This is a genomic window from Paenibacillus sp. LT-B23 (assembly GCF_059417685.1).
This window is the reverse complement of record NZ_JBSQBM010000016.1, coordinates 1-92,419: the sequence shown is the minus strand read 5'-3', so window position 1 is coordinate 92,419 and position 92,419 is coordinate 1. Positions and strand designations below refer to the sequence as shown.

Below are 92,419 nucleotides of genomic sequence, written 5' to 3'. Positions count from 1 at the left end.
TGGATTCATGATCAACGAATACTAACACAGCAGCGTAGCTGCCCTGAAGAACAATTATTTGCCGTTGGATTCATGATCAACGAATACTAACACAGCAGCGTAGCTGCCCTGAAGAACAATTATTTGCCGTTGGATAACAATTATTTTCAGGAGAGGTGAACAAAGTGAACATTGGAATTCCGAAAGAGATTAAAAACAATGAAAATCGCGTCTCCTTGACCCCTGCCGGTACAGCTCAGATGATCCAGCACGGACATCACGTATTTGTGGAAAGTCATGCAGGGGTTGAAAGTGGCTTCACGGATGGAGATTATGCCACGGCGGGTGCAACGATTGTGCAACATGCAGCGGATGTGTGGTCTCAGGCGGATCTGATTATCAAGGTGAAGGAGCCGTTATCCGCAGAATACGGATATTTTCGGCAAGGATTGATTTTGTTCACCTATCTCCATCTGGCTGCCGAGCCGGCACTGGCACGGGCTCTGACGGAAAACGGCGTAACTGCCATCTCCTATGAAACCATAGAGGTCGGGGGAAGCCTTCCGTTGCTTACCCCGATGAGCGAGGTCGCAGGTCGAATGGCTGTGCAAATTGGTGCACAACTGCTAGAAAAGCCGAAGGGCGGCAAAGGCATCCTACTGGCAGGCGTGCCGGGAGTCAAGCGCGGCAAAGTGACCATTATTGGCGGCGGGGTCGTTGGCACGAATGCTGCCAAGGTCGCCATCGGCCTAGGCGCGAATGTGACGCTGATCGATCTGAGCCTGCATCGGCTGCGCCAGCTGGACGATATTTTCGGCAACCAGCTTCATACGCTGGTGTCCACACCATCCAGCATTGCCGAAGCCGTAGCGCAGAGCGATTTGCTGATCGGTGCTGTCCTGATCACTGGAGCCAAAGCCCCTCGTCTCGTAACGGAGGCTATGGTGCAGACGATGCAGCCCGGTTCTGTGATTGTGGATGTCGCTATCGACCAGGGAGGTATTGTCGAGACGATTGACCACATCACGACACATGATCAGCCAACCTATGTGAAACATGGCGTCATTCACTATGCCGTGGCGAACATGCCGGGCGCAGTCCCGCAAACCTCGACGCTTGCTCTGACAAATGCGACGCTTCCCTTTGCCCTCCAGCTTGCGGATCAGGGCGTGCAGGAAGCCCTTCGTAAAAGCAAGCCGCTAAGTAGCGGCACAAATGTCCTGAACGGTCATATCACCTACGAGGCGGTAGCCCGTGATCTGGGATATCCTTACGTTCCGGTAGATCAGGCGTGGCAGGCAAAAACCCTAAAATAGAGTCTGCGGTAGTTCAAAGAACCACACGTTCTTCCCCTCAGGGCATGAACTGTGTGGTTCTTTTTCTTCTAGCTGAATCCATTGTTCTCGCTGCATATCAGACGATTTCTGCCGTCAGAAACGTCTGGAGACGGCGGTAAATATCTGTGATCTCTTCCAGCGACATGCGAACCAGTCCGCTGGACGAAGGGGCTACAAATTCATGCATCTCGGGGATCAGCGGTTCGGGCTGGAATCCCCAATCTGCTTTGGATTTTTTACTGTATTCGGTATATACACCTTTGCCGACAAAGCAGGCTACCTTGGGTCGGTATTCCTTTAGCTTGGCATATAGCTTCAGACGTCCTTCGGCGTATTCCTCGCGGGCAATGTCCTCCACTCCCCTCGTGGGCCGGGAAACAATGTTCGTAAAACCATAGCCAAGCTTGAGCAGTTCCCCATCCTCCGATGGATCGTACAAGCGAGGGGTCAAACCCGCTCCCTCCAGTATGCGCCAAAAGCGGTTGCGCGGGTTCGCATAATGATGCCCCACTTCGCCTGATTTCAAGCTAGGATTGAAGCCAATAAATACAACAGATAATCCGTAATCCAGATGATCATCTACCTCATGCAATTCTGCCCTGGTTCCTGTTCCTCTCTCTGCCATGGCACGCCCCTCCCTCAAACGATATCCAGCGGCTGCTTCCGCGTAGGCGGCGGAAAAGCTTCATCTATTTGTTGCCGTTGTTCAGGAGTGAGCCGGATATTCGCTGCCGCTGCATTTTCCCGTACATGCGATTCCTGCACCGCCTTCGGGATTGCCCAGACATCACCGTCCCGTATGACCCATGCGAGCGCAATCTGGGATGGCGTTACCCCGTGGCTGGCAGCGATGTCCACCATCACGGGATGTTCTAGCAGTCCCCGTCGCAGACGTCCGCCTTGGGCAATCGGGCAATACGCCATCACGGGCACGCCATGTGCACGGCTCCAGGGAAGCAAGTCATATTCAATCCCCCGCGAAGCCGCATGATACAGCACTTGGTTGACCGCACAGGCATCGCCTCCGGTCAGGCTCCAAAGCTCCTCCATGTCGGATGTGTCCAGATTGGACACGCCCCATTTGCGGATTTTGCCCTGCTCCCGCAGTTTTTCCATGCCTTGTATCGTCTCTTCCAGCGGGATACTTACCCGCCAATGCAAGAGATACATGTCCATGTACTCTGTTCCCATGCGGGTCAGGCTCGCCTCGCACGCTTGAGCCAGTCCTTGGCGGTCTGCATGATGAGGATAAGCCTTACTGACGAGATACACCTCGTCCCGACGGCCCCGAATGGCCTCCCCGACGATCTCTTCTGCACCGCCCTCAGCATACATTTCAGCCGTATCGACCAACGTCATGCCCAGATCCAAGCCAAGTTGAAGCGCGCGCACTTCCTCTTGCCGAAGCGAAGCTTTTTCACCCATATGCCATGTGCCCTGTCCGATCAGAGGCACTTCACGGCCGTCAGCCCATGTGATTTCACTTTTCTTCTGTTGGCTCATGCGTTCTCCCTCCTTACTATATCTGCTCAGGACTCATCTGCTCAGGAACCTGATGCCGCAGGCTTGTCAAAGACATGGCTCTGCGTCCAATGCTGTCCACCATCCGAGGTGGTATACATTACCGGAGCCTTCTCTGAATCGGAGAAAATAGCCCAGCCTTCCTTGGCGTTGGCCATCCCGATTTGCTGGCTGCCATAGCCGTCAAAGCTTTGCTTGCCGTTGTTCCACGTCTTGCCTCCATCATTCGTCCAGCCAATGGTATTAGGCTTGTCGCACGGTGCGCAATAGCCACCCATCAACGCGGTACTGCTGTTTACTGCATAGAGCATACCCGGTGCCGCCCCTTCATTCTTGGGAACCTGATTGTCTTGCTGGCTAATGCCGGGAGCCGGACCTGCGCCAGCGGTGCCATTGGCCAACACAGCACGCCAGCTTTGGCCGCTATCGGCGGTATGCCAGAGCGAATATGAGGTCTGATTCATGCCCGTATCCCCGACCAGCTCAATCCATGCGTTTCCGCGTTCTACCGAACGAATGATTACACCGTTCAGAGGGGCTTCGGTTTTCCGGGACAAAACGGTGGTCCACTTCTGGCCGCCATTCGTTGTGTGTAAGATACCGAACGATCCCTCTTTGCTTTGCGTTACCGCCCAACCGTTGTGCTGATCATGATAGTATGGTTGTCCAACGGTGTGATCAGGTACGGGAAGCGCGGACCAGGTTTGGCCGCCGTCCTTCGTATATTGGTTTCCGCTGAATCCTTCCTTGGACGATACAAAGTGTAGAAAGCCCGCTTGTCCTTGCTTCGGCACTGTCCCGATATTTTCCCAGCGCTTGCCTCCATCCTGAGTCGCCAGCAGCGAGCCGCTGTCTGCCATGACGGCCCATGCCTGCTGCCCATTCAAGGCAAAAATTTGCTGCACTGTTCCTTGACCCTGATATTGCACATCCCATGCCGCTCCGGCTGAACCGGATGTGCCTGCGTCTGTCCGGGCAATCCATCCCTTCCCGCCGATCCATCCGGATTTGCCGTCGATCAGGCGCAGCGCGGTAACATCATCCATGCGAACCTTCGCCGCATTCGCATCTGTGGATGCTTGTCCACCAGCCCCCGATACCGTGTCTGTACCGCCAGTTGTGGCATTTTTTCCGTCAGAAGCGGTCTGCTGTCCAGGTGTATTTACAGCGGCTCCCGAAGCACCCGGTTGCGTGGAAGCAGAATCCTTTTGTCCATCCTGAACGGTTTGTCCGTTCTGCTCTTTCTGTCCGGTCTGTCCTGCTTGTGTTGTATCTGCTCCACAACCTGCTGTCATGATGGATACGGCGAGCAAAAGCGCCCATGCCGGTAACTTTTTCTTCATTTTCGTTCATCCCCTTACTGTGTTGTACAATGCTGCGCGGGTATGTAACCGCAGCAAGGTATATCCTATGTATTACCCTGCTGTCTTCGTTTCACTCTTGACGGATGGAAACCCAAAATCGACTGTATGGAAAACCTCGTCTACGGATTTACAGGAACAAAGCCGCCTTTTTCAATGATCCGTTTGCCTTCTTCGCTTTGCAGCCACTGTAGCAATCGCTGAACCGAAGGGCTGGACTTCTCTCCTTCCCGTGTGACCACGAACAATTGAGCGGTGAACGGATACTGTTGCGAACGGATATGCTCCTTGTTCGGCACCACTCCGTCAATGGACAAAAATTTAACTTCTTGCCGCTTATGCATCACATTGGCAAAATAATAAAACGAATACCCGAGCGCATTGTGATCTTCGTTAAAATCAGCGACTGCATTAATCATACCACCCATGATGCCAATTGTGCGCTCCCGGGGCGGCTCGGCCATCTCATGGTTTGCCATCACTTTCTTTTGCATATACGTCTGACTTCCCGAATTTTCTTCCCGCTGATAGGCTACAATCGGCTGATCCTTGCCTCCCACTTCACTCCAATTATGAATCGAGCCTTCATAAATACGACGAATCTGCTGTGAAGACAGATTATGAACCGGATTATCACTATGAACAAGGAAAATAAATGCATCCCGCCCAATTGGAGTCAGCTTCAATTTCACTCCCCGATCTTTCGCAAGTTGCAGTTCCCCGTCGGATGGTCCGGCCACCAGAATGAGATCCGCCTTCTTGTCGATCAGATTTACATACGCCAGATGCGTTGTGTTGAATTTCAATTCGTGAGCCGCACGTGCTTTGCTCATTCCGGTCAGCTCATGCAGCATATCCTGTGCGAACGGAATCGCCGCTGTAGCCCCATCGACCACTGGAAAATCCCTTTCTGCAATCAACGGGCGATGAGGCAGCATCAGCGTAATGGTCAGCACAATGACGAGTGCGGCAGACATAGCGGCCACGATCCATTGCCATCTACGATCCACCTTTCCGTTCTTTCCTATCACCGCCGGATAACGGTCCACCCCAACTCCTATTACCATTCCGGTGATCGGCAGCAGTGCAGTCAGCAGAAACCAGATTTCACCATGCTGTGTGTACGGCTCCAATACCTCCAGCACAGGCTCCGCCCACGCGTGATAGATTGAAAACAATTGCCACGAACTCCCGCCCACCTCGGACGGTTGGCCGCCAGAGCCTTGTAACCCCACAATCCATAAACCCAGGCCGCTTAATAATGATAGCAGCCCGGTCAGCATGAGTGGAAGCTTGCGCAGACTGGAAATACGCGCACTCCAGGCACCGTAAGCTGCAAAAATCAGGCCGACGATCCAGGCGTACAAAATCATCATCACAATGACCGCAGGATCCGTCACAGCCTCACGCCTCAACAGAAGCTGTACATTAGATGCCACAGCCATACTCCAAAATACATTAAACATGACTGAAAACAATCCAAACATAAATGTACCGCCCAGCCACGACCAAAACCATGCTGACCGCATGGAAGGGCCTTTTTCCGGCTCGGTTATAACTCCCTTTGGATCTGACATGTACATCCCCCTATATCATTTAAATGAAATGAGTCTTTAAGCCACTGCTTTTTCATTGTACAATTATGGTAAAGATTAGTATACGAGGGGATGGTAAAAATGTCCTTATCCGATCACCGGGATAACACATCCGATATGGCCTTGCTCCGAAAAAGGCATGATGACCTCTGGAAATCCTTGCAACATATTCCGGCCGAGGACGCTCTCAAGCTGCTTCACAGTTTTTCAACACAAATCGAGATTTATCATGAAAAAAAGCATAAGGCCGCGGATTGGAAAAGCAACTTGAAAAACTACCTGAAAACTCCCTTGCCCTATATTGCCATCGCCGTCGGTATTTCACTGCCAACCGCCGCATGGCTTTTGATTTTGTTTTTACCATAAATAAGTATGCTAAAAAAGGCCTTCCCTTAGAGGAAGACCTTCTTGGTATTGAATTCAACAATTCTATATCGCTCTTGCTTGGATCAAAAAACGGTGCTGCTTCACGTCCCAATACCCATCACATTGAATGTCCAGATGGAGACCATACAACTGTTCTATATATCTCTCTGGTAGAAAATCAGCAATCTGCCATTCAATCGCCTTTAAGTAGTAGACAAGCGCTCCAATATCGTAAAACCGCTGTATCGGAAACTGTTCCCGCTGCTCCACGATTTCGAAGCCGTTGCTTTTCAGACCGGTAATCGCTTGAGAAAGGGACCAGTCCGCATACTCGCTATAAGGCGCTCCCAAACGGTCGTTAATGCCCACACAATCCAGGCCCCCCACCTGTTGGGTCAAAAACATCCCGCCCGTATGCAAAATACGCCTCACTTCCGCTGATGAAAATGCCTCATGCTTGTTCAGCACGAGATCGAACCCGTTATCATCCAATGGAAGTGAGTCGTCGTCATCTATAGCCATCACGCGTACGCCCAGCGGCTCCAATCGTTCCTTGGCAACAGGAATATTCGGTGCATATGCTTCTGTCGCGCATACGATCTCTGGAAAAGGACGCAGCCGTGACAAAAGTTCGCCTCCGCCTGTTCCCATATCCAGCATCGCCGTGGAAGAATGGATGAGCGTCATAGCCTTGCTGGCATAAGACCAGTCCAAGGGCTCGCTCGCTACGCGTCCTGTATCCGAGATGAATGAAAAATCCCATCCGGCAAAGGATTGCTTATAGTGATCCAACAACTGTATAAACTCACGATCTTCTGTATATCTCATATTTGTACTGCTCCTTCCTGAATTGGGCTGACATCATTTACCGAACGTTATACTCTTTACGTTCTGCGTTCTATCTCTATATACCTCTACATCTGCCCAAATCAGGAGGAATTTCTTATCTGCCGTTCGGTGCCGTTTTAAGGAGTGGCGGGTAGAGCCTTTGCAAGCTCAGGTGTCATGTCTTTTGGAGTTAATAAATAATAGCCTGTGTGAGCATTTAAACCATATAAAGGTTTGATTTTGATCTGTATCAGGTAAGTGCCCTTCTCCATATCCGAAGTATAGTTATAGGATCTGCGGTTTTCCAAAATAGCTTTCCAGAGCTTCATATCTTCAATGACGATTGCTTTATGCTTCTGCTGTATATCTCTGAATAAATTGACGTCTTCGATATACTGACCAGATTGATAAGGTTTCATCTCCTGAGAAACAATTGGAACAGCACGCACAGAAAGTATATCCTTCGACGTGACAATTACCCTGTCGGCATATCCCTTCTGTTTCAGCCAACCCTCCAGTTTGTGAAAGGATAAACGCCAGTTATATGCAATATTACGAGCCCATTCCGGCTCATATTTGGAAATAAAGGAGGCTTTATGCAGAATCTCGATATTCCCCAGCGGATAACTTCCAGACTGCATTTCGCTATAGCTCATATCCAAAATTTCTTCTTTCAGCACAGCTTCAAATTCGCGAATTTCTTTCGGATCGGTCAGTATCACCCTCCGTTCCTCATCATCCCCTGATTTAATGCTGATCGTTTCGGCTGCACCATATAGCTTATCCAACGAGTATGCTACTGTTTTGTACGGCTCAGACATCATGACCTTTGCCAGTTCTGCCCGGAAAGGCTGCTCGGGAAATGTATAGCTTCGGGTCATAATTGAACCATCGTCAAGATGATAGGCAATGGCTATCATTTGAAGAGGTTCATCTTTGGTCATGGGCGTCTGTCCTGATGAATGTGCCCGCACGAGTTCACGCTGTAAATTCAGCACAGAAGCGATATAAGCTTTATCCTGCGAAAAATAAAGATCTTTTCGTGTAATGCCCCCATCCAAATACAAACTTGGTCCGGCATAAACTTGCTCCACGGAATGCGCAGTCGGAATTCGATCTTCGTAACCTACCCAACTTGAAGTCGGAATGTACATTGCCAGACCTAACACTGCGGTGTAAGCGACCAATTCCAGCAAAGCACGTACACGTACAATTTGCCACGTCTTGCGAATCACCATCTCCACAGCGATATAGCCCAAAATAGCTCCAAGTATATAGCCGAAGATAGACCAGTCTTTACCTTGTCCGCCTACGCCATTAAAATAGTCCCCTACTAGCAGCATAGCGCACAGCATCACACCTGCTTTAAATAAGGGCTGGAAGAAGGTAAATGCCATTGCTTGCGTTGCCTTCTCTACCAGCCGTTTGCGATACAACACATAGCTCAAGATCACAAACAGCAGAGAAACACCAATATAAACAAGCAGTTCAATATATGAAAATGGCGTTCTCAGCAATTCCGTAAAGCGAACAAACGGCGATAAAGAATGCCAAATATTATTGTTACTACGTAACTCCATGCCATCACTATAACGAACTATTGTTCCACTGGCCTGATAGTAACCGTACAAATGATGCCCCAGAAAGCGACTTATCATGGATGACAGAAAGAAGGGGAGCATCATCAAAACGTACACTACAGCAATTTGCAGCAGCGATTGCCCTACGCAAATACCTACAAACACAGTAAAGGCGAAAAGAAAAATGCTAATGACCGAGACGACCAATGCCCATGATCCAACATCATTCATGTGAAAAATATAAGGCAGATCATTCGTGGCGTTAACCCAAGCCGTCACTCCCGCCGTGAGCCACACGGGTACGAGCAAGAGGATAAGACCACTGATCAAATGTGCCGTTAGCAGATGTTCCCTGCGTAATGGCAGACTGTGATATAAATCAGATGGCCCCTGCCGCTGAATAAAACGAGTCAACATCACACCTGCCAGCACTGGTACGGTCAATAAAATCATATTTTGCAAATCATTACCTGAGTTTGCACTATCGAACAGGCTTCTCAAAACCGTAGGCACCCGTTCGCGTCCGATACTCATAAATAACGGCAGCGGCACTGTAAACAATAATCCCGCCAAGTACAACAGACCGATCCAGCCATGCTGTCTCAGGCTTTGGCGAATCACGCCGCCGCTACAGAAGAATCGGTTGGATGTCATAACCTGCGTCCTCCATTTCATAAATGAAAATTTCCTCCAGCGTCAACGGCAGCAAATCGAACACATGCGGCTCATACGCCTGAATCGTCTCTGTAATCTGCTCTCGTTCACCCCGGATAATAAGCAACAGAACACTTCCTCTGCGCTCCTTATGTACAACCGGAAGTTGTCCACAGACGGCTTCCTCATGCGTGCTGTCACGAAAGGCAACCTGCACCTTATGCGTATCGGACTTGAGGTCGTCAACCTCTTTTTCCAACAACATACGTCCCTGATGCATAATGCCGACATGATCACACATGTCTTCAATTTCACGCAAATTATGGGATGAAATCACGACAGTCATCTCGCGCGCGGCGGTTTCCTGGAACAGCAGATTTTTAATCATTCGTCGCATTACCGGGTCCAGTCCATCAATCGGCTCATCCAGAATCAGCAGCTCAGGCATGCAGCTCAAGGCAAGCAAAAAAGCGGCCTGACGCTTCATCCCCTTGGAAAAACGGTGAAGCTTACGCTTCGGGTCAAGCTTGAAAATGTCGGTAAGCTGTATGTAGCGTTCCTCACTCCAGCTCGGATAAATGGAACGGTAAAACCGGGCCATCTGGCGAATCGTCGCTTGCGGGAAAAAATAAGGGGTATCCGGCATAAATAGAATGCGCTGCTTGACTTCTGGCTGCTCATACACCGGCTGTCCACCGATTAGCGCCTTGCCAGTATCCGGTCTGTAAATCCCGGCGATGATTTTGAGCAGCGTCGTTTTACCTGCTCCGTTGGAGCCCAAAAGTCCAAAAATAGAGCCTTTCTTCACCGTAAGGGCGAGCTGATCGACAGCCTTTTCTTCTGTAAATGTCTTTGTGACTTCCCTTAACTCAATCAAGGGACATCCCCCTTTCCTTCAATTGCGTAGCTTCCACGTATAAGGCGTCCACTTCCTGCTGCGTAAAACCGAAATAGACAGCTTCGATCATCTGCTTCAACAGAGCCGCCCGAATCTCATCCCGCTTCATTTGCTGCGGCTGATGCTCGGCAGGGGTGACAAAGCTGCCCTTGCCTTGGATGGAATAAATGTATCCTTCGCGTTCCAGCTCTCGATACGCCTTCTGAATCGTATTGGGATTCACCGTAAGCTGAGCGGATAAAACCCGTACCGAAGGCAATTGCTCATCCGGCTGAAGCGATCTGTATACGATCATTTCCTTTACCTTGTCTATTAACTGTTCGTAGATCGGCTTACGACTGCGGATATCCAGCTCGAACATGGACTTCCTCCTTTCAAGACTTGATCAGGTTCATCTGCATCCTCTTTACTGTTCTAACTGTACTATTATTAATAATACAGCTAGAACAGTTTGTCAATCATTTCTTTGGTTATTTATTACAGAGCAAAGACCAACTCAGAAAGCTGGTCTTGAAATCATCGTTAACATTCCACTTGAACATAAAAATAGCCGTGATGCGTTAAGCACCACGACTGGCATTTCTTTTTAGCATTCCGTCGATTCGTAAGGCTCGTCACAACTTATATTCGCAGGTGCTTCCCCTTCTGGCAGCATAAGATCTAGCTGAAACCGGAACGTGGCTCCTCTGGCCTCGTTACTATCCACATCAATGGAGCCGCCCATCAGACTGACCAGGTTTTTGCAGATGGACAGCCCCAAGCCTGTTCCTCCATATTTCCGGTTCAGTGCCGGATGAAGCTGGGAAAAGGGCTGAAACAATAAATGCTGGCGATCTGCGGGAATACCGATGCCGGTATCGGTTACACTGAACTCAATCAAGCATTTCTTTTTACGGCTGCTGTAAGCCTTGCTCTCGGCAAAGATGTTTACACGCCCTCGCTCCGTAAATTTGATTGCATTGCTCACCAAATTCACCAGCACCTGCCGGATACGCACATGGTCACCGACAAGGACCCCCGGCAATTCCTGATCCACGTGCCACTCCAGCTCAATGTCTTTTTCCATAGCCTGCTTGAGAAATAGGTCGGCCACATTGCCCATCATATCCTCAAGTTCAAAAGGCTCGTGCAGCAACGCCATTTTTCCAGCCTCAATTTTGCTCAAATCCAGTATTTCATTCAATATCTGCATTAAAGCACTGCTGCTATTGGTAATAATATCGATATAACTCCGCTGTTCCTCATCCAATTCAGTGTCTGCGAGCAACCCGGCCATCCCGATAATTCCGTTCATCGGTGTACGAAGCTCATGACTCATCACAGAAAGAAATTCTGACTTGGCCCGGTCGGCCCGCTCGGCGGATTCCTTGGCGCGGATGATTTCCTTCTCATTCGTCATATCCACAAAAACCATTACGGCCCCTTTACGCTCTCCATTATCCATCAGGGGACTGATCCGGTAAGAGACAAGGAAGCTGGACCCGTCTTTTTTCCAAAATACGGCTTCCTCAGCCTGATAAGAAGCACCACTGCGGATCGCTTGAAGAATGGATGGCTGCTCATCTGGATAATGTCTGCTAAACTCATCGACATGGCGGATCATGTCCGTACATGTCCCGCTCAGCGGATTTTCCGATCCTACTCCAAACATTTCGACCGCCGCCGGATTCATAAAACGGACATGCCCCTCGGTGCTCAAGCCCACAATGCCTTCAGATACCGCGTTCAGAATGAGTGAATGCTCGTTGCTGAGCTTTTCGATTTGGGCGATGTAGCTTTTGAGTGGGGTGACATTTTCAATGATGCCATAGCAGCCGACAATTTGCTCATGCACAAAAATCGGGATATTGGTTACCTTGATAAACAGGCGCTCCCCATCCTTATGTATGAACTCTGATTCATAGGTTTGCGTTTCTCCCTGTTTGGCCAGCTCCATATGATGCCTAATCTTGTCCTGTTCCTCGGAAGAAGCCATCGCAATAACTCCAGCCTCGAGCAGTTCCTCCCTCGTATAACCGGTAAGCTCCTCCAGACTGGGATTTACACTCAGGATTTGACCTTCCATATTCATGGCGCATATGCCGAGCGGGTTATGCTGGAACAGGGATTTATAACGGTTCTCGCTTTCACGAAGACGCTGCTCCATCTTTTGGTGTTCCGTGACATCCTGTATCATACCGACAATTTGAATCGGCTGTCCTCGCTCGTCCATTTCTGCTTCCCAGGTCGAACGCAGCACTTTTTGTTCACCATTAGGCAGTACTATCCGGTAAAAGGTTTCTTGATGAATCCCTTTTAAAATGACGTTCGTAATAATCTCGATCATTCGCTCTTTATCCTCTGGATGGATAACATCCAGAAAAGAATCAATACTTGTCTCGACCGGCTTTACGCTAAAGCCGAAAATGCTGCGGAATTCCTTGGAAAAATGCAAAACGTCGTTAACCAAATCCCAGTCCCATGAGCCAAACATCGCCAGTCGCTGGGCTTTTGCAAGATTATCCTCACTCTTCTGGCGCTCCGTGATGTTGCGACCAATAGACAGAACCCGCTTGATCTGACCTTCCTCATCCCGAATAATGCGGTATGACACTTCCAGCCACAAATAATGTCCGTCCTTGTGACGCACACGCCGCTTCATAATACCTGTTTCCTGGAAGATTCCATGTACGCGCATATAATCGGCATCTTCTGCATGATAAAATTCGAGCCGTTTTTTGCCGAGCATTTCCTGCCTGGTGTAACCAAGAAGCTTCTCTACCGAAGGAGAAACATATTGAAGGTTGCCATCCGGCGTGCTGAACGAGATCACATCCGGCGTATTTTCTGTAATCAGCATGTACAAGTCCTCATTGTCCGAGAGTACCTGCTGCATGTCTTTTTTCTCCGTGACGTCTATCGCGTAGGCAATCAGATACGTTTGACCGGTAGCCGGGTCATCAAATATCGTTAATTCCAGCGATAACCAGGCGGATGTCCCCCGCTGATGTCTTAAACGAAGCTCTGCCTTGTACACTTGATCCGTAGCTTTCAGCCATCCCGCATAGGCGTCCCGCAACGCTTGTCGATCTTTGTCTCCTTTATACAACAAATGATAATATCGGGTTTTCAGCAATTCCTCCTGCTTGTATCCGACCATGTGGCAAAGGGCGGGATTGACGTACAGACATTTTCCGTCCCTCGAAAAAATGGCTATCCCTGTCGGGGCATGATTGTACATGTGTTCCAGCAAAGGCAGTCGTTGAGCAGCAGAAAACACAATAAATCTCCTCCTTTGTGGTTTATGAGGGCGCAGTCTAACATGCATGCACAAAAGATTGCCGATGCAGATCCATCGGCAATCCTTTGATTATTTTTTATACCACCCGGCTCAGAAAATGACGCAAAAACCGCTCCGCATCCACCTCAAGTGCCACGTCAATACTTGTCTGCGAATGAGCTTGATCCTTGTCCGTTACTTCACGGGTACGACCAACCTCGGCGGAATTCCCCACCTCGACGGCAATGTGCATCGGGCGCGTCTCCACAAAGCTGGAATCAATCGCTAGACCTACGGCCAACGGATCATGCAAAGCACAGCCCGCGATACCGGGTCTGAAATTACGATAGGCTTCCATATAGAAGTCCGTCATATCTGCCATAAACCTCCCCAGCTCGGTCCCTTGCTCACGCCATTTGTCCACCTCATGCTGAGGAAGCAGCGTCTGCATAGTCACGTCCAGCCCAACCAGCGTAAGCGGGAAACCCGCTCCCAGCACATAAGCTGCGGCTTCAGGATCGGCATATATATTCGCTTCAGCGGTCGAGGTTACGTTGCCTTTTACCGTGACTGCGCCGCCCATAATGATCAGACGATCAAGCAATTGCGGCAGTTCGGGACAGCGATCCAGTGCAATCGCAAGGTTCGTCAGTGGTCCCACCGCAACAAGGGTAAGCTTGCCTTCATAATGACGAGCCTGTCCGATGATAAAATCAGCAGCATCACCAGATGCAGCCTGTCGGGAAGGCGAGCCCTGCAACTGGTTGCCAATCCCGTCCTCGCCGTGGATATGCCGGGAATACGGCTTGAACAGTTCTCGGGCATACGGCTTTTGTGCGCCGGATACGACCGGAGCGTCTGCACCGAGCTTTTCCAACAAGATCAGCGAGTTGCGTGTCGCTTCTTCAACCGAGATGTTGCCAAAGGTAGTTGTAATGCCAAGTAGCTCCAATTCCGGCGAATGGACCGCGTACGCAATGGCAAGCGCATCGTCAATGCCAGTATCTACATCTAAAATGAACCTTTTGCTCATGATGATCCTCCACAGTAGAACAGCATTCTTTTTTCCATTATACTCAATTTAAATGAATATTCCCTCCCTTTTCTCAGTAGAGGGAAACATGGAGCTTCTGTAATCTTCCATAAAATGAAGAAAGCTACGGCAGATTTTGCCGTAGCTTATCATTCAACGTTTCCAAATTATTCAAGCACATTCTATCCTGTTTAAGGCTCGATTCCCCACACCAGCTTATCATTATGGAATAACGTTACTTTATTCCATTCTGTATAAGAGGTTTTGGTTGGATCGAAGGAGTAATCATTGGATTCGTCCAGGTTAGACCAGTCGCTTTTGTTGATGCGGATCTGAATATCACCTGTTTGCGCTCCAGCAGCAAGCGTGCCGGCAGCAGCACTGAAACCAATTTCAATATACTTGTCTGTAATGGTACGCAGCACATTATCATTGCCTACTTGCGCATAGTCTACTGCGGATTGCAGCTCCTGGCTGCCATCTTTCGTGAAATAGTAACGGACTTTCAGCTCACTCAGCTTCACTGGTGTTGTACCTTTATTTTTCAGATTTAAGAAAGGCTTGACTGCGTTATTAGCTGGATCGGTGTCACCGGCCCGATACATTACAACCAGATCACCCGCTGGTTCTGTAGGGTCCGTTGGATCTGTCGGTGTACCTTTTGGCTCAGCGCTTACCGCAGTGGAATCCTCGCTTGTTCCTTTCGTATTCGTAGCACTTACAACATAGAAATAAGTTGTTCCGTTGGTCAGCCCCTTATCTGTGTACTCTTTCTCAGTAACAAGAGGTGCAACGGCTGTAAAAGGACCTGCTTCGCTGGTTGCACGTTTTACCGTGTAGCTGTCGGCCCCAGTGGACGCATTCCAGGTCAGCTTCACTTCCGCATTACCCGCTGTCGCCTTTAAGCCCGCTGGTACTGCCGGAGCGGCTGGTGTAGGAGTTGTTCCGCCACCAGATGAAGGGACAATGGCTGGATATGCATTTTGTACCAGCATCACAAACTGATCATGGAACCAAGCTCCTGAAATAGGTGCGTTCGGTAAAGCATCTGTTAATGTGCCATCCTTGGTGGTATAGGTAGGATCACACATACGATCAAAGCCTTTACCTTCATCGTTCGGAATGAGCGAGCTGGAACCATCGGAATCACCCGGAGGTTTCGCCCATACATAAGCATCGACATGGGAAGCTGGAGCTGTTTGCGGCGGCGTACCCATACCTGCTCCGCTGTTATTACACCAGTTACCACGATGCGAGCGCTTGTCTACACGGCCTGAGTTCACATAGGAGTTAATATCACTGCCGACAGCGGCAGTCGGACGATTAGGTCCTCCCCATCCGTTACGGCCTGTATCAATGAGCATACCGAGTGAGCTCGGCCAGCCTGCATTCACAAAGTCTCTATGCAAGGACTCTGTGAAATCCAATTCATCGAAATTAGGATTCCATTCGTAGTATTTGGACGATTTGATCGGCTGTCCGCCGATATTCAGGTTTGGATCGGGTAGATTAGGTTCTGTCAGCGGTGTAGAGTTGGCTGTATTCGTGATAAAGCCGTCCACGCTGGACAGTCCTTTGCTCGTATCTCTGAAAACATTCGTGAACAGTGTGACAGTTGCTGAGCGGTTGTTATCCCAACCCAACCAACCGGAGTGACCGATATCTACATATTTGTACACGTTCGGAATCTCGTTCAGCTTATTCATTGTATACTTGATCCCGGCTTCATAAATACCTGTAGATTTGGCTTGCGCACATTTGGGATCATCCAGATTGGTTACCAAGTTTGGTAAACTGTCTGGTTCAATGATCGCTACGATGCGAATATCCTTATATTTGGGATTGGCAAAAATAGCAGCAATTTTATCGACATAATCCTTTTTGTACGTTTCCAGACCCGCTTGGGTCAGCGGCAGCTCACCATTGGAGGCCAAGGCATGGCAATCCCGTCCGGGCAGATCATAAACAATGAACTCAGCCGTAATCGGTGTGCTGCCTTTCTTTTGCGCCAATACTTGATCTAAATGCGCCTCCAGGCCAAGCTTGCCTCCACCGCCGTTAATGGCAGCGATGCGATCAAGCCATACGGCTGTCGGGAATGTTTTGACAGTTTGCATTTTAGCTTTCAGATTGGCATCAGTAATCTTGGCAATCGATGTGTCGACACTAGCCGCATAATCAGGACTAACGTATTTTGTCGCCCCTTGGTAAGGATTGTCCACATGGGATTCTGCATGTATTTTATCCGTAAATCCTGCACCTGGTAGAAAGCTGCTTGCGACGAGTGATAGCGCAAAAGCATACTTCATGCCTTTACGAAGCACTTGTTTGGTTTTCAATTGCTTCACCTATCTTTCCGTAAATTTTGTTGAATCTTCCTATGTCGGCACCTGATCGTTACATCATTAAATGTGTGATACGCTCTCTTTTTCCAAAAATCGGCGTTCATAGATGCAAAAAGGTAAGCGCTTTCTATTTTATCCTGCGCTTCTATCTTGCTCTTTTCTTCACCTCCTATGTTAGATTATAGAGAGCTGGAAATCCGCTGTAAATTGAATAAATCAAGAATTAAATTATTAGTTAGGCTATAAATTGCCACTCTGTCGGTCTTTTTTACTGCTATATTTTCCAGGAACCGGTTCCTTTATTTTAAGGAGTATCCGCCCTGTGGCAAGCCCTTTGGGCGAATTGGGGCATCGACATGGGGAGAAGAGATTTGTAATAACAAGGCTGTATTCTTTAATTTCCTTCGACCCGAATCGACAACCATAAACCTGAAGATATGAAATCTGAGGGGCGGCTATGCCTAGCGCTCATATCAGAAAAGGGCATTTCCAGGCCATCACGGCACTGAAAATACCCTTTCTACCACTACGACTATTGAAAAATGCTCTGGACGTTTAGGCTTCGCTAGTTTGCACCTTTTCACGGTCCTTGCCTTTGTCCGACTCACCAGCATTTTTGTTCGCGGCATCCCGGTCCAACTGCATTTCCTCGACCGTCTTGACCTTGATCCGCGCCGCTCCCTCGTAATCGCGAGTCGGGATCAGGTTGCCAGCAGACAGACGTTCGCGCGCCTCAACAATCGCTGCTCCATATTGCGGCAACCATGCCTCCTGCGCTACCAGCATTTCATCGACCATTTGCCAGATTTCCTTCGGATTACATACTGCACCCACCAGCGGATCCATCATGAACGCCTGCCGCAACAGCTTGTCGTCCCCATGCACGGCAGCTTCAACTGCCAAACGCTGCACGGAAATGCTGACATTGCAGACAGCCGCAGGACCGAGCGGCAGTTCACCCACATGAGGCATGGAAATGCCGTTACGATCTACATATCCGGGTGCCTCAATAATCGCATCATCCGGCAGATTGGAAATCACTCCGTTGTTGACGACATTAAAATGCCCCCGGTATACACGTCCGGTTTCCAGTCCTTCAATAATGTAAGAGCCATGCTCTTCACCGCGTTTCTCTGCCTTGTACTCCAGTGGATCTTCCTTCATCCAGTTTGGAAAATCTGTTTCAAACCAGTTGCGTCCTTCCGTACATACACGCAGATAGCCTCCCGTTTCTCCATTGATCCAGCTTCCCAGATCAATCCAGTCGAGAATTTCATCCGGACGCTTCCGATACCAGGGAACATACTCGCTTAGATGGCCGTTCGATTCGGTGCTGTAATAGCCAAAACGGCGAAGCATGTCGATGCGTACCTTTTCGGTGCGGCTATATTCAGGGTGTTTTTCAAAAGCCTCCAGCAGTCCGGCTGTCAGATCCTTGCCTTCATGTGAAGCCTGAATGTACCACGTCTGGTGATTGATTCCGGCACACACAATGTCCACATCCTGCTTCTCCAAGCCGTATACCTCGGCAATTTGGTGATGTCCATGCTGTACACCGTGACACAGCCCAATCGTACGTACGCCGCTGTACTTGTTGCAGGCCCAAGTGATCATCGCCATCGGGTTGGAGTAGTTCAGCAGCAGCACATCCGGTGCGCTTAGCTCGCGGATATCCTTGCAGATGTCCAGCATTTCCGCAATACCACGCTGCCCGTACATAATACCTCCTGCACACAGCGTATCGCCCACGCATTGATCCACGCCGTATTTCAGCGGAATGTCTACATCGGTCGCAAAGCCTTCCAGCCCCCCAACCCGGATCGTACAAATCACATATTTGGCATCCTTCAAAGCCACTTTTCGGTCCGTAGAGGACTGTATTTGAATGGACAAGCCGTTCTCCCGAATGTCCCGCTGACATAGCTCAGTGACCATATCCAGATTGTGCTGATTAATGTCCGTAAAAGCCACTTCAATCTCGTTAAATTCCGGCACCGTCAACAGATCTCGTAAAATTCCACGGGTAAAGCCGATGCTCCCCGCTCCAATAAAAGCCACTTTAAATGACACGGTATTCAACCTCCAGCGTTAGAATTGTAGTATACCGTCATTGTAGCAACTTGCCAGAGGGAAGCGTTATCAAAATCATGACCAGATTCGTGTTTAGGTGTCAAAAATCCTAACCTTTATATCAACGGGGGCCATAATGTAGTAACATAAAGAAAATATTTGAAAGCAAGGAGCAGCCTGAGAATGAGCAAAAAGATTATTTTTTTAGATATCGATGGAACGCTGGTCAATGATGATGGTATGGTCCCCGAATCTGCGAAAATCGCATGTACGGAAGCAAGGAAAAACGGTCATCTCATTTATCTATGTACAGGCCGCTCCAAAGCGGAGATTTACGATTTCATCATGGAAGTGGGTTTCGACGGAATTATCGGAGCTGGCGGGGGCTTTGTTGAAATCGAGGGTGAAATGCTATATCACCACAAAGTATCGGATGAAGATGTAAAACATATGGTGGATTACTTTAATGAGCACGATTTGGACTTTTACCTGGAATCGAACGGGGGACTGTTTGCGAGCAGAAATTTCCTGCCCCATGTGGAACAGCTTATTTATGGTGATGTAGACAATGATCCTGTAGCCCGAGAGAAAAAGGAACAACGTCCTCATCCTTTTATAACTGGTCTAACCCTAGGAGAGGACAACCTGTATCGTAGTGACGTGAACAAAGCGTGTTTCTTGGAAAACAAAAACGTCCCTTTTGAACAGATCAAAAAGGAGTTCGCGGGGAAATTTGAGGTTATTCAATGTACTGTATCTGCTTTCGGGCAAGACAGCGGCGAGCTAATGGTGCCCGGTATCCACAAAGCCGTCGCCATTGAGAAGCTTATTCAGCATTTGGGCATATCCAGGGAAGATACGATTGGAATCGGGGATGGCATGAACGATGCCGAAATGATTGAATATTGTGCGCTAGGAATTGCCATGGGAAATGCCAAGCCGGACCTCAAAGCCATTGCCGATGACATCACGGATGCTGTAGATGAAGATGGGCTGTTTCATAGCTTTAAGAAGCATGGTCTGATTTAGTGAGGTTGTTTTTTTATACTTAAGCCCCTACGACCGTTCAGGACTTAAAAACGTCCTGAGCCTACTGGTAGGGGCCTATTTTATGATAATTCTACTCTGGTAAAGTACCTGAGCAATTAATAGGGAGCCAAGAGAAGAGTTAACCCTTCTATCCCCACTCCACTGACATGTTCTGGCTTGGTTTTTCCTTTTAGCGCGGGATTTACTGGCCTAGGATACAGAGCTTTTCTATTTAAAATCAACTCTACGAAGGCCCACTGGGCTTATTTGGATTAAATTTGTATTATCATCCATATTCAGATGTACCTTGATTGCAATATGCCATTCCTCCTCATTAACCGCGCGTATGCCAACGATAGCTGTGTGCGGTTCTTTTGTTGCTGTATAATGAGTTGAGTCTGTAAATATTCCCAAAGGAGCAAGACATGTCAAACCGTAAATGGACATTTATCCTTATCCCCGTCTTCCTGCCATTTGCCTGGCTGCTGTTTCAGTTCACTCTGTCTTCTCTTCAAATTCACCAATTTGCAGAACAATTGAAAACGGTTTCGCCAAAAGACAGAGTTTCGGATACAAAAGTGGTATTGATATCCCAGGAGTTGGACAATTATTACTGGCGGTCAATCGAACAAGGAGCCCGAAAGGAAGCGGAACAGTACGGTATGCGGCTCGATTATATCGGGCCGGACCGCATTAATCCGTCCGAGCAGATCAAACTGCTGGATAAAGCGATCGCCGCCAAGGCGGATGCAATTCTGGTTCAAGGGATAAATGATCCGGAGTATCGCCGATTAATCGACAAAGCGGCCGGATTTGGCATACCCGTCATCACGATCGATACGGATGAGCCGGACTCCCGAAGACTGGCTTACGTCGGAACGGATAATGAAGGAGCAGGAAAGCGGATGGGCGTGCTGTTGGCGAAAGCCTCCGGAGAGCGTGGCGACATTGGAGTTATGATCAGTAACGAGCGCGTCGAGAACCAGCGGCTCAGGCTTGCCGGCTTTCGTTCCGTGATCGGCCGCTATCCCGAGCTCCGCATTGTGGAGATTCGCTCCTCGGACATTTCGCGGCTTCAGGCAGCCCAGCAAGCTCAGAACATGCTCATCCAGTATCCGCAGATCCGCTACATGGTCGGATTCAGTGCGCTGGACGGCCCTGGCATTCTGGAAGCCTCGGAGCGGAACGGAGCGCGGAGCTTGCAGATTTTCGCTTTTGACGATATGGCCGATACGTTGGAAGCCATCAGAGATTGCAAAATCGAACTGACCATTGTTCAGCAGCCAGTGGAAATGGGGGCTAAGGCCATAAAACTGCTGAATGACTATTTAAAGGGGAATGATCCCCAGAAATTAACATACACCAGGGTATATGAAGTGCATGCGGACACTCCCGACAACATGGCCGGAGATGACGGACGATGACGATCAGAACGAAGCTGCTTCTGTTCATCCCCCTCCTAGTTGTGTTCGCCAATATCATCGCTTATTTTGTATTCCAAAGCGGAAAGGTCGTACAACAGAGCTACGATGAAATGCTTGGCCGAATTCTGCTCATTGAGCAAACCTCCGAATCGGCGGAGAGCAACTTAAAGCTCCTATACGCCTATCTGCTTAATCCGAGAGACGATAAGGCTGTGCAGGGCCCGACAGAACGCCAATTGATGCAGTTGAAAGGCAAAATTCAGGAAGTCTCCGACTCGGCCGCCCCTTCATTCGCCGAGGAGGACTACGTGAATCTGTTGGCCACATTTCTTGAACAGAAACAAGCCGCAGTTCTGGACGCCAATGCACAAGATCCTCAATCGGCTTTTGAACATTATATTGAAGCGGAGAAAACCGTCAGCTATATCCACGAGGAGGGACAGCGACTGGTCGATGCTGAACTGGCTTATTACCGGCCGATCATCGAGAACATCCGGAACAAGAATGAACGAATGAACGGATTGGGAGTGGCGTTGTTCGGCATGAACGCGCTGATGGGGGTTTTGCTTGCAATCTGGGTCTCGCGCAGCATTACCGGTCCTGTCGGCAGACTTGTCGCACTGGCGAAGCGAATCGCCACAGGCGATCTGAATATCGAGCCCCAACCGCGACGGGATGACGAACTAGGCGTACTGTCGGACGCCATTTCGCAAATGTCCACCGATTTGAGCATCCTCATCGAGAAGGATAAGCAGAGTCTGGAAATGCGGCGGCTTGTGAAGGAGCTGGAGCTTCTGGCCCTGCAAAATCAAATTAACCCGCATTTTTTGTTCAATACCCTAAATGTGCTCTCCAAGCTGGCGATCCTGGAAGGGGCAGAGAAGACCAGCGACCTGATCGTTTCGATGTCCAATCTGCTGCGGTACAGCCTACAGAAGCTGGACAAACCCGTAACTCTCCAGGAGGAGCTGTATCATATCCGCGAATACGTAACCATCCAGCAGGCGCGCTTCCGGGACAGAATTCGCTTTGATCTTCAATTTGACGCTTCCGTACTTCAGCAGCAAATTCCGGCCCTGACGATCCAGCCGTTGATTGAAAACGCTTTTCTTTATGGTGTGGCAGATATGGAAAACGGAGCCATTATCGCGTTGACGCTGTCGAGAGCGGGCGAGGATGTGCAAATTGTAATTTCGGACAATGGAAAGGGCATGGCAGAGGAAACCCGACTGTCCGTGCTCCGTCTTGAAGGCGGAGCCGAAAGCAGCAGTTCAACGGGACTTGGAATGCAAAACGTGTTTAAGCGGCTGCAGTTGTTTTACGGAAAGGAAGGAATGGTTGAAATCAGCAGCAATACCGGACAAGGTACTGCCATAACAATACGAATTCCAGTTAAGAAGGAGAGTGAGCGGACTGATGTATCGGTTGTTGATCGCGGATGACGAGGCCTTGGAGAGGGAAGGACTGGAATTGACAGTGGAACGGGCGATGCCGGGGGTATTCCGGTTTATTCATGCCGGCAACGGCCGCATGGCGATTGAATGCGCGGAAGAGCACCGTCCCCATATTACCATTCTGGATATCAATATGCCCGGAATTGACGGACTCGAAGCGCTTCGTGAATTAAAGGAGCGGCTTCCCGATACCCGATTCGTGCTCGTCACCGCCTATGATTATTTTGCCTATGCCCGGGAGGCGCTCTCTTTGGGCGTAAAAGAATATATTCTGAAGCCGGCGAAGCGAGAGTTAGTCATCGGTACACTGAAACGACTGATTGAAGAAATTGAGCGCGAGAAGCGGGCACGTATGGAGGAATTGGAGCTTAGGCACAAAATCTCGCAGCTGATGCCGCTCGCAGAAAATGAGCTGGCTTTAATGCTTATGGTCAACCAGACGGTGGATTCGAGCGCTTCCCAGCTGTCGGAATGGCTGGACTTTCCCCTTGATCAGGGAAGCGCCATCATTGCCGCCTTTGACGGATATACAGACGAGCAGGATAAAAAGAAAATTTACGATCATTTCCGAAGCTATGTAAAAACGCATGGCCCGAATTCCATTGTAAGCTCCTTGATCGACCATCATGTAGCCACTTTTTTACGAAAGCCGCCTGCCACCAGCGAAAACAGTTGGCGGCAGTTGGTTAAACACCTTGTCCAGCAGCTCTCCGAGCTTGCCCGGCAGCAACTTGGCATAAAGACAGCCATTGGAATCGGATCGCTGCATAGCGGCGAGGAAGGACTTCGTAAGTCCTATTTCGAAGCCGTTTTTGCCTCCACCCTACGCAACCGGAATGAGGGTTACTGCCACTTTGACGAACTGAAGTCGTCAGAGGCTGGTTTGCTTGCCGTCAAAGCGGAGAAAGGAATACTTCAGCAGACGTACGTCATGTCAGCACTGCAACGGATACGCGAACAGCGGGAGGTTCAAACACTGACTATGCTGGGCAGGGCGAAAATGTATATCGAGGAACGATTCAACGATGATCTTTCGCTGGAAGAAGTAGCTGATTTCGTCCATTTGAATCCCCACTATTTCAGCAAAATTTTCAAACAGGAATACGGAGAAACGTTCATCGACTTCGTAACCCGGCTGCGGATTGATAAAGCCATTTCTCTGATTAAGGCCGGCAACCTCGCTCTTAAAGAAATCAGCTTTGAAGTGGGTTATAAGGACCCAAACTATTTTAGCCGCGTCTTTAAGAAGATAACGGGCGTTCCTCCCACTGAGTTCAAAGGCCAAAAATAGTAGAGATTCATCCATGCCGACCATCGGCATGGATTTTTTTAAGCTCGAATGACAAGGTAATGCTAGGTTTACCCCCTCCGTCTCCAATTCGGGAATCAAAGCCAAAATCGTGCATGAAAAGGTCCGTTTATTGAAGACGATAACCGGCCTTTCTTTTATAAGCGCATGTTATACTTCTCCTCGAAGAACGGAATGAGGTTCCAGGAATCTGGAGGGGAGATGATAATATGGCAGTAATCATCAATAATGAAAGCGCTCAACAGAAAGCGCTTCAATCAGAAAAACCCAATATGCTTTTTGTGACGCTGGTATCCATCGTAGCTGCGCTTGGAGGCATCCTGTTCGGTTTTGATATCGCGGTTGTTTCGGGAGCAGTCGAATTCCTACAGCAGCGTTTTTCGCTGAGCGAATTTCAGGTTGGTTGGGCGGTGTCGAGTCTGATTGTCGGGAGTGTCACAGGAGCGGCTCTCTCCGGCTACATGAGTGAAAGGATCGGCAGAAAAAAGGTATTGCTGGCCGCCGGATTTTTATTCGTCGTCGGCTCGATCTGCTCTGCGCTTCAAGATACGTTCACCGGGTATGTTATCTTTCGCATGATCGGCGGCGTCGGCATAGGAATCACTTCCACCATTTGTCCGGTGTACAACGCGGAGATCGCTCCCGCCAAATACCGTGGCCGTTTGGTTGCTTTAAATCAGTTGGCGATCGTAACGGGCATTTTCCTGGTTTATTTTCAGAATTCTTGGATCGTCAGCCTGGGGGATGAAGCCTGGGGTGTCTCAACAGCCTGGCGCTGGATGTTCGGAGTGGGAGCCGTTCCGGGACTGATCTTTATGCTCTTGATGCTCTTCATACCCGAAAGCCCGAGATGGCTTATTAAACAGAATCGACCTTATGAAGCGCTGCCGATTCTGCTGAAAATTCACGGTGAAGAAGCCGCTAAACAGGAAGTGCTTGATATCAAGGACTCCTTCAAAAATGAGAACGACTCATTTAAACAATTGTTCGCTCCCGGTATTAGGGTCGCTCTCTTTATCGGTGTCATGCTCGCCATTATGCAGCATATTACCGGCATCAATGCCATTTTATATTACGCGCCGATTATCTTTAAAGGAATGGGACTCGGTACGGACGCCTCTTTGACCCAGACCATCTGGATCGGGTTGATCAATGTGCTGTTTACCATCGTATCCGTCTGGCTGATCGACAAAGCAGGACGAAAAGTCCTGCTGATGATCGGCACCTCGTTGATGACCCTCTGTCTGGTCATTATCGGAACCGTATTCAAAATGAATTTGACCACCGGACCGCTTGTGCTCATTATGATTTTGATTTACGTGGCCTCCTACGCTATATCACTTGGGCCGATCGTATGGGTTATGATCTCGGAGATCTTTCCGAACCGCATTCGCGGCAAAGCGGTCGCCATCGCTTCGATGGCATTATGGGCCGGCGATTATCTGGTGTCCCAGGCATTCCCTCCTCTGCTGAGTTCAGTCGGTCCGTCCAATACCTTTTGGACATTCGGAGCCATCTCGTTGTTCGTCGTAGTCTTTATATGGCGCAAGGTTCCTGAAACCAAGGGAAGATCACTTGAACAGATGGAAAATATGTGGCTCGGGAAATGACCTAACTTTAGCTCTCAAGAAGCCCGGACATATGTGAAAATGCTTTAAAACACAAGACCTCTGAAGTCATACCGACTTAAAATCGGCAATGGTTCAGAGGCTTCTTATTCTTATTTGTAATTTACCTGCCCGCTTCTCCTTAAATTATTTGAAATAATGAATGGGCTGTTTTTGATAAATATCATACGAACTGTCTTTCTTATTGTAAATTTATAACTATTATAAGACAAACAAGATATAAGACCTATTCTCATCTCATGCATAAAAAAACTATCATTTAGATTCTTTTTACTTAAAGTAGGCATCCATACTTGTGAAAACACGTCTTCATTTTCATAGAAATAAAGTTAATATGCCTATTTTCGAAATCAAAAAAAGCCCACCTTTTCGACCAGGCAAGCTCCACAAGAATATGAATAAATCATAAAACTTCCTATATATTCAGCCCCCTTCCTCCTCCGCATAGTTCCACACATGGCGTTCCACGGCAGAGCGGTATTCGACAGGCGTCTTGCCTGTGTGCTTTTTGAACAGCATATGAAAATACTGCCTGCTGCCCACGCCTACATAATCGGCAATTTCATGAATGGGAATGTCCGTTTGCTGAAGCAGCATTCGAGCCTTGTCCATCCGCAGCATCGTCAAATAGGCGGTGAGTGTTTGTCCGGTATGCTTTTTGAAAATGCGGTGCAAGTACCCCGGATGCAGATTCACCGCGGCTGCCATATCCTTGACCAGAATTTCCCGATCATAGTTAAGATGGAGAAATTCGATGCAACGTTTAATGTAGACATCCGTTTGCTGCGTGTTACTGCGTTCCATTTCCTCACGTAAACGCGCAATCCGCACGAGTAATTGCATAAACAGCAGCTCAGCCATTGCGCCCGGATGCTTTTTTCGCTGATCCAGCTCCAGCACGAGGCTTTTCAGCGTATAATACACCTCTTCCGGGTCAGACAGCACCAGATAAGGGAATGGACGCGACATGAAGGCTGTGACCTCATGCTCTTCCCCTGCCATTTGTCGGATAGACGGACCTACTTGCACCCCCTCCGTAAAACCGAACTCCACATTCAGCATCCGGCACGGTTGCTCACCTTCTACGACCAGTCGGTGCGACACACCCGCGTCGAGCATAATAAACTCGCCTTTACGCAGCGTGATGCTTTCTTCCGCATTTCCTCCCGTTTGTACATCCACCCTGCAAAAGCCGGAAATCATGTACATGATTTCTGTGGAGTTATGATCATGGTACGGCATGGTGTAATCGTGCCATTGCTTGTAATAGTACGCAAAAAAACGGGGAATATAGTCCCCGTCCCGTAACCGTTGCTCAAACAAACTTCCGTTCATCCCCGCACCTCCGCAAAATAGATAAGGCTAACACGGCAACGTATCCTGCAACCGCTCTATTTTCACAGTTTAACAGACAGAGCCATGTTATTCTATTTTGCTTCAACGGACTATCTGAAATCCGGTGGAATGCGCCGGGCCGTTCCTGTGACAATAGCCGCTTCAATCACCGACTTCCTCACCTCGGTAACGACCTGTTCGTTGAATATGCTCGGAATAATGTATTGCTCGTTTAATTCCCGTTCACTTACGACAGAAGCGATGGCTCGGGCGGCAGCTAATTTCATCGGCTCGTTGATGTGACGCGCCCGGCAATCGAGTGCCCCTCTGAAGATGCCCGGAAACACAAGCACATTATTGATTTGGTTGGGATAGTCGCTGCGACCCGTGGCAAATACACGAACATGCGGAATAGCTTGCTCAGGAGCAATCTCCGGCTGTGGATTAGCCATGGCAAAAACAATACTGTCCATCGCCATAGCCTTTACATCTGAGACATTCAGCAAATTGCCGCGTGATACTCCGATGAACACATCCGCATCCCGGATGACTTCCTGTAGGGTGCCTGACTGGGCCTCTACTTGCGGCTGATCCGCCAGCCACTGCCACATAGGGTAGGGATAGGTTCCACCTCGCACAATGGCTCCATCCCGATCTACCGGAACAAGTCGGCTCACCCCAGCGGCGAGCAGCATTTTGCATATCGACACGCCTGCGGCCCCTATTCCGTTTACAACGATCCGCACATTTTCGATTCGCTTCCCAACCACCTTCAGCGCATTCAGCAGCCCGGCAATCACAACCACAGCCGTTCCGTGCTGATCATCGTGAAAGACGGGAATATCCAATTCTTCCGCCAGGCGGGTTTCGACCTCGAAGCAGCGCGGAGAACTGATGTCCTCTAAATTAATCCCCCCAAAAATTGGGCTGATCGCCTTAATCGTGCGAATGATTTCCTCCGTATCCTTTGTATCCAGACAAATGGGAAATGCATCGACTCCGGCAAGCTGTTTGAACAGCATCGCTTTGCCTTCCATCACAGGTGCAGCCGCATGCGGGCCAATATCGCCAAGCCCCAGCACTGCGGTACCATCAGTTACAACCGCGACCGTATTTCGTTTGATGGTGAGAGAGTACGCTTTTTTAGGATTCTCATGAATGGATGTGCACACCCGGGCCACCCCTGGAGTATACACCCGCGACAGATCATCCCGATTTTTGATCGGCAAATTAGGCTGTACGGATATTTTACCCCCTAGGTGCGCGAGAAACGTGCGGTCAGAAACGTTAATCAGCTGAATGCCTGCTAACGACTTGAGTGATTCGATGAGCGGAGCCTCTGCTATTTCAGCCACATGGACGGTGATGTCCCGAACAGACGAATCCTGTCCGGGACGAATAACATCAATGGAAGTAATGTCTCCCCCTGCTCGGCTGATGGTTGATGCGACCTCACCGAAGTTTACTTTGGAGTGAACGAGCTCCAATCGAAGAATCAGACTATTAAAGGCCACGATACATCCGCTCCTATTCTATTCATAGCACGTGTGCGGCACAAAGGCAGACACGTGTATTGTTTGTGTCCAGGTTCCCCTGTCTTTACATGTTACCGCTTTCATAAAAGTGTTGGGAAGCTTTTGTCCATATTGTTACTTATGGTCATTTTGGTCACGCAGCAGCTCATACCGATTAACGGGACGACCGACCCCGCCGTAATGCACAACCAGGCGCACGATCCCTCTTTTCTCCAGATAATCCAGGTATCTTCTTGCCGTTACACGGGCAATCCCTACTCCCTCCGCGGTTTCTTCCGCAGACAGCTTGCCGCCATGCTGCTCCATGACCGCAAGTACCTGCTTCAAGGTAGCAGCATTCAAGCCCTTGGGCAGCTCATCGTAAAACATTGCCCATTCCTCGTATACTGGAGCCGGGATTACCGCATCCTTAGCAGCTTCTCCTTTTTGTATAATGAGATCCAGCTCTTCCTGTGTTCCCACTTCCTTCGCCCATAATCCAGCCTGCTGCACCCGGTAACACTCCAGCGTATGGTGGATACGCTCTACCTTAAAAGGTTTAATGATATAATCGAATGCTCCGTTTCGCATCATTTCGCGGATCGTCTCCGTATCCTTCGCGGCGGTCACGACAACTACATCTACAGGCAATGCCAGGGAACGGATGCGCTGCAAAGTCGTAATCCCATCCAGCGACGGCATGAATACGTCAAGAAAAATCAGATCAGGCTGTAGCTCCTCGATCAGTTCCAGCCCCCGAAGCCCGTTGGAGGCCAGACCTACGACCTGAAACCCGTCAACCTGTTCGATAAACAGCCGATTCACCTCTTGTACCATCGGATCATCCTCGACCAGCAGCACACGAAAAAGTGATTTTATAGGTTTACTCATCGTCGCTCCTTCCCCCTCTCTCCCTCAACGGAAATAGAATCTCTATCGAAGTTCCCAAGCCAAGTGAAGATTCGCATGTCAGGCGGCCGTCCCCCTTGGTGACAATCCCGCTTAGTAAATGCAGCCCCATGCCGCGGCCTTCTCCGTCCTTGGTCGTAAATCCACGTTCAAGCATGCGTTTCTTCGTTGTCTCCGACATTCCACAGCCATTATCTTCGACCAATATGGACATATATTCGTCATCCTGCTGGATGCTGACATAAATCTCTTTGGAGCCGGCTTCTGTATCCGCCAGTGCATCAAAGGCATTCTCAATTAAATTTCCGAGTAACAGAACGAAATCATGGCGGTCAATCAGCCGGGGAAAATGACTCATTTTGCTGGCAGGATCAATCCTGATATCAATCCCGAGCTCTTTACCACGGCTAATTTTACCCAATAGCAGTCCTGCAACTCCGTCATCATCAAAATTCCGTTGAAGGAAGCGCGTGATCTCCTCCTGTTGCTCGGTCACCTCAAACAGATAGCTCAACGCCTCGTTCTGCTGCCCAAGCTGGAGCAAGCCGGCGACGGTATGCATCTTGTTCATATGCTCATGATTTTGTGCACGAAGCGCATGAACAAACTCTTTGACACCTGTGAGCTCCTCGGCCATTCTGGTCACCTCGGTCTTGTCCTGAAATATGGAGATTGCCCCCATAGTAACTCCCTGTTCACGAATGGGAATTCGGTTGCTCCAAATAATCGTTCCGCCAATTTTGAGCTCCTGGCTTAGTATTGCAACCCCCGATTCCAGCACTTCCGGCAAACGGGTATCCGGGATGACCTCACGGATCGGCAATCCCGCTACATCACGGTGCACATCGAAAATTTGTTTGGCTCGTTCGTTGAAAATCGTAATGATGCAGTTGCGGTCTATGGCAATAACGCCCTCGTGCATCGCCTGAAAGGCTGCGCTTCGCTCACGAAACATTCTCGCAATCTCCTGCGGCTCCAGGTTGAACATCTGGAGCTTAATATGACGGGCCAGCAATGCGGAGCCAATCACACCAAACATCAGCGACAGCAACGAAGTCATAACGATAGATTGTTTCTCCTGACGGATAATCTCCGTCACGCTTGGCAGCAGGCCGCCCGCCACGACGACGCCCACCTGCTCCGAGGAAGCATTCATAATCGGCACAAAGGAACGCAAGCCGATGCCCGCCTCGCTGCGCACTTTGGAGACATACGTATGTTCAGCAAATGCGGCATCATCATCCTGAGCCTGAAACGTTCCGCCGATTCGCTCCGAAAGAGGATGAGACAACCGTTTGCGGTTCATATCGAGCACGACGATATAAGCCGCATCGTTTAATATCCGAATTTTGTCCGCCATAGGTGCAATCACGGCAGAAGCATTCGGGTCGTCTATTCTTTCCACTACATCCGGCAGGTTCGCAACCGTCTGAGCTGTAATCGCAAGCCGCTGTTTGAGTTCTTCTTCCTTGAGCCGGGTGGCGCTGCCGAACAGAAAAAGACCGCCAATCAAAAGAGAAAAAAGAACGACTCCAAATGAAAGTATCATTATTTTCCAATATATGCGAAGTCTGTTCATCCTCTTCACCTTCCCTTTAAACCGTTTACCTTTGAATATCATTGTGGAATAATGGGTCTAAAATAGCAACAGATGGGAGGTTACTTTGTGAAAAGAGCTGCTGGATTTGGTGTTTTGCTCGTACTGGGTATCCTAACAGCTTATGTAATCGGTTTTCAAAAAAATTTTGGTGAAGAGCTCCCTTATGATAATGAATTTACCGGTCTTAAAGATCGTATCGTGATCAAATTTAGCCATGTAGTAGCCGAAAACTCGCCCAAAGGGCTGGCCGCCGCTTATTTTGCACAGCGGGTTAAAGAAAAATCCAACGATCGGATTGAGATTCAAGTGATTCCCAATGGAATGCGCTATTCAGAAACCACAGAAGTTGCTGCACTTCAACGAGGAGAAATCCAGATGATAGCTCCTTCGTTTTCCAATTTGAATGCGATTGATTCGGCCTGGCTAGTGATGGATCTTCCGTTTGCCTTTGAGAATCAGGCTGAAGTCGATCAGGCACTGAACGGAGAATTGGGCAAGCGGTTATCGCAAACACTTGAACCCTATGGAATGAAAGGCGTCGCCTTCTGGTCGAACGGCTTTCGACAAATCACTAACAATGCCCATCCCATTAGACAGCCCGCAGACTTTACAGGCTTGAAATTCCGTATCCAGCCAAGCCAGGTGTTGAACCGTCAGTTTGAAGCGTTGGGTGCATCGACCATCAGCACTCCTTTTAATGAAATATATCACAGTCTGGAGACGGGCACGGCAGACGGGCAGGAGAACACAATATCCAATATTCTTACCAAACGGTTTTACCAAGTGCAACGCTATATGACCATCAGCAACCACAGCTATCTGGGTTATGCCGTCGTATTTAACAAATCCTATTGGGATCGCCTCCCAAGTGACGCTAAGCTGGTGCTGCAGGAGGCACTTGAGGAAACGACGCGTTGGAACAAACGGGAAACAGACGAAAATGCGAATCGCCTTCGCCAGTTGCAGCAGACCGGAGACATTAAAATTACCCACCTGTCCGAGGGTGAGCGTAAGCTTTGGAGGGAAAAACTGCGCGGGCTCTATCAGGAGTTCACTCCCATCATCGGGTCGGACCTGATGGATATGATTCAAGGACCATAAAGACCAAAAAGAACGTTATGACCGTATTCTTGTTTGCCAAGAACGCAGCTTTTACACTGGGGATACAAAAATAAAGCGTTTTCAAAAACCAAAAGAAAGCGAGAGCGTATCCCTATGAAACTGAGAATTAATTTTAAAAACTTGACGGTTCAGGTCGTTATCGCTATTGTGCTGGGTATTCTTTTAGGTCACTTTTTTCCTGCAACAGGCGAAAAGCTCAAAATACTCGGAGACGCCTTTATCAAGCTCATTAAGATGGTCATCGCACCCATTGTATTTTTTACAGTTGTACACGGGATTGCCAGCATGGGGGACATGAAGAAGGTCGGTCGCATCGGCGGAAAGGCCCTTCTCTATTTTGAAATCGTTACCACGATTGCGCTGGCGATTGGGCTAATCGTTGTTAACCTGGTAAGACCGGGAGCTGGCATTGATGTGAGCAAAGCAACTGGAGACGTATCTCAATATGCTCAAAAAGCAGCGGAAACAAGTCACGGGGTAGTTGATTTCATCGTCGGCATTATTCCTGAAAATGTAGTGAGCGCTATGGCAGGCGGAGAATTGCTGCCTATCCTGTTCTTTGCCATCCTCTTCGGGCTGTCACTGACGGCCATGGGGGAGCAAGCCAAACCCGTCATTGTCCTGTTCGACAAGTTGTCGCACGCCTTCTTTGGCATCGTCAATATGGTCATGAAATTGTCCCCAATCGCCGCATTTGGTGCCATGTCATACACCATTGGTAAATTCGGCATTGGGTCGTTAACCTCTCTGGGTAAGCTGATGGGTTCCGTTTACCTGACTATGGCCTTATTCGTTATCATTGTGCTCGGTCTGATTGCTCGCATGTACGGGTTCAGCATTTTCAAGTTTATCGCTTATATCAAAGAAGAAATTTTACTTGTACTCGGTACTTCATCCTCCGAGTCTGCCCTGCCACGTATGATGGACAAAATGGAGAAATACGGCTGTTCCAAATCGGTGGTTGGCCTGGTCATTCCAACGGGCTATTCGTTTAACCTGGATGGTACGGCGATCTATTTGTCCATGGCCGCCATATTCGTGGCTCAGGCCTCCGGCGTCGACATGACCATATGGCAGCAGTTGACACTGCTCGGTATTCTCATGCTGACCTCGAAGGGAGCCGCAGGCGTCACTGGTTCCGGTTTTATTACACTGGCAGCCACGTTGGCGGCATTCCCTTCGATCCCGCTGGCCGGGATGGCGCTGCTGCTTGGCGTTGACCGCTTTATGTCAGAAGCACGCGCCATCACCAATCTGATCGGTAACGGGGTCGCTACTGTCATCGTCGCCAAATCGGAAAAGGAATTTCATCCCGACAGACAGGCGGAGATGGCTTCAGCATCGGCTGAGCTTGAAACTAGCCCTTTACACAGCCCGATTACTAAATCCGTATAGTTAATTATAGTTAATGCATGCTTTATGATAGAGCCGGTTTACGGCTCTTTTTTACGTTTCAACGGGACAAGGTTTTAACAGAGGAAGGGATAAAATGTGGTTTCATTATACCGCTCCTTCTTGATTTACACATTGGGCTCCCGTTTTGCAAACTCTTGTAACATACCTCTTATTTGTTCTACTAATAAAGCAGGCGCTTTCTTTGGTGAGCCCGTGTCAAACGGAGGCTGAGGATCGTATTCCAAAATCAATTGGACTCCTTTACTCATATCTTCTCCCAATTCCCATGCTATTAGTTGGAGGGCCATATCAATACCAGAGGAGACACCGGCTGCTGTAACGATTTTGCCCTGACGAACTACTCTCTCATCTGTTGGAATGGTTCCAAGAGATTGGAGCAGGTCTAAGGATCCCCAATGACTGGTGGCTACGGTTCCATTTAACAAGCCTGCAGCGCTCAAAATCAGAGAGCCGTTACAAACCGACGTGGTCCATTTCGTAGTTTCATGTATTTGGCGAATCCAATTTAACGTTTCTTCGTCATTCATTGGAGTTTTATAATTTGGCGGACTACAACCTGGAACTACAAGAATATCAGCTGAAGTAACTTCAGAAAAACTGTAATCGGCATGCAAATAACCCATATTTGAGTCCAGCTTGATTAACCCTTTTTTCCTAGCAACAAACTTCACTTCACATTTCAGTGTAGCAGCAAATACATCGTATGGACCAATTGCATCTAATGCAGTGATTCCATCGAAAAGCATGATTGCGATTTTCATGATGATCTCTCCTTTGAAGTGGGATTCTATTCTTACACACCAATACTAACATACCTATACGGGGTATGGGTATATAAAATGTTGTGAAAACACTGCTCGGCTTTCTTCATGGACGATATCGCCCACAACCAGAACAATGACCTTTTGAAGTAATAATACGCCTTATCAGTGTATAACCCTCTGCCCTCGATCCGAGGTACCTTAATTTCAAACACCTCTTGTCACAAATATGGATTGACAAATGCCCATGCAAACCTTTAATAGTACGTACCTGTAAAAGAGGCTTACTTAAAAAGGGCTACCCCGGGGTAGCCCTTTTTTATCATCATAAAGCTTCAACATCACGCCTGCAAATCTGTTTATCCAGCTTTTTCAACTGACCATAATATATATCGCTGTAAAAGCCTTTATGGGTCAGCAGCTCATCATGAGAACCCTGCTCCTCCAGATGGCCATCCTTCAAGACCAGAATCCGGTCAGCCTGACGAATGGTATTCAGCCGATGCGCGATGACAAAGCTTGTTCGCCCCTGCATAAGCCGTTCCAGTCCTTCTTGTATTTTCATCTCGGTAATCGTGTCGATGCTGCTGGTTGCCTCGTCGAGTACGAGAATCGAAGGGTTGGCCAAAATAGCGCGAGCGATAGCCAGCAGCTGCTTTTGCCCTTTACTGATGCCGCTGCCATTAGCCTCCAGCACCTTATCGTATCCGTCCTTCATCCGCATGATAAAGGAGTGGGCGTTCGCCAGCTTCGATGCTTCCTCTATCTCTTCATCGGTGGCATCCAGTCTGCCGAAGCGGATATTTTCGCGGATTGTTCCTTGGAACAGAAAGGAATCCTGTAGCACAAACGCCATGCGGGAGCGCAAGCTTTCACGCTGTATGGTGGTAATGTCTCGTCCATCTAACGTGATCATTCCCTCGTCGGGACTGTAAAAACGGGATATCAACTGGATCAGCGTTGTTTTTCCAGCCCCGGTCGGACCAACCAGTGCGATCATCTCACCCGGCTTGGCTTCAAAAGAGATGCCTTTCAGCGTAGCACTCTCCTCATCATAGCCGAAGGAAACATCGGTAAACCGCACAGCCCCCTCGACATGCTCCAGCTCTACCGCGCCGTGCTCGTCCTTGGACTCTTCATCCTCATCCAATATTTCGAATACACGCTCAGCTCCGGCAATAGCGGACAGCAGTGTGTTCCACTGGTTAGCCAGATCGTTCAGCGGTCTGGTGAACTGGCGGGCATACTCTACGAATACGATAATCGTACCTATGGTAATCGAGCCGTGAATCGCCAAAATTCCGCCGATCCCCGCTACCATGGCAAAGCTGAGATTATTCAGCCCGTTCATCAGCTTTGGAATAAAACCGGAAATCGTTTGTGCCCAGAAGCCCGACAGACGGATACGGTCATTACGTTCGCCAAAGCCGCGAATAACCCTCTTTTCCTGCGAAAATGCTTTGATAATCTGCTGCCCGGATAACGTTTCCTCGATGTATCCGTTCAGTTCGCCCAAGTTCTTCTGCCGTTCCTTGTATAATGGACCCGTGCGGCGCGTAATCCAGCGCATCCCGACTGCCATGAGCGGCACCACGATAAAGGTCAGCAGTGTCATCAGCGGGCTTAACCACAGCATGACTGCGAGTGTACCCACCAGCGTCAATATGCTCGAAAAAATCTGAATGGCCGAGCTATTCAGTGTAGAGCTGACATTTTCGATATCATTCGTCAGTCGACTCATGATCTCTCCCTGCTGACGTTTGCCGTAGAAAGGAATTGGTAGCCGATGCAAATGTGAAAACAGGTCGAAACGCATCCGGTACACGGTCTCTTGGGCGATTTCGATCATCCAGATATTTTGCAGCCAGGAGGTCAGCGAATTAAGCAAGTACACAGCCCCCAGCCCAATGAGAAAATAAATCCACGTGCGTCCGCCCGGACCTTCCAGAAAATCGTCCACTGCAACGCCGACCAAATACGGACCCAGCAGAGCCAGTACTGAACTGAGCAGTACCATGAACAGCACCAGCATCAGCTTGGCCTTGCGGCGGGCCAAATACTCCCATATCCTGCCCAGCGTGCCGGACCAGTTCTTGGCCTTGGCCTTGCGGCGTCCCTCTGCTCCTGCCGGGTTCCTCAGCACACCGGACGGCGGTGTAGGCTGACGGAACGGATCAATGAGTTCCTTGAACATGCGACTCCTCCTCACCGTATTGTGATTCATAGATGCGTCGATACAGCTCTGAACTGTCCATTAAATGCTCATGACTTCCACTCGCGATCAGACGGCCTTCATCCAGCAGTAAAATCTGATTTGCCGATGCGGTCGAGCTGATCTTCTGCGTAATGAGAAATGTCGTGCAGGACAAGCCTTCCAGCGCCTCCAGCAAAGCCGCTTCTGTCCGCACATCCAGCGCACTGGTGCTATCATCCAAAATAAGCACCGCCGGATGGCGCACCAGCGCGCGGGCAATAGATAGCCGCTGCTTCTGTCCACCGGACAGATTGACGCCGCGCTGACCCAGCATCGTGTCATAGCCTTGCGGCAAGCGCTCAATCATATCGTGAATTTGCGCCATACGAGCCGCTTCCTGAATCTGCTCCAGACTGGCATTCTCTAGCCCCCAAGCGATATTTTCCCGAATCGAGCCTGTGAACAGCAGCACCTCCTGCGGCACATACCCAATGGCCTCACGCAGTATGGAAGCGTCCAGTTCCAGCGCGTCCTGGCCGTCAAAACGCACATGGCCCTCATCTTCTTCATACAAGCGCGTAATGAGCTGCACAAGTGAGGATTTACCCGACCCAGTGGCCCCCATAATAGCGATACGCTCACCCGGTCGAGCCATAAAGGAAATATCCTTTAGCACCGCGAGATCGCTGCCCGGATAATGAAAGCTCACCCGATCCAGTTCCACCTTTCCCTCAATTCGCGTGTTATGTATCGGAATAGACTCCCGTTCTCTGTGGTCTTCATTATGTGTTTCTAATACCTCACGAATCCGCGCTGTGGAAGCGGTCGCCCGGGAAAACACAACAACAATCCCCGACAAGGCAGATAAGGCTCCAATCGTCCGCAATGAATAATTGACGACAGCGACCACCTGTCCCACACTGGCATCCCCTGTCGCAATCTGACCCCGTCCGAACCAAAGCACGGCGATAATCCCTGCATTCATCGTAAACAAAATGAACGGCATCGTCGTTTCTGTCCAGCGCAAAGCGGAAACCGTCCCTTTCATCAATTCGCCCCCATAGTAGGCAAAACGCTCGATTTCATGCCGCATCCGCACAAAAACCCGAATGAGCCGGATACCTGTCAGGTTCTCCTGAATCACCCCGTTAACGTCATCCAAACGACGCTGGACGCCCTTAAACAAAGTGACGGTTCGCCGCATCATCACCAGCACAAACACGAAAAGCACCGGGGCCATAACCGCCAGCAATAGTCCAAGTCTGAAATGCACGACCAGCGCCATCACGATGCTGCCAATCACCACCAGCGGCACTCGTGTCATAAACCGCAAGCTCATAAACACCGTATCCTGCACCTGTGTAACGTCCCCCGTCAAACGCGTAATCAGCGATGAGGTAGCAAAACGTTTAAACACCGGATAGGAAAAGGATTGTACCTTATGATACAGCTTCTCCCGCAAATCATAACCAAAGCCCTGACTGGCATGAGAAGCAAAAAAAGAACTGGAAATCCCCGCTATAAAAGCAATAACGGCGCTTCCCACCAGCACACCGCCCCATAACCAGACGACGGACAAATCCTGCTGCCGGATGCCCTCATCAATAATTTTGGAGATCAGATACGGTTGCGACAATTCCACCGTCAGCTCCAGCATCATCATCACGAGGGCCGCGATGGCCGGAACCCGATATTTTTTTAGAAAAGAGAACATCATCCCCACAAGCATTCCTCCAATTGCTTGACAGCCGTCCTTCCAGATCAGCGTGTGATCGTCATATGTATTTAACCTGCCCTATTACAATATATACACACTTTATACAGCACTATATTTTATTATACCCTTCTGAACGCCCTCCTTCTAACTAATAAATTAAAGATTCCTGCTACTACAATTAAAAATATGCAAAAAAAGAGAGTCCGTAAATACGGCTCTCCTTCGAAAAAAAGAAATTCAAATTTCCTCGGCCCTTACATTTTGGTAAAAAGCCTGCCCTCCAAATACATTCACGCCAAAATGCCCCTTGGCAAACGTACCGTCCTCCAGGTCGATCACCTGTTCATCCTCTATTTCTATACGAATGCGTGATCCCTCCGCCAGAATTTTAATATGATAAATCGCTCCCGGCAGAACGAATCTTGGCACCTTGGCAAGCACCTGTTGCTCCTCAAATCGACCCTCTTTTTTATAGAACAGACGAATGGATTTCATATTCGGGTCCAAGTTCAGGTAATAGCCACTCGATCCGTCTGCACTGGCACGAAAGAGCATGGAACCAGCACTTCCATGTTCAGACAGCTTCGCATCTGCCTCATAGATGAAATCTTTCGCTTGCTCACTAGCCATGTAATTCGCATCGCTGATATGGCTTCCACGCAATCCATCCGTTGTCACGATCCACTGCGATGCGGAAACATCCGGCTTCCAACCTGTAAGATTGGTATGAAACACACCGCCGTGCACCTTAACCAAGGTACTGCCGCGCACCTTATCCTCCGAATCGGAAGCCGTAATAACAACTTCTCCCGGGACAACCGCTTCCATTAGCGCACTTCCATCCTCAGACGCGGTGATCTTTACAATTCCAGGATTACTGGAGGCCCAAATCAGCAAGATTTCTTTTTCCCCAAGCTCATTCTCCACACTCGCGTACAGACGCTTCGACTGCTCCCCCGCAAGCTCCACATAAGTGTGATCCATGATCACTCTGGCGAACGAAGCATCTGGAAGCCTCCAGCTATTCCGTAGTGCATAAACATGGAGTGAAACGACTTTGACCTCACCACCTTGGGTGTAAAAGCTCATCCCTCTTCGCGCCGAATCGGGCAAAATAATCTCTGAAAATACGACTTCTCCGTCATTCCCAAACACCTCAACTGAGGATTCGTCCACGAATATCCTCATTCGGATACGGTTGCCTCTGGGTGCAAGTGGCGCTTCATGAAGCGTTGAAAACAGACTGGAGAAATCAGTAAGCCCTGAATCAGTGCGATTCACGAATATCTGCTGCAATTCTGTACTATAGCCGACCACTGTTCTTTGATCCCCGCCGCTCCGCAGGTGAAACCCCAATTCCATAGCGGCTCCAACGGAAGGCAGTTCGAACTCTGCTTCCATTTCATAAGCACCTGCCTTCAAGCCTTCCAGTATATTCAGAGATGATTCTGTAACACTGTGATTCTCCAGCGAAAATAAAGTAGAGCGCAGCAAAGTTAGCTCAGACACGGGATGCTGCACGAGACGAATACCCTCACGGGTATTTTTTAGCGACAGCTCTCTTGGAATGGTAAACTGCCCCTTCCAGGGAGAGGTCGGAAAGCTGAACGGATAGTCCCAATTTGTCATCCATGCCAGCATGATGCGCCGCCCATCGGGTACATTCGAGAAGGACATGGAGGCATAGAATTCTTTACCCCAATCGGTTTTTAACACCTTTCCCAGCGAAAGTTCATTCTGAAATTTGCCATCAGGCGTCAGCTGACCGATAAAATATTCAGCATCCGAACCCTGAGTGTTCGCGTTGGCTCCTGTGCTAATCATGAGCACCCATTTAGAGTTACTTTCATGATTATCTTCATAGTCATCTTCTACCGGAAGCCGGAATAGATCCGGGCATTCCCATACCCCACCATGTATATAATCACCGTAGCCGAAATTATCCGTCCATCCCCAATTGATCAGATTCGTGGAGGTAAAAAAACGGATATGATCGCCTCCCGACACCACCATGATCCAGCGTTGATAGGTTTCGTCCCAAACCACTTTCGGATCACGAAAATCCCAGTTGCCGGGGTCGTCTTCACTTTTACCCGGATTCTCTATCACAATGGGACGGTCTTTCGGGTATTGCCATGTACGCCCCCGGTCCGTGCTGTAGGCAAGGCCAATCCTCTGGTTTCCCCTGGGCTGATCAGGATTGAAGGAAGTATAATAAGCGATCAGTCCTTTTCCGCCATAATCGCTGAATAACTCGGAGGCATTGGTTAGATCTGCTACTGCCGAGCCTGACCAGATATGGCCAAGATCATTCCACTCCAATGCAAACGGAAGTCTTTTCCAATCTAATAAATCAGGGCTGACCGCATGTGCCCATTGTCCTCCATCCTGATGGAACAGGTGATACTCTCCTTCAAAATAAACCAATCCATTTGGATCGCTTGCCGAACCTCTAAGCGGAGAATAATGATACTGGGGACGGTATTTCTCTGTATAGTAATCCGGTTCCGGTGTGAGGTAGATATCCTGAAAATAAGCAGTCCCCCCAGTTACCTTCATGCCTGTAAAACCACCAGAATAGCTACTATCCACAATATCAATCGCTGCGGGAGTATAGCCATCTATCAACACACGAATCCGATCTCCATGTGCGTTGATCTCCAAACTGTGTTTACCGCCCGAGGTACCCGGATACGTCTGCGCCGAACTTGTAATCAACGTTCCGTCTGCCTTCTTCAGTTGTACGCGGACCTGATTCCCCTCACCTTGCACAGAAGCAACATATCCCTCCGTTCCCTCCTGATTCCCTCTGAAAAACAGTCCAGCCTCCATCCCTGGTTCGGAAGGAGTCAGCGTTATGCTGCCTTCCAGCACCAGGTCTATAGCTGCGGAGCCATATATTTTCAAAGCACCTTCTGCACTTGTTCCCTCAGCCCTCTGTCCTTTCAGGTCAGGGTGCCATTTTCCACGGATCAGAAGCGGCTCACTTACATTGGTATCCATATCACTGACCTGAATGTTCTGAAATAACGCCGACCCATTCCAAACATTCAGTCCCAAATATCCTGATATATACGTCGTATCGACCACATCCATGATCGGACTATAGTCATCATCCCAGTACACTTTAAGATGAGATCCTTCCACGCTCACCTTGAGATGATAAATATCTCCCTTTTTTAAATCTACCTGACGTTCCTCTTTCAGTTTTCCAATATCCCCGGCAGCATCCCGCAGCCGCAACAATCCGGCAGCTGGTACGATCTGGAGCATATAGGAAGACCACCCGTCCTCACTGGAACGGAATACTAGCGTAGCATCCGCCTGTGTGTCAGTGACCATCACATCCGCCTCAAAAGTAAAATCCCGAGACGTTGTTCCGGACATAGCCATCACATTTTCCTGCGGCTCCGACCTCAGCAAAAGTCCCTGGATGTTATCTTCTATGTGCCCCTGTCCTTTAATCTGCCAGCCGGTCAGGTTCGTTCGCGTGTTTGCCAACTCCATCTCCATTCCCAACCTCCTGCCTTCCAGTACGGATTAACACTGCGCTTCCACTACAAAACAACAGGGAAATCACTGTATAGGTCATGAAGAAAATCTCATTTCAGCGCATAAAGCTCCAGCGAAAACAACGTAATCTGCTCATCCGCTGTGAATATTTCAAGACCCTCCGATGTTGCATCAGGAAATATTAAATCGGTAATTACCACCTGCCCGTGGTTAAAAAACACTTCAATGGACGAACGATCCACATAGATATGAAGGTGCAATCGGTTTTCTACCGCATCCAGCGGAACTGCGTGTCTTCCCGCAAAGTCCTCATGAAAATCCGAACAGCCTGACCTTGTCCGGTCTACATATACTTCCTGTGTTTCGGAAGCATAGCCGACGAGCGTCTCCTGTTCGTCTGATACTCGCACTTTGAAACCAAAGTCTCTGTCAGTCGCAACTTCAGCTACAATTTCGTAGCAGTCCAGCCGCAAGTCCGAAAATGCGGCCTGAATTTCAGCCAACGATGGCTCTTTCAGGGATAGGACAGGAGTCCTCAATCCTTCCAGCTCCCGAACAGGACGCTGAATAAGTACAACTTTGCCGCTTCTCGTTTCCAGCGCGAGTTCTCTCGGAATGGACATGGCCCCTCTCCAGCGTTCAGTTGGTGTCAGGTTGGCATATCTCCAGTTACTCATCCATCCAATAAACAGGCGCCGTCCGTCCTCCACTGGGATATCCGACCAGCACACACCTGCGTAGTTATCTCTGCCATGGTCGAGCCAGCGAACCTTTTCGCTATCCCTATCCGCCACAAATGTCGTCCCATCAAATTCACCTGTAAAATACTGTGTTCTAGATCCTTCTCGAATCTCTGGAGTATCGCCAATACTTACGAGCATGACCCACTTCACCCGTGTTGACTCTCCATCAACATAAAGCGCAAATAAATCCGGGCATTCCCACACTGCGTCATGGCTACCTATGCCATGCCCAAATTCACTGGCAAAGGCCCATTCCTTCAAATTAGGAGAATGATAGATTCGAACCGTCTGCCCACAAGCCAGCACCATCACCCACTGCTCTGTAGGCTTATGCCAAAACACTTTGGGGTCCCGAAAATCAATGCAATGCTCATCCTCCAACACCGGGTTGCCCGTGTATTTAATCCAGCTCTTACCTGAATCGGTACTATAGGCAAGGCTCTGGGACTGCCGTATCTGATCCGTGTCTGGAAGCGAACCATGATGAGTGAAAATAGCTACCAAACCCGGTTTGCCTCCAAAAAATCCAGATGTATCCTGCTCATCCACCACGGCGCTTCCCGAAAAAATCATCCCTTGCTCATCCGGCCCCAAAGCAATCGGCTGCTCCTCCCAGGTCACCAAATCAGTGCTGACCGCGTGCCCCCAATGCATAGGTCCCCATGTTGTGCCAAATGGGTGATGCTGATAAAACAAATGATAACGTCCTTCAAAATAAACCATTCCGTTCGGATCATTCAGCCATCCGCTTTTCGGTGAAAAGTGATAGGATGGGCGGTATTCATCTTGTCTAATCACGTTCATGTACTCCAGCTCCCTCGAAAAAGAATCATTTACTTACGTTTCTGTCGTAGCCCGCCTGTTTGATTTGTAACCATTCCTGCAGTCCCAAACTGTTCAGCTCCTGCAAATATTCCGGCCACTCCTCCTCTACCTTGCCGTTTTGGTACCATTCCGTACGTTTTCGGAGAACATAGGCGAATAGATCGGTTTCAATGGTCGATAAACGGTCCAGCTCATCTATGGAGAAAAATACTTTGGGATAATTATGATCAGCCTGCATATGAGGAACCATCACCTTTTTGAGCAAACCCAGTCTCCATGTCGCATCTTCTGGCTGCGTTGTGTATTTTCCGTAGTATTCATCCAATACAGCTAACGGTCCGCCAATGTTCGTCTTTTGTCTGATTTCCACCGGAGCTGAGCCTTCCAGCGGCAGATGCTTCAGCATTCCCTTTGCGGCATCATACTCAAAAATATTTTTCTGTTTGGTATCCCCGTAAGTCCCCCAATTGTTCTGTATGGACTGGATCGGATCATAGAGCTGGTCAATCCACTTGGCGGTAGCTTCCAACTTCTTATTGGTACTGGTGATCACCATGCGACCCCGATCGAAGCCAATACCATTGGACCGTGTGACATTTACATGTCCATCCGGGCCAGCCAGTGGCGGCATTAGGTCATATTTTTTATTCGTGCCTGTAATATTCGCTTTATCCCATGTAAAGTACAGGCCATAGCGGTGATCCTTCCCTTTGGCCAGATAAGTGTTCCAATCCTGCTGGGAGGACTCAATATCCACCAGCCCCTCCTTATATAAATCATGAATATATTTGACCGCTTCCTTATATCCGTTATCTGCTGCTGTAAATACGACTTTTCCATCGTTTGTCACCACTGTATGATCCCAGTTCTCTCCAAGCCCAAAGGACCCGTATATAAAGGCCAAATCCTCGCCGCCAGGTTTATCTATAAACGATAACGGAATTTCGTCCGCCTGCCCGTTGCCGTTGGGATCTTTTGTTTTAAAGGCAATCAAGACCTGCTTCAGCTCTTCGGTCGTTTTTGGCATGGACAACCCCAGCTTCTTCAGCCACTCCACATTAATCCACGGCAGATCATCCACCGACTGGATCGCTTCTTTTCCCGTCCCCAATTCTTCAATCCACGGAAAGGAGTAAATATGTCCATCCGGCGCAGTCAACATCGCTTTATATTCCGGTGCTTGCTCCAGCACCTTTTTTAAGTTCGGCATGTGCTGTTCAATTAAATCCTCTACCGGAATAATGACGCCTTCTTTGGCCAGCTTGAGCAGATCATAATCGGAGTACCCCGCATCAAACACTGCATCCGGGAGATCCCCGCTAGCAATAGCCAGATTTCTTTTTTCAACAAACTGATCACTGGTAAAATTCTTCCAACGAATATGAATGCCCGTTTTTTCTTCCAGTCGTTTGTTAATCAGCTTGTCGTTCGGGTCTGCCGGGGCCAACGGTGAGCTTTGGGTTAAAAAGTTAAGCGTCACTTTTCCATTCACATCTGTTGAATCGTTCTCATTAGAGGAACTGCTGCTGCCGCAGCCGGAAAGAACCAAGATTGCCGCCAGTGCGGCAAATGAGGCAGTTTTGAGCATCTTCATCTGGATGACCTCCATGTAATAAAGTAAAGAAGCATGTAGCGTATGATATGTGCAGCGCCTGTTATTTTAAGGAGCCGACCATAACACCCTTCTCAAAATATTTTTGGAAAAAAGGATACATAACCAGCAACGGAAGACTTGAAATGACAATAGATGAGTATTTGATCATTTCAGAGAGACGTTTTAGCTCAGCCATCGCTAATTGATCACTAATCATGCCGGGAATTGTCTGGTTTTGGATCAGGATAGATCTCAGTACCAATTGAAGCGGATGCAGTTGTGGATTATCCAAATAGATCATGGCGTCGAAATACGAATTCCACTGACCGACAAAGGCATATAACGCAATGACAAAAATAATCGGCTTGGACAGCGGCAGCACAATTCTGAAAAATATCGTCCAGTCTGAAGCCCCGTCCACGTTGGCAGCTTCTTTTAATTCATTGGGAACGCCTTTAAAGAAGGTTCGCGCCAAAATCAGATCCCACACGTTGATTGCACCGGGGAGGAGAATGGCCCATACGGTATCCAGCATCCCTAAATTCTTGACCAGCAGGTAGGTTGGAATCAGTCCTCCACTGAAAAACATGGTGATGATAAACAATGTCATGAAGAAATTCCGTCCCACTAGGCTGTTCACCGATAAGGCATAGCCAGCGCAAATCGAAACCGTCACAGAGATCAGGGCAAAACATGAAGAATAGAACACCGAATTGGCAAATCCACGGAGCATCGCCGGGTTGGACAAAATTTTCCGATATCCCTCCACACTCCAATCAGAAATACGAAATGATAACCCTTTGCTTAACAAAACGGTCGGGTCCATAAACGAGGCAATGACGATATAACCCAAGGGAACTACAATAATCAAAACAGCCAGAGTGAGCACAATGTAATTCACACTTAGGATGAAGCGATCCAGATTGGAATGTTTGACTTGCATAAAGAGGCTCCTTTCCTAATAAAGCCCTTCTCCCTCATTGAGCTTCTTAACGATAAAATTAACGGTCAGCAGCAGCACTACGTTGATCAAGGAATTGAACAGCCCCACCGCGGCAGAGTAGGCGTAATTACCGGATTGCAAGCCGACTTTATACACATAGGTAGGAATAATTTCAGAGGTGGGCAAATTCATGGATGTCTGCATGAGATACGCTTTCTCAAACCCAATCGACATGATCCCTCCTGCTGCAAGAATAAAAACAATCGCCATAATCGGTTTAATTGTCGGTAAATCAATATGCCAGATGCGCTGGAGCAGATTGGCCCCGTCGAGACTTGCTGCATTATGCAGCTCAGGATCAACATTCGCGAGCGCAGCTACATAAATGATCGAAGACCAGCCCGCTCCCTGCCAAATGCCAGACAGGATATAAATCCAGCGGAAATATTCAGGCTCTGTCATAAATATCACGGGGTTACCAGTCACCGAAGCAATGAGCTGATTCAACGGCCCTGTTGGAGACAAGAAAATAAACAGCATCCCCACAATGACAACGACAGAGATAAAATTAGGGGCGTACAATACAAGCTGAATATTCTTTTTCAGTCCTGCTTTGCGGATTTGGTTCAGCATGACCGCCAAAAGGATCGGTACAGGAAAGCCAAGTACAAGACCATAGAAGCTCAGCTTCAGCGTATTGAAGAAAATATCCGTAAAATTGGGCGAGTTCAAAAATTTAGCGAAGTATTTTAGCCCGACCCAGTCGCTTCCCCAGATTCCTTTGAGCGGACTAAAATCCTTAAATGCAATAATGGCTCCATACATCGGGACATATTTGAAAAGAATCGTAAGAACCAATGCAGGTGCCAGCAGTACATAAAGAAAGTAGTTCTTGTGAATATAGTTTAATTTGCTGCGAATGGACCTTTGCTCCCCCAGTCTGGCAGTCCTTTGAGCTGCCTTAGCCAAGTTTGCCATTTGCATTCCCCCCATCTGTAATAAACCGTCTGTCTGTACAACAAATTTGAAAAGGCTTACATTTCACATCTTCAATTTACCAATCAAAACGTCATTCGTCAATAATTTTTGTAAAATAATATTTTTACATTTGACCAAAAATATTTTTAATAAACTATGCTTTTGTAACAAAATATGATAAAATCCCTTAAAATCATCCCATTAACTCTGTTTATCATATGATTATTTGATTTCACTTATATTCAAATTTAAGTTCATCCTTCAAAGTGAGAGAGTTAAATGCAGTTGTCAAATATACTTTACAAACGTAAAAATAATTTACTCATTTGTAACGCAAACATTGCTATTTTATGCGAACTATTATACATTTAGGATACATTTTTAGGTCTATACGGAGAATCGGAAAGGGCAATCGTACCTCACCGACAATCATATATAAGCGAAGGTGGAACCTGTCCATGAGGAAAGAAAAAGTCACTATTCAAGATATCGCCGATGCTTTGGGGATTTCCCGAAACACCGCGTCCAAAGCAATTAATGGGAGTGACAGCATCCCGATTGATACTCGGAACAAGGTTATAAAAAAAGCGATAGAACTCAAATATAAACAGTTTGCCTATGTGGAAACGGAGAGCATCATCCCGAAAAATCAAGGTAACATTGCTCTGTTCACATGCAATCTGCCGAACAGCTCACATTTTGGCTCCTTGCTCATCAGTGGTCTGGAGAAGAGAATAAGCGCGGAAGGGTATAATCTGTCGATTCATATTGTGCGGGACAATGAAATATATGCAGGAACACTTCCTAATAATTTCGAGGCCTCCAAGGTCGATGGAATTATTTGTATTGAAATGTTTGATCCACAATATAGTGAGCTCATTACAGATTTGGGACTACCCACGATCTTTATTGATTGCTCTGTGGACATTTTTTACCCTGATTTGAAAGCGGATTTATTGTTGATGGAAAATGAACATAGCGTTTATTCTGTCACTAAAAGCCTGATTCAGGGCGGATTTACGCGGATCGGTTTTGCTGGGGATTATAAGCATTGCAAAAGCTTCAACGAGCGGTGGGTTGGATATAACAGAGCTTTAATCGAAGCGGGTCTAAGTGTGGATTTATCTTGCTGTATCATCGATCAGGATCGGAATTTTTTCTCCGAATCGGATTGGATGGATCGACAATTGGAGGGCATGAACGTGCTACCGTCTGCGTTCGTGTGCGCTAATGATTTTATTGCCGTCAGTGTCATGAAAGCGCTCAAAAATAAAAACATGAAAATTCCCGCGGATATTGCCGTGTTTGGATTTGATAATGCTCCTGAATCCCGTATTGTGGAGCCTCATTTATCTACCGTCCATATCTACAATAACGAGATGGGCATTACGGCGGCTGAGATGCTATTGGCACGGGTCAAAGATCCTTCCCGACCTTATCAAATCACACATATCAGAACAGAGCCGATATTTAGAGAGTCCACTCCAGTGTTACAATAGATGGGTGAGAGTAAAAGAGGTTTTCTGACGACGCTCCGCGAACGGAACGTTGCTCCAATCGCTGTTGTATCCGGATTTTATTTAATGGCTTAGTGGTAAAAATCCGGATACAAAGGCGACCGCTGACGCTTTTTCGCAATCGTTCCGTCCTCTCCGCTGCTTTCGGCAGATTTGCTATTTTAGAGATTTCTAAAGTTATTAAAACATCTGCCTTTGGTAAGATCGTACAAGCCGCTTGAAAGACTTTAAGAATGCAAAATGGCAAGCCTCTAAATAATTAAGAGGCTTGCCATTTTTCTAAATCCATTAACTAGTTGATGCGGAGATAGAGTCTTGATCTTAAGCTGGTCTTTTATAAATCTTCTGCTGGTTTCGCCGACTCTGCCTTTAATTCTTTCGCATCTATCTCCGTTCCATCTACTTCCTTTCCGTCTATCTCCGAAGCCTCTACCTCATCCGCCTCGTCGCTGCTCTCTTCCTCCATCAAGGCTTTTGGCGTGTAGAGCTTGGGAATCGGCACGTTCACCCAATCCATATCGGATGCGAAGTAAAAGCTCGTATAGGACGGTTGGTTATAGCCGGTATTTTGACGCGCCACGTCCGCCCGATACTGTGGATCATGCATCAGTGTGTACAATTTATGCGTCGTAGGCTCAGTGCTCAAATAGATACGGATCGCCGAGCTATCCGCTGTGCGGACGAGCATTTCCTCACGCCAGTCTCCGAAAATATCGGCTACCAGCGATGGCGTTCCTTTCGTATAGTTGTTCGTTTTGGTTCCAGTGGCGGTCAACAATGTTCCTCGTTTCCAATCCTCAATAGTTGGGGTTACATCAATCGCGCCGTTTACGATTTGTGTGGTCATATCGGCTGCCCATTTGATACTCATATTGGTGCCAGGCATCTTGGTATCCAGTTGCTTGCCCGCAGCGGTCCATAAGCCCATGGCCCAAGTTTCCAGCCCTCGCTGATCCGGGTCTATGTCACCGACCATTCCGCGGCCTGTATCCTTGCCGGAATATCCACCGTAGATGACTTTACCCGTTTTGGCATCCCGCAGCGAATAACCATAAGGGGCATAGGTGCCACCCTCATGCACCATAAAGATTTCTTTTCCCGGCCGATCAGGGTCAATATCGGTCACATGCAGCGCATCACCGTGTCCCAGTCTGGCTGTTTGTCCCGGAATCGCGCTTTCAGGAGGCATGACATCAAATGAGCTGTACAACAAGCTGCCATCATGGTCGATGGTGGCAGATCCGTATACGATCTCATCCTTGCCGTCACCATCCACATCCGCCACGCTCAGCGAATGCGCTCCCTGTGTGGTTAAGGTGCCGAATTTCGGGTCTGTTCCATCGCGCCCATGCGGACTATCGTTAAACGGATTCGTCATCGGCGCCCAGCCGCTGTTCACCATCCAGTTCTTTTGGAGATGGCGACCGTTCCATGTGTAGGTGACCAGCGTGGAACGCGTATAATAGCCGCGTGCAAACACGGCGTACGGTTTGCGTCCGTCCAAGTAAGCCACTCCTGCCAGGAAACGATCCACCCGATTCGCCGGTTCAATCCGGGCCATAGCGTAATCGCCCCACATGAGGCCATCGTCATGACGCTCCGGCTCGTAGCGAACGGTATCCAGCTCTGCTCCCGTTTTTCCTTTGAATATAGTCAAATATTCCGGCCCGTTCACGATAAAGCCCTCAAACTCTCTCAGCTTGTTTTTGTCGCTCCGCGCAGGCGCGTATACATCCATAAAATAGTCAGTCAAACTTTCCGCATCCTTACGGGATAACGGATAGCTATACTTTGGAGCGATACCAAAGCATTCCTCCAGCGTAGCAGGCCATTGCCCTTTGACCACTTCTTCGTGCTCCGTCCAGTTCATGAACATGTTCACCACATGCTCGTAATAATCCGTGCGGCTTAAACGGTAATCGTCCTTATGCGTAATTCCTGCTTTGCGATCCTCACGGGGCAGGGTAATATAGGTTTCTTTTCTCGGCTTTCCCTTCTTATCAAAAGAAATGGTTTTGGTACCCGGAGCCGTTTTGAACATCAGCTCGGCTTTGCCGTCTCCGTCAAAATCGTACACCATCATCTGTGTATAATGCGCACCTGACCGAATATTCACACCCAGGTCGATCCGGTATAACAGCTTGCCCTCAACCGTATATGCATCGACATACGTATTTCCGGTATAGCCCTTCTGAGAAACGTCCTTGGAGTTCGACGGGTCCCATTTTACAAAAAATTCATATTGTCCGTCCCCATCCACATCCCCCACACTCATATCATTAGCCGAATACGTATAGGATTCTCCTGCGGGCGTTACTCCATCGGCGGGCTTTTGAAGAGGCAGTTCATAGTAACCCTGCTGCCACGGCGTCACCTTGGCGCTGCTATCCTTTTCCCGTCCATTCACGACCGAAGCCACCCTGTAGACTGCATTTCCGCTTCCTTCTTTATCCACATAGTTGGTGCTGTCGGTCACCGTCGCGATCTTTTTACCGTCACGGTATACATTAAAATTCGCGCCTGTCAGCCCCGTTGGGCCGTAACCATTCACTTCCTGCGCCAGCAGTCGCCAGCTTAAAAATACACCCTCCGGCGTTACCGCAGCCACCAGTCCCCGATCCAGCTTTTCCAGTTGGATGCTGCCATTTCGGTTCTGTTCGACGGCAACAGCCGATGCTGCCTGAAGCTCCGGTTCAGATGGAGCTTCTGCTGCCATCCCCACAGTTGTACCCGTCATCGCCAGCATCGTTGCCAACGCGGCGGTCAAGGTTCCCTTTCGCCATGCGCCTTTCCTTTGAGCCATCCAAGTCGTCCTCCTCAATTGTGTTGTGATGACAAGCAAATACCCAAAATGATTGCGCTTACATAATTTAAATTCCTTATTATTATAGTTTTGCCGTTCTCCCAAAAGCGTTTAAATATCCGGGGATTTCTCTTCACAAATCCGTGTTGTTTGCCGTTTCACATAAAACAGCCCCCACCAAGCCTGTACGAACACGGCAAGATGAGGGCTGAATGAGGATTGAGTAGAGACCGTAAGAGAATATATTGCGTTCTATAACTACGAGCTCTTTCAGAAAAAACTAAGCAACCGTCCCCAGTCGAACATCGGGAAACGGTCGCTGCATGGGTGATTTGCCGCTTGTACCCTCTTTGACTGTGCCGGCTAATTAGGAAATATGCGTGCCGTCTATTCCTCTGAGAGCCGAAACGGCATCTTCGATTGAACATATAATGGCGTGTTTTCCTTGTTCTGCAAACGATATGGCCGCCTCCATCTTCGGTCCCATACTGCCTGTGGAGAAATGTCCCTCCTGAACGTACTGTTTAGCTTCCTCCATACTGATATGGCCTAGCACCTGCTGCTCCGGCTTTCCGTAATGAATAAAAACATTTTGCACGTCTGTCACCATCACGAAAATATCGGCATTCGCTTCCTAGGCCAATTTGCGACCGCTGTGATCCTTGTCGATTACCGCTTCGACGCCTTTAATCGTGCCGTCCGTTTGCTGGATAACCGGAATGCCTCCGCCTCCAGAAGCAATGACAATCGCTCCGCTCTCGACAAGCTTCATAATGGTTTCTGCCTCCAAAATAGACTGCAGCTGCAGCGAAGGAACGACGCGACGCCACCCACGGCCCGCAATTTCTATATCTACAATGCTAATCAGCTGTATTTCTTAGAAAAACAGAATTACACTTCAAAATATGTGGTTAATAGAATTTCTTTAAACTGTTCAAATGTTTTACATTTCCTTAATCTGCTAATTACATTCGTTTCTGTAAGCAATAAGGAAAGCCCTGCATAAAGCTCCTGAAAATCAACCAGTGTATCTGGAGAAACAGACATCATAAATACCACATATACATTCTGATTGTCCCACTTGATACCGGATGGTGAAATTAATACGGCAATTTCATTACTTACAGCGTCCAAACTAATAGCATGCGGTATCGCAAAACCATCATATCCGGTAGAGACGGAATTTTCTCTGGATATCACTTTACTGTAAAAATCCTCTTTTACACAACCATTTTTAAGCAACAAATCACAAAGATAATCGATAGGTTCACACTTGTCTGTGAATTGAGAATTACTAATTATAAAATTATCAGCGCTGAAATAATTATGAAAATTAGTAGATAAATAAGTGATTTGCTTAGTATTCTGTATTTCAGCGATTGCATTATTTATTATTGATATATCTGAATTTGTGAGAAATGGGCTGATGTAAATTATTTTGTGATTCGATTTAATTGCTATTCTTGTTGTTGATATTAATAAATCAAACTCAGAGTCATTAATGGAGTCTTCAAAAGAAATAACTTTTATGATTACCAATTGGTTACCGAAATAATACAATATCCGTTTGGTTACTTCTTGTTCGATATTGAGGTATTTCGGAACAAAAAGCAGACATTTTACGGATTTTTCAATAATTCTATTTCTTTCTATTTCAGCGGCCAGATGTATTAATATAAAAGAAATTTCGTCTTCATTAACAGAAGAAGTAATCTGATATTCATTAATCAGCCTGTCCGTGATAAAAATAGCTATATCATATAGAAAAGGCAATGTATTTCTCAAATCATTTTTTAAAGGACTTTTCACTGTTATATTCGAGTTTAATCGAAACAGAAAATTTTTTATATGAAGCGTAAACATAACCCTGAAACCCTCTCGATGAAGGTCAAGATAATATTTTTGTTCGATTTCCTGCAAAAGCTTATTGATAAAATGCAATAAATCCTGATCTACATAGGAATTTAAAGCTTCGACTGTATTCATATTATAATTTGAATTAGAACAGACTATAAGATAAAGTTGTATATATTCTTCATTATTTATCGTGATTGAAAATGATTGTTCAAGCTGGTTTTTAATAAGATTTACTAATTCATATTCCGGAGTGTTGTTCAATGGATAGTTATTTGTATCTGATGTCTTTTTACTAATGACGTTACCGCTCTTGATTCGGTTAACCATAATTAGAAAATGAAGCAGCAAATTCACCCTTGAAAAATCATTGATATAATAATGTTTTTCCACATAGGCCGTATCAATGATCTTCAATATAACCTCCAAGACATTATTATCAAAAAAATTTTTCAAATGATGGATATCTATCAAATCACTATCCTGCATTCTTTGCAAAACATAATTAACTAACTGTCTTTTGCTTTTTTCGTCTCCGATGATCCTAATACAGTTATTCTGTGTAACGAATTTTACTTTTAGAAATGAATAGGACTGATTCATTTTTTTAAAATCATTTTTTAATAAAGAAAGGCTTATACATAGTTCATCACATAAATCATAAATATTGATTAATTCAATGTGATTTATAAGAAGGGCTTTTATAATATAAAAAGAACGTTCCTGATAATTTTGAGGAACAGCAGACGGTCTGGTATGAAGTAATGAAGCAGCAGCCGTTTTATCAATATAGTATCCATTAGGAGATGACATGATAATGCTGTTCTTAGCAAAGGCATTTATTTCATTGATGTAGTTGATTACAGTACGTCTGGAAAGCTTTAAGTGTTCTGCAATACCAACCCCTGGAATAGGTTTGGAACTTTCCATTAGTAAATTCGTAAGTGTAATCAGTTTTTCATGCATAAGAACACCTCCAGATTTTTAAAGCGCTTTCATTTTTCTCGCCGGTAACTCCTTCCTGCAACAGATTCTTCCTCTTCTTCCTCTTTGTTCCTTCGATAAATCTCCTAATATTTCAACTTTACCTGCCTTTCGTTGACAACGCCTTTTTCGTAATCATAAAGTCTTTTTAATACTATAACATATACCAAATAGCCGATTAAGATATAGATTTTCACAGCTGTGTGCAAATTCTAGGAGGAAAAAAAGTAAAAATAAAAGTATTCTAAGGCACGTAGATGAATTACCATCCAAGTTTTGAAAATGAAGAAAGGGGTAGTGATAATAATGAAAAAAAGAAAACAGTAGCTACACGTTCGGAAAGTCAAATTCAACTTATATGTAAACGAATAGGGGAAATATAACATGAATAATGAATTGGAAAAACGTGAAGAAATAGCAAAAGTAGCCATGCAGATTATAATGAACGCAAGTGATGCAAAGGCAGACGCATTAAATGCACTAAAAAGTTTAAGAAACTTTGATTTTGAGGCTCCAGTAGAGTTACTGAAAAAGGCACATACTAAAATAGTTTTAGCACACAAGGCTCAGACTAATTTAGTTCAAAACGAAGCATCCGGTGAAACGTACGAAAATAGTCTTTTGTTTAATCATGCCCAGGATACTCTTATGACCGCAAAAATGCAGATTGAGATATCAGAAGAGTTGTGTGCTTTAGTCAGAGCTCTGTTTAATAAAATAGAAAGTAAGTAAAAAAGCAAAAAGGTTTTAGAGAATGCTCCTTATTGAAAGCGGATTCAAATATAATCATATAACAAAAAGTGTAGGGAGGAAAAAAGATGGAGAGAATTCAAATTTTATTGTGCTGTGGAGGAGGCTTTTCAAGTGGAATGCTGGCCCAAAGAAGCCGTAAAGCAGCAAATAAAACAGGATTGAATGTAAGTGTGGAAGCAAGATCAGAGAGCCAGGTCTCGGAATATCTAGACAAAATTGATGTTTTACTTTTAGGACCGCACTATGAGAAAAATTTAAGTACTTTTTCAAAACTTGCCGCTCCATTTAATGTGCCTGTAGCTGTTATTCCCAAAGAAATTTATGGAATGATAGATGGTGAAAAATTGTTGGAATTTGCTCTATCTTTAGTGGAGCATAAGGAGCGTTAAAAACAATGGATAAATTTATAGGTTGGTTAACTAATAAGTTTGCGCCTGCAGCACAAGCCCTTTTTGCAATGCCCTATCTCGCTGCTGTTTCAGGAGCCATGACGAAGATATTACCTTTTATTTTAACGGGTTCGATTATTTATATATATCAGATTTTCCAAATGTTTTTTAGTAATGTTTTGCCTGACTTATCAATGTTATTATTGTTTTCTTTTAAAATGTTAGGGCTTTTAACTGCTTTTATGGTTGCACAGCAGATCATGGAGAAATTAGATAAGAAAAATTATACAATCCCTGCTGGTTTAACCGCAGTATTGGTTTTTATGGTTTTTATCTATCCATCATTTGATGAGACACAAGCCAATGTAACATTTAGTTTTGGGCGATTCGGACCGACAGGGATGTTTGTCGCATTGTGGGCTGGAATCATGGTGGGAATGGTGTTCCACTTCTTTGCAAAGTTAAATATACTTGGTAAAAACGAAACATTGCCTGATTTTGTAAAAGAATGGATTAGAAATACAATACCCATTCTTGCTAATATTTGTATTGCTTCACTTTTAGTATTAGGCCTGCATATCGACATTTATCAAATTATTGTAAATCTCTTTGCGCCTATTAACAACTTCGCTCAAACTTTACCAGGTTTTATGCTATTATCATTCCTTCAAGCCTTTTTCTTTACGCTTGGAGTCTCACCATGGGTTTGGGGAGCAATTCGTAATCCTATTTTTATGGTCGCTATTGCAGCGAATGTTGCCGCAGTTGCTGCCGGAGACAACCCCATTAATATAGTTACCTATGAGACGATGTTTACATTAGGCTTGTTAACATTAGGTGGGCAAGGAAGTCCGCTACCTTTAGTTGCTTTAATGCTAAAATCAAAAAGCAAGAAACTGCGCCAGTTTGCTCGAATCACTGTTGGGCCGGCAATATTTAATATTAGCGAACCTATTATGTACGGGCTACCTATTGTGTTTAATCCTTTATTAATGATTCCTATGTGGATTATTTCCCTTATCGGGCCAGTACTGGTTTGGATTATCATGAGAAGTGGATTACTAAACATCCCCAGCATCGTTTTGCAGACTGGAACCATTCCGGCACCGTTTAGTTCCTGGCTAATTACACAAGATTGGAAAGCCATTTTATGGTGGTTTGTATTCTTCTTAATTTATACATTTATTTGGTATCCATTCTTTAAGGTGTTTGAGAAGAAGACGTTGGAAGAAGAGTCCATGTCATTTGTACAGAAAGAAGAATAATATAAACTGTAAATATGGAGGCATATTATGATTTGTGATGAATTAAAAGAAATGTCTAACTATGATATCCTTAGAAACTATTCTGAAGAAATGCAGGAATTTATTAAAAAAATTGATTTAGAGAACTTTAAATCTGGAAAAGTATTGATTGAAGGCATGAATTTCTTTGCACTTTTAACTGAGTATGATACTAAACCTTGGGAAGAAACAGATATAGAAACTCATGATAGATATTATGATGTAGTGATTGTTTTAGAAGGAAGAGAAAATATCTATGTGGATTTTAGGAATGACTTCGCTATTAAAAAAGCTTATTCAGAAGAAAAGGACATCACTTTTTATCACCTAAAAAAAGAAAAAATTAGGGTTACCATGGAACCGGGAATGTTTATCTTATTTTTACCCAATGATATCCATCATCCCTATTGTGATTGTGAAGCAGAAAGCCATATTAAAAAAGTTACTTTTAAAATCAAAATATCATAGAACTCGAGGTTTATTGCCATGAACAAAAATAAGCCTAATGGATTTCCTGCAAATTTTCTTTGGGGCGGCGCTTTTGCCGCTTGTCAGAGTGAAGGAGCCTGGGATGCGGACGGAAAAGGAATTTCAGTATCTGATATTCAACCCATCATTGATCAAAATAAAAGAAAAAATATTAAAAGTGAAGTAGGCGGTACTATTGCAGAAATAAAGAGACTTGCCGCCGACACAACATCAAATTTCCCTAAAAGGTACGGTATAGATTTTTATCACACCTATAAAGCGGATTTAGCTCTTTTAAAGGAGTTAGGCTTAAAATGCTTTAGAACTTCGATTTCATGGTCAAGATTGTTTCCAACTGGAGAGGAAAGTGTTCCAAATGAAAAAGGACTCGAGTTTTATGATGATTTAATCGATGAAATTATCAAAAATGGAATGGAACCCATTATTACCATCTCCCATTATGAAATGCCGTTGCACTTATCGTTAAAATATGGCGGATTCTCTAATAAAAAAGTTATTAATTTGTTTATGAAGTATGCAGAGCTTGTGCTTCGCAGATACGGTAAAAAAGTAAAGTACTGGATTCCTTTTAATCAAATAAATCTACTGTACCCTTGCGGATTTAAATCAACAGGAGTGTATGACGATTATTCGGATCATCTGCTCCAATCTTATTATCAAGCTGTCCATAACCAACTTGTGTGCAGTGCTATTTGTAAAAAAATCGCTTTAGAAGTAGATCCGAATATTTTAGTGGGTGTAATGTTGTCAGATAAAATAATGTATCCAAAAACTTGCAACCCAGATGACCTAATATTAACCATGAAAAGAAACCAGATGCAGTTTTTTTGCTCTGATGTTGGATTACGTGGCAAATATCCAGGCTATGCATTACGTTATTTTGAAGATAACAAGATTCAAATCGATGAGACAGAAGATGAATTGGCATTGATTTCACAATATAAAATGGATTACTTAAGTTTCAGTCATTACAGTACAAGAACTATTTCTGCTGAGACATGTGATATGAATTCGAATACATTCGAATTAAATCCTTATCTAAAACCTACTCCTTGGGAGTGGCGAGTTGATCCGTTAGGGTTTTATAATGCCATTTCTACCTATTGGGATAGATATCAAATCCCTATTTTGATAAGTGAAAATGGCTTTGGAGCAATCGATGAGGTAAAAGACGGAAAAATTAATGATGATTATAGAATTGCTTATTTTAGAGATTATATTGCTCAAATGAAAGAGGCGGTTAAGGACGGAGTGGAAATTTTAGCTTACTGCACTTGGGCGCCTATCGATATCATTAGCTCATCTACATCTGAAATGAGTAAACGTTATGGATTTATATATGTAGACCAGGATGATTACGACAATGGCACTAAAGAGAGAATTAAAAAGGATTCATTTTATTGGTATAAAAATGTAATTGAAACTAATGGTGAAAATTTGTAAATCGGCTGATAAGATTGGTTTCTCAGCTCGCTGAGCGGTCGCTTTGGATCTATCATATAAAAGACACCTCTTCTGTGTGGTAGTGGAAGCCTAGCGCTCTTACTTCAGCATACGGAGTGGTGTTTTTCCATTTTTTATATTCAGTTATTGGTATGAGGAGAAGGAAGAGTTTGACTGACATTGTAATTGATTTGATTTTACCATGTGCTATTATTAAATCATTTTCAATGAAGGTCACAAGTGAGATTATCAGAGATACCATTATTATTTTTTTTGTGTCATTTGCACTTCAATTATCATATAGCATATTGATGCTAGACTAAAAAGTGGACACCGAGAATCGAGAATGCGAGAATAAAATCAAATTCATTCGAGGTGCGTCCCTATGAGTAAAAACTACGACAAGACTTTTAAAGTTCAAACCGTTCAAATGATTCAAGAAGAAGGTAAACCTGTCTCTCAAGTGGCGAGAGAATTGGGCATCTCCGCGAACACGCTGTATCGTTGGGTAGCCGAACACAACCAAGATGGGAAACAGGCTTTCCCTGGCAGCGGGAACCTGAAGCCAGAGGAACAAGCTACAAGAGAACTCCACAAACGCATTCGTGATCTGGAAGAGGAGAACGATATTCTAAAAAAGGCAATGCACTACTTTGCCAAAGACCGACACTGATCTTTTCTTTTATATATGATCACCGCTTCCAGTGTCGTGTTGCAAAGATGTGTGCAGTGTTTGGCGTTTCACGAAGCGGCTATTACAAATGGGTACAAACTCGAACGATTCATAAAGAACGCCAAAAACAACGGGAAAAGCTCTTACAACGTATCCGCCGGATTTTTTTGGATTCACGTCGTTTGTATGGCAGCCGGAAGATTCATAAAGCTTTGGTTCAGCAAGGAGTTGCCGTGTCGGAAAAAACGGTCGTGCGAATCATGAAGGAGCTTGGTTTAAAGTCCAGAACCGTGAAAAAATACAAAGCAATTACGAACTCCAAACACCACCTGCCTGTTCATGAGAACCTTTTAAAGCAGCAGTTTGTTGCTGGGGCCCCAAACGAGGTGTGGATGACAGATATTACGTATATTCCCACCGATGAAGGCTGGCTTTATTTGGCAAGCATGATGGACTTGTACAGCCGCAAAATCGTAGGATTCCACATGGATTCTCGGATGACTAAAGAGTTAGTCATTCAGTCCCTTGACCAAGCATATCGTGTCCAACGACCGGGCAAAGGAGTTCTGCATCATTCTGATCGAGGGAGCCAATACGCATCTCATGAGTATCAAGCTAAGCTGGTTAAGTACCCTATGAAAGGCAGCATGGCCGCAAGGGGAACTGTTATGACAACGCCTGTATCGAATCCTTTCACAGCATTCTAAAGAAGGAACTGATTTACTTAGACCACTACAAAACCCGTCATGAGGCAAAGAAGCAGATTTTCGAATATATTACATGCTTTTATAATGGAAAACGAATCCACTCTTCCCTAGGTTATGTATCTCCAAATCAGTATGAACGGTTGTACCGAAAACCCGCTTGAAATTCTCGACTTTGGGTGTCCATTCTATTGACAGTAGTCCACAACATCAGGCAATCCTTTTCGTCCATCATCATTCCTTTCGTTATATTGTTCCCTTATTCATCCGTTCTCGTGTTCTCCGCAGGAAAAAAGCCCACAGACGTATCGGTCTATTATACCGCATGAAGGGCATGGGCAAAGACCCGGTTAAATCCGGCAAAATGATCCCCGTCCATCTCCAATCCACTTTTGCAAAAGAAACTCGCTTTTAAAGCGACCGCTTCGCTTGTACAGCACACCATTCCACCTACTCCGTTTTACATGTACATTTTTTCAGTTCAGCTTGCATAGAAGAAGCTCACCGAAGGATGAAAAGCATCTCCCATCATGTGAGCTTCTTTTGGGTTCTTAATGTGGAACAAAGGAGCTAAAATCATCCCGGCTCGACTGATCCGCATGGTAAAACACGACATCCCCATCCTGTAAATGAAAGGGTTGCCCGTACGGATTTTTTACTTCTCTCCGGTAGCCTTCCAGCTTCCACTGGTTCAGCAGCGGGCCGTTAATATACTGCAAATGTGGATGCTCGGTATCCCCCTGACGGAGCGACTCCAAATTGAAGTTAACAATGATGTAGCCCGTTTTCTTAAATATGCTCGCATGCTCGTTTAGCTCCCGGCGACGGCTTTCTTCACGTAAATCCATCCCTTTAGGGACCACGTACACATCAGCAGGCAGGCTATATTCGCCATACCAGCGCTGAATCGACGCATTGGCACGGTCGACATCGACTCCATCCGGCAGGTCCGTCTTGGGACCGATCAAGGTACGCACCGCCGCAGGCAGCACCAGCCAATCGTAACGGCCGATCCACGTCTTGCTGCGCGTGATACGCTGGGCATAGAGGGAAACATAGCGTTCCAGCGTCAACTGGCTCCGCTGTGCTTCACTCAGCTCTTGCTTGTATTGATAGGCTGCTGTATCCTGTATTTCCTCTGTCGGTACATTGCGCAGCCGCTCATTTAAAATGACATATCGCTTCTCCCGATCCTCCGCCGATCCCAAGCGGATGAACTTGCGGCTTCCCGCATGTGTATACAGCTCCACCTCTTCTCGCTGACGACCATCCTTGCTCACCCAATAGAATGATGGCGTGATGCGGATACCATCCTTGGCGCTGAACATATTCCCTTTGGTTTTGAGGTCAAACTTGAAGTGGTAGCCTGTCTTGATCGCCACATTTTGGTAGCCTTCATGCGGATGACTGCCAGGGCGGACAGGCAAGGTAAACGGCTCCTGATTCCCCCTTGGCAGTCCGTCGATATTCCCTAACCCCGTCCAATAGGACAGTCCGCTATGCATCGGACTTCCTTTGCGCTGTCGGAACACCCGCTCCCAATGGTAGTCGGCAATATCCGTGATATGAAAATCATACATCCGTCCGATGACCTCGATCTCTACCACATCATTGGCGACATGATGCGCGATATCCGTATTGGCATGACGCTGCTCAGTGAACCCGTCCGGTGCGTTTTCTGCAATAGTCCGAAACTCGACGGTATAATTCCCTTCATCCACCCATACGGGCAAATAGAAGTCTGTGGCCAGTTGCCTTACCGGAATGTCGATCCAGGTTCCATGCGGATAGAATTGAGTTTTCCCCTTGTCGTACACATCGAACGGAAATCGCACCTGCTTGGTTCGCACATATTTGGCATACTCCCGATCACCATAGCCGGGAATATTCAAATACGGGCCCGCCGTTGAAATCGTCACGCGGAAAGGACGTTCCAGAATAAGCGCTGATCGACCTTTCGTCGGTTGGGTTTTCTGGTTGTGGGCCGCATCGTCTGACACACTTGAAAGATTCACCACGGGCGTGTGGACAGTCACGGTATTGATCCCTTGGATCGGCAAAGTCTTATCTGCACCGCCATTGATATTTCCTTTGAGAATGGTATAGGTGATATCACCGCTACTTGACGTATTGGATTTATTGATCTTGTGCTTTTCAATCACATGGCCTGGGCTGTACAGGGTATCCGACCCGATTTTTACGGGTTCAGGGATTTTGCCAGGAGTCGGGCCCTTTTCCTTGACACGCTGGTGGTCCATGATCGTTTGACCGTTGAATTTCACAGTATCGTTTTCCACTTCCACGTCTGGCGTAGCCTTCTGGGCCACAGGCTCCAGTGATCTTTGTTCATTGGGCACCTTCGGCATACTCTTGCCGCCATAGATATAAAGTGAACCGCCGTCGATAAAACCCGGCGAAGGAGCCGGATAGTATTTTCCGTTGGTCGCAGACTCTACAGCAGGAGGGGCATAGTCCTTCGGCGGAATCGTAATACTTCCACCCGGCAGTGCATAGTTGCGTAGCTGCGCGTTCTTGATACCGTACACTTCGAGGTTGTCGATCGTCCAGTAGGAGTACGGTTTTACAATTTCGTATTTGTAATACTCCACGACCTTCATGTGCCGGGTATCGTTGATATCTTCCCATTCAAGATCATAAGTGCGCTTCAGCTTGACGTTGTAGGTACATTCGCCTTTAAGCTGTTGGAAGGTGTTTTGAAACAGGTAATTTCGGGCCAGCACGTTTCCATACAGGCTTTCGGAGGTTGGAATGCCCTTGGCTACATCAAAGCGTGACGCGCCTCGCTGATCGGCTTTGATCACAGCCGACACCATCGGGTCGAGGTATTTATCCGACTGGCTACCGCTAGGCGTAGGTCGAGTGCAGGTGACTCCTGTCGGGGGCTGCTCTATCGTCTCCAGCTCCTTATAATATAAGTAAGCTGTAAACTGCTCGAAGGAGCCGTTATAGGTGAATCCGGGTACATTTCCCGGCAAAATGTCTCCGCTCGGCGGATTACCTGTGGTACTTTTCTTGTAGCCAACATACTCATATCTGGGATCGGTTGGCGGAGTGAAATCATACAATTGATCAGGTTTCAGCTCATCTTCTATTGGTGTAAATACGTTGTTAAGAGATTTTCCATCATTAGTAAAATGCTTGACGATGAGTCCGCTATCCAGTTCGATTTTGAAGAGTATGGGCTGGTAGATACGCCAGGCTTCTACTTCTTTTGCGCAGTTCGGGCAGCTCTGAGCCTTGATGTTTTCAGCTTGAACTTGCGCATTCAGCCTTATACTTACCGTAATCGGAATGATGGTGGTATCCGTACCAATCCCTTGCTTATGGAAGGGACGGATATCCGGATCATCTTTTGTGCCTTTACTTATGTGATCAGAATAGTCTTGATAAAGGTCAGACCGTGATTTTGTGAAATACTCCCTATTGTCACTAGCCGTGTACAGGCGAGCCGTTACATTCTTGATCTTGCGGCCTGGGAAGTTAAATTTGTAGATGAATGTGGCTTCACCTTGCATGTTCTTTTCAGGTTGTTTTCCTCCATCTGTGACCCAAACCCCGGCGGTGTTCTTCCACATGTCGAAGTACATCATGCCGACAAAGTAACGATCATTCTTATCTGCATAGTAGGAAAGCGGTGTAATTTCTGTATCGGCTGACGCCTTGTTTGTGGGAAATGAAAAAGGTGGGAGCTGCAAGAATAGAAGTACCCCCACCAGCAATACGGCCATAATGCGTTTCGTGTTCTTCATGTGCTTAATTGCTCTTCCACGGGTTAACCATCAAGGGAATGTAGCCATCACCTTGCAGGCGGAATCCAATGTACTCAATGTCTTGTAGCTTAAAAGATTTATAATTTTTAGTGCCCAAATAAAGCTCGTCAGCAGAGGAATAAATTGGGTAATAGATCATCTTTGTTCCGTCTCCATTGTCTTGAGTCATTTCTCGCAACGGAGAACGAAGACGGGTATCCTTATTCTTAGTCATGTAGAAAACTCCACCTGCTGTGGACTTGGTTTTTACTCTCATTCTCAAGTAAGGCACACCATCAGAAGTTGTGTATGGCTCAACAGAATAAATATCCCGAAGCAGCTTGATAGGCAAGTCAGATTGCTTAAAAATCAATACTTTGTTATATGGCTTACCAAGATCATCGTTCAAAAGAGCGGGTATGGTACCAATTACTTTCTTATACGGTTCAATACTCACAGCCTGATGCCCTGTATCCTCCAGCGCAGCAATTTCCTTCTTCCCAATCCAAACCCAGCGGCTGACCTTATCCCACTCTACTGTCTGCCCCAAGCCTTCACTTACTAGCCGCAGCGGTACAAAAGTACGGTTCTGCTTCAAAATAATCTTCGTCTCATATGTTTTAGTCTGTCCATCCACGGTAGCCGTGTTCTGTCCCACCGTCATGTTGACCACATGCGCGTCATTCTTAATCGACACAGCCAACTGACCGCCTGTTTTCTCCCAGCCTACCTTAGCCCCCAGCGCTTCGGATACAAAACGAATGGGAACCATCACATAATCGTTATCATCCTGAAATGGTTTAGCGTCCGGAAACTGTATTTTTTTCGCATTCAATAATACTTCAATCGGTTTGGAACTGCTTGCTGCTTCCGTCGTTGGAGTTGTACTGGTTGCTCCCCATAGCAACGCGACTGCGGTCAGACTCAACACCCATTTTTTCATACTCATCTCTCTATCCCCTTTGTCTGCTTAAACTATGAACTATGTATATCAGCCCAAAGACCACGAATTTATCGCATCCCCACTTTCGGAAAATACTGGATACAACTTATATATTATATGGTTTCCCTATCACAAAATCTATAAGAAAAACTTCTAAATATAAAGCATTCTAAAAAAGCCAGACTACATTGACCCAAGTTTTATTCCCCTAATATCAGAAGACTAACTCCTTCAAGTAGTTACATTTCCCAAAAATCTCAACAAAAAAGGGCTGCCTCTCCCCTGTTAAGGAAGAAACAGCCCGTGTGCTTCACGCGCAAAAAACGATGAATATATCAGCTCATACCCTAATGATTGTTCCAGCATCATCCAATATTTCTTACATCATAAATCATAACTGACTAAAAATCAAACGTTACTTTTTTCTCACGAAACATCTCAAATATCATTCATCCACACCTGAACTGCCAGCCTGATATAGCTGCTCATACACGTCCTGGTTAACCATTCTCAGCCCAAACAATCTGCGAATACGCTGTCCCAGCTTGGCTTTGAAGGTCACTGTCGCTTTATCCTTGCCCTCCAGATATGCAGCCGGAATGGCGGCATTTAGGTTGTAGAACTTGTCGGCCTCATCGAAGCCTTCACTAAAATGCTCCAGTGGATGGCCGTTAATCAAAATATCAAAACCGCAGTTTGGCATTTCCAGCGTAGCTGTGTAGGTAATGACCAGCAGCATCGGGGCAGACGGATCGGCGTTCAAATCAAAAGAGAACCAGCCATCAATGCCTGCATTCCGGTAAGGTCGGTTGTTTACATATCCGGTACGAGTCGAAGCATCTCCCTGGAAGTTATGATCCCGCTCCGGCTGCATTTCTCCGGGTTGGGCGAAATCGATCGTACACTGCTCCAGAATAGCCAGTTTTTCACGCGCAGCCGTGTATTCCTTTTCTGCCTCCTGCCACGCTTCCGGTGTAAAGATGTCCCAATATACGGAATAGGTGCGGTCATGCATTTTATACAAAGGAGACAATTCCACATCCCGGGGGTGGCCTGCATCCAAAGTGCGAAATGTGTTCGTTTTGCCCTCCACGGGTTGTATCCAGGCATCCAGCTCATCCGTTTTGGGAATGAATACCGGTGTGTACAAGAAATCCTTGGCCTTGGGATCAGCTATGGGACCGAGGTCCCCTGCCAACACCAGCGGTCCATACATAACAGCCACCCGGTCAGGGTTATCCGGCATCTGCTCCAGTCTCAGCGACATCGGAATCGTCACCTCTACAACATCGCCGTCAATCCACGTTCTGGCGATAGTGACGAAGCTGCCCGGTTCCGATACGACCGCTTGTTCCTTGCCATTTACGCGGATGGTGAACCCTTTTTCAGCCCAATAAGGATAGCGTAACAGCAGCATAAATTTGACAGGTTGATCACATTGAATTTCCAGCTTCGTATGATCGGTATCCGGATAGGACGTGCTTTGTTTTAGCGTAACGCCTGTGTCTTTCCATTCCAGCGTGGAAGCAATGAACTGATTGACATACAGCTTATCGTGATCGTGAAAATAAATACCGCTACCGTAGCTCGCATGGTTTTCCATCCCTGTCCCAACGCAGCATGTAAAATCATCAAACTTGCTTTCAAAATGCTTGTGTCCACCCATGGCCAGCGACAGAAAATACGTTACACCCCCATGAACCGGGTCCTGAGAGGCCAAAATATGATTAAACAAACCCCGCTCATAAAAATCTGCCTCCTTGGCGGATACATTCCACTGAAACAGATGGCTGGTCAGCTTGAGCATATTATAGGTGTTGCACGTCTCTGTCGTATGCGGCCCGATGCGATCATTTAAACCACCCGGCGCTCCAAAATATTCTCCAAAGCTATTGCCGCCAATGACATACGAATGATGATCCACCACCCGATCCCAAAAAAACTCCACCGTTGCCCGGCGCTTCGTATCATTCGTCAGCTCATATTCCTTGGCAAGCCCGATCAGCTTCGGAATTTGCGTATTGGCGTGAATCCCCTGTAAACAATCCTCCTGCGAGCTAAGCGGGTCCAGCACCAGCTTGTGCCAGAAGCACTCAGCCAACCGCAAGTAGCTCTCTTCCCCGGTATCCGCGTACAAGTCCGCCAATACCTCGTTCATGCCTCCATATTCACAAAACATCATCTGCTGCATCTGTTCATCACTCATCGGCTTCAAAATTCCCCCGAGCCAGTCCGCCAGCTTGCGCTCTACTGCCAATGCCTTGTCACAGCCTGTTAAATGGTACGCATCACGCAGACCGGCGAACAACTTGTGCAATGTATAAAGAGGAGCCCAGGCACCATTCAGGTCAAACCCCTTCGAACGAATATTTCCGGCAGACACCTCTTCAAAAAGTTCCTTTCCCCCCGGAATGCCGGATACATACCCGTCACCATGCGCTTCTTGGCAAACGTCCAGCTCATCCGTAATATAGTGTGCGATTTCTTTAAAACGGTCGTCGCCCGTCGAAGCATAGATCATAGAACAAGCGGACAAATAGTGTCCCAGTGTATGACCGGAAATAGACATGGCTTCCCAGCCTTCATATTGAGGCGCTTTGGGCGTAAGTCCGGCATATTCCCGAAAACGCGCCAGCAGACGGTCGGGTTGAAGCTCCAGCAAATAGGATCGGTTCAGCTCCATCGCCTGTTTGAAGGGACCTTCAGCCAACACCACCTCGTTCAGTGCGAACGGTCTTGCTTTCATATGGGCCTTTGCTTTGAGTGTCATCTTCCGTTCCTCCTTTAAGGCGAATTAAGGATGTAAAAAGAATGTACATTTCCAGTACAACCAGCCATCACACGCCGCTGCCAGTGGTTTGCCCCCACTGCTGGTACAACTGCGTTCTCGCCTCTGTAATGCCGGGATGAAACTGGATCAGAGCGTTTTTTCGTGTAAAATGGACCTCACGGATCGCCTCCTGTACCCGCTGTTCCCCGTCGGCTCCGCTGAGGCCAGCGGCATGAATAATTGAGGCGGCGGCTAATCGCCCTTGGGCCATGGCGACCAGCCCGCTTTCGATGCCGGTAATATTTCCGGCAACGTACAGCCCCGTGAGCGAGGTTTCCATTCGCTCACCATGCAGTGGAACATGCCCGCCCAGTTCGGGGCTGTACACGAATTTGCACCCGGCTACCGCCGCCAGCTCGGCGAGCGGATACAATCCGCCGCTCAGCGCCACGAAGTCGGCGGGTTCGACGCGCTCGCTGCCAGGAATAAGCGAGCCGTCCGGTTTAACGTGGACCAGGGTTACGGACTCGACCCGGTCCTGCCCGTTGACGGACAGCACTGCCGTCCGCAAACGGATCGGGATATCCCACAGACGGAAACCTCTGTGGGGATAGCAGCGTGCGATGAGGCCCTCCATCCGCATCACTGCTGCCAGCCTGCCGCCTGCACGCATCCAGGCGGCGGGAGCCAGCCCCGACAGCTGTAGCAGCAGCTTGGCGGAGGCTGTCGGATCTGCCGCCGCACCAGCCAGCGGATTGGCGCATGGCAGTGTAATCGCCGCCACCTTCACCCCGGCGACGGACAGCTCTCGGGCAATCGCCATGGACAGTACGTTCATGCCTACAATGATGCCGCGTTCTCCCGGCTTGACATAATGAACGTTGGTCATCACCTGCGCGGCCCCGATGGACATTACGCCCGGCAGCGTCCAGCCGTCCACCGGAACGGGAATTTCGGCGGCCCCGGTCGCCAGCAATACATAATCGGCAGTGAACAATCCACAGGAGGTGGAAATTTCCCATGTTTTCGTATATTCCATGCCGTGCACAGATACGCCGCAGCGGATATCCACCCCAAGCTCCACGCAACGGGTAATCAGCTCATCCGATACGTGTTTTCCGACCCACCAGCCTTTGCTGCCTTCCTCATGATACTGTCCGGGCATACGTCCACCCGGCTCCGTAAATTCATCCAGCACGGTGACTGGCAACCCTTGCTCAGCGGCCGATGCCGCTGCGGACAATCCGGCGGGACCCGCGCCAATGACGATGAGATGCGCCATTTTATTCATGTCACAATTCTCCCTGTGATTTCATTGGAAAGCTGACGCCCGGTTTCCACTACCATACCTTCCTCCAGCTTGGTCAGACAGGAACGGACGGTACCGAGCGGATGAACCGTCAGGCGGCATTCGTTACAGTGCCCAATGGCGCAATATATACCTCTGGCTGTGCCGGATTCCTCATGCCTTCTCAGCAAACGGACACCGCTTGCCAGTAGCGCTGCTGCGAGCGGCTCTCCAGCCAAGCCCTGCATAGGACGACCGTCGAAAACGAAAGGCACCTGTCGCCGCTCCGGCTTCTGCCCCAAAATAGGATGGCTCACAATACGCGCACGATTCATAGGGAACCTCCCTCTGCCAACTGACCGAACGTCACGGGACGCACCGGGGGTCTTTGCGATAACAGTTCCGCCTCGCGGCGAGCAGCAGGATACTGATTGTAAAACCACGACTCGACCAATTGTCTGCATACCCTGCCCTGACATGCCCCCATCGTGACTCGCGTAGCCATTTTAAGCTGGCGCACCGTATCCACTCCCATACGGCAAGCCTGCTCCAACTGCGCCATACTCACTTCTTCGCAGCGACATACGAGCAAATGACCTGACGCACCAACCGTCTCACTCTGGCCCGCCGCCCGCTTATTCATAACTGATCGCGCAGGTTTTAATGGCTGAATAAAAATCCAGCGCCGCCTGCCCCTGTTCCCGGGTATGTGAGCTGGATCGCTTCAAACCGCCGAACGGGGCCTGATATTCGACACCAGCCGTTTCCTGATTAACCCGTACCATTCCGGCGTCCGCTTCATCCAGAAACCGATGAGCGAGCCGCAAATCGCGGGTGAATAGCGAAGCGCTCAACCCGTAAATAGAATCATTGCACAGTCGAATCGCATCCTCGAAGTCGTCCGCCTGCACGACACCGATCACGGGTCCGAAAATCTCCTCCTGAATCAGCGGATGTGATGAATCCAGCCCGGCTGCCACCAGCGGACGCACATAATACCCGTTATCCGTCCCGGCGGCGGCTCCGCCCTCGGCCAAAATATCTGCTTCCCGGCGGGCCAGCGCGACATAGGACATGACCTTCTCGTACTGACCTGCGGATGCCACAGGTCCGAGATACGCGCCGGGGTCCAGCGCCGGGGCGATCTGGATTTTTTCCACCGCTTGGCGCAAGGCTTCCGTAAACGTTTCATAGACAGACCGTTCCACGATCACCCGGCTGGTTGCCGTACATTTTTGCCCGGCTGATCGGAAAGCTCCGCTGGCAATCATCGCCACCGCCTGCGCTATATCTGCATCCTTTAGCACAATAGCGGCATTTTTACCGCCCATCTCGGTCTGGTACTTGATGTTACGGCGCGCGCATCGCTCGGCAATGCCCAAACCTGTAGTGGTAGAACCCGTGAAGCTGACCGCATCCAATGCCGGATGCTCCAGCAGGACATCACCTATGCGGCTGCCCTGCCCGACGACAAGGTTCAATACCCCCGGTGGAAGCTGTACAGCCTCGAACAGTTCTGCCACCCGTACCGCAGTTAATGACGCATGTTCGGCAGGCTTCCAGATGACCGTGTTTCCACACAGCAGTGCAGGAGCGATTTTCCAGAGCGGAATGGCTACCGGAAAATTCCACGGCGTAATGACAGCCGTTACGCCCAGCGGAATGCGCTTCGTGTACTGGAGCACTCCCGGCTCATTCGAAGGGATAACCGTACCGATGGAACGAACGCCCTCTGCCGCGTAGTATCGGAGCAGATGGACACCTCGCATGACCTCTCCGCGCATCTCGGTAATCGGCTTTCCCATTTCACGGCTGGCCAGCTCAGCCAATTCGGGCAGACTCGCTTCCAGCAACCCGGCTGCTTTGAATAAATAAGCTCCCCGCGCTGCCGGACTTAATGCCGACCATCCCGCCTGTGCAAGCCGTGCAGCCTCCCCAGCCTGTGTAATATCGCCCGTATCTGAAAAATGGACGATACCCACCTCCTCTTTCAGCACGGAAGGATTGCGAACGACCATTTCTTCACCTGAAGGACTCAGCCACTCACCGCCGATCCAATTTCGGCTCTCCATCGTCTTCACCTCCATTCAGGATGAAACCCCGCTCGGACGAACCGCCACCTCAAAAGCTTCGCGAATGCGGTCATAATCCACCTGCGGCAACGCAAGTCTGGGCGGACGTGTCGGGCCGACCGGAAATCCAGCCAGCTCCATCATGTACTTGATGGACTGTACGAGTTGCGGGCTGGCATCATAGCGGAAAAGCGGTAGCAGCCTGCGATACAAAGCGGAAGCTTCAGCCATATTTCCCGCCTGTGCAAGCTGGAACAGCTCTACCCCTTCCTTGGGCAACGCATTAGGTACCCCCGAAATCCAGCCTGTCGCGCCGAACAACGCCCCCTCCATAGCCAGATTATCCACTCCGACCATGACCTCCAGCTCGGTCTGATCCAAAATAGCGTGAATACGTCGTACATCACCTGAGAATTCCTTGACTGCTACGATATTTTCAATGCGTGACAAGTCTGCAAGGATATCCGGGGTCAAATCGACCTTGTAATCATGGGGATTATTGTATGCGATAATGGGCAAGCCTACCTCCGACAATGCTTCATAGTGGGCCGTTACCTCATGAGGCAGCGGATTGTAATTAATGGGCGGCAGCGCCATGACACCGGCTGCTCCGGCATCCTTTGCATGCTGTACCCATTGCACCGCCTGCTTGGTGGATGGAGCCGCCGAACCGACAACGACCGGGACGCGCCCCGCCGCAGCGTCAATTACCGTATGCACAACCTGAGACCGTTCCTCCGCGGACAAAGCTGCATATTCTCCCAGTGATCCCGTAGGAACCAGTCCGCTAATGCCGTTCGCAATCAGATGCTCGCACAGCTCGGTCAGACGCTTGTGATCGACCTCCAGCTCTGCCGTGAACGGTGTAACCAACGCCACATATACACCTTCAAAACGTGCCATATGCTCACCAACCCTTTCCCAATCTTTATTTTGATATTCAGCATTTTGCATCATTCGATTCCAGTCGCTTGCGGGTACAATATATAGATGGATAGAATCATTCCGATCTATTTATTGCTGATGGAAAGCCGCTCTTTGGATTGATGAAAAATGCTCACATCAGTAAAAATCCTTCTCTCAGCGGGTCTTCCGGATCCAGCACAAATTGATGATGCCCCGTCACCCAAGCCGATCCGGTAATTTGGGGAATCACTGCCGGATAAGAGCCTACCTGTGTTTCCCCCACAATTTCAGCCCGGAACATGGAGCCAGTGATGCTTTCATGCACAAACGTCTCATGCGAGCCCAGCTTTCCCTTGGCATGCAGCACCGCTACCTTGGCTGAGGTTCCTGTGCCACAAGGGGAACGGTCGATACCGCCCGGCGGAATGACGACGACATTGCGGCAATCTGCCTGTAGAGCCACGGGTTCCCCGTAAAATTCAATATGCGTCATTCCCCGGATGACCGGATTTTCAGGATGGACCACCTCAACCACAGCATTCACCGCCTCCCGAATCCGCACCGCCGTTCGTACAATCTCTGCCCCATTGCTTTGCTCCAGCCCAAGACCGATGGAAGCAGCCTCGATAATGCCGTAAAAGTTACCTCCATACGCAATATCCAGCGTGACTTGACCGATGCCCTCTACATCCACCTCTACCTCCTGACGGTAAACAAAAGAAGGAATGTTCGTGAACGTCACCTGTCGTACTTTTCCCTCGTCTACATCCAGCAGCACCTGAACCGGGCCTGCCGGGGTATCCAGCAAAATCTTTTTTTTGTCCGCAGCAATCAATCCGCCTTCCATCAGCGCTGTGCATACGCCAATCGTATCGTGGCCGCACATCGGTAAATAGCCGCCTGTCTCCACGAAGACCACACCGATATCGGCATCCGGATGGCAGGGTTCTGTTAAAATGCAACCCGACATGACCTCATGCCCACGCGGCTCGAACATCAGCAGACGACGAAAATCATCATGATGCTTTGCCATATACGTCATCTTTTCCAGCATCGTATGACCCACCAGCTTGGGCGCACCGTGAATGACTGTCCGCGTTGGATTTCCTCCCGTGTGGGTATCAATCGTAGTGATTTTGCCTGGTACACTCATCCGGTTACCTCCCCATGAAGCTGATTGCTGCTAAAAGCCTCCCCAAATCGGTCATACCGCAAGGGTTCTACCGGAATGCAAGTCGATTCGCCGCGTACCATTTCGGTCACCAGCTTCCCCGTAACTGCCGCGAGGCTAATACCGTCTCCTTCATGACCCGACGCGATAAACAGCCCCGGTATTTCGTCCACCGCCGATACAATCGGCAAGTGATCAGGCGTCCATGGCCGCAATCCTGTATATGCCCTCATCAGTGGTACGTTTGCCAAGTCTGGAAAAAAGCGAATCGCTCTGCGGGCGATTAACCGGATCACCTGCTGATCCACACCTGTATCCATACCGACAAACTGACGGCTACTGCCGATCAGGATATTTTGTGATGCGGTCGGCTCGAATACCAGTGCTACACCATATTTTTCATACATCTCATCCACATTCCGCTGCCCGCCAAACTTGCTCATCAGATACCCGAACTCCATCACCTTGCGGTTCCCGATCGAGGGCATCCGGGCAGACACCAGAATATGTCCTTTGCGCGGCTTAATCGGAAGGTGAAGACCGAGTGATTGACCGATGCTGCGTGTCCACACGCCTGCCGCCAGCACCACCGCTCCAGCATGGATAACACCATGAGGCGTTTCCACACCCCGGACGTTCCCCCCTTCGTCCTTGAGGACGGACTGTACCGGCGTACGCGGCAGTAATCTGGCTCCCATCCGGCGTGCAGCCCCGGCCAGTGCATATGTCATCAGCACCGGATTCACGGTTGAATCTGTCGCACATTCCAGCCCGCCCGGCAAATCTTTAGCCAAATGCGGCCATTCCTCCTGTAGATCCTGCTGATCCAGCATGCGAAACGGAAGTCCCTCCTGCTGCTGACGGGCCACCCACTGCTCTGCCGCCTGCATCTCCTGATCATTTTCACAGACCAAAATACTGCCCGGCGCACGGTACTCGAACTCATCCTCCAGTTCTCTGGCCAGCTCAGCCACCAGCTCCTGCGATACCAGCGACATTCGGCTGTCAAATCCCGGCTCCTTATCGATGGCTAAAATATTTCCATCACAACGGGACGAAGTGCCTCCAGCAATCTCCCCTCGCTCAGCCAGCACAACCTTCAAACCGGATTTTGCTGCATAATAAGCGATGGCAGCACCGATGATCCCGCCGCCTACAACGACCAGATCCGCTGCACCGTGTTTCATTCATTTCCCCTCCCTCCGACCACTCAAGCCCGAGTACATCATAATAAAATCCAAAATCATGAAGTTGCTACTGGATTATTGTCAGTTACAGCTTGAGCTTAAAGCTTTGGGCCACAGGCTTGCTCAGCTCGTCATAATCCCGTAACTGTACGGTGAACGTATATGTCTTCTTCTCTGCTCCGCTGTCTGCTGTCCCGCTGATCGTTCCTGTGAAGCGATCCAGCTTCAAGCCTGTGGGCAGTTCGCCGCCTGTCACAGTCCAATCGTAAAACGGTACGCCTCCTTTTGCCTCCAGCTTGGCGGTGTAGGTCTTTCCTTTGACGGGTTCAGGCAGTTCCTTCGTAACGATTTCCGGCGCGAGGAAAGGAGTCAGATCCTTACGCAGCGGCCAGCCAGCTTTTTCCGCTACCAGCAGCGAAAGCTTCGTGTTCATCCAGCGCCGGGTCGGGAACATATGACGCCAGCCACCGTTTTGTCCGCTCAGTCTGTCAACCTCTGCAAGCTCCCCGGAGAGATGATAGCTGTCGTCCAACGCGGCCGCTCTGTGTTGATAGGCCATAATATCCGGGTCATTGCCTGCGGCCTCCTTCAGCGCCTTGACACCCGGGAACGTGTCGCTGAACACAATCGCATGGCCGAATTCATGCATGATCAGTCCGTGTACATCTGTCACCTTGGAGAGATCGGATTGATACCATTCCTCATCGTCTACAGATGTGAACGGAGTCGCATCATCATAGAAATCCAGAATCAAACTGTAGGAACGGTTTAAGTTCCCCGGCACGGTCACACCATTGCGTGTATGATAATTGCCGTTGTCTGCCGGAAAGCCTGTAGAATAAGGTCCGTTCAGACCTCTCATAAACACCCACATGCCCTTATAGGGCTTATCATTCGTCACCTGTATCTCATTTTGCCAGTCGTCTCCCGGCAGATGGTTTACCTCCGCATTGGCAGGAACCTCGTCGAAGGAATCCAGATCAAAGAAATAGAACCAGTCCTTCACCGCCAGCTCTGCGGCCTTTCTGGTAGAAGCATCATTGAAATAGGGCATAATCGTATCGAAGCGATAGTCAAAATGTATGGGTACTTTCGGCTCTTCATTGTCGTCCTGATCCAACACCCGTATTGGAATAGACTGGACCTTCGTCTGCCCATCATGTCCGGCAATGGACATAGAAAGCTTATAATGCTCTATTTCGCCATTTCCTCCGATCCGGTCGGGATGGATGGCTAGTCGGAATTCTTTTTCCTCCTGCGCGTTATCAAAGGTCAAGGTTTTGCTTGCGCCTTGCGCCGACAATGTACTTGGCAAATCCATCATCAGCCGGGATGTGCCCTGCGCATTCAGCGTAACCGTCACAGGATAAGCAGCATTGGCAGGCGGCTTTACTTTTAGCTTCACATACGGGTTCGCAAGATACCCTTGCCAATCAACCAGGTCTATGCCGTAATCGTTCACCGTCCGGCTAAAGATGTCGATTACTTTTGCATCCGATTCCGCCTCGGCATAAGCCTGTTGACCCGGAATGGCTGGGGTCAAAGCAACGATAAGAGAAGCCGCCAGCGCGGTCAGCCATATTTTCGTGCGTCTTTTTTGCATGTTCATGCAATCCCTCCATATCGTTTTTAGGTGACTGGCAAAGCGGCCGCTGTCGCTTGTACAGCACCATTCCACCTACTCCGTTTTCGTGTGAATTATACGAGTTCGTTCTATCGAATTCTTCTTATTACAGTTGCTTTTTTACAATAAAAGCAGCTCCTTCGGCGAGGAGGTCAGTACCTTTACACCATCTTCCGTGATCAGCACATCATCCTCGATCCGAACCCCGCCGAAGCCGGGGATATAAATGCCCGGTTCCACGGTAATAACATGGCCCGGTACGAGCACCGACTTACTTTCGCGGGACAGGCGTACCTGCTCATGAATCTCCAGACCAAAGCCGTGGCCCAGCCCGTGACCAAAATGTTCTCCATAGCCGTATGAGGCAATCACATCCCGCCCCAGACTGTCCCCCTCACTGCCGCTTATTCCGGGGCGAAGTCCTGCAATCGTCTTCATATTCGCTTCCAGCACAATGGCATATAGTTCCTCATGGCGTTCTGACGGTTTGCCGACGAAAACCGTACGCGTGATATCGGACAGATAGCCGCGCACATTTGCGCCAAAATCCATCGTGACGAACTCGTTCTGACCAATTTCCTTGTCACTGGCCAGTCCGTGCGGCAGCGCTGAACGCTCACCCGAAGCGACAATAAATGCAAAACCGCCCGATTCCGCGCCAGCCAGCCGCAGCCGATATTCCAGCTCCGCCGCAATCCGCCGCTCTGTAACGCCTGGCTGAATGTAATTCAGCACCTCCGCAAAAGCGGCATCGGTGATACGCGCCGCTTCGCTGATCGTGCGAACTTCCTCATCGTCCTTTACATCACGCAGTCGTTCAATCACATCCTCCGTTTGCACATATTCCAGCGAACCCAGCACGGCTTGAAGCTGACTCGACTGCTGGAGTGAGACATGGCGGCTCTCCAATCCCAGCCTGTGAACGCCCAGTTTGTCTGTCAGATCAGCCACCGTCTGGAAAATTTGTGCCTCATGCCGAATGACCGAATATTCCGGTGCCTGATCCGTTGCCTGCATCATATAGCGGAAATCCGTCAACAGAAAAGCATCTTCCTCCGCAATAAGCACGATCCCTGCCGAGCCAGTAAACCCTGTCATATAGCGCCGATTGGGTCCGTGTGTAATGAGCAGCGCATCTATACCTAGCGCCGAAAACTCCGACCGCAATCGGGCCAATCTGCCCGGAACACCCTGTACCCGCTTTGCCGAACCGATTTGCTTTTCCAAAGCCACAGCCGCCTCCTGATCTGCCTTTTGCGTAACTTGGTTTCCTGATACTTCCGCATTTTGAATGCTTTCCTCTTTCACTCGTACTGCCTCCCATCCGTATTTCCTTTCAAGAAATATGCCTCTAAATATGCTCCATCACTCGAGTCCTTGTTGTTTCCTTTTAGCCTTTGATGCCTGTTAACGTGATGCCTTCAATAAAATAGCGTTGTCCGATAAAGAAAATCAGGACAATGGGAGCCAAAATCGTACTGGAAGCCGCCATCAGATAAGGCCAGTTTGTGTTGTTCAGCCCCCGGAAGGTCGCCAAGCCCAGCGCCAGCGTAAAATGCTTTTCATCACTCAAATAAATAATCGGGCCTAGGAAGTCATTCCACACATCAATAAAAGTAAATATCCCGATCACGATCAACGCGGGTGAAGACAATGGAATAATGACGCGCCATAGTACGGTCAGAGGTGTGCCCCCGTCCATATATGCCGCTTCGTCCAGATCCCGTGGAATGGTCAGCATGAATTGTCGCATCAAAAAGATGTTAAACGCTCCGCCGCCAAACCATGCGGGAACAATCAGCGGCAGGAACGTATTCAGCCCACCCAGCTCACGCCACATAACGAAGGTTGGAATCAGCGTCACCGCGTAAGGCAGCATCATCGACCCGATCAGCAGGGAAAAAATCAGATTACGTCCGGGCCAGCGCAGACGGGCAAAGGTAAACGCCGATACAATCGAGGTTAGCATCACTCCTGCCAGCACACATACCTCAATCATGAACGTATTCATAAAATACCTGCCGAACGGCACAGAGGTCAGCGCTTCCGGGTAATTGCTCCATTGAAAAGGAGACGGTATCCACTCTGGCGGGAACACGAAAATTTGCGATGTCCCCATCAGAGAGCTGCGAATGAGCCATACAAATGGCAACAGCATTAAGATACTGCCCATAATCAAAACGACGTATAGCAGAACACGACTGATTTTGAGCGGCTTGGCACGGGTGGCGATAGCAGGACTACGGGAGCGTTCAGGCTGTGGTTGTTTAGGTGTTGGTGAATCGTTTACAGAAGAAGCGGCTTGATTCATGAACGTTCCCCTCCTTCATAGTGAACCCACTTTTTGGACGTGGAGAAAATCAGGACGGTCAGCACCATAATGACGAAAAATAAGATCCAGGCCAGCGCCGACGCATAGCCGATTTTTGTCTCCGTAAAGGCCGTACGCCACAAGTAGAATACATAGAACAGGGTCGAATTGTTAGGGCCCCCCTTCGTCATGACATACGCCTGATTGAATGCCTGAAAGGTACTGATCAAAGACATGACCAGATTGAAGAAAATCGTCGGTGTCATCGAAGGAATCGTAATATGAATAAATTTGTGCCACATATGGCCGCCATCCACCTCAGCCGCTTCATACAGATGGGTGGGAACCGACTGAAGCCCTGCCAAAAAGATAATGACCGTGTTCCCGATCCCCCAGGTGCTCATCATAATCAGAGAGGGGATCGCCGTGCTCTCGTCGTAAATCCATTTGCTTCCCGGGAGTCCGGCATGCTCCAGCAGTGAATTCAGCAAGCCAAAATCGGGGTTAAACATCCACAGCCACAGCATGGTGTTCGCAATACTCGGCACAATGGTGGGCAAATAATAAATCGTGCGGAACACCGACAGGCCCTTCACTTTTTGATTTAATAGCAGCGCAATGATAAACGCCGCCACCAACCCGAGAGGCACGCTGCCCAGCGCGTAATATGTGGTCACGAACATGGATTGGGAAAAGGTAGAATCCTCCGTCAGAATCGTCCGGTAATTATCCAGGCCAATAAAGGTCATCTGTCCGCCAATGGTCCAGTCGGTCAGGCTGAATACGAACGAGGCCGTGATCGGTCCAATTGTAAATATCAATAATCCCAGGATGGCAGGAAGCGCGAATAGCAGACCCCAGTTACGCTCCATGCGCATCATTCCTGATTTTTGTCGCTTCATGGGCCGTTCTCCTTTCGCTGCTGTCCTGTCGGATTATTCATCTGGGTATACTCCTTGAAGCAATGGCTGAATGATGGGCTCCAGCTCATCCAGCGCCTGCTGCGGCGTCTTTTTATTCGTCCAGATCAGGTCCAGCCCCGGGGTCAGCTTGGAACCGATATCAGGCCAATTGCGAAGGGTAGAGGTTGACGGCTTGATTGCATAATCTCTGGCATACTCGATGCCTGCCTGTTGAAATTCCGGCGGATGTGCAGCATTATTTGTCCATGATTGGATGGCTTGCTTATCGGTATAATATTTTTCCTCGATAGGCATCCACAGACCGGATTTGAACAAGTCCACCTTTTCGGGATTGTTATGATACAAATAAAATTCGAGTGCTTCCTTTGGATGCTTGGTGCTCTGGAAAATGACAGTGGCCCCCGCAACGATCATCGTTTTGGGCTCTTTGAGCTTCGGTAGAACGCCGATACTCCATTGCAGTTGCTTGTTGTTCGAAAAATCAAGAAGCGACCAGGTTCCGTCCACCACCATGGCGACCTTTCTCGTCTGAAGCCGGATCGTATTGGATGGCATGTCCTGCTGCTGGATCAAATCGGGAGATACATGCTCTTTGAAAACCAGATCCTGCAGCTTCTGAAATACCTCCACCGACTCGGGGCTATTCAGTGTGTACTTCTTGCCCGTTTGGTCGGTCAAAGCTCCGCCGTTGCTCGCCAGAAGCGGTCCCCAGGAGCTGCGGTCGTTGCCGAAGGCAAAGCCGTATTGCACAATATTTTTCGGATCAAAGCCACTGTCACCGGGATGCCTGCCGTTCTGATCCTTGGTCAGCTTTTTGGCGATTGCCAGAAATTCATCCCATGTCCAGGCCTTTTTAGGATCAGCCGGAGGAACGGGTACGCCTGCTTCTGTAAATAGCTCTTTATTGTAAAATAACTGCATCACTTCCATGGCGGTGTAGTTGCCGATAGACTTGCCGGGCTCGCTGTAGAGATAGGAGGATTTAAGCTTGTTTTTTAATTCGGGATATTCATCATAATAGGAGGATAAATCCAGGAGTCTGCCTTCACTTGCCCATTTCATGGTGAGCGAATCGCCGAGGTAGGCGATATCAGGAAGCTGATTGGCGGCCATTAACGTGTTAATTTTCGTCGTGTAATCACCGGGGACATGCTCGCCCTTCACTCGAATATCCGGGTGGGATGCATTAAAGCTTTGGATCATTTTTTCCATTGCCTGCTTCTCGTCATTGCTCCCCCAGTACATGAACTTGAGTTCGACCGCATTGGGGTTGACCGGTTCACCAGTGTTACCGCTGCAAGCCGTCAGCCCTGTCAACATCGCCGTCATCACAAGAGCCATCCATGTCCGTAACCTTCGTTTCAGCAAATCAATCGGCCCCTTCCTGAACTGGATTCTCCTTACAAGCCTATTATGCGCCGAGAGCCCAGAGCCGACTACCCAACGACTCCAGACTCTCTTTGTTTTGGTATGATTTTTTTAACAGCGCGTTTACAAAAATGTTTTACGAAACTCTGTCGGGGTCAGTCCGGTATGCTTTTTAAAGGCAATGCTAAAATAGTTCGTATCCGCAAAGCCCACAAGCTCCGCCACATCAGCAACCTTCCGATTCGGGTCCAGCAGCAGCTCGCGGGCACGTTCAAAGCGGACACGCGTCTGGTAGTCGGCAAAGCTTTCTCCCGTAACCTGCTTGAAACGGGCGCTCAAATATTTGGGACTCATATTCATGTAAGCCGCAAGGCTGTTCAGACCGCCATCCTCCTGAAGATGCTCCCGAATCCACTCCTTGGCCCGTTGAAATTTGCGCGGAATACCCTTCTCGCGCGATTCGCGGATATGGCGACCCACCCGAACAAAATAGCGGGATACATAGTCGATCATCTCGGGTCCGTGTCGCAATCGGGACAGCTCCAGCAACGGGTCCTGCTCCTGCATGGACGTTTGGCCTACGGACGCATCGCTTTGGACGATCCGCATCACGAACAGAACAAGCTGAGTGACGATCATTTTTACCTGCTTGACGGGCAGACCTGCTAATTGTCCCGACCATTCCTGTAAAATCGCATGTACGGCGGCATCATTTCCAGCCCGAATTTCCGTGATCATGAGCAGCTCCTTCTCCAGCAAATGACTGCTGTTCAGCTCAGCCGTCTGAATGCTCTCATAGGGGATGATCTGGCTAGAGCCGACCCAGCCCCGATGCTCCGCCGCCCGTACAGCTTCCTCATACGCTTCGGGTAGCTGCTCCATCCGCCCTACAGGCCGGCTAATCCCGATGGAAACGGTCCGGTTCAACCGTTCCTGCACCGCCTGCCGGATATGCTGTGCTGTCCGCTCCGCCGCCCTGCAAGATGCTGCTGCCAGCAGCACGACACGCCGATCGCGGGAAACCGCCGCTCCGTGTGCCTTCGCCCCGGCTGCTGCCGCAGCTTCCCAAGCCAGTCCGGCGAATACATTGCTGCTTCCCTCCTTGCAGCCGTGCAGCTCGCTCGTGGCGGCCGCTTCCTGCTGCTGCGGCTCTTCCAGCTCGCAGCACAGCACGGTATAGGGAGGCCCGGATGTCTCGCCGGAAAACTCCAGCCCGTCCATCTCCCGGATGACCTCGGCCGCGGGACGCCGCTGCTGTAGCAGATCCAGCAGCAGATGCTCCCTGTACAGCGGCTCCGATGAACGATGGCGGTGAATGACTTCCTCCTCGCTCCTTTTCAACTGCACAATACGGTCTTCGGCCCGTCGCAGGGCTGCTTCAAAATCCCCGCTGGTCACAGGCTTGAGCAAATAATCGACCGCTTGAAGCGAAACCGCCTGACGAATGTACGTCACAGATTCGTACCCGGTCAGGAATAGCAAAGGTGTACGCTGATCCTTTTCCCGAATAATTTTTGCAATGTCCAGTCCGCTCATATCCGGCAAATTAATATCCAGTAAAATCATGTCCGGTCGCCGCTCCGCATACAAACGTAGTGCCGTTTCACCGTCACCCGCCACATCACTGACTTCCACAGGCAGGCCGCTTTCCGCCACCATCAGCTTCAGTCCTTCCCGAATATGATATTCGTCGTCCACAATCAGCAGCCGGTACATGCCATCCTCTCCCTTCCTTATTCGGTTCGAATTGGTGCCAGCAAGGTAACCGAGGTGTACAGGCCCGGCTCACTGGTCACGGACAGTCCATATTGTGGGCCATAATGACGAAGACGCTCATGTACATTACGTAGCCCAAAGCCAATGGCACTTTCCCGCCCGGCATCCAGCGACTTCCGAATATCGTCCAGCCGCTCGGCTCCGATACCGCCTCCATCGTCACTGACCGTTAATCGCAACGCATCGCCTTCCCTTGTACCGGACAGCATGATGTAGCCACGGTCGGTACGCCCTTTTAAGCCGTGGTAAATGGCATTTTCAACGAGCGGCTGGAGTATAAGCTTGGGGACGTAAAACCCGCAAATATCTTCCTCCACCTCGCAAATCCACTCGAACGAATCCCGAAATCTGAACTGCTGCACCTTCACATAGGCGCTCACATGCTCGACTTCCTGCCCCAAGCTAATCTGCTCCCGGCCATAGCTTAGCGAGATGCGAAAGCATCTACCAAAAGCCCCGATCACCTCTGCCATATCCCGTTGCCCATTTGCCAGCGCCATTCCCTTGAGCGACTCCAGCGTGTTGTACAGAAAATGAGGATTAATCTGCGCCTGAAGTGCACGAAATTCTGCCTGCTTGCGCGACAGTAATGCTTCATAGACTTGTCCGTACAGCTCATGATTTTTTTGCATCATATGAAGAAAACGCTCCCCGATCTGCCCCACTTCATCCTTGGGATTGAAAAAAGCAGGGGCGTGGGCCTCCGAATCTTTGGCTGAGCCTGTGGCAGGACTTGCGATTGACCTTGGACTTGAGCCTGAATTTGTAGTTACGTCCTCAGTTCCGATACCAGCGCTCGTACTGCCGTCCACAGCCATTAATCGGCTCAACTGAAGCAGCGGACGACGAATGGTGTCACTCAGCCGATAAGACAGTACCCAGCCCGATAACAGTGCAATTAAAAAAGTCCAGATCGTCCAGGCCCCAATCTGCCGCGCATCCTCGAACAGCACGGATTGATCGACCTTTTGCAGCAGCGTCCATTGTCCTTCATTCAACGGTCCGTAGGAAATCATGGTCTGACGACCGTTCCATGTTCTCCAGTCCTTCGTAAGCATCGGTTTGTCTACAGCGGATTTGGCAATCTGATGCAGTAGTAGCTTGTCCGCAACCGCCTGCTCCGGCAAACGGTATACAGGCTCGCCCTCCTGATCCAGCACCCACATCTGGGTATTGCCGTCCGTTTCATGAAAGGCAAGCCCCCGAAACAGGCTGGCCTTGTCAATTTCCAGCAGCAAAAATCCAAGCGGTGCATAGTCTCCGGTCGTTTTTCGAAGCAGCTTCCCGACGTATAGACGATCATCCGCCATCCCTCGTCCCGATTCGAACGGTGAATGGGCCATCCACATCATGGGCTGATCCGCGAGCAAGCGACGATAGTAAACACGTGCTTCCTCTAATGTAGGAAGGCCGCCAAAGCGGACCGAAACATTCCCTTGATACAGTGAATGCTTGGGCCCGCCATTGGCGGCATATATGAGAAAAGACGTAATATAAGGCTTGGTCTGGGTCTGCGCCCGAACGACCATGCTGAGCGTTTCATCGTTCCGTAAGTATTCATAATCATCTTCCGGCTTGTTCTCCAGCGTGGCCTGCACATCGGGATTGCCGAGAATGGCATTGGTCAGATCGTTCAAATCAGAGAGCGTAGCATTGACGTAATTTTCACTCATTTGCCGGGACTGCATAGCCAGCGCTTCCGACTTCTCACCAAGTGAATGGGCCGCGATCCGGTAAAAGGTAAAGGTCAGCACCATCATCGGAATGACGGTAAGCACCAGCGTAAGTACAATGAATTTCCCACGGATCGTAGGAATCCCGGTAAACTTTTGACGACCACGGCCTCCCATTCATCTGCCTCCCTTACACATAGGCTGGAAGCCACTCTCCGTGCGCCGCAATCAGGTCATCACACAGAGAAACAATCTCATCCATAGACAGCTCGGCTGATGTGTGCGGGTCCAGCAGTGCGGCATGATAAATATGCTCTTTTTTCCCGGTGATCGCAGCTTCAATCGTCAATAGCTGTGTATTAATATTCGTCCGGTTCAACGCAGCACATTGGGGCGGTAAATCTCCGACATAAGTCGGCGTAACCCCGTTACGATTCACAAGACAAGGCACCTCCACACAGGCTTCCTTCGGCAGATTGGTAATTAAACCTGTATTCATCACGTTGCCGCCAATGGTAAAAGGCCGATCCGTTTCGATCGCCTCCAAAATATACGAAGCATATTCATTCGACCTTTCATGGCGAAGATCCTGATTGCTCAAAAGCTCCCCGCGCATCGTTTCCCATCGTTCAATCTGGCTCACGCAACGGCGCGGATACTCATCCAAAGGAATATTAAAGCGTTCGATTAGCTCAGGGTAAGCCCGCTTGATAAAATACGGATGATACTCCGCATTATGCTCGGATGATTCTGTAATGTAATAACCGAATTTCAGCATCATCTCAAAGCGTACCATGTCGTTATGCTTTTCCCGCTGCTTGGCGGCAGCCCGTTTTTTAATCTCGGGATATAAATCCTCGCCGTCTTTGCTCACTTCGAGCAGCCACGCCATATGATTGATGCCTGCGATTTTCGCCTTCACGCCTTCCTGCTCCAGCCCGAGGCTTTTGAACAGCTCCGGTATACACGCCTGCACGCTATGACACAGCCCCACCGTACGGACACCGCCATGTACGTTCATCACATTCGTCAGCACAGCCATCGGGTTAGTGTAGTTGAAAAACCATGCATCCGGACATACCTCGCACACATCTGCCGCAAAATCGAGCATCACCGGAATCGTTCGTAAGTTGCGGAAAATACCGCCAATCCCGACCGTATCGGCAATCGTTTGGCGCAGACCATATGTTTTGGGAATTTCAAAATCCGTAATCGTACACGGATCATAGCCGCCAACCTGAATGGCATTTACCACATAGGCAGCTCCACGCAGCGCTTCCTTACGGTCGGTGTAGGAGCGGATCACACAGGTGCTCCCTGTTGTTTTTTTCAAATTGGATAAAATATTTTCCGAATCCTTTAGCCTTCCAGGATCAATATCGAACAACGCCAGCTCAAAGCCCTGCAAAGCAGGTGTCAGCATACAATCGCCAAGCACATTTTTGGCAAATACCGTGCTGCCTGCGCCCAGAAATGTAATCTTGCTCATGCCTTTTCCCCCATTCACATTCGTATTCGCAGCTTTGTACTCCAAATGCAAGGATACCCACCGCCACTCTCCCCTTTGCAGGAAGAAAGTGAAGGTGGGAAAGGTTATTTAACAAGAGCTATTCAATGTTTCCTCCAGATCGTAATCCCCCTGCTGATTTAGCAGAGCTGACAGGAGTAGGTGTTTCGGGTGTTACCGGGTTAACCGGATTTGTCGGCGTTTCCGGAGTCCCAGAGTTGAGGGGGGCCCCCGCCTCGATCACAGTCACCTTGGCAATCGCCTTCAATTCTGTTCCTTCTACATTGCCCTTTAATTCAAATGAACCCGGAGTAGCATATTGTGCAGGATCAATATTTTCCCACTCTACAGCTACCCATTTAGTGGAGTCTTCTCCATACGTTGCTTCCACTACGCTTGGCAATTCGGGTTTTTCACCCGCACGAGTGGTCACATTTACTTCTTTTAAAGCCGTGATTTTCTCGGCTCCCGTCAGGCTCTGTGCTGTACCTGAGGCCAGACCTGCCACCTCGGAAGCATTCAGAGCCCGGCTGTAGATGCGGAATTCATCCACCAGACCGTCGAAATATGGGTCAGGGTACTGAGACTTGCCGATAAAATTGTTTTTGGTTTGACCCAGACTGGAAGGATTCAACGTCAGGCTGGTATTGCGTCCCACTTCTTTTCCATCCACGTATAAAATACCTGTGGAGCCTGAGAGCGTGACCGCAACGTGTTTCCACACCCCTGTCGGCAGCACAGGAGCCTCAATCGTCTGTTCCTGTCCCTGCCCGTTGCCCTGGTTGGTAATCGCAAACAGCATCGTATTTCCAGCTTTGGGCGTCAGGAACATATATTCATTCGTCCCGGAGCCGAAGTCAAAAATCCGTACATAATCGCTCAGGCTGTTCGCCTTGACCCAACCGGATACGGTCAATTGCTGTGCCCGGCTCACGATGCCCGCCGGGAGCTGCACGTAGCTGTCCTTGCCATTCAGGCTGACGGCATTGCCTTTTTTCCCCGCTGCCCATGCAGCCGTGCCCTTCACGACAGCATCATTGCGACTGTCCGACGAATCCGTAGCGACTGAACCGCTGGTTTCGTCAAACTTATACAACGCAAGCTGTTCAAGTAACGGAGCCGCCGGTTCTACGGTCACGCTTACTCTGGCCTCAGCCGATAACAGCGAGTCGCTGGATGTCAGCTTGAACACATACGTACCCGGCTCGGAAACGTCCACCTTCGTACGCAGCGATGTTTTGCTGCTGAACGTAACCTTCGCACCTTGTGGCCCTTCGACCAGACTCCACTCGCTCGTAACCTTGCCTTGTGGAAGTCCATCATCCGTCGCCGTGCCTTTCAGAATGATCTGATCCGGCAGCTTCACCTTGGAAGCTTTACCAGCGTCTACAACTGGTGCCTTGTTCGGATCAGGCGTCGTTGGTGTCAGCTCCACCGTGTAGGAAGAGGCTGTGCCAATGTCCAATTTCAGCTTGTTGGTAGGTGCATACGCATTAAATTTGCCTTGCGATTGTCCGCCCACCTTAACCAGATACGTTCCTTTCTTCAATCCGTCGAACGTAACGTAAGTAGAATGTGCTTGACCAGGTGTCTGATTTTTCAGTTGGAGCCATACATAATCCTTGGATGTTGCCAGCTTGGCTTCTGTGTATTGATCCTTTTCCAGCTCAATATACAGCTTTTCCGTGATCAGATTGACCCGCTTGAACAGGCCATCCAGCGGCTTAATCGTATACACGTTGCCGCTTTTGCTTACCTCTGCACCGTAGCCTGTCAATCCGAAGATCGGGTCCACTGCAATGTCGGCACTTAGCGTTTTGAGTGCACCGAACAGTCCAAGATCCGCCTCGCCGCTCATACCGCGCCAGCCGTTAAAGAGCGGAACATTTTTACCGCCTCCGGTGCCGTTCGTTCCGTTATTGCCTTTTTCCGCCTGATACGTCCATGCGACTGCCCCGATGTTGTCAGGGTCTGAGCTGATTTGCCCGGAGTTAATCGCCCCCACATTGGCGATTTTAGCTGCATAGGACAGACGCTGTTGTTCCTCGCGGTGATTGTCCTCATGGTGCCGTATCCAGTCGTCCATCGCATATCCCGCAAGCGAAGTCGTGTACTGGAAGTTAAACCAGTTCTCCCCGGTAATCGTCACCGGATCAGTATAGTAGTACCATACTGGCATATGTCCGCGTGCTGCGCGGGTTTTGGCATTGATTTTACTCATCATTTCCAGCGCTTTACTTTGCTCGCCTTCTGTATCTATATTCTGCTTGGCTAACGTATATACAGCCTCTTCCCCTGTATTATCGTAGCTGTATTCGGAGCCGTAAGGATATTTTGTGTTTTTAAAATTGTTATATTTGCGATCCATTTTTTCCTTGAGATCGTTCGCCTCATCGTCATAGCCTTCATCATGAAGTGCCTGAATAATATCCGGTGTGGTCAGTTCGCCCATCAAGCCCGTTTCCCAGTTGTACGCGACTGGCCCTTCATACAATGCTTTGAAAATGTTATACGCCCGCAGCAAATACGTTTCCTTCGGCTGCTTGTAAGTAACAAGATCCGGGTATTCCTTCGCAATCTTGTACATGCTGAAATACGTGTTATACACATGCGGGTAAGCGTACCCCCGATAGGTTGGTGTATCGTTCGGCTCCGGCATCAGGAAATCATGAATCAAATAATCCTCATGATGACCGTTCATCAGATTCGTCCAGATCGCCGTCTCCAGATAATCGTCTACCGCTCGCACCTCTTTGGCAACCGGAGAAAGTGTGTTTTTCTCAGCTAAGAACTGTCCGTGGGTCAGACCCCAATCATCCCCCCAGCCCCAGTATCCGTTGAAAATGTTACGCTTGGATTTGGTATGCATCATCCAATCGTCAAAGACTTTGTCGCGCAGATCACCCGGTACATTCCACTGGGTTTTGTCTACCATAAACGTAGCGTGCCGTTGCAATGCTAAATCAATCGGCTCGATGGCATAGAACTGTAAAACAGTCTTGTTGCCGTTTCCATACTCCACTGTGATGAAGTTTGGACCCAACTTGGTGAATTTCAGTTCATAGATGTGGTGCCCTCCAGTCTTGCTGTCCGTCTGCGGAATGACGGTTCCGTCTGGATAGGTCACCTTGCTGATCGCCTGCTTGGTGCGCAGATCCACTTTCGCCTTCTGATTCGTAGGCACGATCATCCCCGGTACAACCGTTGTATCCACCAGGTTTTCTTGATACAACGTATCTTTCACATCATGCTCGTCCTTCACCGCCAGAAACTTGAAGCCATAGTTGCGGCTTTGACCGGGATTCAGGATCAGGCTTGTGTTGGGCAAATATCCACGGTTGGTGGACTTAATCACATTGGAGTGAATATAGAATACATTCAGTCCCTCCAGCCATTTGCCTTCATTCGCCGGGTTCCAGGCCCATTTGCTGCCCGGATGCTCCTCATCCCGCCAGTGATCCTGATACTCAAAACCCGCACCTGTCGTGGAATCAGGAATCAGCAGCAGCGAAGAACCAATGCCGCTGGGACGTCCAGCCGTAATATAGGAGCTGTTGTTGCCGACAAAAGAATGCGTTACGACTCTGGTCTCGTAAATCGCATCACCGTTCGTCCACTGCTCATTGAATGGCAAAGGCAGGCCAAAATCGCCAATCTCCAACTTTTTGCCACTTGTGTTCTGTACCTGTATATTCCACAACACCGAACCGTTCGACTCCGCTGAATACGTTTCGATGACTTTGAAATTGCGAATGCCTTCTGCGTTGCTTGAGTTTTCATACGTGACGGTGACGCGGTTGCCACTGGTCGTGATTTTGCGTGCATCTGCTGACTTGTTCGTCCATGCCTTGGTCCAGCTGCCTTCGTCCAATCGGTACGTGAACATCAGTTCACCGAGCCATTGATGATCTGCGGTATTCTGCTCGGGTGTTACCGTTGCGTTCATCACGTACTCTGTTGGGAAAGCATCTCCCTTGATACGGATGGATGAAATTTCACCATGCTCACCTGTCTGAATCGTCAGCTTGTCATTGGATAGTTCATAGGCCTCCGCCGTATGCGTCCCAAATAGTACAGACGCCGCGGTTAAAAACAAAAATGCTGCCAATATTCCTTTAAATTTCATCAACACGCCTCCTTTTGGATCTTGGGGTCCTGATTTGCCTGCCAATCGCCTGAATTCTTTTCATTTCATCGCAACCTCCTCGGCAATGTAAGCGTTACAACTCCATTGTACAAATCCTTGTCCATTGGTAAAATCAACATTTTCAACCGATTTATATATAATTTCAACCTGAATGGGGGAGGAGTTACGGTGGGGGAGCTCGCTACGCGTGCAGATTGTTCTTCCGATCGCTGTTGTAACGGAATTTTTTTATTTATATAACACCTGTTAAGGTTAAAATCCCGTTACAAAGGCGAACGCTTCGCTTCTTCAGAACAATTCTGCCCGCTCCGCTGACCGACCACCGTAAAGTCATCGCCCTTTTTAGGGAATTGGGGCGGCAGGGGGACTACAAGTGCCAAGCGGCAAGAAGGCTTGCAGCCTTCTAGATTTGTAAAGAAAAAGGAGCAAAAAGGTTGCCCCTCCTGCTCCTTTTTTCATTATAAAAGTATACTAAAGAATAGAACAAGTTGGACACATCAACTCAAAAGGAATGGAGTAAATCATGGTCATAAACTAGTGAGAATTTTATGTGAATGGTCTGCATTATACCGTTAGGTCGGCAATCAACAAAGCTACGACAGATTGATCTGAATTAAGATTACAGATGATGGAGAGACAGGAATTTAGATAGAGAGCAAGGGGAGGCATTTTTAGATATGCCAGGGTTTGAACAGATTATACAAACGGACACCGTGAAACTGAGAAATTTTTTTTAGTTGCTGTAGTGGGTGATCGAATCATGGGGTTTTCAAGATGCGAAGGTATTTATTTAAATAGATTCGCTCATAAAGTAGAATTTGGAGGCTGCGTATGTAAAGAATTTTTGGGATAGGGTATGGTAGAAAATCCGCTAAAAGCATCTATCGACTGGGCTGATTCCAACGACATGCTTTGTATTGGTCAAGCCCCATTTTGTAGACAATAAAAAAGCTCTACTAACTGTAACTGAACTTCGAAAATTTCCAGACCACCACGTCTATCCCATAGCAATAGCAAGAGGCATGTAAACCCTACAAATATAAATACTGCCCCAAAATCTATTTTTTAGGGCAGTATCAACACATCACATGATTTTTCTATTTTTATAGTTCTTGAATTGTTGGACGAATAATCTCAGAGATTGCGGATAAGGGTATTACTCCTGCAAAAGAACCAACAATTTAACAATAACCGTAAAAGTATGGAGTAGATGCTTTAAGGAAATCTACTCCTCTTTTTCGTTTGCGGTATCAATGTATTTATTAAGTTAATCTGCCCGTTAGTTGAGAAAACGACAGCCACTTTATCGCTGCCGCCTCCGAAACTACCTGCATGGAGGTCTGGCTTTGTTCAGTTCACTAAAGAACTTTATTTCAATTAATTAACTTTATTTTCTTTCGCCAACAGATAATTTGCATATCCCCGCCCCATGCGTTACTATATTTACATAGACAAATTTGCAGGTCTATAAAAGGAGGTTCACGCACCCATGTCCCCCCGTACCAAAGAACAAAATGAGCTCATCCGCATGCAGCGCAGAGAACAGATCCTGGACGCCGCCTCGCGCGCCTACTTTCTCACGGGCGGCAGCTTTGATATTCGCGACGTCGCCCGCGAGGCCGGGCTCGGTTACGGCACGGTATACCATTATTACCCCAACCGGCATTTATTAATAGAAGATGTATTGGGCAGCGGCTTCGAGCGATGCGAGCAAGTCCTGGCAGAATGGGCGAACATCAGCGGCGGCCGCCCGGATGACAGGCAGCTGTTGACGTATTGCAAGGCGCTGCTCCGGCTGTGGCAGTCGGACACCCGCACATATCTCGTCTACAAAATGGCGGCGGAACATTATACAGGCTTGCCTGAGAAGGATCGATTCCCCGCCAAGAGACGATTCATGGAACGGCTGTACGTTCCACTCCAATCGATCGCCCAGTGCGAAGACGACAGCGTCGACCATATGCTTGCCGTGCTGGTCGGCTGCTGCGGGCTGCACTATTATGCGGGCAATTCCGACCTAGACGTCGATCGAATCGCTCAACTCGCTATGCAAGCTATTACGAAGGAGTCCTGATACGAACATGGTCATCTTAAAAAGCAAGCATGAAATCGAGGCCATCCGCAAGGCATGCCAAGTGGTGGCCGAATGCCATCGTACAATCGCCCCGCTCATCAAACCGGGCATCACGACGAACGAGATTGAGCGCATATTCGAAGACATGATTTTGAAGCATGGCGCCAAGCCATACGAGAAGGGCTACAAGGGCTATCAATATGCGACCTGTGCCTCCGTCAACGACGTGATCGCGCATGGCTTTCCTAGCGATAAGCCACTTGAGGAAGGCGATATCGTGACGATCGACACGGTTGCGGAGCTCGACGGCTGGCTCGGCGATTCGGCCTGGAGCTATGCGGTCGGGAAGATCTCGCCGACGGCCGAGAAGCTGATGCGCGTCACGAAGGAATGCCTTGACCTCGGCATCGCGCAGGCGCAGCCCGGCAATCGGCTCGGCGACGTGACGAGCGCGATTCAGCAGCATGCGGAATCGCACGGCTTCGGCGTCGTGCGCGACCTTCTCGCCCATGGCATCGGCCGGGACCTGCACGAGGAGCCGACTTATATGCATGTCGGCAAGCCCGGAAAAGGCCTCCGCATCAAGGAAGGTATGGTGTTCACGATCGAGCCCATGATCACCGAAGGCACCTACTACATGACAATCGATCCGGATGGCTGGACCGCGCGGACGCTGGACCGCAAGCTCGCCGCCCAATACGAGCATACGATCGCCATCACGGCTGAAGGTCCACAAATCCTGACTGCTCAATAGAATAATTAGAGGCCGACCAACGAGATGGTCGACTTCTTTTTTTTCGTATTCGGCATAGCATCTTTCTTTATCCGATACATGCGTTCATCCGCCCTCTCATAGAGCTCAAAGCCATTTTGCGGATAAAAGCTGGCTCCGATATTTCGGTGATCGAGTAATCGATATCTCGTTCCCGTCTTCAAGCCGAAGCAGGTTCGCGGTCAGCGTGTCCACAAGGATCGTGATGAAGCTGCTCGCCTGGGCGCGATCACATGCCAATACGACGAATTCATCTCAGATGAACCGCGCAACAAAATCGGAAACGCCGAGTGACTCGGACAATAACCGGGCCAGATGATGCAATACAGTTCTCCTGCATGATAGCCCTAGGTGTCGTTAATCGAGCAATTTTGTCCTTTATTTCGACTGCGGTCCCATTGCGTTATTCTG

Annotated in this window: 67 protein-coding genes and 2 pseudogenes; 20 read left to right on the top strand and 49 right to left on the bottom strand. The window is 48.5% G+C overall.

Annotated features, from left to right (window positions below; translation table 11 throughout):
- Positions 1–164 precede the first annotated feature (164 nt).
- A complete protein-coding gene (gene ald / locus ACWXW9_RS19740; protein WP_494930800.1) occupies positions 165–1,295 on the top strand; it encodes an alanine dehydrogenase in 1,131 nt (376 codons plus the stop codon).
- 97 nt (positions 1,296–1,392) lie between these two features.
- On the opposite strand, the gene ACWXW9_RS19735 is transcribed toward ald, so the two are convergent.
- The 4 genes from ACWXW9_RS19735 to ACWXW9_RS19720 all read right to left on the bottom strand — a co-directional run bounded on the left by ACWXW9_RS19735 (position 1,393) and on the right by ACWXW9_RS19720 (position 5,775).
- Positions 1,393–1,941 (bottom strand): mismatch-specific DNA-glycosylase, encoded by a 549-nt coding sequence (locus ACWXW9_RS19735; protein ID WP_494930799.1) that lies wholly within the window; start codon positions 1,939–1,941, stop codon positions 1,393–1,395.
- 14 nt (positions 1,942–1,955) lie between these two features.
- Positions 1,956–2,819 carry an aldo/keto reductase gene (locus tag ACWXW9_RS19730; protein WP_494930798.1) on the bottom strand — a complete coding sequence of 288 codons (864 nt, stop codon included), beginning with the start codon at positions 2,817–2,819 and terminating at the stop codon, positions 1,956–1,958.
- A 41-nt stretch (positions 2,820–2,860) separates the two neighbouring features.
- Positions 2,861–4,180: a hypothetical protein gene (locus ACWXW9_RS19725; RefSeq protein WP_494930797.1), complete on the bottom strand. Its 1,320-nt coding sequence runs from the start codon at positions 4,178–4,180 to the stop codon at positions 2,861–2,863.
- 140 nt (positions 4,181–4,320) lie between these two features.
- A complete protein-coding gene (locus tag ACWXW9_RS19720) occupies positions 4,321–5,775 on the bottom strand; it encodes a PstS family phosphate ABC transporter substrate-binding protein (protein ID WP_494930796.1) in 1,455 nt (484 codons plus the stop codon).
- A 99-nt stretch (positions 5,776–5,874) separates the two neighbouring features.
- Here ACWXW9_RS19720 and ACWXW9_RS19715 point away from each other — a divergent pair, with 99 nt between their 5' ends.
- Positions 5,875–6,159 carry a hypothetical protein gene (locus ACWXW9_RS19715; protein WP_494930795.1) on the top strand — a complete coding sequence of 95 codons (285 nt, stop codon included), beginning with the start codon at positions 5,875–5,877 and terminating at the stop codon, positions 6,157–6,159.
- A 63-nt stretch (positions 6,160–6,222) separates the two neighbouring features.
- Here ACWXW9_RS19715 and ACWXW9_RS19710 read toward each other — a convergent pair whose 3' ends face one another.
- The 8 genes from ACWXW9_RS19710 to ACWXW9_RS19675 form a co-directional block, all read right to left on the bottom strand.
- Positions 6,223–6,987, bottom strand: a complete 765-nt coding sequence (locus ACWXW9_RS19710) for a methyltransferase domain-containing protein (protein WP_494930794.1) — start codon at positions 6,985–6,987, stop codon at positions 6,223–6,225.
- Between the two features lie 137 nt (positions 6,988–7,124).
- On the bottom strand, positions 7,125–9,221 hold the full coding sequence (locus ACWXW9_RS19705) for a multidrug ABC transporter permease (RefSeq protein WP_494930793.1): 2,097 nt from the start codon (positions 9,219–9,221) through the stop codon (positions 7,125–7,127).
- Positions 9,196–10,098 carry an ABC transporter ATP-binding protein gene (locus ACWXW9_RS19700; protein WP_494930792.1) on the bottom strand — a complete coding sequence of 301 codons (903 nt, stop codon included), beginning with the start codon at positions 10,096–10,098 and terminating at the stop codon, positions 9,196–9,198. The genes ACWXW9_RS19705 and ACWXW9_RS19700 overlap by 26 nt, the downstream gene beginning before the upstream one ends.
- Positions 10,091–10,480 (bottom strand): GntR family transcriptional regulator, encoded by a 390-nt coding sequence (locus ACWXW9_RS19695; protein WP_494930791.1) that lies wholly within the window; start codon positions 10,478–10,480, stop codon positions 10,091–10,093. Before ACWXW9_RS19695 ends, ACWXW9_RS19700 begins: the two co-directional genes overlap by 8 nt.
- Positions 10,481–10,705: 225 nt before the next feature.
- Entirely contained in the window at positions 10,706–13,378 is a 2,673-nt protein-coding gene (locus tag ACWXW9_RS19690) for a PAS domain S-box protein (RefSeq protein ID WP_494930790.1), read from the bottom strand.
- Positions 13,379–13,475: 97 nt separating this feature from the next.
- Positions 13,476–14,411: a nucleoside hydrolase gene (locus ACWXW9_RS19685; RefSeq protein ID WP_494930789.1), complete on the bottom strand. Its 936-nt coding sequence runs from the start codon at positions 14,409–14,411 to the stop codon at positions 13,476–13,478.
- A 191-nt stretch (positions 14,412–14,602) separates the two neighbouring features.
- Positions 14,603–16,759: a glycoside hydrolase family 6 protein gene (locus ACWXW9_RS19680; protein ID WP_494930788.1), complete on the bottom strand. Its 2,157-nt coding sequence runs from the start codon at positions 16,757–16,759 to the stop codon at positions 14,603–14,605.
- Positions 16,760–17,311: 552 nt separating this feature from the next.
- The gene (locus tag ACWXW9_RS19675) at positions 17,312–18,826 is read right to left on the bottom strand and encodes an alpha-glucosidase/alpha-galactosidase (protein WP_494930787.1); all 1,515 of its coding nucleotides are present in this window, start codon (positions 18,824–18,826) and stop codon (positions 17,312–17,314) included.
- Between the two features lie 183 nt (positions 18,827–19,009).
- Between ACWXW9_RS19675 and ACWXW9_RS19670 the strand changes: the two genes are divergently transcribed.
- The 5 genes from ACWXW9_RS19670 to ACWXW9_RS19650 all read left to right on the top strand — a co-directional run bounded on the left by ACWXW9_RS19670 (position 19,010) and on the right by ACWXW9_RS19650 (position 25,652).
- Positions 19,010–19,855, top strand: coding sequence for a Cof-type HAD-IIB family hydrolase (locus tag ACWXW9_RS19670; RefSeq protein WP_494930786.1), 846 nt, complete (start codon positions 19,010–19,012; stop codon positions 19,853–19,855).
- A gap of 425 nt (positions 19,856–20,280) precedes the next feature.
- On the top strand, positions 20,281–21,279 hold the full coding sequence (locus ACWXW9_RS19665; protein ID WP_494930785.1) for a substrate-binding domain-containing protein: 999 nt from the start codon (positions 20,281–20,283) through the stop codon (positions 21,277–21,279).
- Positions 21,276–22,721, top strand: a complete 1,446-nt coding sequence (locus ACWXW9_RS19660; protein ID WP_494930784.1) for a sensor histidine kinase — start codon at positions 21,276–21,278, stop codon at positions 22,719–22,721. Before ACWXW9_RS19665 ends, ACWXW9_RS19660 begins: the two co-directional genes overlap by 4 nt.
- Positions 22,696–24,024, top strand: a complete 1,329-nt coding sequence (locus ACWXW9_RS19655; RefSeq protein WP_494930783.1) for an AraC family transcriptional regulator — start codon at positions 22,696–22,698, stop codon at positions 24,022–24,024. The genes ACWXW9_RS19660 and ACWXW9_RS19655 overlap by 26 nt, the downstream gene beginning before the upstream one ends.
- A 227-nt stretch (positions 24,025–24,251) precedes the next feature.
- Positions 24,252–25,652 (top strand): sugar porter family MFS transporter, encoded by a 1,401-nt coding sequence (locus ACWXW9_RS19650; protein WP_494930782.1) that lies wholly within the window; start codon positions 24,252–24,254, stop codon positions 25,650–25,652.
- A gap of 441 nt (positions 25,653–26,093) precedes the next feature.
- Here ACWXW9_RS19650 and ACWXW9_RS19645 read toward each other — a convergent pair whose 3' ends face one another.
- The 4 genes from ACWXW9_RS19645 to ACWXW9_RS19630 all read right to left on the bottom strand — a co-directional run bounded on the left by ACWXW9_RS19645 (position 26,094) and on the right by ACWXW9_RS19630 (position 31,007).
- The gene (locus ACWXW9_RS19645) at positions 26,094–27,005 is read right to left on the bottom strand and encodes an AraC family transcriptional regulator (protein WP_494930781.1); all 912 of its coding nucleotides are present in this window, start codon (positions 27,003–27,005) and stop codon (positions 26,094–26,096) included.
- Positions 27,006–27,115: 110 nt separating this feature from the next.
- Complete coding sequence (locus ACWXW9_RS19640) at positions 27,116–28,519, bottom strand: NAD-dependent malic enzyme (protein WP_494930780.1); 1,404 nt, start codon at positions 28,517–28,519, stop codon at positions 27,116–27,118.
- Between the two features lie 135 nt (positions 28,520–28,654).
- A complete protein-coding gene (locus ACWXW9_RS19635) occupies positions 28,655–29,410 on the bottom strand; it encodes a response regulator (RefSeq protein WP_494930779.1) in 756 nt (251 codons plus the stop codon).
- Complete coding sequence (locus ACWXW9_RS19630) at positions 29,403–31,007, bottom strand: ATP-binding protein (RefSeq protein ID WP_494930778.1); 1,605 nt, start codon at positions 31,005–31,007, stop codon at positions 29,403–29,405. Before ACWXW9_RS19630 ends, ACWXW9_RS19635 begins: the two co-directional genes overlap by 8 nt.
- A gap of 87 nt (positions 31,008–31,094) precedes the next feature.
- On the opposite strand from ACWXW9_RS19630, the gene ACWXW9_RS19625 reads away from it, so the two are divergent.
- Together ACWXW9_RS19625 and ACWXW9_RS19620 are read left to right on the top strand one after the other, a co-directional pair.
- Entirely contained in the window at positions 31,095–32,129 is a 1,035-nt protein-coding gene (locus ACWXW9_RS19625; RefSeq protein WP_494930777.1) for a DctP family TRAP transporter solute-binding subunit, read from the top strand.
- 114 nt (positions 32,130–32,243) lie between these two features.
- Positions 32,244–33,545, top strand: a complete 1,302-nt coding sequence (locus tag ACWXW9_RS19620) for a dicarboxylate/amino acid:cation symporter (protein ID WP_494930776.1) — start codon at positions 32,244–32,246, stop codon at positions 33,543–33,545.
- A gap of 125 nt (positions 33,546–33,670) precedes the next feature.
- On the opposite strand, the gene ACWXW9_RS19615 is transcribed toward ACWXW9_RS19620, so the two are convergent.
- From ACWXW9_RS19615 to ACWXW9_RS19580, 8 genes are all read right to left on the bottom strand, one after another.
- Positions 33,671–34,327 carry a DJ-1/PfpI family protein gene (locus ACWXW9_RS19615; protein WP_404520420.1) on the bottom strand — a complete coding sequence of 219 codons (657 nt, stop codon included), beginning with the start codon at positions 34,325–34,327 and terminating at the stop codon, positions 33,671–33,673.
- A 325-nt stretch (positions 34,328–34,652) separates the two neighbouring features.
- A complete protein-coding gene (locus ACWXW9_RS19610; protein ID WP_494930775.1) occupies positions 34,653–36,521 on the bottom strand; it encodes an ABC transporter ATP-binding protein in 1,869 nt (622 codons plus the stop codon).
- The gene (locus ACWXW9_RS19605) at positions 36,502–38,238 is read right to left on the bottom strand and encodes an ABC transporter ATP-binding protein (RefSeq protein WP_494930844.1); all 1,737 of its coding nucleotides are present in this window, start codon (positions 38,236–38,238) and stop codon (positions 36,502–36,504) included. Before ACWXW9_RS19605 ends, ACWXW9_RS19610 begins: the two co-directional genes overlap by 20 nt.
- 237 nt (positions 38,239–38,475) lie before the next feature.
- Entirely contained in the window at positions 38,476–41,751 is a 3,276-nt protein-coding gene (locus ACWXW9_RS19600) for a glycoside hydrolase family 32 protein (RefSeq protein WP_494930774.1), read from the bottom strand.
- An 89-nt stretch (positions 41,752–41,840) separates the two neighbouring features.
- Positions 41,841–43,298 carry a glycoside hydrolase family 32 protein gene (locus ACWXW9_RS19595; RefSeq protein ID WP_494930773.1) on the bottom strand — a complete coding sequence of 486 codons (1,458 nt, stop codon included), beginning with the start codon at positions 43,296–43,298 and terminating at the stop codon, positions 41,841–41,843.
- Positions 43,299–43,323: 25 nt separating this feature from the next.
- Positions 43,324–44,913, bottom strand: a complete 1,590-nt coding sequence (locus tag ACWXW9_RS19590; protein WP_494930772.1) for an ABC transporter substrate-binding protein — start codon at positions 44,911–44,913, stop codon at positions 43,324–43,326.
- 61 nt (positions 44,914–44,974) lie between these two features.
- A complete protein-coding gene (locus tag ACWXW9_RS19585; RefSeq protein ID WP_494930771.1) occupies positions 44,975–45,856 on the bottom strand; it encodes a carbohydrate ABC transporter permease in 882 nt (293 codons plus the stop codon).
- Between the two features lie 15 nt (positions 45,857–45,871).
- Positions 45,872–46,834: an ABC transporter permease gene (locus tag ACWXW9_RS19580; RefSeq protein ID WP_494930770.1), complete on the bottom strand. Its 963-nt coding sequence runs from the start codon at positions 46,832–46,834 to the stop codon at positions 45,872–45,874.
- A 458-nt stretch (positions 46,835–47,292) separates the two neighbouring features.
- Between ACWXW9_RS19580 and ACWXW9_RS19575 the strand changes: the two genes are divergently transcribed.
- Positions 47,293–48,333 carry a substrate-binding domain-containing protein gene (locus ACWXW9_RS19575; protein WP_494930769.1) on the top strand — a complete coding sequence of 347 codons (1,041 nt, stop codon included), beginning with the start codon at positions 47,293–47,295 and terminating at the stop codon, positions 48,331–48,333.
- 352 nt (positions 48,334–48,685) lie between these two features.
- Here ACWXW9_RS19575 and ACWXW9_RS19570 read toward each other — a convergent pair whose 3' ends face one another.
- The 4 genes from ACWXW9_RS19570 to ACWXW9_RS19555 all read right to left on the bottom strand — a co-directional run bounded on the left by ACWXW9_RS19570 (position 48,686) and on the right by ACWXW9_RS19555 (position 53,974).
- The gene (locus tag ACWXW9_RS19570) at positions 48,686–51,154 is read right to left on the bottom strand and encodes a rhamnogalacturonan lyase (RefSeq protein WP_494930768.1); all 2,469 of its coding nucleotides are present in this window, start codon (positions 51,152–51,154) and stop codon (positions 48,686–48,688) included.
- 367 nt (positions 51,155–51,521) lie between these two features.
- On the bottom strand, positions 51,522–51,773 hold the full coding sequence (locus tag ACWXW9_RS19565) for an amino acid kinase family protein (RefSeq protein ID WP_494930843.1): 252 nt from the start codon (positions 51,771–51,773) through the stop codon (positions 51,522–51,524).
- A gap of 15 nt (positions 51,774–51,788) precedes the next feature.
- A complete protein-coding gene (locus tag ACWXW9_RS19560) occupies positions 51,789–51,926 on the bottom strand; it encodes a hypothetical protein (RefSeq protein ID WP_494930767.1) in 138 nt (45 codons plus the stop codon).
- Between the two features lie 119 nt (positions 51,927–52,045).
- Entirely contained in the window at positions 52,046–53,974 is a 1,929-nt protein-coding gene (locus ACWXW9_RS19555; protein WP_494930766.1) for a BglG family transcription antiterminator, read from the bottom strand.
- Between the two features lie 402 nt (positions 53,975–54,376).
- On the opposite strand from ACWXW9_RS19555, the gene ACWXW9_RS19550 reads away from it, so the two are divergent.
- The 6 genes and pseudogenes from ACWXW9_RS19550 (at position 54,377) to ACWXW9_RS19525 (ending at position 59,890) form a co-directional block, all read left to right on the top strand.
- On the top strand, positions 54,377–54,724 hold the full coding sequence (locus tag ACWXW9_RS19550; RefSeq protein ID WP_494930765.1) for a PTS sugar transporter subunit IIA: 348 nt from the start codon (positions 54,377–54,379) through the stop codon (positions 54,722–54,724).
- Between the two features lie 86 nt (positions 54,725–54,810).
- Positions 54,811–55,134, top strand: coding sequence for a PTS sugar transporter subunit IIB (locus ACWXW9_RS19545; protein WP_494930764.1), 324 nt, complete (start codon positions 54,811–54,813; stop codon positions 55,132–55,134).
- A gap of 5 nt (positions 55,135–55,139) precedes the next feature.
- Entirely contained in the window at positions 55,140–56,399 is a 1,260-nt protein-coding gene (locus ACWXW9_RS19540; protein WP_494930763.1) for a PTS transporter subunit EIIC, read from the top strand.
- Between the two features lie 27 nt (positions 56,400–56,426).
- Positions 56,427–56,885, top strand: coding sequence for a NanQ anomerase/TabA/YiaL family protein (locus ACWXW9_RS19535; RefSeq protein WP_494930762.1), 459 nt, complete (start codon positions 56,427–56,429; stop codon positions 56,883–56,885).
- An 18-nt stretch (positions 56,886–56,903) separates the two neighbouring features.
- Entirely contained in the window at positions 56,904–58,349 is a 1,446-nt protein-coding gene (locus ACWXW9_RS19530) for a glycoside hydrolase family 1 protein (protein ID WP_494930761.1), read from the top strand.
- Between the two features lie 385 nt (positions 58,350–58,734).
- A pseudogene (locus tag ACWXW9_RS19525) lies at positions 58,735–59,890 on the top strand (IS3 family transposase).
- A gap of 152 nt (positions 59,891–60,042) precedes the next feature.
- Here ACWXW9_RS19525 and ACWXW9_RS19520 read toward each other — a convergent pair.
- The 20 genes from ACWXW9_RS19520 to ACWXW9_RS19425 all read right to left on the bottom strand — a co-directional run bounded on the left by ACWXW9_RS19520 (position 60,043) and on the right by ACWXW9_RS19425 (position 89,141).
- Positions 60,043–60,171 (bottom strand): hypothetical protein, encoded by a 129-nt coding sequence (locus tag ACWXW9_RS19520; RefSeq protein ID WP_494930760.1) that lies wholly within the window; start codon positions 60,169–60,171, stop codon positions 60,043–60,045.
- Positions 60,172–60,277: 106 nt separating this feature from the next.
- Positions 60,278–63,496, bottom strand: a complete 3,219-nt coding sequence (locus ACWXW9_RS19515; RefSeq protein ID WP_494930759.1) for a DUF5704 domain-containing protein — start codon at positions 63,494–63,496, stop codon at positions 60,278–60,280.
- A gap of 4 nt (positions 63,497–63,500) precedes the next feature.
- A complete protein-coding gene (locus ACWXW9_RS19510; protein WP_494930758.1) occupies positions 63,501–64,445 on the bottom strand; it encodes a copper amine oxidase N-terminal domain-containing protein in 945 nt (314 codons plus the stop codon).
- Positions 64,446–64,884: 439 nt separating this feature from the next.
- The gene (locus ACWXW9_RS19505) at positions 64,885–67,209 is read right to left on the bottom strand and encodes a glycoside hydrolase family 127 protein (protein ID WP_494930757.1); all 2,325 of its coding nucleotides are present in this window, start codon (positions 67,207–67,209) and stop codon (positions 64,885–64,887) included.
- A 67-nt stretch (positions 67,210–67,276) separates the two neighbouring features.
- Positions 67,277–68,500, bottom strand: coding sequence for an NAD(P)/FAD-dependent oxidoreductase (locus tag ACWXW9_RS19500; protein ID WP_494930756.1), 1,224 nt, complete (start codon positions 68,498–68,500; stop codon positions 67,277–67,279).
- The gene (locus ACWXW9_RS19495) at positions 68,497–68,832 is read right to left on the bottom strand and encodes a (2Fe-2S)-binding protein (protein WP_494930755.1); all 336 of its coding nucleotides are present in this window, start codon (positions 68,830–68,832) and stop codon (positions 68,497–68,499) included. Before ACWXW9_RS19495 ends, ACWXW9_RS19500 begins: the two co-directional genes overlap by 4 nt.
- Positions 68,829–69,140: a (2Fe-2S)-binding protein gene (locus ACWXW9_RS19490; protein WP_494930754.1), complete on the bottom strand. Its 312-nt coding sequence runs from the start codon at positions 69,138–69,140 to the stop codon at positions 68,829–68,831. The genes ACWXW9_RS19495 and ACWXW9_RS19490 overlap by 4 nt, the downstream gene beginning before the upstream one ends.
- Entirely contained in the window at positions 69,133–70,569 is a 1,437-nt protein-coding gene (locus ACWXW9_RS19485; protein ID WP_494930753.1) for an aldehyde dehydrogenase family protein, read from the bottom strand. Before ACWXW9_RS19485 ends, ACWXW9_RS19490 begins: the two co-directional genes overlap by 8 nt.
- 15 nt (positions 70,570–70,584) lie before the next feature.
- Positions 70,585–71,472, bottom strand: coding sequence for a dihydrodipicolinate synthase family protein (locus tag ACWXW9_RS19480; RefSeq protein WP_494930842.1), 888 nt, complete (start codon positions 71,470–71,472; stop codon positions 70,585–70,587).
- Positions 71,473–71,626: 154 nt separating this feature from the next.
- Entirely contained in the window at positions 71,627–72,628 is a 1,002-nt protein-coding gene (locus ACWXW9_RS19475; protein WP_494930752.1) for a proline racemase family protein, read from the bottom strand.
- Positions 72,625–73,833 (bottom strand): NAD(P)/FAD-dependent oxidoreductase, encoded by a 1,209-nt coding sequence (locus tag ACWXW9_RS19470; protein ID WP_494930751.1) that lies wholly within the window; start codon positions 73,831–73,833, stop codon positions 72,625–72,627. Before ACWXW9_RS19470 ends, ACWXW9_RS19475 begins: the two co-directional genes overlap by 4 nt.
- An 85-nt stretch (positions 73,834–73,918) precedes the next feature.
- Positions 73,919–75,436 (bottom strand): Ig domain-containing protein, encoded by a 1,518-nt coding sequence (locus ACWXW9_RS19465; protein ID WP_494930750.1) that lies wholly within the window; start codon positions 75,434–75,436, stop codon positions 73,919–73,921.
- Between the two features lie 141 nt (positions 75,437–75,577).
- Positions 75,578–76,684 (bottom strand): M24 family metallopeptidase, encoded by a 1,107-nt coding sequence (locus ACWXW9_RS19460; protein ID WP_494930841.1) that lies wholly within the window; start codon positions 76,682–76,684, stop codon positions 75,578–75,580.
- 163 nt (positions 76,685–76,847) lie between these two features.
- Positions 76,848–77,768 (bottom strand): carbohydrate ABC transporter permease, encoded by a 921-nt coding sequence (locus ACWXW9_RS19455; protein ID WP_494930749.1) that lies wholly within the window; start codon positions 77,766–77,768, stop codon positions 76,848–76,850.
- Positions 77,765–78,670 (bottom strand): carbohydrate ABC transporter permease, encoded by a 906-nt coding sequence (locus ACWXW9_RS19450; RefSeq protein WP_494930748.1) that lies wholly within the window; start codon positions 78,668–78,670, stop codon positions 77,765–77,767. The genes ACWXW9_RS19455 and ACWXW9_RS19450 overlap by 4 nt, the downstream gene beginning before the upstream one ends.
- A gap of 33 nt (positions 78,671–78,703) precedes the next feature.
- Positions 78,704–80,059, bottom strand: a complete 1,356-nt coding sequence (locus tag ACWXW9_RS19445; RefSeq protein ID WP_494930747.1) for an ABC transporter substrate-binding protein — start codon at positions 80,057–80,059, stop codon at positions 78,704–78,706.
- Positions 80,060–80,182: 123 nt separating this feature from the next.
- Positions 80,183–81,775 (bottom strand): helix-turn-helix domain-containing protein, encoded by a 1,593-nt coding sequence (locus ACWXW9_RS19440; RefSeq protein WP_494930746.1) that lies wholly within the window; start codon positions 81,773–81,775, stop codon positions 80,183–80,185.
- Positions 81,776–81,792: 17 nt separating this feature from the next.
- Positions 81,793–83,685, bottom strand: a complete 1,893-nt coding sequence (locus ACWXW9_RS19435; protein WP_494930745.1) for a sensor histidine kinase — start codon at positions 83,683–83,685, stop codon at positions 81,793–81,795.
- A gap of 13 nt (positions 83,686–83,698) precedes the next feature.
- Positions 83,699–84,997 (bottom strand): alpha-glucosidase/alpha-galactosidase, encoded by a 1,299-nt coding sequence (locus ACWXW9_RS19430; RefSeq protein ID WP_494930744.1) that lies wholly within the window; start codon positions 84,995–84,997, stop codon positions 83,699–83,701.
- A 118-nt stretch (positions 84,998–85,115) separates the two neighbouring features.
- A complete protein-coding gene (locus tag ACWXW9_RS19425; protein WP_494930743.1) occupies positions 85,116–89,141 on the bottom strand; it encodes a DUF5695 domain-containing protein in 4,026 nt (1,341 codons plus the stop codon).
- Between the two features lie 571 nt (positions 89,142–89,712).
- On the opposite strand from ACWXW9_RS19425, the pseudogene ACWXW9_RS19420 reads away from it, so the two are divergent.
- From ACWXW9_RS19420 to map, 3 genes and pseudogenes are all read left to right on the top strand, one after another.
- A pseudogene (locus ACWXW9_RS19420) lies at positions 89,713–90,012 on the top strand (GNAT family N-acetyltransferase); the annotation flags it as partial.
- Positions 90,013–90,651: 639 nt separating this feature from the next.
- Positions 90,652–91,236 carry a TetR/AcrR family transcriptional regulator gene (locus tag ACWXW9_RS19415; protein ID WP_494930742.1) on the top strand — a complete coding sequence of 195 codons (585 nt, stop codon included), beginning with the start codon at positions 90,652–90,654 and terminating at the stop codon, positions 91,234–91,236.
- Positions 91,237–91,243: 7 nt separating this feature from the next.
- Complete coding sequence (gene map / locus ACWXW9_RS19410) at positions 91,244–91,990, top strand: type I methionyl aminopeptidase (RefSeq protein WP_494930741.1); 747 nt, start codon at positions 91,244–91,246, stop codon at positions 91,988–91,990.
- A gap of 5 nt (positions 91,991–91,995) precedes the next feature.
- Here the strand turns inward: map and ACWXW9_RS19405 are convergent, their stop codons facing one another.
- Complete coding sequence (locus tag ACWXW9_RS19405; RefSeq protein WP_494930740.1) at positions 91,996–92,172, bottom strand: hypothetical protein; 177 nt, start codon at positions 92,170–92,172, stop codon at positions 91,996–91,998.
- A gap of 23 nt (positions 92,173–92,195) precedes the next feature.
- Between ACWXW9_RS19405 and ACWXW9_RS19400 the strand changes: the two genes are divergently transcribed.
- Positions 92,196–92,327, top strand: coding sequence for a hypothetical protein (locus ACWXW9_RS19400; RefSeq protein ID WP_494930739.1), 132 nt, complete (start codon positions 92,196–92,198; stop codon positions 92,325–92,327).
- The last annotated feature ends 92 nt before the right edge of the window (positions 92,328–92,419 follow it).

Bases quoted from the DNA above. Each gene is read 5' to 3' on its own strand.
- ACWXW9_RS19735 (WP_494930799.1), bottom strand. From the start codon at position 1,941: ATGGCAGAGAGAGGAACAGGAACCAGGGCAGAATTGCATGAGGTAGAT.
- ACWXW9_RS19730 (WP_494930798.1), bottom strand. From the start codon at position 2,819: ATGAGCCAACAGAAGAAAAGTGAAATCACATGGGCTGACGGCCGTGAA.
- ACWXW9_RS19725 (WP_494930797.1), bottom strand. From the start codon at position 4,180: ATGAAGAAAAAGTTACCGGCATGGGCGCTTTTGCTCGCCGTATCCATC.
- ACWXW9_RS19720 (WP_494930796.1), bottom strand. From the start codon at position 5,775: ATGTCAGATCCAAAGGGAGTTATAACCGAGCCGGAAAAAGGCCCTTCC.
- ACWXW9_RS19715 (WP_494930795.1), top strand. From the start codon at position 5,875: ATGTCCTTATCCGATCACCGGGATAACACATCCGATATGGCCTTGCTC.
- ACWXW9_RS19710 (WP_494930794.1), bottom strand. From the start codon at position 6,987: ATGAGATATACAGAAGATCGTGAGTTTATACAGTTGTTGGATCACTAT.
- ACWXW9_RS19705 (WP_494930793.1), bottom strand. From the start codon at position 9,221: ATGACATCCAACCGATTCTTCTGTAGCGGCGGCGTGATTCGCCAAAGC.
- ACWXW9_RS19695 (WP_494930791.1), bottom strand. From the start codon at position 10,480: ATGTTCGAGCTGGATATCCGCAGTCGTAAGCCGATCTACGAACAGTTA.
- ACWXW9_RS19685 (WP_494930789.1), bottom strand. From the start codon at position 14,411: ATGAGCAAAAGGTTCATTTTAGATGTAGATACTGGCATTGACGATGCG.
- ACWXW9_RS19670 (WP_494930786.1), top strand. From the start codon at position 19,010: ATGAGCAAAAAGATTATTTTTTTAGATATCGATGGAACGCTGGTCAAT.
- ACWXW9_RS19665 (WP_494930785.1), top strand. From the start codon at position 20,281: ATGTCAAACCGTAAATGGACATTTATCCTTATCCCCGTCTTCCTGCCA.
- ACWXW9_RS19660 (WP_494930784.1), top strand. From the start codon at position 21,276: ATGACGATCAGAACGAAGCTGCTTCTGTTCATCCCCCTCCTAGTTGTG.
- ACWXW9_RS19655 (WP_494930783.1), top strand. From the start codon at position 22,696: ATGTATCGGTTGTTGATCGCGGATGACGAGGCCTTGGAGAGGGAAGGA.
- ACWXW9_RS19650 (WP_494930782.1), top strand. From the start codon at position 24,252: ATGGCAGTAATCATCAATAATGAAAGCGCTCAACAGAAAGCGCTTCAA.
- ACWXW9_RS19645 (WP_494930781.1), bottom strand. From the start codon at position 27,005: ATGAACGGAAGTTTGTTTGAGCAACGGTTACGGGACGGGGACTATATT.
- ACWXW9_RS19635 (WP_494930779.1), bottom strand. From the start codon at position 29,410: ATGAGTAAACCTATAAAATCACTTTTTCGTGTGCTGCTGGTCGAGGAT.
- ACWXW9_RS19630 (WP_494930778.1), bottom strand. From the start codon at position 31,007: ATGAACAGACTTCGCATATATTGGAAAATAATGATACTTTCATTTGGA.
- ACWXW9_RS19620 (WP_494930776.1), top strand. From the start codon at position 32,244: ATGAAACTGAGAATTAATTTTAAAAACTTGACGGTTCAGGTCGTTATC.
- ACWXW9_RS19615 (WP_404520420.1), bottom strand. From the start codon at position 34,327: ATGAAAATCGCAATCATGCTTTTCGATGGAATCACTGCATTAGATGCA.
- ACWXW9_RS19610 (WP_494930775.1), bottom strand. From the start codon at position 36,521: ATGTTCAAGGAACTCATTGATCCGTTCCGTCAGCCTACACCGCCGTCC.
- ACWXW9_RS19605 (WP_494930844.1), bottom strand. From the start codon at position 38,238: ATGATGTTCTCTTTTCTAAAAAAATATCGGGTTCCGGCCATCGCGGCC.
- ACWXW9_RS19600 (WP_494930774.1), bottom strand. From the start codon at position 41,751: ATGGAGATGGAGTTGGCAAACACGCGAACGAACCTGACCGGCTGGCAG.
- ACWXW9_RS19595 (WP_494930773.1), bottom strand. From the start codon at position 43,298: ATGAACGTGATTAGACAAGATGAATACCGCCCATCCTATCACTTTTCA.
- ACWXW9_RS19590 (WP_494930772.1), bottom strand. From the start codon at position 44,913: ATGAAGATGCTCAAAACTGCCTCATTTGCCGCACTGGCGGCAATCTTG.
- ACWXW9_RS19585 (WP_494930771.1), bottom strand. From the start codon at position 45,856: ATGCAAGTCAAACATTCCAATCTGGATCGCTTCATCCTAAGTGTGAAT.
- ACWXW9_RS19580 (WP_494930770.1), bottom strand. From the start codon at position 46,834: ATGGCAAACTTGGCTAAGGCAGCTCAAAGGACTGCCAGACTGGGGGAG.
- ACWXW9_RS19575 (WP_494930769.1), top strand. From the start codon at position 47,293: ATGAGGAAAGAAAAAGTCACTATTCAAGATATCGCCGATGCTTTGGGG.
- ACWXW9_RS19570 (WP_494930768.1), bottom strand. From the start codon at position 51,154: ATGGCTCAAAGGAAAGGCGCATGGCGAAAGGGAACCTTGACCGCCGCG.
- ACWXW9_RS19560 (WP_494930767.1), bottom strand. From the start codon at position 51,926: ATGAAGCTTGTCGAGAGCGGAGCGATTGTCATTGCTTCTGGAGGCGGA.
- ACWXW9_RS19555 (WP_494930766.1), bottom strand. From the start codon at position 53,974: ATGCATGAAAAACTGATTACACTTACGAATTTACTAATGGAAAGTTCC.
- ACWXW9_RS19550 (WP_494930765.1), top strand. From the start codon at position 54,377: ATGAATAATGAATTGGAAAAACGTGAAGAAATAGCAAAAGTAGCCATG.
- ACWXW9_RS19545 (WP_494930764.1), top strand. From the start codon at position 54,811: ATGGAGAGAATTCAAATTTTATTGTGCTGTGGAGGAGGCTTTTCAAGT.
- ACWXW9_RS19540 (WP_494930763.1), top strand. From the start codon at position 55,140: ATGGATAAATTTATAGGTTGGTTAACTAATAAGTTTGCGCCTGCAGCA.
- ACWXW9_RS19535 (WP_494930762.1), top strand. From the start codon at position 56,427: ATGATTTGTGATGAATTAAAAGAAATGTCTAACTATGATATCCTTAGA.
- ACWXW9_RS19530 (WP_494930761.1), top strand. From the start codon at position 56,904: ATGAACAAAAATAAGCCTAATGGATTTCCTGCAAATTTTCTTTGGGGC.
- ACWXW9_RS19520 (WP_494930760.1), bottom strand. From the start codon at position 60,171: ATGGTGTGCTGTACAAGCGAAGCGGTCGCTTTAAAAGCGAGTTTCTTT.
- ACWXW9_RS19515 (WP_494930759.1), bottom strand. From the start codon at position 63,496: ATGAAGAACACGAAACGCATTATGGCCGTATTGCTGGTGGGGGTACTT.
- ACWXW9_RS19510 (WP_494930758.1), bottom strand. From the start codon at position 64,445: ATGAGTATGAAAAAATGGGTGTTGAGTCTGACCGCAGTCGCGTTGCTA.
- ACWXW9_RS19505 (WP_494930757.1), bottom strand. From the start codon at position 67,209: ATGACACTCAAAGCAAAGGCCCATATGAAAGCAAGACCGTTCGCACTG.
- ACWXW9_RS19500 (WP_494930756.1), bottom strand. From the start codon at position 68,500: ATGAATAAAATGGCGCATCTCATCGTCATTGGCGCGGGTCCCGCCGGA.
- ACWXW9_RS19495 (WP_494930755.1), bottom strand. From the start codon at position 68,832: ATGAATCGTGCGCGTATTGTGAGCCATCCTATTTTGGGGCAGAAGCCG.
- ACWXW9_RS19490 (WP_494930754.1), bottom strand. From the start codon at position 69,140: ATGAATAAGCGGGCGGCGGGCCAGAGTGAGACGGTTGGTGCGTCAGGT.
- ACWXW9_RS19485 (WP_494930753.1), bottom strand. From the start codon at position 70,569: ATGGAGAGCCGAAATTGGATCGGCGGTGAGTGGCTGAGTCCTTCAGGT.
- ACWXW9_RS19480 (WP_494930842.1), bottom strand. From the start codon at position 71,472: ATGGCACGTTTTGAAGGTGTATATGTGGCGTTGGTTACACCGTTCACG.
- ACWXW9_RS19475 (WP_494930752.1), bottom strand. From the start codon at position 72,628: ATGAGTGTACCAGGCAAAATCACTACGATTGATACCCACACGGGAGGA.
- ACWXW9_RS19470 (WP_494930751.1), bottom strand. From the start codon at position 73,833: ATGAAACACGGTGCAGCGGATCTGGTCGTTGTAGGCGGCGGGATCATC.
- ACWXW9_RS19465 (WP_494930750.1), bottom strand. From the start codon at position 75,436: ATGCAAAAAAGACGCACGAAAATATGGCTGACCGCGCTGGCGGCTTCT.
- ACWXW9_RS19455 (WP_494930749.1), bottom strand. From the start codon at position 77,768: ATGAATCAAGCCGCTTCTTCTGTAAACGATTCACCAACACCTAAACAA.
- ACWXW9_RS19450 (WP_494930748.1), bottom strand. From the start codon at position 78,670: ATGAAGCGACAAAAATCAGGAATGATGCGCATGGAGCGTAACTGGGGT.
- ACWXW9_RS19440 (WP_494930746.1), bottom strand. From the start codon at position 81,775: ATGTACCGGCTGCTGATTGTGGACGACGAATATCATATTCGGGAAGGA.
- ACWXW9_RS19435 (WP_494930745.1), bottom strand. From the start codon at position 83,685: ATGGGAGGCCGTGGTCGTCAAAAGTTTACCGGGATTCCTACGATCCGT.
- ACWXW9_RS19430 (WP_494930744.1), bottom strand. From the start codon at position 84,997: ATGAGCAAGATTACATTTCTGGGCGCAGGCAGCACGGTATTTGCCAAA.
- ACWXW9_RS19425 (WP_494930743.1), bottom strand. From the start codon at position 89,141: ATGAAATTTAAAGGAATATTGGCAGCATTTTTGTTTTTAACCGCGGCG.
- ACWXW9_RS19415 (WP_494930742.1), top strand. From the start codon at position 90,652: ATGTCCCCCCGTACCAAAGAACAAAATGAGCTCATCCGCATGCAGCGC.
- map (WP_494930741.1), top strand. From the start codon at position 91,244: ATGGTCATCTTAAAAAGCAAGCATGAAATCGAGGCCATCCGCAAGGCA.